Source organism: Aliivibrio finisterrensis (assembly GCF_008933155.1).
GTDB classification, from domain to species: domain Bacteria; phylum Pseudomonadota; class Gammaproteobacteria; order Enterobacterales; family Vibrionaceae; genus Aliivibrio; species Aliivibrio finisterrensis.
The window spans coordinates 57672-168815 of the sequence record NZ_WBVP01000007.1 but is presented as its reverse complement, the minus strand read 5'-3'; the positions used below and the strand labels follow the sequence as shown (position 1 = coordinate 168815).

At 40.9% G+C, this 111144-nt stretch carries 101 protein-coding genes, 1 tRNA gene, 1 pseudogene and 1 riboswitch (1 of these 104 cut by a window edge); of the genes and pseudogenes, 56 read left to right on the top strand and 47 right to left on the bottom strand.

What is annotated here, in order from left to right; genetic code table 11:
• The first annotated feature begins 405 nt into the window (after positions 1-405).
• Positions 406-948 carry a gamma carbonic anhydrase family protein gene (locus tag F8B77_RS08680; protein WP_130045721.1) on the top strand — a complete coding sequence of 181 codons (543 nt, stop codon included), beginning with the start codon at positions 406-408 and terminating at the stop codon, positions 946-948.
• Here F8B77_RS08680 and F8B77_RS08675 read toward each other — a convergent pair.
• The 3 genes from F8B77_RS08675 to tsaC all read right to left on the bottom strand — a co-directional run bounded on the left by F8B77_RS08675 (position 941) and on the right by tsaC (position 2654).
• Complete coding sequence (locus F8B77_RS08675) at positions 941-1204, bottom strand: DUF1488 family protein (RefSeq protein ID WP_130049256.1); 264 nt, start codon at positions 1202-1204, stop codon at positions 941-943. The two genes, F8B77_RS08680 and F8B77_RS08675, sit on opposite strands and share 8 nt — an antisense overlap.
• On the bottom strand, positions 1204-2025 hold the full coding sequence (gene aroE, locus F8B77_RS08670) for a shikimate dehydrogenase (protein ID WP_151655022.1): 822 nt from the start codon (positions 2023-2025) through the stop codon (positions 1204-1206). The genes F8B77_RS08675 and aroE overlap by 1 nt, the downstream gene beginning before the upstream one ends.
• Before the next feature lie 71 nt (positions 2026-2096).
• Positions 2097-2654 (bottom strand): L-threonylcarbamoyladenylate synthase type 1 TsaC, encoded by a 558-nt coding sequence (gene tsaC / locus F8B77_RS08665; RefSeq protein ID WP_151655021.1) that lies wholly within the window; start codon positions 2652-2654, stop codon positions 2097-2099.
• 199 nt (positions 2655-2853) lie between these two features.
• Here tsaC and purE point away from each other — a divergent pair, with 199 nt between their 5' ends.
• Positions 2854-3339: a 5-(carboxyamino)imidazole ribonucleotide mutase gene (gene purE, locus F8B77_RS08660; protein ID WP_005421516.1), complete on the top strand. Its 486-nt coding sequence runs from the start codon at positions 2854-2856 to the stop codon at positions 3337-3339.
• A 2-nt stretch (positions 3340-3341) separates the two neighbouring features.
• Positions 3342-4454 (top strand): 5-(carboxyamino)imidazole ribonucleotide synthase, encoded by a 1113-nt coding sequence (locus F8B77_RS08655; protein WP_151655020.1) that lies wholly within the window; start codon positions 3342-3344, stop codon positions 4452-4454.
• A 36-nt stretch (positions 4455-4490) separates the two neighbouring features.
• Here the strand turns inward: F8B77_RS08655 and F8B77_RS08650 are convergent, their stop codons facing one another.
• From F8B77_RS08650 to F8B77_RS08635, 4 genes are read right to left on the bottom strand one after another with little or no spacing between them, the layout of a single operon-like run.
• Positions 4491-5060, bottom strand: a complete 570-nt coding sequence (locus F8B77_RS08650; protein WP_151655019.1) for a DNA topoisomerase family protein — start codon at positions 5058-5060, stop codon at positions 4491-4493.
• A 9-nt stretch (positions 5061-5069) separates the two neighbouring features.
• On the bottom strand, positions 5070-5543 hold the full coding sequence (locus F8B77_RS08645) for a DUF494 family protein (protein ID WP_151655018.1): 474 nt from the start codon (positions 5541-5543) through the stop codon (positions 5070-5072).
• Positions 5544-5545: 2 nt separating this feature from the next.
• The gene (gene dprA, locus F8B77_RS08640) at positions 5546-6649 is read right to left on the bottom strand and encodes a DNA-processing protein DprA (RefSeq protein WP_208846115.1); all 1104 of its coding nucleotides are present in this window, start codon (positions 6647-6649) and stop codon (positions 5546-5548) included.
• A 14-nt stretch (positions 6650-6663) separates the two neighbouring features.
• Entirely contained in the window at positions 6664-7734 is a 1071-nt protein-coding gene (locus F8B77_RS08635; protein WP_151655016.1) for a LysM peptidoglycan-binding domain-containing protein, read from the bottom strand.
• A gap of 117 nt (positions 7735-7851) precedes the next feature.
• Here F8B77_RS08635 and def point away from each other — a divergent pair, with 117 nt between their 5' ends.
• The 5 genes from def (at position 7852) to F8B77_RS08610 (ending at position 13612) form a co-directional block, all read left to right on the top strand.
• Positions 7852-8361: a peptide deformylase gene (def, locus tag F8B77_RS08630; protein WP_130049249.1), complete on the top strand. Its 510-nt coding sequence runs from the start codon at positions 7852-7854 to the stop codon at positions 8359-8361.
• A 69-nt stretch (positions 8362-8430) separates the two neighbouring features.
• Positions 8431-9378, top strand: a complete 948-nt coding sequence (gene fmt, locus F8B77_RS08625; protein WP_151655015.1) for a methionyl-tRNA formyltransferase — start codon at positions 8431-8433, stop codon at positions 9376-9378.
• A gap of 104 nt (positions 9379-9482) precedes the next feature.
• Positions 9483-10763 carry a 16S rRNA (cytosine(967)-C(5))-methyltransferase RsmB gene (rsmB, locus tag F8B77_RS08620; protein WP_130045732.1) on the top strand — a complete coding sequence of 427 codons (1281 nt, stop codon included), beginning with the start codon at positions 9483-9485 and terminating at the stop codon, positions 10761-10763.
• A gap of 24 nt (positions 10764-10787) precedes the next feature.
• Positions 10788-12164, top strand: a complete 1377-nt coding sequence (gene trkA / locus F8B77_RS08615; protein ID WP_130045733.1) for a Trk system potassium transporter TrkA — start codon at positions 10788-10790, stop codon at positions 12162-12164.
• 2 nt (positions 12165-12166) lie between these two features.
• The gene (locus tag F8B77_RS08610) at positions 12167-13612 is read left to right on the top strand and encodes a TrkH family potassium uptake protein (RefSeq protein ID WP_151655014.1); all 1446 of its coding nucleotides are present in this window, start codon (positions 12167-12169) and stop codon (positions 13610-13612) included.
• Between the two features lie 99 nt (positions 13613-13711).
• On the opposite strand, the gene trhA is transcribed toward F8B77_RS08610, so the two are convergent.
• On the bottom strand, positions 13712-14359 hold the full coding sequence (gene trhA / locus F8B77_RS08605; RefSeq protein WP_151655013.1) for a PAQR family membrane homeostasis protein TrhA: 648 nt from the start codon (positions 14357-14359) through the stop codon (positions 13712-13714).
• A 121-nt stretch (positions 14360-14480) separates the two neighbouring features.
• Complete coding sequence (locus F8B77_RS08600) at positions 14481-15269, bottom strand: sporulation protein (protein ID WP_151655012.1); 789 nt, start codon at positions 15267-15269, stop codon at positions 14481-14483.
• A gap of 250 nt (positions 15270-15519) precedes the next feature.
• Between F8B77_RS08600 and F8B77_RS08595 the strand changes: the two genes are divergently transcribed.
• From F8B77_RS08595 to F8B77_RS08575, 5 genes are all read left to right on the top strand, one after another.
• Positions 15520-15678 carry a hypothetical protein gene (locus tag F8B77_RS08595; RefSeq protein WP_167512786.1) on the top strand — a complete coding sequence of 53 codons (159 nt, stop codon included), beginning with the start codon at positions 15520-15522 and terminating at the stop codon, positions 15676-15678.
• Between the two features lie 127 nt (positions 15679-15805).
• Positions 15806-16069 (top strand): YihD family protein, encoded by a 264-nt coding sequence (locus tag F8B77_RS08590; RefSeq protein ID WP_130045738.1) that lies wholly within the window; start codon positions 15806-15808, stop codon positions 16067-16069.
• Positions 16070-16279: 210 nt separating this feature from the next.
• The gene (ccoG, locus tag F8B77_RS08585; RefSeq protein WP_151655010.1) at positions 16280-17698 is read left to right on the top strand and encodes a cytochrome c oxidase accessory protein CcoG; all 1419 of its coding nucleotides are present in this window, start codon (positions 16280-16282) and stop codon (positions 17696-17698) included.
• Between the two features lie 57 nt (positions 17699-17755).
• Entirely contained in the window at positions 17756-18739 is a 984-nt protein-coding gene (locus F8B77_RS08580) for a serine/threonine protein kinase (RefSeq protein WP_151655009.1), read from the top strand.
• A 44-nt stretch (positions 18740-18783) separates the two neighbouring features.
• The gene (locus tag F8B77_RS08575) at positions 18784-19383 is read left to right on the top strand and encodes a thiol:disulfide interchange protein DsbA/DsbL (protein ID WP_208846113.1); all 600 of its coding nucleotides are present in this window, start codon (positions 18784-18786) and stop codon (positions 19381-19383) included.
• Positions 19384-19419: 36 nt separating this feature from the next.
• Here the strand turns inward: F8B77_RS08575 and F8B77_RS08570 are convergent, their stop codons facing one another.
• Together F8B77_RS08570 and F8B77_RS08565 are read right to left on the bottom strand one after the other, a co-directional pair.
• Positions 19420-20283, bottom strand: a complete 864-nt coding sequence (locus F8B77_RS08570) for an acyltransferase (protein WP_167512788.1) — start codon at positions 20281-20283, stop codon at positions 19420-19422.
• A gap of 98 nt (positions 20284-20381) precedes the next feature.
• Positions 20382-21908: a YifB family Mg chelatase-like AAA ATPase gene (locus F8B77_RS08565; protein ID WP_151655006.1), complete on the bottom strand. Its 1527-nt coding sequence runs from the start codon at positions 21906-21908 to the stop codon at positions 20382-20384.
• Between the two features lie 405 nt (positions 21909-22313).
• On the opposite strand from F8B77_RS08565, the gene ilvG reads away from it, so the two are divergent.
• The 5 genes from ilvG (at position 22314) to cspE (ending at position 28112) form a co-directional block, all read left to right on the top strand.
• Positions 22314-23960 carry an acetolactate synthase 2 catalytic subunit gene (gene ilvG / locus F8B77_RS08555; RefSeq protein ID WP_151655005.1) on the top strand — a complete coding sequence of 549 codons (1647 nt, stop codon included), beginning with the start codon at positions 22314-22316 and terminating at the stop codon, positions 23958-23960.
• Entirely contained in the window at positions 23960-24205 is a 246-nt protein-coding gene (gene ilvM, locus F8B77_RS08550) for an acetolactate synthase 2 small subunit (protein ID WP_151655004.1), read from the top strand. Before ilvG ends, ilvM begins: the two co-directional genes overlap by 1 nt.
• A gap of 25 nt (positions 24206-24230) precedes the next feature.
• A complete protein-coding gene (ilvD, locus tag F8B77_RS08545; RefSeq protein WP_151655003.1) occupies positions 24231-26087 on the top strand; it encodes a dihydroxy-acid dehydratase in 1857 nt (618 codons plus the stop codon).
• Between the two features lie 5 nt (positions 26088-26092).
• Positions 26093-27625 (top strand): threonine ammonia-lyase, biosynthetic, encoded by a 1533-nt coding sequence (ilvA, locus tag F8B77_RS08540; RefSeq protein WP_151655002.1) that lies wholly within the window; start codon positions 26093-26095, stop codon positions 27623-27625.
• 277 nt (positions 27626-27902) lie between these two features.
• A complete protein-coding gene (cspE, locus tag F8B77_RS08535; protein ID WP_005421580.1) occupies positions 27903-28112 on the top strand; it encodes a transcription antiterminator/RNA stability regulator CspE in 210 nt (69 codons plus the stop codon).
• Positions 28113-28236: 124 nt separating this feature from the next.
• On the opposite strand, the gene glmU is transcribed toward cspE, so the two are convergent.
• From glmU to F8B77_RS08420, 23 genes are all read right to left on the bottom strand, one after another.
• Positions 28237-29595, bottom strand: a complete 1359-nt coding sequence (gene glmU, locus F8B77_RS08530) for a bifunctional UDP-N-acetylglucosamine diphosphorylase/glucosamine-1-phosphate N-acetyltransferase GlmU (RefSeq protein WP_151655001.1) — start codon at positions 29593-29595, stop codon at positions 28237-28239.
• Between the two features lie 221 nt (positions 29596-29816).
• On the bottom strand, positions 29817-30239 hold the full coding sequence (locus F8B77_RS08525) for a F0F1 ATP synthase subunit epsilon (protein WP_151655000.1): 423 nt from the start codon (positions 30237-30239) through the stop codon (positions 29817-29819).
• Between the two features lie 18 nt (positions 30240-30257).
• On the bottom strand, positions 30258-31661 hold the full coding sequence (atpD, locus tag F8B77_RS08520) for a F0F1 ATP synthase subunit beta (protein ID WP_151654999.1): 1404 nt from the start codon (positions 31659-31661) through the stop codon (positions 30258-30260).
• A gap of 34 nt (positions 31662-31695) precedes the next feature.
• Positions 31696-32562 (bottom strand): F0F1 ATP synthase subunit gamma, encoded by an 867-nt coding sequence (atpG, locus tag F8B77_RS08515; RefSeq protein WP_151654998.1) that lies wholly within the window; start codon positions 32560-32562, stop codon positions 31696-31698.
• Between the two features lie 45 nt (positions 32563-32607).
• A complete protein-coding gene (atpA, locus tag F8B77_RS08510; protein ID WP_151654997.1) occupies positions 32608-34149 on the bottom strand; it encodes a F0F1 ATP synthase subunit alpha in 1542 nt (513 codons plus the stop codon).
• Between the two features lie 13 nt (positions 34150-34162).
• Positions 34163-34696 (bottom strand): F0F1 ATP synthase subunit delta, encoded by a 534-nt coding sequence (atpH, locus tag F8B77_RS08505; protein WP_151654996.1) that lies wholly within the window; start codon positions 34694-34696, stop codon positions 34163-34165.
• Between the two features lie 17 nt (positions 34697-34713).
• Entirely contained in the window at positions 34714-35184 is a 471-nt protein-coding gene (gene atpF, locus F8B77_RS08500) for a F0F1 ATP synthase subunit B (protein WP_162922486.1), read from the bottom strand.
• A gap of 56 nt (positions 35185-35240) precedes the next feature.
• Entirely contained in the window at positions 35241-35498 is a 258-nt protein-coding gene (atpE, locus tag F8B77_RS08495) for a F0F1 ATP synthase subunit C (RefSeq protein WP_004411110.1), read from the bottom strand.
• 47 nt (positions 35499-35545) lie between these two features.
• Entirely contained in the window at positions 35546-36343 is a 798-nt protein-coding gene (gene atpB, locus F8B77_RS08490; protein ID WP_151654995.1) for a F0F1 ATP synthase subunit A, read from the bottom strand.
• Between the two features lie 8 nt (positions 36344-36351).
• Positions 36352-36741 (bottom strand): F0F1 ATP synthase subunit I, encoded by a 390-nt coding sequence (locus F8B77_RS08485; RefSeq protein WP_151654994.1) that lies wholly within the window; start codon positions 36739-36741, stop codon positions 36352-36354.
• Positions 36742-36928: 187 nt separating this feature from the next.
• The gene (locus tag F8B77_RS08480; protein ID WP_151654993.1) at positions 36929-37813 is read right to left on the bottom strand and encodes a ParB/RepB/Spo0J family partition protein; all 885 of its coding nucleotides are present in this window, start codon (positions 37811-37813) and stop codon (positions 36929-36931) included.
• Positions 37806-38603 (bottom strand): ParA family protein, encoded by a 798-nt coding sequence (locus tag F8B77_RS08475; RefSeq protein ID WP_151654992.1) that lies wholly within the window; start codon positions 38601-38603, stop codon positions 37806-37808. The genes F8B77_RS08480 and F8B77_RS08475 overlap by 8 nt, the downstream gene beginning before the upstream one ends.
• A 15-nt stretch (positions 38604-38618) precedes the next feature.
• On the bottom strand, positions 38619-39251 hold the full coding sequence (gene rsmG / locus F8B77_RS08470; protein WP_151654991.1) for a 16S rRNA (guanine(527)-N(7))-methyltransferase RsmG: 633 nt from the start codon (positions 39249-39251) through the stop codon (positions 38619-38621).
• 1 nt (position 39252) lies between these two features.
• Positions 39253-41142 carry a tRNA uridine-5-carboxymethylaminomethyl(34) synthesis enzyme MnmG gene (mnmG, locus tag F8B77_RS08465; protein ID WP_151654990.1) on the bottom strand — a complete coding sequence of 630 codons (1890 nt, stop codon included), beginning with the start codon at positions 41140-41142 and terminating at the stop codon, positions 39253-39255.
• Positions 41143-41566: 424 nt separating this feature from the next.
• Entirely contained in the window at positions 41567-42001 is a 435-nt protein-coding gene (gene mioC / locus F8B77_RS08460; RefSeq protein WP_122033444.1) for an FMN-binding protein MioC, read from the bottom strand.
• A gap of 60 nt (positions 42002-42061) precedes the next feature.
• Positions 42062-43429, bottom strand: a complete 1368-nt coding sequence (gene mnmE / locus F8B77_RS08455; RefSeq protein WP_151654989.1) for a tRNA uridine-5-carboxymethylaminomethyl(34) synthesis GTPase MnmE — start codon at positions 43427-43429, stop codon at positions 42062-42064.
• Positions 43430-43527: 98 nt separating this feature from the next.
• Entirely contained in the window at positions 43528-45153 is a 1626-nt protein-coding gene (gene yidC, locus F8B77_RS08450; RefSeq protein ID WP_151654988.1) for a membrane protein insertase YidC, read from the bottom strand.
• Positions 45154-45155: 2 nt separating this feature from the next.
• Complete coding sequence (gene yidD / locus F8B77_RS08445; protein ID WP_130045762.1) at positions 45156-45413, bottom strand: membrane protein insertion efficiency factor YidD; 258 nt, start codon at positions 45411-45413, stop codon at positions 45156-45158.
• A complete protein-coding gene (rnpA, locus tag F8B77_RS08440) occupies positions 45380-45733 on the bottom strand; it encodes a ribonuclease P protein component (RefSeq protein ID WP_130045763.1) in 354 nt (117 codons plus the stop codon). The genes yidD and rnpA overlap by 34 nt, the downstream gene beginning before the upstream one ends.
• A 15-nt stretch (positions 45734-45748) precedes the next feature.
• Complete coding sequence (rpmH, locus tag F8B77_RS08435; RefSeq protein WP_005416778.1) at positions 45749-45883, bottom strand: 50S ribosomal protein L34; 135 nt, start codon at positions 45881-45883, stop codon at positions 45749-45751.
• Positions 45884-46070: 187 nt separating this feature from the next.
• Positions 46071-46808 carry an amino acid ABC transporter ATP-binding protein gene (locus F8B77_RS08430; protein WP_151654987.1) on the bottom strand — a complete coding sequence of 246 codons (738 nt, stop codon included), beginning with the start codon at positions 46806-46808 and terminating at the stop codon, positions 46071-46073.
• A complete protein-coding gene (locus F8B77_RS08425) occupies positions 46805-47476 on the bottom strand; it encodes an amino acid ABC transporter permease (RefSeq protein ID WP_151654986.1) in 672 nt (223 codons plus the stop codon). Before F8B77_RS08425 ends, F8B77_RS08430 begins: the two co-directional genes overlap by 4 nt.
• 134 nt (positions 47477-47610) lie before the next feature.
• The gene (locus F8B77_RS08420; protein WP_151654985.1) at positions 47611-48363 is read right to left on the bottom strand and encodes an amino acid ABC transporter substrate-binding protein; all 753 of its coding nucleotides are present in this window, start codon (positions 48361-48363) and stop codon (positions 47611-47613) included.
• A gap of 294 nt (positions 48364-48657) precedes the next feature.
• Here F8B77_RS08420 and dnaA point away from each other — a divergent pair, with 294 nt between their 5' ends.
• From dnaA to F8B77_RS08395, 5 genes are all read left to right on the top strand, one after another.
• Positions 48658-50064, top strand: coding sequence for a chromosomal replication initiator protein DnaA (gene dnaA / locus F8B77_RS08415; RefSeq protein ID WP_151654984.1), 1407 nt, complete (start codon positions 48658-48660; stop codon positions 50062-50064).
• 31 nt (positions 50065-50095) lie between these two features.
• A complete protein-coding gene (dnaN, locus tag F8B77_RS08410) occupies positions 50096-51196 on the top strand; it encodes a DNA polymerase III subunit beta (RefSeq protein ID WP_151654983.1) in 1101 nt (366 codons plus the stop codon).
• A 13-nt stretch (positions 51197-51209) separates the two neighbouring features.
• Positions 51210-52289 carry a DNA replication/repair protein RecF gene (gene recF, locus F8B77_RS08405; protein ID WP_151654982.1) on the top strand — a complete coding sequence of 360 codons (1080 nt, stop codon included), beginning with the start codon at positions 51210-51212 and terminating at the stop codon, positions 52287-52289.
• Between the two features lie 17 nt (positions 52290-52306).
• On the top strand, positions 52307-54724 hold the full coding sequence (gyrB, locus tag F8B77_RS08400; RefSeq protein ID WP_151654981.1) for a DNA topoisomerase (ATP-hydrolyzing) subunit B: 2418 nt from the start codon (positions 52307-52309) through the stop codon (positions 54722-54724).
• A gap of 426 nt (positions 54725-55150) precedes the next feature.
• Positions 55151-55585: an Hsp20 family protein gene (locus F8B77_RS08395; RefSeq protein WP_151654980.1), complete on the top strand. Its 435-nt coding sequence runs from the start codon at positions 55151-55153 to the stop codon at positions 55583-55585.
• A gap of 310 nt (positions 55586-55895) precedes the next feature.
• Here F8B77_RS08395 and F8B77_RS08390 read toward each other — a convergent pair whose 3' ends face one another.
• On the bottom strand, positions 55896-57143 hold the full coding sequence (locus tag F8B77_RS08390) for a valine--pyruvate transaminase (RefSeq protein WP_151654979.1): 1248 nt from the start codon (positions 57141-57143) through the stop codon (positions 55896-55898).
• A 218-nt stretch (positions 57144-57361) separates the two neighbouring features.
• Here F8B77_RS08390 and glyQ point away from each other — a divergent pair, with 218 nt between their 5' ends.
• From glyQ to F8B77_RS08370, 4 genes are all read left to right on the top strand, one after another.
• Positions 57362-58294 (top strand): glycine--tRNA ligase subunit alpha, encoded by a 933-nt coding sequence (gene glyQ / locus F8B77_RS08385; RefSeq protein WP_151654978.1) that lies wholly within the window; start codon positions 57362-57364, stop codon positions 58292-58294.
• A 2-nt stretch (positions 58295-58296) separates the two neighbouring features.
• Positions 58297-60378, top strand: coding sequence for a glycine--tRNA ligase subunit beta (glyS, locus tag F8B77_RS08380; RefSeq protein WP_151654977.1), 2082 nt, complete (start codon positions 58297-58299; stop codon positions 60376-60378).
• Between the two features lie 143 nt (positions 60379-60521).
• Complete coding sequence (locus F8B77_RS08375; protein ID WP_151654976.1) at positions 60522-62150, top strand: alpha-amylase; 1629 nt, start codon at positions 60522-60524, stop codon at positions 62148-62150.
• Positions 62151-62300: 150 nt separating this feature from the next.
• Positions 62301-62552: a hypothetical protein gene (locus F8B77_RS08370; protein WP_151654975.1), complete on the top strand. Its 252-nt coding sequence runs from the start codon at positions 62301-62303 to the stop codon at positions 62550-62552.
• Between the two features lie 50 nt (positions 62553-62602).
• On the opposite strand, the gene tusA is transcribed toward F8B77_RS08370, so the two are convergent.
• Complete coding sequence (gene tusA, locus F8B77_RS08365; protein ID WP_130045776.1) at positions 62603-62854, bottom strand: sulfurtransferase TusA; 252 nt, start codon at positions 62852-62854, stop codon at positions 62603-62605.
• Positions 62855-63030: 176 nt separating this feature from the next.
• Here tusA and F8B77_RS08360 point away from each other — a divergent pair, with 176 nt between their 5' ends.
• Entirely contained in the window at positions 63031-63222 is a 192-nt protein-coding gene (locus F8B77_RS08360) for a hypothetical protein (protein WP_130045777.1), read from the top strand.
• A 161-nt stretch (positions 63223-63383) separates the two neighbouring features.
• A complete protein-coding gene (locus tag F8B77_RS08355) occupies positions 63384-64325 on the top strand; it encodes a LysR family transcriptional regulator (protein WP_130045778.1) in 942 nt (313 codons plus the stop codon).
• A 113-nt stretch (positions 64326-64438) separates the two neighbouring features.
• Here the strand turns inward: F8B77_RS08355 and acuI are convergent, their stop codons facing one another.
• The 3 genes from acuI to fadB form a co-directional block, all read right to left on the bottom strand.
• Positions 64439-65419: an acrylyl-CoA reductase (NADPH) gene (gene acuI / locus F8B77_RS08350; RefSeq protein WP_130087484.1), complete on the bottom strand. Its 981-nt coding sequence runs from the start codon at positions 65417-65419 to the stop codon at positions 64439-64441.
• A gap of 794 nt (positions 65420-66213) precedes the next feature.
• Positions 66214-67377, bottom strand: a complete 1164-nt coding sequence (gene fadA / locus F8B77_RS08345) for an acetyl-CoA C-acyltransferase FadA (protein ID WP_130048488.1) — start codon at positions 67375-67377, stop codon at positions 66214-66216.
• 13 nt (positions 67378-67390) lie between these two features.
• Complete coding sequence (fadB, locus tag F8B77_RS08340) at positions 67391-69571, bottom strand: fatty acid oxidation complex subunit alpha FadB (RefSeq protein WP_151654974.1); 2181 nt, start codon at positions 69569-69571, stop codon at positions 67391-67393.
• A 243-nt stretch (positions 69572-69814) separates the two neighbouring features.
• On the opposite strand from fadB, the gene F8B77_RS08335 reads away from it, so the two are divergent.
• The 6 genes from F8B77_RS08335 (at position 69815) to F8B77_RS08310 (ending at position 77429) form a co-directional block, all read left to right on the top strand.
• Positions 69815-70432, top strand: a complete 618-nt coding sequence (locus F8B77_RS08335) for a YigZ family protein (protein WP_151654973.1) — start codon at positions 69815-69817, stop codon at positions 70430-70432.
• 56 nt (positions 70433-70488) lie between these two features.
• Positions 70489-71946: a TrkH family potassium uptake protein gene (locus F8B77_RS08330; protein ID WP_151654972.1), complete on the top strand. Its 1458-nt coding sequence runs from the start codon at positions 70489-70491 to the stop codon at positions 71944-71946.
• A gap of 33 nt (positions 71947-71979) precedes the next feature.
• A complete protein-coding gene (gene hemG / locus F8B77_RS08325) occupies positions 71980-72504 on the top strand; it encodes a menaquinone-dependent protoporphyrinogen IX dehydrogenase (protein WP_151654971.1) in 525 nt (174 codons plus the stop codon).
• A gap of 118 nt (positions 72505-72622) precedes the next feature.
• Positions 72623-72699: transfer RNA gene (locus F8B77_RS08320), tRNA-Trp, on the top strand.
• A 328-nt stretch (positions 72700-73027) separates the two neighbouring features.
• Positions 73028-74416: a glycoside hydrolase family 1 protein gene (locus F8B77_RS08315; protein ID WP_151654970.1), complete on the top strand. Its 1389-nt coding sequence runs from the start codon at positions 73028-73030 to the stop codon at positions 74414-74416.
• Positions 74417-74675: 259 nt separating this feature from the next.
• Entirely contained in the window at positions 74676-77429 is a 2754-nt protein-coding gene (locus F8B77_RS08310) for a M16 family metallopeptidase (RefSeq protein ID WP_151654969.1), read from the top strand.
• A 165-nt stretch (positions 77430-77594) separates the two neighbouring features.
• Here the strand turns inward: F8B77_RS08310 and crcB are convergent, their stop codons facing one another.
• Positions 77595-77975 carry a fluoride efflux transporter CrcB gene (crcB, locus tag F8B77_RS08305; RefSeq protein WP_151654968.1) on the bottom strand — a complete coding sequence of 127 codons (381 nt, stop codon included), beginning with the start codon at positions 77973-77975 and terminating at the stop codon, positions 77595-77597.
• Between the two features lie 88 nt (positions 77976-78063).
• Here crcB and F8B77_RS08300 point away from each other — a divergent pair, with 88 nt between their 5' ends.
• The 7 genes and pseudogenes from F8B77_RS08300 to thiH all read left to right on the top strand — a co-directional run bounded on the left by F8B77_RS08300 (position 78064) and on the right by thiH (position 84682).
• Positions 78064-78486 (top strand): universal stress protein, encoded by a 423-nt coding sequence (locus F8B77_RS08300; protein WP_151654967.1) that lies wholly within the window; start codon positions 78064-78066, stop codon positions 78484-78486.
• Positions 78487-78725: 239 nt separating this feature from the next.
• Positions 78726-78838: riboswitch (TPP riboswitch) on the top strand.
• 190 nt (positions 78839-79028) lie between these two features.
• The gene (thiC, locus tag F8B77_RS08295) at positions 79029-80963 is read left to right on the top strand and encodes a phosphomethylpyrimidine synthase ThiC (RefSeq protein WP_151654966.1); all 1935 of its coding nucleotides are present in this window, start codon (positions 79029-79031) and stop codon (positions 80961-80963) included.
• Positions 80964-81075: 112 nt separating this feature from the next.
• A pseudogene (gene thiE, locus F8B77_RS08290) lies at positions 81076-81729 on the top strand (thiamine phosphate synthase); the annotation flags it as partial.
• Entirely contained in the window at positions 81722-82579 is an 858-nt protein-coding gene (locus F8B77_RS08285; RefSeq protein ID WP_151654964.1) for a HesA/MoeB/ThiF family protein, read from the top strand. The pseudogene thiE and the gene F8B77_RS08285, both read left to right, overlap by 8 nt.
• Complete coding sequence (gene thiS, locus F8B77_RS08280; RefSeq protein WP_151654963.1) at positions 82572-82784, top strand: sulfur carrier protein ThiS; 213 nt, start codon at positions 82572-82574, stop codon at positions 82782-82784. The genes F8B77_RS08285 and thiS overlap by 8 nt, the downstream gene beginning before the upstream one ends.
• Position 82785: 1 nt before the next feature.
• Positions 82786-83556, top strand: a complete 771-nt coding sequence (locus F8B77_RS08275; protein WP_151654962.1) for a thiazole synthase — start codon at positions 82786-82788, stop codon at positions 83554-83556.
• Between the two features lie 10 nt (positions 83557-83566).
• Positions 83567-84682, top strand: coding sequence for a 2-iminoacetate synthase ThiH (gene thiH / locus F8B77_RS08270; RefSeq protein ID WP_151654961.1), 1116 nt, complete (start codon positions 83567-83569; stop codon positions 84680-84682).
• Positions 84683-84814: 132 nt separating this feature from the next.
• Here the strand turns inward: thiH and F8B77_RS08265 are convergent, their stop codons facing one another.
• The 3 genes from F8B77_RS08265 to F8B77_RS08255 all read right to left on the bottom strand — a co-directional run bounded on the left by F8B77_RS08265 (position 84815) and on the right by F8B77_RS08255 (position 90376).
• Positions 84815-87262, bottom strand: coding sequence for a family 20 glycosylhydrolase (locus F8B77_RS08265; RefSeq protein ID WP_151654960.1), 2448 nt, complete (start codon positions 87260-87262; stop codon positions 84815-84817).
• A gap of 272 nt (positions 87263-87534) precedes the next feature.
• Positions 87535-89328: an aminopeptidase P family protein gene (locus F8B77_RS08260; RefSeq protein ID WP_151654959.1), complete on the bottom strand. Its 1794-nt coding sequence runs from the start codon at positions 89326-89328 to the stop codon at positions 87535-87537.
• Between the two features lie 82 nt (positions 89329-89410).
• On the bottom strand, positions 89411-90376 hold the full coding sequence (locus F8B77_RS08255) for a LysR family transcriptional regulator (protein ID WP_151654958.1): 966 nt from the start codon (positions 90374-90376) through the stop codon (positions 89411-89413).
• Positions 90377-90473: 97 nt separating this feature from the next.
• Between F8B77_RS08255 and F8B77_RS08250 the strand changes: the two genes are divergently transcribed.
• Entirely contained in the window at positions 90474-91691 is a 1218-nt protein-coding gene (locus F8B77_RS08250) for a multidrug effflux MFS transporter (RefSeq protein ID WP_151654957.1), read from the top strand.
• A 148-nt stretch (positions 91692-91839) separates the two neighbouring features.
• Positions 91840-92124, top strand: a complete 285-nt coding sequence (gene tsrA / locus F8B77_RS08245) for an H-NS-like global regulator TsrA (protein WP_130045796.1) — start codon at positions 91840-91842, stop codon at positions 92122-92124.
• Positions 92125-92203: 79 nt separating this feature from the next.
• On the opposite strand, the gene F8B77_RS08240 is transcribed toward tsrA, so the two are convergent.
• A complete protein-coding gene (locus tag F8B77_RS08240; protein ID WP_151654956.1) occupies positions 92204-93115 on the bottom strand; it encodes a DMT family transporter in 912 nt (303 codons plus the stop codon).
• A 127-nt stretch (positions 93116-93242) separates the two neighbouring features.
• Between F8B77_RS08240 and rmuC the strand changes: the two genes are divergently transcribed.
• The 7 genes from rmuC to tatC are packed head-to-tail and all read left to right on the top strand — an operon-like array spanning position 93243 to position 99294.
• A complete protein-coding gene (rmuC, locus tag F8B77_RS08235; RefSeq protein WP_130048505.1) occupies positions 93243-94763 on the top strand; it encodes a DNA recombination protein RmuC in 1521 nt (506 codons plus the stop codon).
• A 56-nt stretch (positions 94764-94819) separates the two neighbouring features.
• Complete coding sequence (ubiE, locus tag F8B77_RS08230; RefSeq protein WP_130045799.1) at positions 94820-95584, top strand: bifunctional demethylmenaquinone methyltransferase/2-methoxy-6-polyprenyl-1,4-benzoquinol methylase UbiE; 765 nt, start codon at positions 94820-94822, stop codon at positions 95582-95584.
• Between the two features lie 12 nt (positions 95585-95596).
• Complete coding sequence (locus F8B77_RS08225; RefSeq protein WP_151654955.1) at positions 95597-96220, top strand: ubiquinone biosynthesis accessory factor UbiJ; 624 nt, start codon at positions 95597-95599, stop codon at positions 96218-96220.
• Positions 96217-97851, top strand: a complete 1635-nt coding sequence (gene ubiB, locus F8B77_RS08220) for a ubiquinone biosynthesis regulatory protein kinase UbiB (protein WP_151654954.1) — start codon at positions 96217-96219, stop codon at positions 97849-97851. Before F8B77_RS08225 ends, ubiB begins: the two co-directional genes overlap by 4 nt.
• A 52-nt stretch (positions 97852-97903) precedes the next feature.
• A complete protein-coding gene (tatA, locus tag F8B77_RS08215) occupies positions 97904-98155 on the top strand; it encodes a Sec-independent protein translocase subunit TatA (RefSeq protein ID WP_130048507.1) in 252 nt (83 codons plus the stop codon).
• Positions 98156-98158: 3 nt separating this feature from the next.
• Positions 98159-98536, top strand: a complete 378-nt coding sequence (gene tatB / locus F8B77_RS08210) for a Sec-independent protein translocase protein TatB (protein WP_130045803.1) — start codon at positions 98159-98161, stop codon at positions 98534-98536.
• 2 nt (positions 98537-98538) lie between these two features.
• Positions 98539-99294: a Sec-independent protein translocase subunit TatC gene (gene tatC / locus F8B77_RS08205; protein WP_130048508.1), complete on the top strand. Its 756-nt coding sequence runs from the start codon at positions 98539-98541 to the stop codon at positions 99292-99294.
• A 2140-nt stretch (positions 99295-101434) separates the two neighbouring features.
• On the opposite strand, the gene F8B77_RS08200 is transcribed toward tatC, so the two are convergent.
• Positions 101435-102196, bottom strand: a complete 762-nt coding sequence (locus tag F8B77_RS08200; RefSeq protein ID WP_151654953.1) for a TatD family hydrolase — start codon at positions 102194-102196, stop codon at positions 101435-101437.
• Positions 102197-102347: 151 nt separating this feature from the next.
• Between F8B77_RS08200 and hemB the strand changes: the two genes are divergently transcribed.
• Positions 102348-103364, top strand: coding sequence for a porphobilinogen synthase (gene hemB / locus F8B77_RS08195; RefSeq protein ID WP_151654952.1), 1017 nt, complete (start codon positions 102348-102350; stop codon positions 103362-103364).
• Between the two features lie 327 nt (positions 103365-103691).
• On the opposite strand, the gene gppA is transcribed toward hemB, so the two are convergent.
• Positions 103692-105188: a guanosine-5'-triphosphate,3'-diphosphate diphosphatase gene (gppA, locus tag F8B77_RS08190; RefSeq protein ID WP_151654951.1), complete on the bottom strand. Its 1497-nt coding sequence runs from the start codon at positions 105186-105188 to the stop codon at positions 103692-103694.
• 33 nt (positions 105189-105221) lie between these two features.
• Positions 105222-106526 carry an ATP-dependent RNA helicase RhlB gene (rhlB, locus tag F8B77_RS08185; RefSeq protein ID WP_151654950.1) on the bottom strand — a complete coding sequence of 435 codons (1305 nt, stop codon included), beginning with the start codon at positions 106524-106526 and terminating at the stop codon, positions 105222-105224.
• Between the two features lie 112 nt (positions 106527-106638).
• Between rhlB and trxA the strand changes: the two genes are divergently transcribed.
• The 4 genes from trxA to ubiD form a co-directional block, all read left to right on the top strand.
• The gene (gene trxA / locus F8B77_RS08180; RefSeq protein ID WP_005416871.1) at positions 106639-106965 is read left to right on the top strand and encodes a thioredoxin TrxA; all 327 of its coding nucleotides are present in this window, start codon (positions 106639-106641) and stop codon (positions 106963-106965) included.
• A gap of 240 nt (positions 106966-107205) precedes the next feature.
• Positions 107206-108465 (top strand): transcription termination factor Rho, encoded by a 1260-nt coding sequence (gene rho, locus F8B77_RS08175; protein WP_130048028.1) that lies wholly within the window; start codon positions 107206-107208, stop codon positions 108463-108465.
• Positions 108466-108626: 161 nt separating this feature from the next.
• Positions 108627-109622, top strand: coding sequence for a hypothetical protein (locus F8B77_RS08170; RefSeq protein ID WP_151654949.1), 996 nt, complete (start codon positions 108627-108629; stop codon positions 109620-109622).
• A 90-nt stretch (positions 109623-109712) separates the two neighbouring features.
• A protein-coding gene (gene ubiD / locus F8B77_RS08165; protein ID WP_151654948.1) for a 4-hydroxy-3-polyprenylbenzoate decarboxylase crosses the window boundary here: on the top strand, positions 109713-111144 show its 5' portion. It continues 413 nt past the right edge of the window; the window shows 1432 of its 1845 coding nt (coding positions 1-1432); the start codon lies at positions 109713-109715; the stop codon falls past the right edge of the window.

Here is a 111144-nt window from a genome sequence, read left to right as displayed (position 1 = left end):
CATTGATTATTTTTATTTGCTTTCGCAAATAGTGATTATCAACTCACAAGTGCCCACACAGATTAATAGGTTTCAAATTGTTAAAGAGCTTTTCTTCTACTTTTAAAGCGTTTCTGCCTTTCTGTGAAGAGGACGGTCATTTTATCTAATTAAGCTTCAGTGTCAAGCACTTATTTGAAACTAAATTTTTAACCATCATCCTGAACCAGATTGCTAACCCCTTATGGGATGGGCTCTCCGTGTCAGTGAGGTCGCATTATAGAGAGTTCGATCACATTAGCAAGGGCTTTTTTAATAATATTCCAATTTTATGTTTTTATGGTTAAAGTCCATACAATTCAGTGTTAAATTAGCCTTAAAGACGCATTCCATTAACAGTTAGTTATCATTTTAAGGGCATATAATATGAATTCTCCGTTACGAAGCTATAAATCTACCTTTCCTACTATTGGATCAAATACCTATATAGATATTTCATGTGTTCTAATTGGAGATATCACTATCGGTCAAAACTCTAGTGTTTGGCCTTTGGTTGTGGCTAGAGGTGATGTAAATAGTATCTCTATCGGCGATAGATCTAATATTCAAGACGGTTCAGTTTTGCACGTTACGCATAAAAATACAGAAAACCCAAAAGGAGCCCCATTACTTATTGGTAATGATGTCACTATTGGCCATAAAGTCATGCTGCATGGTTGCGTAATTGAAGATCGAGTTCTTGTTGGAATGGGAAGCATTATTCTAGACAATGCTTATATTGAAGCAGATGTAATGATTGGCGCTGGTAGTCTGGTTCCACCAAATAAACGACTGGAAAGTGGCTACCTTTATATAGGTAGCCCAGTTAAGCAAGTTCGCCCTCTATCTATAGAGGAAATAGCATCACTTAAAAAATCAGCATCAAATTACGTTGCATTTAAAAACGACTACATAGAAGAAACTAGCTGATTTCAATTTCTCCTGAAGCATTGAACTCTTCATCTTCGATCAATGCTTCAGCTGTGTCTTCAATATCAAAACGCAAGTGATTAAAAATCTCACAGGCTTTCTCTTGACTGCAAACAGGTTCTCCGCTTTCTTCTTCAAGCCATGAGAATAAAACTAAGCAATTAATTAAGCTTCCCATTTGTTGTGCTGAAAAACGCACACACTGGTTATCCAGATCTACGGTTAAATCATCTGAAAATAGAATCGATTGATTCATTATATACCTTCTAAGTTTTTTCGTAATTCGCGTAAAATTTGTTTGCTGCCTGGACGTAGCCCTCTCCACACAGTAAAACTTTCTGCAGCTTGACCCACTAACATACCTAACCCATCATAAGCTTGGTAAGCATCGTTTTCTAATGCCCATTGGTTAAAGATAGTTTTTCCTGAACCATACATCATGTCATAGCTAATCGCACCACCAGAGAATATAACAGGATCAATTTGAGGAAGCTCTCCAGATAAACTTGCCGATGTTGAATTAATAATGACATCAAAACTCTTATGAATGTCACTCATCTCTTTTGCTTCGATCCTTCCATAAGAAGAAAACAACCCTTCAAGTTGTTTTGCTTTTTCATAAGTTCGATTAACAAGCGTAATAGAAGCTGGATTTTGCTTTAATAAAGGAAGAATGACACCACGAGCTGCGCCACCAGCACCAATTAATAAAATGTGTTTATCTTCTAAAGGTACTTGGTACTGCAATAAATCTTGAACTAACCCTTCGCCATCTGTGTTATCACCTAAAATAATGCCATCGTCCAATTTTTTAAGTGTATTTACGGCTCCTGCTAGCTTTGCTCTTTCGGTTAATTGATCGACAAACTGAAATGCTTCTTCTTTAAAAGGGACCGTTACATTACAGCCTTTTCCTTGTTGAGAAAAAAACGCGGTCACTGACTCAACAAAACCATTTATGGGCGCTTCAATTGCTGAATATTCTAAATTCTGCATTGTTTGACGAGCAAATAAGGTATGAATAAAAGGTGATTTACTGTGTTTAACCGGGTTACCAAAAACGGCATACTTATCCATGTGAAAATATTCCCTGCAATGAAAGCGCTAAATGATGTTAGTAACCTTACCTTAAACCTATCATTGATGCATTAACCCTGGCGTAGCGTATTACCTGTTTTCGCATCACGAATTTCGGTTGGTTGAGTGCGATTACCCACTTCTCCTTGAAAAATTACCACACCTGTATTTCCTAGTTGAGCTTCAACTTCGGCAACACTTCGACAAGGCTCCAATCCTGAAAGGTTAGCACTGGTTGAAGTAATGGGTTTACCGAATGCGTTACAAATAGCTTTCACTTGAGGATGACCCGTTACTCTGACAGCAATACTATCAAATTGTCCAGTAACTAAAGGTAATGTGCTTGTTTTAACTGGAACAATCCAAGTCACAGGACCTGGCCATGACGCTTTAATGGTATTTACTTGCTCTTCTGTTAATTGTTCTAAATCGATATAAGGTAATAATTGCTCTATAGATGCTGCAATTAAGATTAACCCTTTTTCTTTTGGTCTCTGTTTTACATCTAACAATTTTAGCAAGGCTTGCTCATTATCAGGATCACAACCAACACCAAAAACACCTTCGGTCGGATAAGCGATAACATTTCCTATGTTCAAAGCCTCTACGACTTGATTTAGATTCTTCACATTAATACCACTCTCTTCTATATGTAGTATCTATTCTATTGATCTACTCAAATCACACAACCGCTTTCCTTTTTTGAATTGTCATCATTCATTAATAAGTTTAGCTTTTCCTTACGCAAACGTTTTCCTTAATAAAAAATAACCGTATAATGCGGATAACTTTTCTATATTGCCAATATCTTTATTTAAGGAGTTCACAATGAAAGTCGGTATTATCATGGGTTCAAAATCAGACTGGCCAACAATGAAACTGGCCGCTGAGATGCTTGACCGCTTTAATGTGCCTTATGAGACAAAAGTGGTTTCTGCACACAGAACTCCTCAATTACTTGCCGATTATGCAACTCAAGCAAAAGATCGTGGCATTAAAGTCATTATCGCTGGAGCAGGCGGCGCGGCACACCTTCCTGGAATGGCCGCTGCATTCACAAGCGTTCCGGTTTTAGGAGTTCCAGTACAATCTCGTGCACTTAAAGGTATGGATTCATTACTTTCAATTGTACAGATGCCAAAAGGTATTGCTGTTGGCACGCTTGCGATAGGTGAAGCGGGAGCGGCTAATGCGGGTATCCTTGCTGCTCAAATCATTGGCACATCAAACGAAGAAGTAATGGCTGCGGTTGAAGCTTTCCGTAAAGAACAAACTGAAATGGTGTTAGAGAACCCAGATCCATCAGAGGATTAATCATGAATGTTCTTATTTTAGGTTCAGGTCAATTAGCACGAATGATGTCTTTAGCTAGTGCTCCACTGAATATTGATGTGATCGCTTATGATGTTAATAGCCAACAAATTGTACATCCATTAACTCAACAGCCAATTGATTTATCATTAGAGCAAGCGATAAACAATGTTGATGTAATTACCGCTGAGTTTGAACATATTCCTCATCATATTCTAGCTATTTGCAGTATTAGTGGAAAATTCCAACCAACGCCTGATGCAATAAAGGCGGGGGGAGATCGTCGTCTGGAGAAAAAGTTATTAGACAATGCTCATGTTGCAAACGCCAAATACCATATCATCAATACCAAACAAGACTTTCTTAATGCTATCAATACTGTAGGGATCCCTATGGTTTTGAAAAGCGCCTTAGGTGGTTATGATGGAAAGGGGCAATGGCGCTTAAAAGATCTATCTCAAGTTGATTCTATTTGGGAAGAAATGGATGATCTAATCAAAAACTCTCCAAATCAAGCAATAGTTGCAGAGCAATTTATTCCATTTAACCGTGAAGTTTCACTTATTGGCGCTCGTAATAAAAACGGTCAAATGGTGACTTACCCACTGACTGAAAATGTTCATGTCGATGGAGTTCTGGCTTTATCAACCGCATTAGAAGGCACCAGTGAGTTGCAAGAACAAGCCGATCGTATGTTTACCGCTATCGCAGATGAGCTTAATTATATCGGAGTGCTTGCTATTGAGTTTTTCGATGTAGACGGAAAGTTACTTGTAAATGAAATCGCGCCACGAGTTCATAACTCTGGACATTGGACTCAGCAAGGTACTGATGTTTGCCAATTTGAAATGCACATTCGAGCAGTATGCAACTTACCACTAACAGGTAATGAATTACTTCGCTCAACAGCGATGTTTAATATTTTAGGTGAAGATAGCTTACCAGATGAAATATTAACAATGCCGAATTGCCATATTCATTGGTATGGAAAAGAGAAGCGAGCGGGTAGAAAAATGGGACATATTAACGTGTGTGCCGACTCTCCTGAAATGCTACAAAAAGAGCTTTCTAAACTTGCGAATATTTTAGATAAACAAGCCTTTAAAGCTCTTTCTTAAATCTTAGGTATGAGTAACTTAATACTAGTGATTAAGTTACTCTACTTGGTTCTGAACTTCGGCACACTTTTTATCTGCACAAATGAGTCGTACCCCTACTGCTGTTTCTTTTTTTAGCAGCAACTCAAAACCACATTTTTGACAACACCCTTGTTGCGGCTCTAAATTGACAGCAAAACGACAGGCCGGATAAGCATCACACGCATAAAATGATTTACCAAAACGTGACTGTTTTTCATGCAACAAGCCTTTTTTGCAACTCGGGCATTCAATCAACTCTTTTGGTTCTTCCTTTTTCTGCTCTAACGATTCAATGTGCGTACATATGGGATAAGTAGAACAACCGATAAACATTCCATATCGACCTTGCCTTAATACTAACTCATTTTCACACTCAGGACATGGGATCCCCAGCTCTTTAACTATATGACCATCATTACTTTTTAATGGGCGAATATAGTCGCATTCAGGATAATGTTGGCACCCCAAAAATGGACCTCTTTTACCATAACGGATCATAAGTTCACCGCTACATTCCGGACAACTTTGATGCTCTAGCGCGTGTTCGTGAGCTTGAAATAATTGCTTATCTATTTTCCCAGACATTCAAAAACCTTAATGCGTAATGCCTACATCTGCAGTATAAAGCAGCTCTTCCATCTGCGTATAAGCACTCTCTTGACCTGGAACATTGAACAACACCATTAGCACGACCCATTTCAAATCGTCCAAAGAAAGATCCTCAGTTTCTAATGCCATTACCTGTTCGATGACCATTTCTCTCGTTTCACTTGTCAGAACTTTAATTTGCTCTAAAAAAAGTAAAAAACCACGACAAGCAGTGTCAACTCCATCAATTTCTTGTTGAGTATACACGCGCATTGACGTTGATGTACTTGGTTCTATGTGCGTATAAGAATCCGATTCTTGTAGACGAGCTAAGTCTTCTAACCAATCAAGTGCTTTATAAATAGCCTCTTGGTGAAAGCCTGCTTTTAATAATTCTTCTTCAAGTTTTTCTTGTTCTACGTTTAGTTCAACATCACTATGGATATATGTTTCAAATAGATACATAAGAACATCCATCATGGCTAGCCCCTCCGCTTTTTAATGTAACCCCCTGGGACTGCAGCGATGAAACCTTGCAACTCTAATTCAAGTAATTGCATCATGATTTCATGTACAGGCATCTGACACCGCTCTGCGATTATATCAACAGGCGTCGCCTCACTGCCTACGGTAGCGAACACTTCAGGAAATGGCAATTGTTCTGTTATAACTTCTTGATCGAATAAGGACGGTTGGTGAGATATTGCACATTCAGTTAAAGCCCCAATTTCATCAAAAATATCTTCTGGAGATGAAACCAGTTTTGCTCCTGCTTTAATTAAGCTATTTGATCCTTGAGCCGTAGGGTTTTGAATCGACCCTGGAAGTGCAAAGACTTCTCGACCTTGTTCATTAGCATACCTTGCTGTAATCAGCGATCCTGAACGCTCAGCAGCTTCAACAACCAATACACCCGTCGAGAGTCCACTAATGATCCTATTTCGCCTGGGGAAATTATCAGCTCTTGGTGGTGTGTCAGGTCTAAACTCAGAAACCAAGGCGCCATTTTCACTCACTCTCTGAGCCAAGGCTCGATGCTTAGCTGGGTATATCTTTTCTAGTCCAGAACCAAGAACAGCAATGGTTTTTCCTTTTGCTTCTATTGCACCATGATGTGCATATCCATCCACACCTAACGCAAGACCACTGGTTACAACATAATTATGTTGAACAATTGAGCGAGCAAATTCTTTAGAGCAATCTAATCCTTCAAGACTGGCATTTCTACTCCCAACTATCGCAACTTGTGGTTCAGACAAACACAACGCATCGCCCTTAACAAAAAGTACAGGAGGTGGAGCACTAATCTCAGACAACAACTTAGGGTATCTAGGGTCGGTTAATGGCAAGATAGTATGATCAGAACTCTTTGCTTGCCAAGTGAAGCAGGCCTCAACTTGCTTATTCCCCATCTGTTTTAAATAAGTAATTTGAGATGAAGATAGGCCTAAAGCTTGTAACTGCTCATTATTGTATTGCAGAATATTTTCAACTGAATCGACACTGAGTAAACGAGACATTACCTTCCCACCTACTCTAGGACAAAAGCATAAAGTTAACCAAGCCGATAGATGATCTTCAGAAATGGGCATAACTTTATTTATTCCTCATTAGGAGACACCGCTATAACGCCTTTGTGTATTGGCATTTCACTTTTTGTGATGAGTGCTAAGCTAAATTTTTCATAAGGTCTAATAACGATTAACTCACCAATTTCAGTCTGGGGCAATTGAATACCTTTTTTCTTGGTGTCTTTATCCGTCTCATAGTAATACTCGCCTTTATTACCATTAACAATATTTCCTTTCTCTCTCAAAGAAAACATACTTCCTTGTAATAAGCCGTCATTACTTCCTTTATCGATCACCGCGACTTGATTAACCGCTAAGTATTCTCCACCATCAATTGAACCTAATATGGATACATCAATATCTATTGGTGCAGGTTGGGGATAAAAAGTTGTTGTTAATTCTGTTTTTATTTCATCAGAAGAAATAGGTAAAACCACATCGTTAATTGCAATTTCTTGCTGCTGTTTAATGATTTTTAACCCGCTCATTCCTTCATTTTTTTCAGCTAACTCTGCAACACCTACAAGACGAAGAGCATAAGATGAGGCTTTATCGTCCTTACGCGAAAACTCATTAACGACTCGGTATATGCCCCATTCTTTATGTGATAACTCAGCATCCACATACACTCTTTCACTCGCACTTAAAAATTTACGACCGTCACTGGTTCCTAGCACTCTGTATGACGTTTCATAATTTATGTCGTCGATTAAACGATCGGACTGTAAATAAGGCACAACTAAACTCGTCGGTAATGTAGGGACAGGCTCTTTCACTACCTTACGCACTTTAGGCGACAATTTCTTAAGCGGCTTAACACTTAATACAGGGCTTCCATTATGCCAAGTTAACGTTAATTCATCCCCTGGGTAAATTAAGTGAGGATTATTTATACCAGGGTTAATTTTCCATAGTTTTGGCCAAAACCAAGGACTATCTAAGAATAACGCCGAAATATCCCAGAGAGTATCCCCTTTCTTAACGGTGTATTGTTCCGGATAATCTTGTTTTAAAACCAGTTTATCGTCACTTGATATTGATGGTGATGAAAATAAAATAGCGCTAATTAATGATGAAAAAATGAGTGTTTTTTTTAACATGGTCCGCTTTCCTTGTCAGACATACCAACCGATGCTGTCATTTGCTCAATAAAATGTCTAGAATTGGAGCTATTAGGTTTATGCCGTTTTCGGCGCAGTTCAACATTTAGAGTAATTATGGCTTTATTAGAAGTTTTAACGTTTCCGGACGATCGTCTACGCACCGTAGCAAAACCGGTAGAAGCAGTAACACCTGAAATCCAAAAGTTTGTCGATGACATGATTGAAACCATGTACGACGAAGAAGGTATCGGCCTTGCTGCGACACAAGTTGATTTTCATCAACGTATTGTTGTGATCGACGTATCTGACACGCGTGATGAACCAATGGTGCTTATCAATCCAGTCATTACGCAAAAAAGTGGCGATGATGGCATAGAAGAAGGTTGCTTATCTGTTCCTGGCGCAAAAGGAATGGTTCCTCGTTCTGCTGAAGTATCAGTAACTGCTCTTGATCGCGATGGTAAAGAGTTTAGCTTTGATGCTGATGATTTATTAGCGATCTGTGTTCAACACGAATTAGACCACCTTGATGGCAAATTATTCGTTGATTACTTATCGCCTCTAAAGCGTAAACGCATCAAAGAAAAACTAGAGAAGATTAAAAAATTCAACGCTAAAAACTAACCATCGTAAGCCCAAATAAGCAGTAAGTAACTGCTTATTTGGGTTGATATTAGAGACTCCGAGGTCAACTTGAATAAACCATTACGCATTATTTTTGCGGGCACGCCCGATTTCGCGGCTCGCCATTTGTCAGCACTTATCGACTCTCACCATGAAGTGATTGGCGTATATACTCAACCAGATCGCCCTGCGGGTCGTGGTAAAAAGCTAACGGCAAGTCCAGTAAAAGAACTGGCGCTTGAGCACAATATCCCAGTGTTCCAGCCTGAAAACTTTAAGAGTGACGAAGCAAAGCAAGAACTGGCTGACCAAAATGCAGATTTAATGGTTGTGGTTGCTTACGGCTTATTGCTACCACAAGCGGTGTTAGATACACCAAGGCTGGGTTGCATTAACGTTCATGGTTCTATTCTTCCTCGCTGGCGTGGTGCAGCTCCTATTCAACGCTCCATTTGGGCTGGTGATGCTGAAACAGGCGTAACCATTATGCAAATGGACATTGGTTTAGATACAGGCGACATGCTAAGCATTGCAACACTGCCAATTGAAGCAACAGATACCAGTGCGTCAATGTACAATAAATTGGCTGAACTTGGTCCTGTTGCTCTTGTTGAATGTTTATCGACGATTGCTGACGGCACTGCTGTTGCTGAAAAGCAAAACGATGAACAGGCTAATTACGCGAAAAAACTCAGCAAAGAAGAAGCTAAGATTGATTGGACAATGGATGCAGAAGCGATTGAACGTTGTGTTCGTGCTTTTAACCCTTGGCCAATGAGTCACTTCTCTGTTGAAGATAAAGCCATTAAAGTGTGGCAATCTCGTGTTGAAGAATACGCAGGAAATGCAATGCCAGGCACCATCATTCAAGCAGATAAAACAGGAATTTATGTTGCCACTGGCTCAAATGCCATTGTATTTGAACAACTGCAAGTTCCTGGAAAAAAAGCAATGGGCGTTCAAGATATTTTGAACTCTCGCAAAGAATGGTTTGAAGTGGGTAATACCCTTAACTAATTCTTCAAAAATATAAAAAGGTGGCATAATTGCCACCTTACTTTTTAAATGGCAAATATTGTATTTGCCTTTTTATTTTTGCCAACCATATTTTAGGTGATGACATGAACGTTCGTGCTGCGGCAGCCAAAGTTATTTATCAAGTTGTCGATCAGGGTCATTCTCTCTCTTCAGCGCTTCCAAAAGCTCAATCTGAGATCAAACCTCGTGATCAAGCTTTACTGCAAGAGATCTGCTATGGCGTACTGCGCTTTCTTCCTCGTTTAGAGTCTGTTGCTCAATCATTAATGGATAAACCATTAAAGGGAAAACAACGAGTATTCCATCATCTAATTCTTGTTGGTATCTATCAACTGAGTTTCATGCGTATTCCTGCACACGCAGCTGTAGCTGAAACGGTTGAAGGCACAAAAAATTTAAAAGGTCCAAAACTGAGTGGGTTGATCAACGCGGTACTACGTAACTATCAACGTAGCCAAGAAGAATTGGATGCGAAATCAGTAAGTCATGATTCTGGTAAATACGGTCACCCTGGTTGGTTATTGAAAATGCTACAACAAGCCTACCCAGAACAATGGGAAAATATTGTTGAAGCGAATAACAGTAAAGCACCAATGTGGTTACGTGTTAACAGCCAGCACCACACTCGCGATGAGTACATAGCTCTTCTTGAAAAAGAAGAGATTGAAGTGACTCCACACAGCCAAGCAACAGACGCATTATTATTAGATAAAGCACGCGATGTATTTACACTACCAGGCTTTGAGCAAGGTTGGGTTTCTGTGCAAGATGCTGCAGCGCAATTATCGGCAGAATATCTACAGCCTCAAGATGGTGAGCTAATTTTAGACTGTTGTGCTGCGCCAGGTGGTAAAACGGCTCACATTTTAGAACGCACAAAAAACACCAATGTGGTTGCGATTGACTGTGATGAAACACGCTTAACTCGCGTGTACGAAAACTTAGAACGCCTTAACCTAACTGCAAAAGTTATTTGTGGTGATGCTCGTTATCCTGAACAATGGTGGAAAGGCGAGCAGTTTGACCGCATTTTATTAGATGCGCCTTGCTCTGCAACTGGTGTTATTCGTCGTCACCCAGACATCAAGTGGCTACGCCGTTCAGAAGATATTAAAGCATTGGCTGAACTGCAAAGTGAAATCTTTGATGCGATGTGGTTACAGTTAAAATCTGGCGGCACCATGGTATATGCGACGTGTTCAATCACTCCGCAAGAAAACTGTGATCAAGTAAAAGCCTTTTTAGAGCGCACAGAAAATGCCTCTTTAGTAGACAATACCGATCCTGCGAAACCAGGACGTCAAATTCTTCCTGGTGAAGAGAATATGGACGGCTTCTACTACGCTGTTCTACAAAAAGCATAACCTATATACGAGCGAGCAAGCGGTATGAAAATCATAATCTTAGGTGCAGGGCAGGTTGGCGGCACACTGGCTGAAAACTTGGTGGGCGAAAACAACGACATTACGGTTGTTGATAAGAGTTCAGAGCGACTGCGTGAGTTACAAGATAAATATGACCTTCGTGTTGTTCAAGGATTTGCCAGTCATCCAGACACCTTGAGAGAGGCTGGGGCACAAGATGCCGATATGCTGGTTGCGGTAACCAATTCTGACGAAACCAATATGATTGCGTGTCAGATAGCATTTACGCTCTTTAATACCCCAAACCGTATTGCTCGTATTCGGTCACCTGAATACTTAAAAGAAAAAGATCGCCTGTTCCAATCAGACGCTATTCCTGTTGATCACTTAATTGCACCTGAAGAATTAGTGACGGGATATATTGAACGTTTAATTGAATACCCAGGTGCGCTTCAAGTGGCTAGTTTTGCAGAGAAAAAAGTCAGCTTAGTGGCAGTAAAAGCCTACTATGGTGGCCCTCTAGTTGGGAATGCGTTATCTGCACTTCGAGATCATATGCCACATATTGATACTCGTGTTGCTGCTATTTTCCGACAAGGTCGCCCTATTCGTCCTCAAGGCACCACCGTTATCGAAGCCGATGATGAGGTTTTCTTTGTTGCAGCAAGTAACCATATCCGTTCAGTAATGAGTGAATTACAACGCTTAGAACGCCCATACAAACGAATAATGATTGTTGGTGGCGGTAACATCGGTGCAGGCCTTGCGCGACGTTTAGAGCACAATTACAGCGTGAAATTGATTGAACGCAACATGAAACGCGCTGAAGAGTTATCTGAATTACTTGAAGAAAGCATCGTTTTTTGTGGTGATGCTGCCGATCAAGAATTATTGAGTGAAGAACACATCGACCAAGTAGATGTGTTCATTGCTGTAACCAATGAAGATGAAGCCAATATCATGTCAGCCATGCTTGCAAAACGCATGGGAGCCAAAAAAGTCATGGTACTGATCCAACGTGGTGCTTATGTCGACTTAGTTCAAGGGGGCGTGATTGATGTTGCCATTTCTCCACAGCAAGCGACCATTTCAGCGCTATTAACACACGTTCGTCGTGCTGATATCGTAAATGTCTCTTCTCTTCGTCGTGGTGCAGCAGAAGCGATTGAAGCGATTGCTCATGGTGATGAAACAACCTCGAAAGTGGTTGGCAAAGAGATTCAAAACATCAAACTCCCACCAGGCACAACCATTGGCGCTATTGTTCGTGGCGAAGAAGTGCTCATTGCCCATGATAAAACCGTGATAGAACAGGATGATCACGTTGTTATGTTCCTAGTGGATAAGAAATACGTTCAGGATGTCGAGCGCTTATTCCAGCCGAGTCCGTTCTTCTTATAATTATGGTTAACTACAAACCGATCCTATTTGTAATAGGGCTTGTTTTATCTAAACTTGCCCTATTTATGTATATCCCAACACTCGTCGCTCTTTTCACTGGTACTGGTGGTTTCATCGAGTTTGGACAAGCGGTTGCTATTACTCATGTAGTGGCATTTGCTTGTTTAACTTTTGGCCGCAGTAAACAGTTTAAAATGAACGTGCGGGATATGTTCCTGATCACCACTTTAGTCTGGACCATCGCCAGTGCCTTTGCTGCATTGCCATTTGTCTTCATCAACCATATCAGCTTTACTGATGCCTACTTTGAAACCATGTCAGGAATAACAACAACAGGCTCTACGGTTCTCAGTGGTTTGGGTGATATGGCACCCAGCATTTTACTGTGGCGATCGACTCTGCAGTGGCTTGGCGGAGTAGGGTTCATTGTAATGGCGGTTGCTATTCTTCCAATGCTAAATGTGGGTGGTATGCGATTGTTCCAAACAGAATCGTCCGATTGGTCCGATAAAAGTGCACCAAGGACTAAATACGTAGCTAAATACATCGTCAGTGTATATTTAAGCTTAACCCTCTTATGTTTCTTAAGTTACTTAGTAACAGGAATGACGCCGTTTGAAGCCATAAATCATGCCTTCACGACGCTATCCACTGGGGGCTATTCAACGTCAGACAGTTCTATGAACCGTTTCTCTAATAGCACACACTGGGTTGCTGCCTTCTTTATGTTTGCTGGCGGATTGCCTTTTCTGCTCTTTATTCAAGTATTGAAAAAGCGGGATCCAAAAGTATTATTTAAAGATGCTCAGGTGGTTGGCTTTCTCAAACTGGTTTTAATTACCAGTTTATCTGTTGCGATTTGGCTTGTTCTACATAATGACTATACCGTTATGGATGCATTACGCGTGTCAGTGTTTAATATCATTTCAGTGATAACCACAACAGGCTTTGGTTTGGATGATTTTACGGCGTGGGGGGCATTCCCTGCGATTATTTTTGCTTTTGTTATGATGGCAGGCGCTTGCTCAGGCTCGACTGCTGGTGGGATAAAAATCTTCCGCTTTCAAATTGCAGCAACCATGCTGAATAAGCAGATGATGAAACTCATTCACCCATCAGGTATTTTTGTTCAGCGTTACAATGGACGCCCTGTTACTGACGATATAGCACGTTCTGTCGTTGCCTTGGTGTTTACCTTCTTCCTTACCATTATTGTTATTTCTGCATTACTCGGTAGCTTAGGTCTTGATCCTGTTACCAGTATCACAAGTGCCATTACTGCTGTTGCTAACGTAGGACCGGGAATGGGGCACATTGTGGGCCCAACAGGAAATTTTGCCTCTTTACCAGACAGTGCTAAATGGATACTCAGTATTGGTATGTTGATGGGACGGCTGGAAATCCTAACAGTGCTTGTATTGTTCTTCCCGGCGTTTTGGAAGGGTTAATACTAAATTTAACTCACTAACGAATAACACAGTAACAATAAAAAATGGCCTCGTATTTCTACTAGGCCATTTCTGAACACTTACTTACTGTGATTGGTATTAAACCGGCTTTATATAATAATAAATCGACAAAAATTGAGTAATACAGCCACCTAACACAAACAAATGCCAAATAGCGTGGTTATATGGGATCTTCTTCGCGACATAAAAAACAACCCCTAAAGAGTAAATTACCCCACCAAGTCCTAACAAAATAACGCCATTAATATCGATATGAATAACCAATTGATAAACTGCAATAACTGACAACCATCCCATAATCAGATAAGTAATCAGCGACAATTTTTTAAATCGATAAACAAAGATAATCTTGCCAATAATACCTATTAACGCAATGGCCCAAATAACACCCATTAACCAGTACGCCAATGGTGTTCTCAAGCTCACTAATAAATAAGGTGTATAACTACCGGCAATCAAAAGAAAGATAGCGCAATGATCTAAGGTTTTTAATAACCTTTTCGCTTTTGGTGCAGCAATAGAATGGTAAAGCGTCGACGCTAAAAAAAGTAAAATAATACTGGCGCCATAAACAGACATACTTGCTATGGTTAACCAATCAGCATCCGCAGTATTTGCTTTTACTAATAGTAATATTAAAGCAACAACACCAAACACCATCCCTAATGCATGACTTAAACTGTTGGCTAATTCTTCTTTTTTTGAATAAGTGGCAAAAGTGGACATAATTTATCTCATAGAGTGATTGCTCAATGAAATAAGTATGACACATTTAAGCGTACAACTGTAAGCTTAAATGTGTCATTTTTTATTTGAATAACAAGTGACACTGATAGCGCATAAACTATTAGGTAGTTTGATTTAAGAAATCAATAACTTGCTTTCCCGCCTCTTCCGGAGTTAAGCGCGTAGGTAAGCTTAATTGTCTTTTTAACTCACCACATCCAAGCATTGATGATAGTAGCCCCAAAGCTCCGCCTTGATGTCTTCTGTCTATCTCAAACCATAGTTGCAGTTCATCCTTGGCTCTGTGAGCTATCATTTCAAGCTCTCGCCAGCGACCGTGATAAGGCCCATCGAACGGGACGAACTCAAACTCTTGAACAAAAGGCAGCTCAAACCCTTTAACATATTCACATTCAACCTGGCGAATTCGTAACCCTTCTGTTTCTAATGCAGTTAGAACACCATCAAATAAATCATCGGGACGAACGGTAATAGGATCTTTATCTTTTGGGTCTAAACCAAGAGAGATATCTAACCCAGTTTGAACCCATACATTAGAATCACCAATAGTGACGGGTGTATTTAGCGGAAGATCCAACTCAAGCTCAAACTTTCTCTCTTGCTTAGGTTCTATAGTAAACGCATAAGGTAAGCTCCAATCAGCTAACACATGAGTTTGTGTTATCACATCAGTTCGAGATCCGCTATCACGGTTACGCTTCACTTCTTTTTTATATTGGCAGCATAATTTCAAATCAATATTATCAATATGCTGCTCTGTCGCTCCACCAGTAACTTCTATTGTAACTTGGACTTTCTGACCTGGAACTAATGCTTCCTGATGAATAATTGTATCGACATTGGCAGAACCAATACCTAACGATGCTAATGTTTTCTTAAAAAAGGACATGGTTACTCTCCTCTGCCACGCATATATCTATCAGCATAGTATTACGTAATATTCATTATTACGTTGAGATGTACCTCGACTAATTGACAGTTTATGATACTCTTACTGTGTGTTTTATGAACACATATCCCTGATGACTTATTTGGATTGGCGAAAGCTAAATAGAGTTCACTTTGATGTAACTCATAAGTTGTTAGGTCATTAATTTGGCCATGGAAGTGCCTGACTATAGAGATAACCAATGCGTCCTATGACTGTCAGGTTCTCACGCTCTGCTTCAACGCACAGTGTGGATCGTCGTCGTAGCCACTTTGTAAAAGTAGTTGCAACGAAAAAGAACGTACCAGAAATGACTCTTGTAATTTCCAAGAAAAAAGAAACTCAAGCTGATGTTTCATGTGCGGCATAATTTAAAAGCGTAGCCTGTGGGTTGCGCTTTTTCTTTTTGCATCATGATGTACTCTTCGACATATCACTTTCATTCCCCACCCTAACTTAGCTATACTTCTCCTTAATAAAAATAAGGAGAATGCTCAATGAAATGTCACCGCGTTAATGAACTTATCGAATTAATTCACCCTGAATGGCAAAAAGAACCAGAATTGAACTTAATGCAGTTCATTACGAAACTGGCTGAAGAAACAAAATACGAAGGTAAACTGGAAGATCTAACTGATGATGTTCTTATCTATCACCTAAAAATGCGCAATAGTGAAAAAGATGAAATGATCCCTGGTCTTGCAAAAGACCAAGAAGACGACTTTAAAACGGCAATATTAAGAGCGCGTGGCCTGCTATAACCTCATTATCTCGATCTGGTTTGCAATAAACCAGATCGATTATCTATCAAATAAAACACACTTTTTTAACTAAATTTGAACCTTCCAACGTATTCATAACTTACATCAAGCTATAATTCAGCCGCAATGTCTTAAGATCACCAACCTTGAAATGGTTCCGCTCAATAAAACCATCGTTGGGATACCTCATAAAAATAACTAGGAAGAATCATGAGTCAGGATAAAATCGACATCAAAGATGTGACTCCAAAACAGTTCAATCCCAAAACACATAAATCCAGTAGTGATCGTTTCAATCCCAATTCAGGTATTTACGTTCGTCAGAGTAAAGGGACATTTCAAAAATTACGCCGCTATGGCGCTTGGTTTTTATTAGCACTCTTTGTTCTTACTCCGTGGATTTCTTTTGGAGATCGTCAAGCGATTTTACTGGATATTGGCAGCCAACAATTTAATTTCTTTGGTACAACGTTATTTCCTCAAGATCTGACATTATTAGCGCTTCTTTTTGTGATCGCCGCCTTTGGTCTCTTTTTTATTACCACCTTTTTAGGCCGAGTTTGGTGCGGATACCTCTGCCCACAAACCGTTTGGACATTCATGTATATCTGGTTTGAAGAAAAACTAGAGGGCCCCGCCAATAAACGTCGCAAACAAGACCAAATGAAAATGACATCAAACTTGTTTCTTCGAAAAACACTTAAACACTTTGCATGGGTAGCCATTGCGATAGCAACAGGCATCACTTTTGTTGGTTATTTTGTACCGGTAAAAGAACTTGTTGTTGATTTCTTTACCTTTAATAGTGATTTTTTACCTGCATTTTGGGTTATTTTCTTTGCTGGTTGTACTTATGGTAATGCAGGATGGATGCGCTCAATCGTTTGTTTGCATATGTGTCCTTACGCACGATTCCAATCAGCCATGTTTGATAAAGACACTTATATTGTCGGTTATGACCCTAAACGCGGTGAAACCAGAGGCCCACGATCTCGTAAAAAAGATCCGAAACCCCTTGGGCTAGGTGATTGCATAGACTGTAATTTATGCGTTCAAGTTTGTCCTACCGGCATAGATATTCGTGACGGCTTACAATATGAGTGTATTAACTGTGGTGCTTGTATTGATGCGTGTAATGAGACCATGAATAAAATGGGCTATGAAAAAGATCTTATTAGCTATACCACTGAGCATAAATTAGCAGGTCATAAGACTCATATCATGCGTCCAAAATTGATCGGTTATGGCCTTGTCATGCTATTGATGATGGGTCTTTTCTTTACTCAAATTGCTTCTGTAGAACCAATGGGACTTGATGTATTAAGAGATAGAAACCAACTTTCGCGCATTAATAGCACCGGTTTAATTGAAAATACTTACACGTTGAAAATTATAAATAAGACTCAACAGAGCCAAGAATATCTGCTATCAGTTACCGGTATTAACAACCTGACTTGGTATGGAGAACAAAGCGTTAACGTCGATGCAGGTGAAGTATTGAGTGTACCAATGAGTTTGGGTGCACAAGACACCGAGTTGAGCAAAACCATTACCGCCATTGAATTTAAAATTACCAATTCTGATGGCCAAGCAATAAAAGCTGAAAGTCGATTCTTTAAAAAGCTATAATTGTTCTATTACTGGGTCAAAGGGCTCGCCATGCGCCCTTTTTATTTGAGAATAACTATGACTGAACATGCCTTTAATTTCAGCACGCTTACCCCTGATTTATTATGGAATGCGTTAGCTGATATTGGTATTCGCGCTGAATCAGGGTTTCTTGCTTTAAACAGCTACGAAAACCGGGTGTATCAATTTACTGATGAAGAAAGACGCCGTTATGTCGTGAAGTTTTATCGTCCTCAACGTTGGTCTGAAGCCCAAATATTAGAAGAGCACCTCTTTGCTAGACAATTAGTTCAGCAAGATATTCCCATCGCAGCCCCACTTGAGATTAATGGTAAAACACTTCACTTTGCCAATGGTTACTGGTTTGCCTTGTTTGATAGCTTGGGTGGTCGTACATTTGAAGTGGATAATTTTGACCAACTTGAATGGGTTGGGCGCTTTTTAGGCCGTATTCATAAAGTTGGCGAATCTGAACTGTTTCAACACCGCCCAACGATTGGTTTGGACGAGTATTTATACCAACCAAGAAAACTATTAGAAAACAGCTCATTCATACCCTCTCATTTAGAAAACAGTTTTTTTTCTGATATGGATATGTTGATCAAGCAAATCGAACAACATTGGCAACCAAGCAAGACGATTCGTCTGCATGGTGATTGTCACCCAAGTAATATTTTATGGCGCGATGGCCCATTATTTGTTGATTTAGATGACGCGAGAAATGGACCAGCAGCACAAGATTTATGGATGTTATTGAATGGCGAACGACAAGATAAGCTTGTTCAGTTAGATATTTTATTAGAGTCTTATTCCGAATTTTGTGACTTTGATTCTAACCAATTGAAACTAATTGAACCTTTACGCGGTCTACGAATGGTGCACTACATGGCATGGCTTGCAAAACGTTGGAAAGATCCGGCTTTTCCTATTGCATTTCCATGGTTTGCCGACGCAAAATACTGGGAAAGCCAAGTACTCGGATTTAAAGAGCAAATTGCGGCATTAAATGATGCACCTTTAGAACTGATGCCTCAATGGTAAAATTATAATACTAACCACAAATGGATTGGAGAGAGTTACACATGATGAAGAAAATGATGGCATTGTTTGGTGCTTTGGTACTGAGTTTTTCAGTAAACGCAGCAAACTTTACAGAAGGTGATTACTATAGAGTTCTTGACCTACCTGAGTCAAAAACACCAACAGTAAATGAATTTTTCTCTTTCTACTGCCCGCACTGCAGTAGCTTCGAACCTCTTATTCAGGGTTTAAAGAAAACACTGCCTGACAATGCGACGTTTAAGAAAACTCACGTTTCATTTATGGGTGGACCAATGGGTTTATCAATGAGTAAAGCCTATGCAACCATGGTATCTCTGGGTGTAGAAGATAAAATGGTTCCTGTTTTCTTCAACCGTATTCATACTATGAACAAGCCACCACGTAACGAAAAAGAAATTCGCCAAATCTTCTTAGATGAAGGCGTAAATGCAAATGACTTCGATGGTACTTACAATAGTTTTGCAATTAACTCTATGGTTAACCGTTTTGATAAAGCATTTCAAGACAGTGGGTTAACGGGCGTTCCAGCGGTTATTGTTAACAACAAATACCTTGTTGAAACAGGTAAAGTTCAAAGTGCTGAAGAATACTACGAGTTAGTAAACTGGCTACTAAAGAAATAAGACACAAAAAAGGGAGCGATAATTCGCTCCCTTTTTTTATTCTTTATTTTTTAAAACACCTTGTAGGTATTCGTCCTTCTCTTTCCATAAGTCATTTACCCACTTATGAAAGCCACGCTTAAAGGCCTTATCGCCAAAGTAGTCTCCATTTACCTTTTCATCATTAGGATGCAAATTAATACGAATAACGACTTTAGTTAACTTTCCTTGCAACATATTGATAAATGGCGATTTTTGGTTCTCTGGATACGCAAGCGTCACATCAACAATACCATCAAACAATTCACCCATCGCAGATAACGTAAAAGCAATGCCACCAATCTTAGGCTTAAATAAATGCTGATAAGGCGTTCGAGCTTCCAGTAATTTTTCAGGCGTTGCACGAGTCCCTTCAACAAAGTTAACCACGGTTGTTGGTACTGCTCGGAAGTTTTCACACGACTTCTTTATCGCATTAAAATCATCTTCACGACGCTCAGGATCTCGGCGCATGAACGGCATATCAGCCCCCCAACACGCCAAACCAACAAAAGGGACATAAAGTAATTCATACTTTAAAAAGAACTTAGTCATTGGGATCTTATCTTTCATTACTGAAGATAAAATCACGATATCAGCCCAACTCACATGATTCGAAAGTAATAAATACCAGTTATCTTGAGATAAGCTTTCACCACCTTCAATTTTCCACTCTATCGTATTATTAATATTAAGCATCCATAGGTTTAGTGTTGCCCAACCCCATAATGTTTTGTTTGCCATAGATACTGTGATTCTTTTTACGATAGCAACAGGAAGAAGTAACTTAATCACAGCAAAAAAACTGATAATTAAAGAGGTTAACGCTGTATTAAGCATAACAAGCAAAACACTGATAACCAGTCGAATATTAGCAAACATAGGATTCTTCATTTATTAACAGAGTGAAAATTGTGCATATAATAACAAGCCTCACTTAATATTGTTAATAAGTTTTATCCGTATCAGAATAAGTGACCTTAAACTGCTTGTGCTGTCAGTTGCTTTAAAAGCCTATCCATGGCGCGATAACCTACCGCTTCGGCTAAATGAATACGTTGAATATGTTCTTCATTCGCTAAATCAGCAATCGTTCTCGCTACTTTAATGATCCGATGATAAGCACGAATAGAAAGGCCTAACTGATGTAGCGTATTCTCTAAAAAAGCCGCATCATCTTTATGTAATGGGCAATACTGTTCTATTTCTCGACTACCCAATAAAGCATTAATTTTATTACTGCGTTTAAGCATTCGCATTCGAGCTAAAATCACTCTTTCTTTCACGGTTTGGGTTGATTCTCCCCTATCTCCCCCTTCCGTTAAGGTTCCTTTAGGTAATAAAGGGATCTCTAAAGACATATCAAAGCGATCAAGCAGCGGACCTGATATACGATTTAAGTAGCGCAAAATAAGCTGCGGATTAGTACGAGTTTGATTACCTTCGTAATAACCCGTAGGACTTGGATTTAATGCACCTACTAATTGAAAACGAGCAGGAAACCGTGTCTTACTCGCTGCACGAGAAATGACAATTTCGCCTGACTCTAAAGGCTCACGCAATGAATCGAGCACTTTTCTCTCAAATTCCGGCATTTCATCTAAAAATAGAATCCCATTATGGGCTAACGAGATCTCTCCCGGTCTTGGTATCGAACCACCACCAACTAACGCGGCCATAGAGCTAGAGTGATGCGGAGAACGAAAGGGACGCGATCGCCAATTAGATTCTGTAATATTTTGATGAGTTAATGAAGCGACAGCCGCAGTTTCTAATGCCTCATCATTGGTCATCTCGGGTAATAGATCACTCATGCGAGAAGCCAGCATGGTTTTGCCTGTCCCAGGAGGACCGAGATACAATAAATTATGACCTCCTGCTGCAGCGATTTCTAACGCTCGTTTACCTTGTTGTTGGCCAATAATATCTTGTAGATCTCGTTCCATGGCCTCCACTTCTTGTACTATTTTTTCAGACGTTAATAATCCAAGTTGTTGCTGCCCACAAAGGAAACCGCACACCGATAACAAATGAGGGGCTGATTTATGGATATCTTTTCCAACCAACGCAGCCTGATCACCATTTTCATCAGGAACCACTAAGCACCGATTAGATTTTAACGAGGCTAAAGCTGCGGGTAACACGCCTTTTACTCGACGCAACTCACCAGAAAGAGCAAGTTCTCCCACGAACTCATGCCCATCCAATTTCGTTTCTGGTATTTGATCTGAAGCAGCAAGAATGCCAAGCGCAATAGGAAGATCAAACCGCCCTCCTTCTTTAGGTAAATCCGCCGGAGCTAAATTCACCGTGATCCGCTTTGATGGAAATTCAAAGTTAGCATTAATAATGGCGCTTCTTACCCTATCTTTCGCTTCTTTAACTGTGGTTTCAGGTAATCCAACTAAACTAAATCCCGGCATTCCATTACTGATATGAACCTCAACCGTTACCTCTGGTGCTTCAACACCAACACATGCTCGACTGTGTATTATTGCTAATCCCATTTCCCTACCCAATGATTTATAAAGCGACTATTTCGACGCTTTTTATTGATTTGTTATATATAAGCGCTAAATGAACCAGAATTGTGAATAAAATGAGAGTTTTTTCTTGTCATGAGAGCCATGTCTGTGTTACCACTAAGTTAATGTAACGAATTATCAAAAAAAACACGCTTACGGACAGATTAAATGACTTTTGTTGCTCAACTGAATATTCTAATTATTAACATTCTCGTGGTGATTCTGGTCACCGCGCGGGGATGAGTGAGCAAAAAGTCGCAATAGCAACGCACACTTAAAACCCCCAAGCTTACAAGCAAGGGGGTTTTTTTATAGATTCAGGAAGAAATGGGAGCACATGATGTGCAAGAATAGAGAAACAACCACTCACGCAAGGAGTGATAGTGTATGAATGGCTCACAGTTAGTAGTAAAAGCCTTAAGAGATGAAGGAATAAAAACGGTCTTTGGGTATCCGGGTGGCGCAATAATGCCTATTTATGATGCGCTGTACGATGGTGGTGTAGAACATATCTTATGCCGTCATGAGCAAGGTGCAGCAATGGCAGCTATCGGAATGGCTCGCTCAACAAAAGACGTGGCTGTTTGTTTAGCGACTTCTGGACCAGGTGCTACTAACCTCATTACTGGCCTTGCTGATGCCATGCTTGATTCCATTCCTCTTGTCGCTATTACTGGTCAAGTTGCCAGTCATTTAATCGGTACTGATGCTTTCCAAGAAATGGATGTCATCGGGATGTCTCTCTCTTGTACTAAACACAGCTACCTTGTTACTGATATCAATGAACTCGCCCCGGTTATTGCAGAAGCGTTTGAAGTGGCTAAAACAGGTCGTCCCGGCCCGGTTCTTATTGATATAGCAAAAGATGTTCAGGTTGCTGAAGCGCCTGTAACGACGCTTCCTCACTTTGAACCACCAGCAATTCCTGTTGCATCACCAGAGAGTATTGAAGCTGCTGAAGCGATACTAAAAAACAGCGCTAAACCAGTATTATATGTTGGTGGTGGTGTGCAACTTGCTCATGCTACTGATTCTGTTCGTGAATTTTTACGTCACAATCCAATGCCTTCTGTTAGTACGCTTAAAGGGTTAGGGTCAATTGAGCGTCATGACCCATACTATTTAGGCATGGTAGGAATGCACGGAACTAAGGCTGCTAACCTTGTCGTTCAAGAGTCCGATCTATTGCTTGTTGTCGGTGCTCGTTTTGATGATCGTGTAACAGGAAAGCTAGAAAGCTTCGCTCCCCACGCCAAAGTCATTCATATCGATATTGATGCTGCAGAGTTCAATAAACTTCGTCACGCTCACTCCACATTACGTGGCGATATTAATGCCATCTTACCGCAGTTAAATACTTCTCAAGATTTAACGCCTTGGTTAGATCATGTATCAGCGCTGCGTACTGAATTTAAATGGCGTTATGACCATCCCGGCGAACTAATCTACGCTCCGCTGTTATTAAAGCAGTTATCTGACATGATGCCAGATAGCTCAATTGTCGCTACCGATGTTGGACAGCACCAAATGTGGGCAGCGCAACATATTCAACCACGCGCTCCTGAGAATTACTTAACTTCTGCCGGTCTTGGCACCATGGGTTTTGGCTTACCAGCGGCAATGGGCGCTAAAGTGGCTCGCCCAGATGATCAATCCATTCTGATCTCAGGCGATGGTTCATTCATGATGAATATTCAAGAACTTGGAACCATCAAACGCAAACAAATTCCCGTAAAAATGGTACTGCTCAATAACCAACGTCTAGGTATGGTTCGCCAATGGCAGTCACTATTTTTTGATGGTCGCCACAGTGAGACGATTCTAGATGATAACCCTGATTTTGTTGCACTGGCTGCAGCATTTGATATTCCAGGTAAAACCATCACGACAAAAGAAGAAGTTGAGCCGGCCTTAAAAGAGATGCTTGAAAGCAAGACCGCGTATTTATTACACGTACTGATCTCTGAGGAAGAAAATGTGTGGCCACTGGTTCCGCCAGGCGCAGCAAATCAAGACATGGTAGAGGGTGAATAATGCAACGTTATATTTTAGAAATTGAAGCCACCGATAAGCCGGTATTACTAGAGCGTGTATTACGTGTTATTCGCCACCGTGGTTTTGCTATCAAACAAGTATTAGCGACTCAAAACCAATCAAGTGGAATTGCTGCTATCGAAATTATTGTAGAAAGCGATCGTCCTATCAGCCTGCTTATCAATCAAATTGAAAAACTTTGGGATATTACCGCGGTTCATGTATCTACATTGAATCGCGCATAAGATAAAAATTTAAAGGATTAATGACATGCCTACATCACCTAAAAACAGATACCGTTCAGCAACCACCACCCATGGCCGTAACATGGCTGGCGCACGTGCATTATGGCGTGCAACAGGGGTAAAAGAAGAAGATTTTGGCAAACCAATCATCGCTGTTGTTAACTCATTCACTCAATTTGTTCCGGGTCACGTTCATTTAAAAGACATGGGACAGCTAGTTGCTGGTGAAATTGAAAAAGCCGGCGGTATCGCTAAAGAGTTTAATACCATCGCTGTTGATGATGGCATTGCGATGGGCCACGGCGGTATGCTTTATTCTCTACCATCACGTGAACTGATTGCAGATTCTGTTGAGTACATGGTGAATGCACACTGTGCCGATGCGATGGTCTGCATCTCTAACTGTGATAAAATCACTCCAGGAATGATGATGGCGGCAATGCGTCTTAACATTCCAGTGATCTTTGTATCTGGCGGCCCAATGGAAGCAGGTAAAACGAAGCTTTCAGATCAAATCATTAAACTTGATTTAGTTGATGCCATGATCCAAGGCGCTGATCCAACTATCTCTGATGAACAAAGTGAGCAAGTAGAGCGCTCTGCATGCCCAACTTGTGGTTCTTGTTCTGGTATGTTTACGGCTAACTCGATGAACTGCCTAACTGAAGCTCTTGGTTTATCTCAACCGGGTAATGGCTCAATGCTAGCTACTCACGCTGATCGTGAACAACTATTTATCAATGCCGGTAAACGTGTCGTTGAATTAACGAAACGCTATTATGAGCAAGGGGATGATTCCGCATTACCACGCAATATTGCTAACCGTGCTGCGTTTGAAAATGCGATGGCACTTGATATTGCAATGGGGGGATCAAGTAATACCGTTCTTCACCTTCTTGCATCAGCTCAAGAGGGCGATATTGATTTTGATATGGGTGACATTGATGAAATGTCTCGTCGCGTACCTCACCTATGTAAAGTCGCTCCATCAACGCCTAAATATCATATGGAAGACGTTCACCGTGCTGGTGGTGTTATGGCTATTCTTGGTGAATTAGATCGTGCAGGCCTACTTAATCGTGATACTAATACCGTACTAGGCTTAACAATGAAAGAACAGCTAGCCCAATACGACATTATGCAAACTGAAGATGAAGCGGTACTTAAGTTCTTCCGCGCAGGTCCTGCTGGCATTCGAACCACCAAAGCCTTCTCACAAGATTGCCGTTGGGATCGCCTAGATGACGATCGTGAAAATGGCTGTATTCGAACAAAAGAGAACGCTTTTAGCCAAGAAGGTGGCCTAGCGGTTCTTTCTGGTAATGTTGCGGTTGATGGCTGTATTGTAAAAACCGCTGGTGTTGATGAAGATAACCTAAAATTCCAAGGTCCTGCGATTGTTTTTGAAAGCCAAGACAGTGCAGTTGAAGGTATCTTAGGCGGAAAAGTAAAAGCTGGGGAAGTTGTGGTTATTCGCTACGAAGGACCTAAAGGCGGCCCTGGTATGCAAGAAATGCTGTACCCAACCACTTATCTTAAATCGATGGGACTAGGTAAGGCGTGTGCGCTTCTTACTGATGGCCGCTTCTCTGGCGGCACTTCAGGCCTGTCTATTGGCCATGTATCTCCAGAAGCTGCAAGTGGTGGCACCATTGGTTTAGTTAATACCGGTGACATCATTACCATTGATATTCCAAACCGCTCAATTACCCTCGACGTTTCAGAATCAGAACTTCAACAACGCCGTGAGAAACAAAATGAGCAGGGCTGGAAGCCTGTTAATCGTCAACGTGAAGTCTCTTTTGCACTAAAAGCCTATGCAAGCATGGCAACCAGTGCAGATAAAGGCGCGGTACGTGATAAATCTAAATTAGAAGGATAGATCTTATGACAACACCTTCCAATCAAACTGGTGCAGAATATCTGCGCCAGATCTTACGAGCGCCTATCTATGAAGTTGCCACAGTAACGCCATTTCAAGATATGCCACGTTTATCAGAACGTGTTAATAACCGAGTGCAACTAAAACGAGAAGATCGCCAGCCTGTTCATTCTTTTAAACTTCGTGGCGCTTATAATATGGTCTCGAACTTAACTGAAGAACAAAAAAAAGCCGGAGTGATTGCAGCCTCAGCTGGAAATCATGCGCAAGGCATGGCGTTATCAGGCACTAAATTAGGTATTCAAACGACTATCGTTATGCCTAAAACCACCCCTGATATTAAAGTTGAAGCCGTAAAAGGATTTGGGGGTAATGTCGTACTTCATGGCAGTAACTTTGATGAAGCAAAAGCCGAAGCTGAACGTTTATCTGAGCTTCACGGCTATACGTTTGTACCTCCATTCGACCACCCATTAATCATTGCTGGTCAAGGGACAATAGGAATGGAGATGCTGCAACAAAATGGCCATCTCGATTATATCTTTGTTCCTGTTGGTGGTGGTGGTTTAGCATCAGGGGTTGCTGTTCTTATTAAGCAACTAATGCCTGATATAAAAGTCATTGCAGTTGAACCCGAAGACTCTGCCTGTTTAAAAGCGGCACTAGATGCTGGTGAGCCAGTCATTCTTAACCAAGTCAGTATGTTTGCTGATGGTGTAGCGGTTAAACGTATTGGTGATGAAACTTTCCGCTTATGCCAAAAATACCTAGATGGTCATATTACGGTATCCAGTGATGAAATCTGTGCGGCGGTTAAAGATATTTTTGAAGACACTCGCGCAATCGCAGAGCCATCAGGTGCTTTAGCATTAGCTGGATTGAAAAAATTTGCCGATAAGCATCAACTAGAAAATAAACAACTAGGGACGGTACTTTCTGGTGCCAATACCAATTTTCATGGTTTACGTTACGTCTCCGAGCGCTGTGAATTAGGTGAAAAACGAGAAGGCCTATTAGCGGTAACGATCCCTGAACGTCAAGGCGCTTTCTTTGAGTTTTGTAACCTGATTGGCGGCAGAGCCGTAACGGAATTCAACTACCGTTATAATGATGACAAACAAGCCAATATTTTTGTCGGTGTTCGCTTACAAGAAGGGCAGCAAGAGCTCGATAATATCATTAATGATTTACAGCAAGGCGATTACCCTGTTGTTGATCTCTCTGACAATGAAATGGCGAAACTGCATATCCGTTATATGATTGGTGGAAAGCCATCTAAACCCTTAAAAGAGCGTTTATACAGTTTTGAATTTCCAGAATACCCCGGTGCACTGGTTAAATTCTTAAGCACTTTAGGCACACATTGGAATATAAGTTTGTTCAATTATCGCAATCACGGAGCTGATTATGGACGTGTGTTATGTGGTTTTGAACTAGATGATAACGATCTCTTTGATTTCTCAAAGCACCTCAAAGAGTTAGGCTACCAATGTAAGGATGAAACAGATAACCCTGCTTATCAGTTCTTTTTATCTTAATAGCGTATGGCATTTATAAGGCTAATAATTTTTTAGCCTTATTTTCATTCATTTTTGAAATTCTACTATACAATCGGTTAAAAAATGCTATTATTTTTCTCGGCCTGTAAACAGACCTATTTATCTGTAATATTATGCTTTTGAAACCTTCGTTATACTGCTTTACCAGTTATGCTTGAAGCTTTTTATACATATGTTTTACCTCAAATAAATAATTCTTTATGGCTACAACTTCGCATTATGCGAATTATTTAATTTAAAAAAATTAGGATTTATTATGTCTAAATCAACTGGTATCGTTAAGTGGTTCAACGAAGAGAAAGGTTTCGGTTTCATTACTCAAGATAACGGCGGCGCTGACGTATTCGTTCACTTCCGTGCTATCGCAACTGAAGGTTTCAAAACTCTGAAAGAAGGCCAAGCGGTAACTTTCACTGTTGAACAAGGTCAAAAAGGCCCACAAGCTGCAGACGTTACTCCAGCTTAATTCGAATTTTTCGAATAGAATTTTAAAAAATGCTGACTTCGGTCAGCATTTTTTTTGTCTATAGGCAGGTATAAAAAAAGAAGCCTAATGGCTTCTTTTTTATTATCAACTGGTTACCTATTAATTATTTTTTCGTTGGACGCTGCCAATTAGCAATGCGACGATCTTTAGCTCGGCTAATGTACAGCTCATTTTCAGCCACATCTTTAGTCACTGTAGAGCCCGCGCCTACCGTCGCGCCATTCGCTATCATAATCGGCGCAATAAGCTGGCTATCAGAGCCAATAAACACGTCATCACCAATAATCGTCTTAAATTTATTCGCACCATCGTAATTACATGTAATCACACCGGCACCAACGTTTACGCGTTTACCAATCTCAGCATCACCAAGATAAGTTAAATGATTCGCTTTAGAGCCTGCCCCAAGACGAACATTCTTCACTTCAACAAAGTTACCTACGTGAGCATCATTACAAAGCTCTGCGCCTGGGCGTAAACGAGTAAATGGACCAACAGTACAATCTTCACCAACGGTCGCACCTTCAATCACACTGTAAGGACGGATAATCGTATTATCATCAATCTCACAATCTTTAAGTACACAGCCCGCTCCGATAACGACGTTATCACCAATCGTCACGTTACCTTCAATGATCACGTTAGCATCGATCTCAATATCCATACCGCATTGCAATGATCCTCTAAGATCAAAACGGCTAGGATCGCGAAGCATAACGCCTTGTTCTAATAGTTTTTGTGCTTGCGCTAATTGAAATGCTCTTTCTAAACGAGCTAATTGAGCACGATCATTCACGCCTTCAACTTCAATAGGGCTTACTGGATGAACAGCTTCTACTGCACGACCTTCGTCATGAGCTGCTGCAATGATATCGGTAAGGTAATATTCACCTTGAGCGTTTTCATTTTTAAGCGCCGCTAACCAACGTTTCAAATCACCGCCTGTCGCAACCATTACGCCAGTGTTAATCTCTTTAATTAACTTCTGTTCTTCCGTAGCATCTTTCTGCTCTACAATCGCAATCACAGGACCATTACGACGAATAATACGTCCATAGCCCATAGGGTTATCTAAAACTACTGTAAGTAACGCAATACCACCTGTTGGTTGAGCTTCTAATAAATTATCAACGGTTTCAGTACTAATAAGTGGAACATCACCATATAAGACTAATACTTTCTCATCATCAGCAAACTCTGGTGCCGCTTGATTTACAGCATGGCCAGTACCTAATTGTTCAGCTTGAAGTACCCATTGAACACGCTCTTCACCCAACTCAGCTTTCATCTGATCACCACCGTGACCATAAACCAAATGGATGTTTTGAGCACCAAGGCCCTCGCATGTATCAATTACATGCTTCGCCATTGGTTTACCCGCTAAAGTATGAAGTACTTTAGGTTTGTTTGAGTACATGCGAGTGCCTTTACCCGCCGCTAAAATTACTGCACTGAATTTCATGAAAAGCCCATTCTATTATTATGCTAACTGATATCGACTCTAACTCTAGAACGATAACATCTACCTAGCTAGTGGAAATCAAAATACTAAATCCATTACTGACTACTGAGTTAAATACAAAGTAATAATTAATGGAATTAACATGTCGATAAATAAGAATATTAACATTCAACAAAGAAAAGGCGACCAAAATAGGTCGCCTTCTTTCTAATGGTGCTTGATTAACGCGAACGTTTTGTCAGCTCGATAACTCGAAGCTGTGCGATCGCTTTAGCCAAATCACTGGCCGCTTGAGCGAAGTTAATGTCGCCATGCTGATTTTTGATGTTCTCTTCAGCCTTGCGTTTAGCTTCTTCTGCCTTAGCTGCGTCTAGGTCTTCACCACGGATACCGGTATCTGCAAGAACAGTAGCCGAACCAGGTTGAACCTCAACAATGCCACCAGAGACATAAATGTACTCTTCGTGACCATGTTGTTTAACAATACGCACCATACCAGGCGTGATAGCGGTCAGCAGCGGTGCGTGCCCATGGAAAATACCAAGTTCACCCTCGCTACCGGTCACCTGCATCGTTTCTACTAGTCCTGAGAATAATTTCTTCTCAGCACTTACAACGTCCAGGTGAAAGGTCATTACTGCCATATCGCCTCCTAATCAGCCTTATAGCTTCTTCGCCTTCTCAAGCGCGTCTTCAATCTTACCGCAGTACATGAAGGCTTGCTCAGGAACGTCATCGTAATCACCCGCTAATAGACCTTTAAAGCCAGCTAATGTGTCTTTAAGTGGTACGTAAATACCTGGGTCACCGGTGAATACTTCTGCTACGTGGTAAGGTTGAGTTAAGAATTTCTCAATCTTACGGGCACGAGATACAACTTGCTTATCTTCTTCAGATAGCTCGTCCATACCTAGGATAGCGATGATGTCTTTTAGCTCTTTATAACGCTGAAGTGTCGATTGAACGCCACGAGCGATATTATAGTGCTCTTGACCAACAACAAGTGGATCAAGTTGACGAGATGTTGAGTCTAACGGGTCAATCGCTGGGTATAGACCCATTGACGCGATATTACGGTTAAGTACAACTGTCGCATCTAAGTGAGCAAACGTTGTTGCTGGAGATGGATCCGTTAAGTCATCCGCTGGTACATATACCGCTTGAACTGAAGTGATAGAGCCACTACGAGTTGAAGTGATACGCTCCTGAAGAACACCCATCTCTTCAGCTAGAGTAGGTTGGTAACCTACCGCTGATGGCATACGACCTAACAGTGCTGATACTTCAGTACCTGCTAGTGTATAACGGTAAATATTATCAACGAACAACAGTACGTCACGACCTTCGTCACGGAAACGCTCTGCCATTGTTAGACCAGTCAGTGCAACACGTAGACGGTTACCTGGTGGCTCGTTCATTTGACCGTAAACCATTGCTACTTTTGATTCTTCAGGTTTCTCGATGTTTACAACACCAGCTTCCTGCATTTCAAAGTAGAAATCATTACCTTCACGAGTACGCTCACCTACACCTGCAAATACAGATAGGCCAGAGTGTTGTAGTGCGATGTTGTTGATAAGTTCCATCATGTTGACAGTCTTACCTACACCAGCACCACCGAATAGACCGATTTTACCACCCTTAGCGAATGGACAAATTAAGTCGATTACCTTAACACCCGTCTCTAGAAGTTCAGTCGAGTTAGACTGCTCTTCATAGCTAGGCGCTTCGCGGTGAATTGAATAATGCTCTTCAGCACCAATCTCGCCACACTCATCAATCGCGTCACCAAGAACGTTCATGATACGGCCTAAAGTTTTAGTACCCACTGGAACAGTAATTGGCGCGCCAGTATTTTCTACTGTTAAGCCACGACGTAAACCATCTGAGCTACCCATTACGATACAGCGCACTACGCCGCCACCGATTTGCTGTTGCACTTCAAGAACAAGACGTTCTTTTGCATCAACAACATTCAAAGCATCGTATACACGAGGTACATTGCCTTGTGGGAACTCTACATCGACTACCGCACCGATGATCTGTACGATCTTACCTGTAGTCATCGTTAATCCTCTAAACTGTTTAAATACCTATTGCTTAAACCGCTGATGCGCCTGAAACAATTTCTGAAAGCTCTTGTGTAATCGCCGATTGACGGGCTTTGTTATACACAAGTTGCAGTTCATCAATAATGTCACCAGCGTTATCAGTCGCTGCTTTCATCGCAATCATTCGCGCTACATGTTCACACGCTAAGTTTTCAACTACCCCTTGATATACTTGTGATTCAACGTATCGAACCAATAATGTATCTAGCAGTAGTTTAGGCTCAGGTTCATAAATGTAATCCCAAGAATGAGTACGTTTCATTGCTTCATCTTCAGATTTAGGCAAAGGAAGTAATTGGTCAATTGCTGGCTCTTGCACCATAGTGTTAATGAACTTATTGTTCACTACATATAGGCGATCCAGCTGGCCTTCATCGTATTTCTTTAGCATAACGCCAACACTACCGATCAATTCTTCAAGACTTGGGTTGTCACCTAAGCCAGAGTTTTGAGCAATAACGTTACCGCCATAGCTGTTAAAAAATGCTGTTGCTTTAGAGCCAATAACGGCTAAATCAATTTCAACACCATCTTTTGACCATGCTTTCATTTCTGTCATGACTTTCTTAAACAAGTTAATGTTTAAGCCACCACACAAACCACGATCACTAGAAATAATAATGTAACCAACGCGCTTAGCTTCGCGTTCCTCAAGATACGGATGACGATACTCGAGGCTACCAAGCGCTAAATGACCGATTACTTTACGTATTGTGTCAGCATATGGACGAGACGCAGCCATCGACTCTTGCGAGCGACGCATTTTAGAAGCGGCTACCATTTCCATTGCTTTCGTGATCTTTTGAGTGCTTTTTACACTCCCGATCTTGTTACGAATCTCTTTCGCACCGGCCATCGTTACTCTCCGTTTTCGGGTGACCCATAACAGGCCACCAACGAATTACCAGGTCTGGGTTGCTTTGAAATCTTCAACCAGTTTCACGAACTGAGCTTCAATTTCATTATTCCAAGCACCCGATGAGTCGATCTCTGTTGCTAGATCGGCAAATTGACCACGAGCATACGACAGCAGAGCTTCTTCAAAATCTGCAAGCTTAGAAAGCTCAACATCATTCAAATAGCCTTTCTCAGCTGTAAAGATAACTAACGCTTGATCAAAAACAGACATTGGCGCGTACTGTTTCTGTTTCATAAGTTCAGTTACTTTTTCACCGTGATCAAGTTGCTTTTTAGTCGCGTCATCAAGATCAGATGAGAACTGAGCAAACGCTGCAAGTTCGCGATACTGTGCAAGCGCGGTACGAATACCACCAGACAGTTTCTTAATGATCTTAGTCTGCGCAGCACCACCTACACGAGATACAGAGATACCTGGATCTACCGCAGGACGAACACCAGCGGTGAACAGTTCTGTTTGTAGGAAGATCTGACCATCAGTAATCGAGATTACGTTAGTTGGTACGAATGCAGATACGTCACCAGCTTGAGTTTCGATGATAGGTAGAGCAGTTAAAGAACCTGTTTTACCTTTCACTTCACCATTAGTGAATTTCTCAACATACGCTTCGCTTACACGAGCAGCACGCTCTAGTAGACGAGAGTGTAAATAGAATACGTCACCAGGGAATGCTTCACGGCCCGGTGGACGTTTCAGTAGTAGAGAAATTTGACGATAAGCAACTGCTTGCTTAGATAAGTCATCATAAACAATCAGTGCGTCTTCACCGCGGTCACGGAAGTATTCACCCATCGCACAACCTGAGTACGGTGCAAGGTATTGCAGCGCAGCAGATTCAGAAGCAGAAGCAACAACAACGATAGTGTTAGCTAACGCCCCGTGCTCTTCTAATTTGCGAACTACGTTAGCAATTGTTGATGCCTTTTGGCCAATCGCAACATAGATTGAGTAAATACCAGAATTTTTCTGGTTAATGATCGCATCGATCGCCATTGCTGTTTTACCAGTCTGACGGTCACCGATGATTAGCTCACGCTGACCACGGCCGATTGGGATCATTGAGTCAACTGACTTATAGCCAGTCTGTACAGGTTGGTCTACTGATTTACGATCGATTACACCAGGTGCAATCACTTCTACTGGAGAAGTCAATTTCGCATCAATAGGGCCTTTACCATCAATTGGCTCACCAAGTGTGTTTACAACACGCCCTAGCATTTCAGGACCTACTGGTACTTCAAGGATACGACCAGTACCTGTTACTTTCATGCCTTCCTGTAGGTCAGCATATGGGCCCATTACTACCGCACCAACTGAGTCACGCTCAAGGTTAAGTGCTAGCGCATAACGGCCACCCGGTAATTCAATCATTTCGCCTTGCATAACGTCTGCAAGGCCGTGGATACGAATGATACCGTCGCTTACCGAAACGATTGTACCTTCATTGCGAGCTTCACTTACAACGTTGAATTGTTCAATACGTTGTTTGATTAGATCGCTAATTTCCGTGGAATTAAGTTGCATGCTCCATTCCCCATCAAGACTGCAATGTTTCACTCAGGCGGCTTAAACGGCCACGTGCTGAGTTATCAATGACTAGGTCTCCGGCTCGAATTATGACCCCAGCTAGTAGGGCCTCATCTACGCTACAATTCAGCTTCACTTTACGCTCTAAACGAGCTTCAAGTTTGGCACTAATGTCAGCTTTTTGCTGTTCTGTTAGTTCAACTGCTGAAATGACTTCAGCATCAATCATTTTTTCAAACTCATGTTTTAAAAAGATATATTGTTCTAACACATCAGGTAGAACCTTCAAACGGCCGTTTTCAGCCATTACATGAATCAGGTTCTGTCCAAACTCGTTCAATTGTTCACCACAAATTGAAATAAAGATTTCTGCCAGTTTATCTGGTGCAATAGCACCATCAAGTAACTGAGCAACGTCTTCATTCTTTGTGACTTCTGAACAAAAAGTTAGCATTTGAACCCATTGGTCCAATTCATTCTTTTCGACCGCAAAGTCAAAAGCTGCTTTCGCGTAGGGGCGTGCGATGGTTGTCATTGTCGACATATCTTGGCCCCTTTTACTTACAATTTCGCAGTGATGTTATCAAGAATATCTTTCTGAGCTTCTACATCAATAGAACGCTCCAAGATTTTCTCGGCACCAATCACAGCCAGAGTTGCAACTTGTTTACGCAGTTCATCGCGAGCGCGTTTGCGTTCAGATTCAAGTTCAGCTTCACCTTGTGTAAGAATCTTCTGACGCTCAGTCAGTGCTTCTTCACGGGCTTCGTCTAAAATTTGACCTTTACGTTTGTTCGCTTGTTCGATGATCTCAGTTGCAGCGCGCTTTGCTTCTTTCAGTTGATCAGAAGCATTGGCTTGTGCCAAATCAAGGTCTTTAGCTGCGCGTTCAGCGGCAGATAAACCGTCAGCAATTAACTTCTGACGTGCCTCGATCGCTTCCATGATTGGTGGCCATACATATTTCATGCAGAACCAAACAAACAGTGCGAAAGCGATTGCTTGACCAAGCAGAGTTGCGTTCATATTCACAACAGCTACCCCTCGTTAAGAATCAGCTACAAAAATTCAATTAGCAAAAGGCTAGATTAGCCTGCTAGTTGACCAACAAATGGGTTAGCAAATGTGAATAGTAGCGCGATTACGATACCGATCATTGGAACCGCATCCAATAGACCAGCGATGATGAACATCTTAACTTGTAGCATTGGAGCCATTTCAGGTTGACGAGCTGCGCCTTCCAGAAACTTACCACCAAGAATAGCAAAACCAATTGCTGTACCTACAGCACAAAGACCAACAATAATAGCTACTGCGATAGCTGAAAAACTAAGAACGGTTTCCATTTATATTCTCCAATTGAATAGATAGAGTTGTATTAAAAATTTTAAGATTAATGATCGCCATCTTCATGAGCCATTGACATATAAACTATCGTCAACATCATGAAAACAAATGCTTGGATTAAGATAACCAGAATATGGAAAATAGCCCAAGGTAACGCACCGACCCATTGTAAATACCAAGGTAACATTGCAGCGATTAGAATAAACACCACTTCACCAGCAAACATGTTACCAAACAGACGCATGCCTAAAGAAAGAGGTTTAGCAAGTAACGAAACAACTTCAATAAGTAGGTTGAAAGGGATCATGATCCAATGGTTAAACGGGTGTAATGCTAATTCTTTTGCAAAACCGCCTAGTCCTTTTACTTTAATGCTGTAATAAATCATTAAAGCAAACACACCAAGAGCCATTGCCATTGTAATATTTACATCAGCAGTAGGAACCACCTTAAGATAAGGAAGACCTAATAGCTGTTCAGCTGAGTAAGGTAAGAAGTCAATTGGAACTAAATCCATGACATTCATAATTATTACCCAACAAAATATGGTTAAAGCTAGTGGAGCAACTAGAGGGTTTCGACCATGGAAAGTCTCTTTTACGTTGGTATCAACGAATTCAACTACCATTTCAACGAAACACTGTAATTTACCTGGTACTCCAGTTGTTGATTTCTTAGCTACAGAGCGAAATACCCAAAGGAATAAAACCCCTGTTAGCACAGAAAAAAACAAGCTGTCTATATGCACATTCCAAAAACTTAATTCATCAGCAATGCCCAGCTTCCCTAAAGAGAGGTTTTGCAGGTGATGATTAATATATTCAGTAGGCGTTGACGCAGACATAACTTTTCCTATTTCCTGTTGTTAATAAAGAAAACTGGTGCAAAGATATTACTACCCAGTACCAGCAAATAGGTTAGTTTGAGGGGAACAAGTTCCACCTCTGTATACACGTAAACAATAGAAAATAAGACGATTGTTATAAGAATTTTAAGCACTTCACCCAAATAGAAAAAAGCGGCAACCATTTTAGCCGCTCTTGCTCCACTGAACATAAATGCACATTTTGAAAACACCGTATTAGCGATAATAAAAATACTACCCCCAATTAATGCTGACATTCCCCAACTAGCACTAACGGCTATGCTCATCCCTATTGTCATAACTGTAGTGACACTAAGCTGAATCAATAACAATCGCTTTGCAAGCAAACGCCCTGGTTTAGCAAGCGTAACTACCATGTATTCTTCCTTTTAGCATCTTTACCTTGATATAAATCAACCCAAGGCGAAGATTTTGCAAAAATTATACGTTGCACCCATATGAATGCAATCAAATAGCATTAAAAAGTTACATTTATGAGAACAATGCAGTGACTTTTACGACGTAAAAGACAATTTTACTTTCTAATACCGTTTTATATCACATTTAACTTTCTAGCTTTGCGATAAGTTGTTCTAATTTGTGAGCCTTGTCAAAGGTAATCGTTACCTTACCTTTACCTGATGAATTTCGGCTTATCACAACTTTTGACCCAAGTGTTGATGATAGTTTCTCTGAAATATCCATCATTTCGACATCAACCGCTTTAGATTTATCTTCTTGTTTTGGCGCTAAGAGTTCTTTTATTTTTTGCTCTGTTTGACGAACCGTCAGTTTTTTATCAACCACTAAATGGGCAAGTTCGATCTGCTGATCGCTCTCTAACGCTAATAATGCACGAGCATGGCCCATCTCTAGTAATTTCTGTTCAACCAATTTTTTCACATCATTAGTCAAAGCATTAAGGCGTAATAAGTTGGTTACCGTTGTACGAGACTTACCAATAACATCTGAAATTTGTTGATGCGTTAATTCAAATTCTTGCTGTAAGCGCTCTAATGCTTGTGCTTCTTCGATAGCATTCAGATCTTCACGTTGAATGTTCTCAATTAAAGCCATTGCGATCACGGCTTTATCTTCAACCAATTTAACCACACAGGGTACATGCTTTAGGCCTGCTTTTTTAGCGGCACGGAAACGTCGCTCACCCGCAATAATTTCATATTGCTGAGGAGCAACTTGACGCACAACAATCGGTTGGATGATACCTTGAGAACGAATAGAAGCAGAAAGCTCTTCTAAGGCTTCTTTTTCCATTGTTTTACGAGGCTGGTATTGGCCGGCACTTAGTTGATGAATACCCAATTCAATTAATTGAGCATCTTTTGAGATAGATTCACTTTGTTCGGCTGCTAATTGCTTTTCACGAGCAATAGAGCTTGTTGCTAATAGGGCATCTAATCCTTTGCCTAAACCACGTTTATTACCCATGAATTTCTGTTTCCCTTTCTTTTTCCATTTCGTCACGGCGAATTATCTCTCCGGCAAGGGCTAAGTAAGCCTTTGCACCATTAGAGTATTTATCATAATACATTGCAGGTTTACCATGACTTGGCGCTTCTGCTAAACGTACATTTCGAGGAATAACAGTGCGGTACACTTTTTCCCCAAAATGTTTTTTTAATTGATCTGATACATCATTAGCTAAGCGATTACGAGGATCGTACATGGTTCTTAATAACCCTTCGATCTTTAAATCAGCATTCACTACAGCAGCTAATTTACTGATGGTATCAATTAAAGCTGTTAATCCCTCCAGTGCGTAATATTCACACTGCATAGGGACCAATACAGAATCCGATGCTGCCATAGCGTTAATTGTAAGGAGATTTAGAGCGGGAGGGCAATCAATAAAGATGAAATCATAGTTACCACGAACCGAAGCAATCATATTGCGTAAGCGAACTTCACGCGCAAACACTTCCATCAATTTGATTTCAGCGGCGGTAACATCACCATTAGCAGCAATAAGATCGTAACCTCCAGACGTTTCCTCTATAACAACTTTTTCAAAAGGCACTTCATCAACCAGAAGTTCATAAGCTGTGGCATCGACATCGTATTTATCAACACCACTGGCCATGGTCGCATTGCCTTGAGCATCTAAATCGATAAGTAATACTTTTCGATGAGTTGCTGACATTGAAGCGGCAAGATTCACCGCTGTCGTTGTTTTACCTACGCCACCTTTCTGGTTCGCAATAGAGATAACTTTTCCCACACTAACCTCATTCCATTATTTTTTTCCGGTTAAGGTTACTAAATGTCTTTCACCCTCTAACTCCGGAACGATCAATGTCGCTACATCTTTGACTGAGCACCATTCAGGAAGATCATTAGCTTCATCTTCTGAATAGATCCCTTTTAACGCCAAAAACACACCATCTTCTTCTTTTGGTAGATGATGACACCAATTAACCATGTCTGTCATTGATGCAAATGCACGACTTAGGACTGCATCAAACTTTTCTTCAGGCTGAAACTCTTCAACACGGCTTTGGATTGGAGTGACATTGGTAATTTTTAACTCATGGATCACCTGTTTGATAAAGCGGATTCTCTTACCTAAGCTGTCTAACAGAGTAAACGATTTTCCAGGGTTCATGATAGCTAATGGAATACCTGGTAAGCCAGGACCTGTACCAACATCAATAAAACGCTCACCTGACAACTTTGGACTAACAACAATGCTATCCATAATATGCTTAATGACCATTTCACTCGGATTTCTAACTGACGTTAGGTTATACGCTTTATTCCACTTATGAAGAAGCGCTACATAACCAAGTAACTGCTCTTTTTGCAATTCAGAGACAGTTAAATCAGTTTGAGCAATCAAACGATCGAATTGCTGAGATAAATCGGTCACGTTACTCACCTTTTTTTAATAAACCGTGTTTCTTTAAATGCACTAATAGAATAGAAACGGCAGCTGGTGTAATACCAGAAATACGTGATGCTATGCCAATCGTTTCAGGCTTAGCGTCTGTGAGTTTCGCAACCACTTCATTTGAAAGACCTTTTACTTCTTTATAATTAAGTTCTAAAGGCAATTTTGTATTTTCATGACGTAATGATTTTTCAATTTCATCACGCTGACGCTGAATGTATCCGGCGTATTTCACTTGAATTTCAACTTGTTCAGACGCTTGTTGATCCTCAATAGCAGGACCAAAACCATCAATAGAGATCAATGACTCATAATTCACTTCAGGACGACGAAGAAGATCTTCACCACTTGCTTCACGAACGATCGGCGTTTTTAAGATCGAATTAACTTGATCAATATTTTCTGATTTAGGATTCACCCAAATGTCTTTTAAACGTTGACGTTCTTTTTCTATATTTTCTACTTTCTCGTTAAAGCGAGCCCAACGAGCATCATCAACTAAGCCAAGTTCACGGCCTTGTTCTGTTAAGCGTAAATCGGCGTTATCTTCACGAAGTGATAAACGATATTCGGCACGAGACGTAAACATACGGTATGGTTCTTTGGTTCCAAGCGTTGATAAATCATCAATAAGCACGCCCATGTATGCTTCATCACGGCGTGGACTCCAACCTTCTTTGCCTTGAGCAAACAAACTTGCATTAAGACCGGCCATTAACCCTTGTGCAGCCGCTTCTTCATATCCAGTAGTACCGTTAATTTGACCAGCAAAGAATAAGCCTTCAATAAACTTAGTTTCATACGTTGATTTTAAATCACGAGGATCAAAGAAATCATACTCAATCGCATAACCTGGACGAACAATGTGTGAATTTTCAAAGCCTTTCATTGAACGAACGATTTGCAGTTGTACGTCAAATGGCAAACTTGTTGAGATACCATTTGGGTATAATTCGTGTGTTGTTAAGCCTTCTGGTTCAATAAATATTTGGTGGCTGTCTTTATCAGCAAAACGCATTACTTTATCTTCAATAGAAGGGCAGTAACGAGGGCCAATACCTTCGATAACACCAGCGTACATAGGACTACGATCAAGGTTCTTACGAATTACATCATGCGTTTTTTCATTAGTATGAGTGATGAAGCAGTTAATTTGTTTAGGCTGCTGTTCACGATTACCCATAAATGAGAAAACAGGCGTTGGATTATCACCCGGTTGTGCTTCTAAATTTGAAAAATCAACGCTACGAGCATCAATACGTGGTGGAGTACCGGTTTTAAGGCGATCGATTCTAAATGGACGATCTCGTAAACGTTGAGCAAGAGTGATCGAAGAAGGATCTCCTGCGCGACCTCCAGAGAAGTTTTCCATGCCAATGTGTATCTGACCCCCTAAAAAGGTACCAGCCGTTAATACAACGGATTTAGCACGGAATTTAAGGCCCATTTGAGTAATAGCACCGATAATTTTATCGTTTTCAATAATCAGATCATCTACTGCTTGTTGAAATAACGTTAAGTTTGGTTGGTTTTCTAATACTGAACGAACAAATGCTTTATATAGTGCTCTATCTGCTTGAGCACGAGTCGCTCGAACTGCTGGACCTTTGGACGCATTTAATGTTCTAAATTGAATACCGGCATGATCAGTGGCTTGTGCCATTAATCCACCTAAAGCATCCACTTCTTTTACCAAATGGCCTTTGCCGATCCCACCGATAGCAGGATTACATGACATTTGACCTAATGTGTCGATGTTATGTGTGAGTAGAAGTGTCTTTTGTCCTGTTCTTGCAGCTGCTAATGCTGCTTCAGTTCCAGCATGACCACCGCCAATAACAATGACATCAAAGTTTTCTTGGTAAAACATGAGTTGACCTTAGGTGTTATGAAAATAGTGAGAAGAATTTAATTTTAAGAGATCTATTTTACCCTTTTTCTAGCTTGGAAAGAAATGAAAAAGTGACGAAGTTCAAAAATTAAAGATCACTTAATATATATAAGATCTTTTAAAGAGATCTCTTATTAGATCTATTATATAGATCGTCGATCTCTGTGGATAAGTAGTAAATGATCAATAGGATCATATACTTTAGTAAGATCCTAAGTTGTGATGAATCTTTGATCTTCGATCGGACTGCTTGAGGATAAAAGAAGTACTTATCCACAAGGGGGTAGGGCGTTAGATCTTATTCAATGGATAACTATAACTTGATCACTGGATCATTGCCTAGTTATCCACATAGTAGCAGTTTTCTATTTAATAACTTTAACTGATAAATACATACAAAAAATTAACAAATATGTTGTTTTAACCACAATTCAGCAGGCTCTTCAGGAATACTATGTTGAGTTACATCTATCTCTAAAAGTGGGAATTTCTCTATCGCACCTAATTCAATCAATGTATTTTGTAATGATTTTCCTGCTGCACAGAAGGTGTCATAGCTTGAATCACCAATAGCAACGATAGCAAACGAGACTTTTGAAAGATGTTGAGCTTGCTCTGTGAGTTGTTGAATAAAAGGCTTTATATTGTCTGGATAATCACCAGCACCATGGGTGGATATAGCAATAATCCAGAGACTATCTATGTCTATTTCATTCAAATTTGGTTGATTATGGATATCTGTAGCAAACTCCATCTCTTCTAATAAATCGGCAAGGTGATCGCCAACGTACTCAGCGCCACCAAGGGTGCTTCCTGTAATAATAGATACGTTTTTCATGAATTTTTCCTATAAAAAATGGGCCATAATAGCCCATGATTGTTGGTGTGATTTGGGGGATTATTTACCGATACAGAAAGAGGTAAATATTCGACCTAGTAGATCATCTGAAGTAAATTCTCCTGTGATCTCGCTAAGATGCTGTTGTGCAATTCTAAGCTCTTCTGCCAGGATCTCACCGGCCATGTAACCTTCAAGTTGTTGTTGGCCTATATCAAGATGCTGAGCCGCTTTCTCTAACGCTTCTAGGTGACGACGGCGAGCCATAAAGCCACCTTCTTGATTGCCAGAGAAGCCCATGCATTCTTTTAAGTGGGTACGCAGAGCATCAACCCCTTCACCTGTTTTTGCAGACAAACGAATAAGGGTAGGATCGTTAACATGGCAAATACCTAGATCTTCACCTGTTTGATCGGCTTTATTTCGTATCACTGTCATGCCCATGTTTTTAGGTAAGCGATCAAGAAATTCTGGCCAGATTATTTTGGGGTCTGTTGCATCCGTTGTTGTGCCATCAACCATAAATAAAACGCGGTCAGCTTGAGCTATTTCGTCCCAAGCTCGTTCAATACCAATGCGTTCTACCTCATCTGAGGCTTCGCGAAGGCCTGCAGTATCAATGATATGTAAAGGCATACCATCAATATGAATATGCTCTCTAAGGACGTCACGAGTGGTCCCTGCAATATCGGTGACAATTGCAGTATCTTTACCTGATAGTGCATTAAGAAGGCTAGACTTGCCTGCATTTGGGCGGCCGGCGATAACAACTTTCATGCCTTCACGCATGATCGCACCTTGATTCGCTTCTTGGCGAACGGCATTAAGGTTATCAATGATCCCTTGTAAGTCACCACTGACTTTGCCATCAGCTAAAAAGTCGATCTCTTCTTCTGGGAAATCAATGGCGGCTTCAACATAAATTCGAAGGTAAATAAGGGATTCAACTAAGGTGTTAATTTTATTTGAAAAGACACCTTGTAGTGAATTTAACGCAGATTTTGCTGCTTCTTCAGAACTTGCATCGATTAAATCGGCAATGGCTTCGGCTTGAGCTAAATCCATTTTATCATTCAAAAAAGCTCTTTCTGAAAATTCGCCAGGTCGAGCAGGGCGAACATCATCAATTTTTAAGATACGTTTAATCAGCATATCCATGACAACAGGACCACCATGCCCTTGAAGCTCTAGAACATCTTCGCCGGTAAATGAATGAGGGTTAGGGAAGTAAAGTGCAATCCCCTGATCGAGTTCAAGGCCATTATCATTTTTAAATGGGGTGTATTCTGCATAGCGAGGTTTAAGGGTCCTTCCTACCACTTCTAAAGCGACTTGTTGAGCTTTAGGTCCGGATACACGAATGATGCCTACGCCGCCTCGGCCTGGTGCTGTTGCTTGTGCAACGATGGTGTCTGTATGTAATGTCATGATTATTCTTAATGTCTATTGCTTGAGCATATTGTAAGCCGATAAAACAAAAAAGGCGACCATAGGCCGCCTTTTGTTTGCTTCTTTAGAAATTCAACTTACTTAGAATGTAAGCCTTTTTTCTCAAGAGCACGGTAAATCAGCGTTTGCTGAATTAACGTTACGATGTTTGAAACTAACCAGTAAAGAACTAGGCCAGCAGGGAACCATAAGAAGAACACGGTGAACATAACAGGCATAAACGTCATGATCTTCTGTTGCATTGGATCCGTTACTGTTGTTGGACTCATTTTCTGGATTAAGAACATACTTGCACCCATTAATAATGGCAGGATGTAGTATGGGTCTTGTGCTGATAAATCCGTGATCCAACCAAAGAATGGCGCATGACGAAGCTCAACCGATTCCATCAGAGCCCAGTATAGAGCAATAAAAATCGGCATTTGAAGAAGAATTGGTAAACAACCACCTAGTGGGTTTACTTTTTCTTTTTTATAAAGCTCCATCATTTCTTGACTCATACGTTGACGGTCATCACCGATGCGCTCACGCATTGCTGCCAACTTAGGTTGAAGCATGCGCATTTTAGCCATAGATGTGTATTGCGCTTTTGTTAGTGGGTACATAGCGCCACGAACAATAAACGTTAGAATGATAATCGCTACACCCCAGTTACCAACAATCGTATGTATAAAAGACAGTAGTTTATGAAGTGGTGATGCAATGAACCATAACCAACCGTAATCAACGGTTAAGTCTAGGTATTTTTGAGTTTCTGCCATTTCTTTCTGCAGTTTTGGACCAGTCCAAAGTGTCGCAGAAAGTGTCGCTTCTTGACCCGCAGGAATCGTTACAGCAGGCATGCGAACGCCAATGTAACCATAATTACCAGCAACACGAGATGTTATTGTCGCATCGTTTACGTTGCGTGGGATCCAAGCTGAAGCAAAGTAGTGTTGCAGCATACCCGCCCAACCTTGACCGTTTGTCATGTCGATAGATAAGTTTTTATCTTCCATGTCGTCAAAGCTGTATTTTTTGTAACGAGTATCTTCTGTAGAGTAAGCACCACCACGGTACGTAGGCATCGTTAAGCTGCCACCGTCATCCATTAAGTTTTGCTTTAAGTTCGCGTACATTTCTACTGTTGCTGGTGCTGAAGATTGGTTATCAACCGTATAATCAACATTGATAGCGTAGCTGTCACGTTTAAGAATTAGTGTTTTAGTATAAGTAATACCGTCTTTCACTAATGTTAGCGGAACGCGTAATTCGTTTTGACCGGCAGCTAAAACATAATCTGTTTTTTGCGTAGTGAATTGTGCACGGCCGGTATTTGAATCGATACCTTGAGGACCGATAAGACCACTTTGAGCTATGTAGCTGTGTGTAGCATCGTCCTGAAGAAGAACGAACTTTGCTTTAGAGTCTAATTCAGCGTCGTATTTATTAAGAATTGATTCAATGATATCACCACCCAATGTATCTACTTTTAAAGTAAGTACATCTGTTGTGATAGTGATTAGCTTACCAGACTGTGCTGAATCAGCAGGCGTATCACTGTGTGCTGTTGAAGAAGTTGGAACATCACCATCCGTTTGTGTTTGTTGAACGGTATTAACTGTAGCTGGTTGCTGCGGATTAGTTTCTACTTGCCATTGTTGGAAAAGTAAAAAAGAAACTAAAGCCAGTGCGAGCAACAGAATATTACGTTGGGTATCCATCGTTATTGTTCTCTGTCTTTATGCTGCTTGGGTGGGACGGGGTCATAGCCCCCATCATTCAAAGGATGACATTTTAATAGACGTTTGCCAGATAGCCAACACCCTTTTACTAAACCGTGTGACTTTAGTGCGTCAATTGCATAATGTGAACACGTTGGAGTAAATCGACAGCGAGGTCCAATCAATGGACTGATGACGAGTTGATAAAAACGGATTAGACCGATTGCTATCCACGAGAAGGGCGAGACAGGCGATGCCATAATTTGTCTAATAGCTTGTTGAAGTCTTCGTTACTCAGATCTTGAGCACTCTTTTTAGCGATAACCACAAAGTCTTTCGCAGGTAATGAATGTTGCTTATTGCGGAAACTTTCACGCGTAATACGTTTGAACTTATTGCGACCTACAGCAGTTTTAATTTGCTTTTTAGGAACAGCAAGGCCTAAACGAGGGTGCGATAGTGAATTTTCTCTGGCAAGAATGGTGAAGTGAGGTGAGCCGGCTCGGTGAGCTTGCTTGAAAACAGATTTGTAATCTTCGGGAGTTAACAAGCGTAACTCCCGAGAGAAGTCGTAATTCATCAAAATAATCTAGGATTACTTAGATAGACGCTTACGGCCTTTAGCGCGACGAGCGTTAATTACGTTACGACCGTTCTTAGTAGCCATACGTGCACGGAAACCGTGAGAGCGTTTACGCTTAAGAACTGAAGGTTGGAAAGTGCGTTTCATTGGTATTACCTTTTACTGATCAGTAGTGTTTAGGTTTTTTGTATAAACCCGGCGTGGGACGTACATTCCGACGCCTCTCAACAAAGAGGCGGAATTGTAATCATTGACAGAAAAATAGTCAATAAGAGGTTCCACGATTTTTCCGGACGGTGAATTATACGTTTTGTGAGCCAGAGCGCAAGGATCTTTATGCGATCCCGACCTGATTCAAGAATTTTTTTAATTTAGGATCCTGTGGATAACCAAAAATTTGCTCTGGGGTTCCTTGTTCCACTATCTTTCCATCTGCCATATAGATGACTTTATCTGCGACTTCTTTTGCAAATTGCATTTCATGAGTTACAACCAGCATGGTTTGATGTTGAGTGGCCAGTTTTTTCATTAAAGTCAGTACTTCATTAACCCATTCAGGATCAAGTGCTGACGTGGGTTCATCAAATAATAGCAGTTCTGCTTCTAAGGCCATTGCTCGTCCAATACCAACGCGCTGTTGTTGGCCTCCAGAAAGCGCTGAAGGGTAGTTATCCCCTTTATCACCAAGCCCAATATCATCTAAAATTTGTTGTGCTCTTTTAAGGGCATCTGCCTTATTCCACTTGTGGACAGTTATTAGGCCTTCAGCAATATTCTGTCGAGCGGTTAAATGTGTAAAAAGAGCATAATTTTGGAAGATAAACCCTGTTTTTCGTCGTAATGCGATGATTTCTGCTTTGGTATTTTTTTCACTTTCGACACTAATATCATCAATCGTGATGGTGCCTTTGTCGGCAGTCTCAAGAAAATTGATGCATCTAAGTAATGTCGACTTACCCGTACCACTTGATCCAATGATGGCAATTATCTCTCCTTTATTAATGGTGAGGTCAATGCCTGATAGTACGTTTGTGTCACCAAAGCTTTTATGTAGGTTGGTAATTTTTATCATCGAACATACGCCTTATTTAATTTCACTTCAGCCCAAGTTTGTACTCGAGTAAGAATGACAACAACACCCCAATAAATCAGGGCTACGGCTAAAAATGCTTCAAAGAACTTAAAGCTTGAAGAGGCTTCCATTTGCGCTTTTGCCATTATTTCAGACACCCCTAGTGTAAAGGCTAATGACGTGGATTTAATCATATCAATGAAATAATTCATTAATGAAGGTAAAGCTACTCGAGACGCTTGAGGAAGAATAATACGACGCATTGCTTGAGATGTTGTCATACCAATAGAAAGACTGGCTTCCATTTGGCTACGATCAATCCCGATAATAGCTGCACGAATACTCTCTGCCATATAAGCGGCAAAATGGAGCGTTAAACCAATAACAGCGGCACTAAACGCATCTAATCCAATAAAAATAGGGAATACTTGTGGTAAGCCATAATAAAGAAGAAATAATTGAACTAGTAGCGGTGTACCACGGAAAAAGCTAATGTAAAGTTGGCTAAGTTGATCCAATACTGGCACTTTAAAGACTCTTAAGTTAGCGAGTACTAACGCCAGTGCCAAAGCAAAGAACAATCCCCATATCGCCATTTCTAATGTCGTACCTAAATACTTAAACAGTATAGGTAAGAGTTCAATCATATACGCAAAATCAAATCCCATGATGTCTCTCTATAATTAGTTTGAAAAGTGGTGAGTTGTACTGAGTTTATATAAGTAATAAACACAAAACCCACTACGTTACAGATAGTGGGTTTATTGTAAATAGAAGTAGGTACTTACCGAGTTAGTTTGATTTATTGTGTTACGTCAGCATCAAACCACTTTTGTGATATTTTTGCTAATGTACCGTCTACTCGCATTTCAGCTAATGCTTTATTAACTTCTTTTTGTAGCTTTTGACCTTTTTCATTTTTTACAAACGGCCATGCATTTTCAATGGTTTCAAATGGTTCGCCTGCAAGTTGCAGTGGTAATCCTGATTTTTTAATCAGTTGAGCTGCTGATAGACGGTCCATCACAAACGCATCTGAACGGCCTAAAGCGACATCGTGCTCAATACCTGTATCGTAGGTTTTAATGTTTATTTGGCCTGATTTATCGTTATCTCGCAGTAATTTTTCAAAATTAGAACCTAAGTTAACGGCAACGGTTTTTCCTTCCAAATCTTCAATACTTTTGATGCTGTCATTGCCTTTACGAACGGTAATTTGCGCACCGTCAACAACATAAGGGTCGGCAAATAGGTATTTAGCTTCACGTTCTTTGGTTTTGGTAATTTGATTTGAAATCGTATCAATTCGGCCTGTTTCTAATAGCCCAAATAAACCAGAAAAACTCGCAGTTACATATTCAACGTTATAATCATTACGGCGACCAATCTCATCCCATAAATCAACCTCAAAGCCTTGCAGTTGATCCTGTTTAACGAAGGTAAATGGGAAATAACGGCCCGACATTCCTACTTTAACGTCAGTGGCTGCTTGAGCAAATTGAGTGGCTGCTAGTGTCAGTGTTAATCCAGTAAGAATGTTCTTTGTCCATTTCATGATTGATACTCCGTAATTCATCAGTATTGAGATAATACGTTTTTTGCGATTGAGTTCTAAATATCCCCTGGTTATGTGTAATAACTAAATCGTAAAATAAAGGGCATAATCTCCTCATTGTTGATGGTTTTGGGTATAAGTCTGGTAAAAAGTGTGTCGATCTAGGTAAAAAAGCGTGATCAGTGTGAATAACTTCGATCTTATTCACTGGATCATCGATCTAACGCTGGCACAAAAGTTATCCACAGTATAAAATCGACAACCTTTTAAAAATAATTATGAGTGGGGTTGTCCGTGTCTTCATCGCTTTGGCTGCAGTGTTTACAGCGCCTTCAAGAAGAATTACCTTCCGCAGAATTTAGTATGTGGGTTAAACCCCTGCAAGCTGAATTAAATGACAATACCCTTACGCTATTTGCGCCGAACCGTTTCGTGTTGGATTGGGTTCGAGATAAGTACTTAAATAGCATTAACTCATTATTAAATGAGTTCTGTGGTAGCGATGTCCCTACATTGCGTTTTGAAGTGGGTAGTAAACCTACGCCATCATCAGCACCGAAGAGAACAGCTGCGGATGTTGCTGCTTCAACCTCAGCTCCTGCACAACTTCAAGCCTTACAGTCAACGAATAAGCCTTGGGAATCTCAGAGTTTAGAGCCTACACCTGCTGATCTGAATCATCGCTCGAATGTAAATCCTAAACATAAATTTACTAACTTCGTTGAAGGTAAATCAAACCAACTTGGCTTAGCTGCAGCTCGTCAAGTGTCTGATAACCCGGGAACCGCGTATAACCCACTATTCTTATATGGTGGCACTGGTTTAGGTAAAACGCACCTGTTGCAAGCAGTGGGAAATGCGATTCTTGAACGTAAGCCCGATGCAAAAGTGGTATACATGCATTCTGAGCGCTTTGTTCAAGACATGGTTAAAGCGCTACAAAATAACGCCATTGAAGAGTTCAAACGTTATTACCGTAGTGTTGATGCCTTGCTTATCGATGATATTCAATTTTTTGCGAATAAAGAGCGTTCACAAGAAGAATTCTTTCATACCTTTAATGCGTTATTGGAAGGCAATCAGCAAATAATCCTAACGTCAGACAAATACCCAAGAGAGATCAATGGGGTAGAAGAGCGTTTGAAATCTCGCTTTGGTTGGGGTCTTACTGTTGCGATTGAACCGCCAGAATTAGAAACTCGCGTTGCTATCTTAATGAAGAAAGCAGAAGATCATCAAATTCATCTTGCCGATGAAGTTGCCTTCTTTATTGCAAAACGTTTACGTTCGAATGTACGTGAATTAGAAGGAGCGCTTAACCGTGTGATTGCAAATGCTAACTTTACTGGCCGTGCAATTACGATTGATTTTGTACGCGAAGCATTACGTGACTTATTAGCGCTTCAAGAGAAGCTAGTAACGATTGATAATATTCAAAAAACCGTTGCTGAGTACTACAAGATAAAAATGGCGGATTTGTTGTCTAAACGCCGTTCTCGCTCTGTTGCGCGTCCACGTCAATTAGCGATGGCATTGTCTAAAGAGTTAACCAATCACAGCTTACCTGAGATCGGTGACGCATTTGGCGGTCGAGACCATACCACTGTACTTCATGCTTGTCGTAAAATAGCGCAATTGCGTGAAGAGAGTCATGATATAAAAGAAGACTACTCTAATCTCATTCGTACGTTATCATCGTAATTCATTATCTACTTTTAAATAAACGAGTATTATGAAATTTTCTATTGAACGCAGTCTGTTATTAAAACCACTGCAACAAGTATCTGGTGCCCTTGGTGGCCGTCCATCATTACCTATTTTGGGTAACATCTTACTTCAGGTAGAAAATGGTCAATTATCAATGATCGCAACCGATTTAGAAGTAGAGTTGATCAGTAAGATTACGTTAGAAGGTGATTTTGAAGCGGGCGCTATTACTGTTCCTTCTCGTAAATTTTTAGACATTTGTCGTGGTTTACCTGACAGCGCAACTATCACTATCGTATTGGAAGGCGATCGAGTTTTAGTGCGTTCTGGACGCAGTCGATTCACTCTAGCGACTCTGCCAGCTAATGATTTTCCAAACATTGAAGGTTGGGAGAGCGAGGTTGAAATCACCTTATCTCAAGCACAATTGCGTAAACTGATCGAGAGCACTCAATTCTCTATGGCGAACCAAGATGTTCGTTATTACCTCAATGGTATGATGTTTGAAACTCAAGGTGCTATTTTCCGTTCTGTAGCAACGGATGGTCACCGAATGGCAGTATGTAATATGCTGGTGGGTTCGGATCTTCCTGAACAGCAAGTGATCATGCCACGCAAAGGTATTCAAGAGCTAGTTCGCTTACTTGACTCACCCGATCAGAGTGTTACTTTACAGTTTGGTAATTCAAATGTACGTGCAGAAGTGAATAACTTTGTATTTACGTCAAAACTGGTTGATGGTCGCTTTCCTGATTATCGACGTGTAATGCCGCAAAGCAGTAACAAGACGCTAGAAGCCGATTGTGATGAACTGCGCCAAGCATTCGCTCGTGCTGCTATTTTATCGAATGAAAAATTCCGTGGTGTTCGCGTTAATTTAGCCAATAATCAAATGCGTATTACGGCGAATAACCCTGAACAAGAAGAAGCAGAAGAGATCCTTGATGTGGATTTCCAAGGCGATGATATCGAAATCGGTTTTAACGTTAGCTATGTATTAGATGTGCTGAATACTTTAAAATGCGAACGTGTACGTATTTCGATGACAACGGCTAATGCGAGTGCGTTAGTTGAAGATTGTGCTAATGATGAAGCGCAATATGTTGTTATGCCAATCCGTCTGTAGATTTTAACTATCAATGCCATTATCACGCCTAATCATTAATGATTTTCGTAATATAAAGACGTGTGATATTCAATTATCATCTGGCTTTAATTTTGTTACGGGTGCCAATGGCAGTGGTAAAACCAGTGTCCTAGAAGCGATCTATTTGCTCGGACATGGCCGTTCATTTAAGAGCTCGTTAACCGGTCGGATCATTAGACATGACTGTAACGAGCTTTTTATTCATGGTCGTTTCACCACACCAGAAAACTTTGAGCTGCCTATTGGTATAAATAAGCAGCGTGACGGTACTACAGAGGTTAAAATAGGCGGAGAAAGTGGGCAAAAACTGGCACAATTAGCTAAGGTTTTACCGCTTCAATTAATTCACCCTGAAGGGTTCGAATTAGTGACTGATGGCCCTAAATTTCGCCGAGCATTTATCGATTGGGGAGTGTTTCACGTGGAACCTGCTTTTTATGAAGCATGGAGCCGAGTGAAGCGATTAACCAAGCAACGTAATGCATTATTAAAAACGGCACAGAGTTATAGAGAGCTAAGCTACTGGGATTTGGAACTCGCACAACTGGCTGAAAAAATAGATCAGTGGCGAGTGGATTACATCAATCACATATCTGAAGCAACTCAACAAATATGTCAGGCATTCTTACCAGAATATGACATAAAGCTGTCATACTATCGCGGTTGGGATAGAGAAACCCCATACGCAGATTTGCTCAAGAAGAACTTTGAGCGAGATAAACAGCTGGGTTATACCGTCGGCGGCCCAAATAAAGCCGACTTACGAATTAAAGTTGCAGGCACTCCTGTTGAAGATGTGTTGTCTCGTGGTCAACTAAAGTTGATGGTATGTGCGCTACGATTAGCGCAGGGGCAACATTTAACAGAAGCAACAGGAAAGCAGTGCATCTATTTAATAGACGATTTTGCTTCTGAACTGGATAGTCATCGCCGTCAATTGCTGGCTCAATATTTGAAACAGACAAAGGCGCAGGTGTTTATTAGTTCGATTACTGCTGAACAGATTGCAGATATGCATGATGAAGAAAGCAAGATGTTCGAGATAGAACATGGCAAAATAGCCCAAGGATAAAAACGCGAGAGTAACTCATGTCAGAAAATTATGATTCATCGAGTATTAAAGTACTAAAAGGCCTAGATGCAGTACGTAAGCGTCCGGGTATGTATATCGGCGACACCGACGACGGTACAGGTCTTCACCACATGGTGTTTGAGGTTGTCGATAACTCAATCGATGAAGCTCTTGCTGGTCACTGTAAAGATATTATTGTAACGATACACGAAGATAACTCGGTATCAGTAAGCGATGATGGTCGTGGTATTCCAACAGAAATTCACCCAGAAGAAGGCGTATCAGCAGCAGAAGTTATCATGACGGTACTTCACGCAGGTGGTAAGTTCGATGATAACTCTTATAAAGTATCAGGCGGTCTGCACGGTGTTGGTGTTTCAGTTGTAAACGCACTATCTGAAAAAGTGGAATTAACGATTCACCGTAAAGGTGAGATCTTCCAACAAACGTATCATCACGGTGAGCCACAAGCGCCATTGGCTGTTGTTGGTACTACAGATACGACGGGTACTAAAATCCGTTTCTGGCCAAGTGACCAAACGTTCGCAAACATTGAGTTTGTTTATGAAATTCTAGCGAAACGTCTGCGTGAATTGTCTTTCTTAAACTCTGGTGTGTCTATTATTTTACAAGACATGCGTGAAGAAGATAAATCTGATCACTTCATGTTTGAAGGTGGTATTCAAGCGTTCGTTAATCACCTAAATCGCAATAAGACACCTATTCATCAAAAAATCTTCCATTTTGATTTCACGCGTGAAGAAGATGGCATTGCTGTTGAAGTGGCAATGCAATGGAATGATTCTTTCCAAGAAAATATTTTCTGTTATACCAACAACATCCCACAACGTGATGGTGGTACGCACTTAGCCGGTTTCCGTTCTGCGCTAACTCGTACATTAAACACTTTCATGGATAAGGAAGGCTTTTCTAAGAAAGCGAAAGCATCAACTTCTGGTGATGATGCGCGTGAAGGCCTAACAGCGGTTGTTTCGGTTAAAGTGCCTGATCCTAAGTTCTCAAGCCAAACTAAAGATAAACTGGTTTCTTCTGAAGTGAAGTCTGCGGTTGAATCTGCAATGGGTGAGAAACTGTCTGAGTTCTTAGCTGAGAACCCAGGTGAAGCGAAAATGGTTTGTTCTAAAATCATCGATGCAGCTCGCGCACGTGAAGCCGCTCGTAAAGCGCGTGAAATGACTCGTCGTAAAGGCGCGTTAGATATTGCAGGTCTTCCAGGTAAGCTTGCGGATTGTCAGGAAAAAGATCCTTCACAATCTGAACTCTATATTGTGGAAGGGGACTCTGCTGGCGGTTCAGCCAAGCAGGGACGTAACCGTAAAAACCAAGCGATTCTGCCTCTTAAAGGTAAAATTCTAAACGTTGAAAAAGCACGTTTTGATAAAATGCTTTCTTCTCAAGAGGTTGGCACACTAATTACTGCACTTGGTTGTGGTATTGGTCGTGACGAATACAACCCTGACAAACTGCGTTACCACAATATCATCATCATGACCGATGCCGATGTCGATGGTTCTCACATCCGTACTCTTTTGCTGACGTTCTTCTACCGTCAAATGCCTGAGCTGATTGAGCGTGGTTATGTATACATTGCTCAGCCACCACTGTACAAAGTGAAGAAAGGCAAACAAGAGCAGTACATTAAAGATGAAGAAGCAATGGGTGAATACCAAATCACGCAAGCGTTAGATAACGCATCGTTATTTGTTAATCCAAATGAATCAATCTTTGGTCAAGAGCTGGCTAATTTAATTGAGCAGTTTAATGGTGTAATGAAACTGATTGAGCGTATGAGCCGTCGTTACCCATTAGCGCTATTAAATCGTTTAGTTTACACCTCTCGATTAGCTCAGGAAGCGTGTGAAAACGAAGCTGAAGTTCAAGCGTGGACTGAGGCGTTAGTTACTGAGCTTAATGAGCACGAAACCGGTGCAAGTCAGTACACAGCAGCATTGGATTTTAATGAAGAATTAAACATTCACCAGCCTAAGCTTGTTGTTCGTACTCACGGTGTTCAACATGAATACGTATTAAGCGCTGATCTGCTTAACTCGAAAGAGTACGGCCGTATCGCTGAGTTATCAGAAGCGCTTAATGGTTTGATTGAAGAAGGTGCTTATGCACAACGTGGTGAGCGCAAACAACCAGTAGAAACACTGGATGAAGCGATTGCATGGCTAATTAAAGAATCTCGTCGTGGCGTTTACTTACAGCGTTATAAAGGTCTGGGTGAGATGAACCCTGAGCAGCTTTGGGAAACAACAATGGATCCTGATTCTCGCCGTATGATGCAAGTAACAATCAACGATGCAGTAAGTGCGGATGAATTGTTTACTACGCTAATGGGTGACCAAGTTGAACCGCGTCGTAACTTCATTGAAGAGAACGCATTACGTGTAGCTAACTTAGACGTCTAAATTTTTAATCCTATATTTTGCCAGTTAGTTCTACTTCTGCGTCGAAGGTGCTCACTTATGTTCATAAGCTCCGCGCCTTCTTCTTGAATTAGAACGAGCTGACTTCATCTAGAATCATAAATGCTAAGTTGAAAATTAAGAAGCACTGCTGTTGGCGGTGCTTTTTTTTATCTGGAATTTGGGGTTTGTTTTCGTTTGTAGTTCAGTTGTTTGGTATTAGTTTTGAATGGGAATGGAAAATATTTTTGGCTATATCTCTTGAAAATAAAATTACTGAGCCGCATATCTAGTTATGAAGAGGATGCCGAAAGGGTCTTCTGAACATGACTTGTCCAAAACGGAAAGTCTTATAATTTGATAGAGGCAACTAAGGACCCAAGTTTGGGGTAGTTGTACTCACTATTGCTTAAAATAAAGGATAGTATTATGCGTAATGTAGATTTCACTCCACTGTACCGTTCAGCAATTGGTTTTGATCGTCTTTTCAATCAAATGGAAAGCCACTCAGCGAAAACTAATGGTGGTTACCCTCCCTATAACATCGAGCAAAAATCAGAACATAACTACCGTATAACCATGGCGGTGGCGGGTTTTGCTGATGAACAAATCGAGTTAACTCAACACGAGAATATGCTGATTGTACGCGGTGAGCGTCCTGAATCGGATGAAGCGAAAACGTACCTATACCAAGGTATTGCAGAGCGTAACTTTGAGCGTAAATTCCAATTAGCGGATTATGTGAAAGTGGTGGGCGCAACCATGGAAAATGGTTTACTGCATGTTGATTTAGAACGTGAAATTCCAGAAGCGATGCAGCCTCGTAAGATTGCAATTAACGGTAATAACTTACTGGAAAGCTAATCGTAGATTGGTGAAAATTTGAAATGAAGGCGCTGTGATAGCGCCTTTTTTATGTTCGCTAGGTTATTTATTAATGACTTATTGCTTTTCCATCACCAATAGATGGCATCGGTAGGAGTGGTTAATTTAGCGATGACAAACAGAATTGTTGATTCCAAAGCAACAAGTCATTATTTGAGATTAGATTGTTGTATCAATAGCTTATTGCTTTTCCATCATCAATAGATGGCACCTGTATGTGTTGCTTGTTTAGTTATGACAAACAGAATTGCTGACTCCAAAGCAACAAGCTATTATTTGAGTTATTGAACTACTCTGAATAGGCCTTAAGCACTTCTTCTGCAATAATATTAATGCCTTTTTGCATCATATCTTCATCTTGAACGTAGTTCATACGTAAGCATTGATGAGCGTGCTCCCAACTGTCATCTTGTCCAATAAAGAAGTACTCACCCGGGACAATTAATACGCCACGCGCTTTCAAGCGTTTATACAATTCCATTGTCGTGATAGGTAATTCATCAAACCATAGCCACAAGAAAATAGCGCCCTCAGGTTTGTGAATGCGAAAACGAGGATCGGTAATCGCCGTTTGTAACATCTTAACTGCAGCTTGAGATTTATGGCGATAGAAAGGCTGGATAACCTCCTCACTTAAACGCAATAAGTCACCTGATTCAATCATGTGCAAAGCAATTGCAGGGCCCATACTTCCTGGTGCAAGATTGATAATGCCATTTAGGTTAGTGATGGCTGCTGTCATTTCTTCATTGGCAATCACAATGCCACAACGTAACCCAGGTAAACCAAGCTTAGAAAGGCTCATGCAAAGAATGGTGTTTTCATTCCAAAATGGCGTGACTTCTTCAAAGATAATATTCGGGAAAGGGGTGCCATAAGCATTATCAAGAATTAACGGAATATTATGTTCACGAGCTAATGTGTCGAGTTTGGCCACTTCTTCATCCGTAATGACATTCCCCGTTGGATTGGTAGGACGAGAAACACAAATTGCTCCCACAGAATCGTCAACAGTTAACTGGCTAAAATCAACGTGGTATTTAAACAAACCGTTATCGAGTAATTCAATCTCAGGACGGTAAGAAATAAAACTGTCGACTTCTAGTTCAGAGTCCGCATAGCCAATATATTCCGGAGCAAGAGGTAGTAAAATTCTCTTTTTTGAACCATCCGCATAAGTGCCTGCTAAAAGGTTAAATAGACTGAAGAAAGCACTTTGAGACCCATTGGTTAGAGAGATATTTTTCTCTGAAATATCCCAACCGTAAGTCTCTTTTAATAGTTTTGCTAATGCTTTAACAAAAGAGTCTTTACCTTGTGGGCCATCATAATTGGCCATTGCTGCAACCAGTTCACCTGAATCGAGCATTTCTTGTGAGGCGCTTTTAAAGTAGTCGAGCATGGCGGGAATGCCTGCAGGGTTACCACCACCGAGCATGATTGCTCCTGGGGTACGTAAGCCATCATTTAGATCATCCATTAATTGGGTGATCCCACTGTAACGAGTAAATTTTTCGCCAAATTGAGTAAACTTCATTACGACTACCGCGCTATTTGTTGAGTCTGAGTATTGATTGTTTTAACAACATACCTCAACACCAAACAGAGATAAAGAGCCAAGATAAGTCCGAATTTTATTGATTAAACCGTAAACTCACTGTGAATTTTAAGAAAGTGCTTATTTTTGCTACTCCCAAAGAGGGCAGCGAGGTATACTTCTTGGTTATATTTATCAACCATCGCGCGAATTAAATTATGCAAAAATACGATATCAAAACCTTCCAGGGAATGATCCTCGCGCTGCAGGATTATTGGGCACAAAACGGTTGTACGATTGTACAGCCTCTAGATATGGAAGTAGGTGCTGGTACATCTCACCCAATGACATGTCTGCGTGCACTTGGCCCAGAGCCAATGGCTACCGCTTATGTTCAACCATCTCGTCGTCCTACGGATGGCCGTTATGGTGAAAACCCAAACCGTCTGCAGCACTACTATCAATTTCAGGTAGCGTTAAAGCCTTCACCAGATAACATTCAAGAGCTGTACCTAGGTTCTTTAGAAGTGCTTGGTATCGATCCACTTGTTCATGATATTCGTTTCGTAGAAGACAACTGGGAAAACCCAACATTGGGTGCTTGGGGGCTAGGTTGGGAGATTTGGCTAAATGGCATGGAAGTAACGCAATTTACTTACTTCCAACAAGTTGGTGGCCTTGAGTGTAAACCTGTAACAGGTGAAATCACTTACGGTATTGAGCGTCTGGCTATGTACATTCAAGAAGTAGACTCAGTTTACGATCTTGTGTGGAACCATGGTCCTCAAGGCGTGGTTACTTACGGTGACATCTTCCACCAAAACGAAGTTGAGCAATCGACTTACAACTTTGAACACGCGGATGTTGATTTCCTATTTGGTTTCTTCGAACAGTGTGAGAAAGAATGTAAAGAGCTGCTTGAACTTGAAAAGCCTCTACCTCTTCCAGCGTACGAGCGCATTCTAAAAGCAGGTCATGCATTCAACCTGCTAGATGCTCGTAAAGCAATCTCTGTAACAGAGCGTCAGCGTTATATCCTTCGTATTCGTAATCTAACTAAATCGGTTGCAGAAGCATACTATGCATCACGTGAAGCGCTAGGCTTCCCTATGTGTCGTTCTAATAAACCGACAGCAACTGAGGAGAAGTAATCATGGCGAAGAATTTTCTAATCGAATTAGGTACTGAAGAGCTTCCACCTACAGCGCTTCGTTCATTAGCGGAGGCATTTGCTTCTAACTTTGAAGCTGGCCTAAAAGCGGCTGATTTAGCACACCAAGGTATTAAATGGTATGCAACGCCTCGTCGTTTAGCGCTTAAAGTGGCTGAATTAGATGAAGGTCAAGCAGATAAAATTGTTGAAAAACGTGGTCCAGCTATCGCATCTGCATTTGATGCGGATGGTAATCCAACCAAAGCGGCTCAAGGTTGGGCTCGTGGTAACGGTATTACGGTTGAACAAGCTGAGCGTCTAAAAACAGACAAAGGTGAATGGCTACTTCATAAAGAAGCTGTGAAAGGCCAACCTGTACAAGATCTTGTTGTTGAATTAGCAGCAAAAGCATTAGCAGGTTTACCAATTCCTAAAGCAATGCGTTGGGGTAACTCAGACATTCAATTTATTCGTCCAGTAAAAACACTGACTATCCTATTGGGTGACGAACTGATTGAAGGTTCTATCTTAGGCGTTGCTTCTACTCGTACACTTCGTGGTCACCGTTTCATGGGTGAAAGCGAGTTTACGATTGACTCTGCTGAACAATACCCTGCGATCTTAGAAGAGCGCGGTAAAGTAATGGCTGACTACGATGCGCGTAAAGCGATCATCCTTGCTGATGCTCAAAAAGCAGCGGCAGCAGTAGGCGGTACAGCGGATCTAGAAGATGACTTAGTAGAAGAAGTGACTTCTCTTGTTGAATGGCCAGTAGTATTAACGGCTAAATTTGAACAAGAGTTCTTAAAAGTGCCTTCAGAAGCGTTAGTTTACACAATGAAGGGTGACCAAAAATACTTCCCTGTGTATGACGAAGAGAAGAACCTACTTCCTAACTTCATTTTCGTTTCTAATATCGAATCTAAAGAGCCTCGTCACGTTATCGAAGGTAACGAGAAAGTGGTTCGCCCACGCCTTGCTGATGCAGAATTCTTCTTCAACACAGACCGTAAGCGTCCACTTATCGACCGTCTACCTGAGTTAGAACAAGCTATCTTCCAAAAGCAATTAGGTACGATCAAAGACAAAACTGACCGTATTACTGAGCTTGCAGGTTACATTGCTGAGCAAATTGGTGCGGATGTTGAGAAATCTCAACGTGCGGGCCTTCTAGCTAAGTGTGACTTAATGACATCTATGGTATTTGAATTTACAGATACACAAGGTGTGATGGGTATGCACTATGCAACTCACGATGGTGAAGATGAGCAAGTAGCTCTCGCTCTTTATGAGCAATACATGCCACGTTTTGCGGGTGATGAACTACCAAGCACAGATATTTCTGCATCAGTAGCAATGGCGGACAAACTAGATACATTGGTTGGTATCTTCGGTATTGGTCAAGCACCTAAAGGTTCTGATCCATTTGCACTTCGCCGTGCTGCGCTGGGTATTCTACGTATTATCGTTGAGAAAGATTACAACTTAGACTTAGTTGACCTAGTAGCTAAAGCGCAATCTCTATTTGCACTTGAAGATGGCTCAAGCAAGCTAACGAATGTAAACGTAGCGACAGACGTGATTGATTTCATGCTAGGTCGTTTCCGCGCATGGTACCAAGATGAAGGTTTCAGCGTAGATATCATCCAAGCGGTACTTGCTCGTCGTCCAACGAAACCTGCTGATTTTGATAAGCGTGTGAAAGCGGTATCTCACTTCCGTGAACTAGACGCTGCAGAATCTCTAGCGGCTGCGAATAAGCGTGTAGGTAATATCCTTGCGAAATTCGATGGCGAACTGGCTCAAGAAATCGATCTTGCTCTTCTTCAAGAAGATGCAGAGAAAGTATTGGCTGAGAAAGTAGAGATCCTAGCTGAAGCATTAGAGCCTGTATTTGCTGCAGGTAACTATCAAGAAGCACTAAGTCGTTTAGCTGAGTTACGTGAACCTGTTGATGCCTTCTTTGATGGTGTAATGGTTATGGCTGATGATGAAGCGCTTAAGATTAACCGCTTAACGCTGCTTAACAAGCTTCGTAATCTGTTCTTAGATATTGCGGATATTTCTCTTCTTCAAAAATAAGAAATAGCCAAATTTCATGAAATGCCTCGCCTTTGCGGGGTATTTTTTTGTCTAGATATCGTATTTTCGAAAATTAGAGGTTAATAATATACTTAACAATGACTACAATTGATGTTCTCTCTTTTATTAGGCTGCTGATTTCGATGAAATTATCTGTGTGTACAACTCTTATCTCCCTTTCACTTATGGTCGGGTGTCAAAGTACTTCATTACCAACCACGGATAATGCAAATTCTTCTTCACAGAATACTCCTGTAGTCTCAAGTGATTCGACGAATCAAGTCAGTGTATGTCCTTCATTAGGCATTCAGCCTGTGACGGTTACCGTTTCAGAACTGTGGTCTGAAGGTGCAGTCGTCACAGATGCTTACTCGGGCAATATTGCTCAAGTGAAGAATGGTAAAATAACGCTAACACCAAGTCGTCATAGTGGTGGATTACTGTTATTAGAATCAAGTTCAGTACAGGAAGCAGAAGCAGAGAAGCGTGATTTCCAATGGCAGAGTGCCACGTTTTATCATATCGCAACCGATCGTTTTTATAATGGAAACAGTTGGAATGACCACAGCTATGGTCGTCAAACTTCATCACAAGGTTTTAAAGGTGGTGATATTGCAGGGTTAACGCAAAAACTGGATTACTTAGCTGAGCTAGGTGTTGATGTACTTTGGATTTCGACACCACTAGAGCAAGTTCATGGCTGGCTTCCTGGAAAAAATGACAATACACCAGAATATCCATACGCAGGTGGTGCCACATTAGATTGGACACAGCTTGATACCAATATGGGTTCAGAGCAAGAGATGAGAGCGTTTGTCGATCTTGCTCATCAATTAGGAATGAGAGTAGTGTGGAGTATTGATACTGCTCCTTCTCAACCAAGCCTTGCCGATTTGCAGCAATTTTCTATTCAACCTAAAGACAGCAGTGAACTGCCAAGTTACTGGAATGATTGGCATCCAAAAGAAGGTCAGAATCTAACGCATTATTTAGATGCATTTAAAGGTGAAGATGGTCAAGTCCCACAATGGTGGTCTTCAGATTGGTTTAATCCAAATTATGAAGGGGTAGTGTCAACGCCAACCTTCTTTACCAATAAACCGACAACTGCAGTGAGCCAAGTCAGTCAGGATAAACACGCATTATTAACGCAATGGGTGACTGAATGGGTAACCAAGTTTGGTATTGATGGCATTATTTTAGCTCAATCAACGCCTAAGTTAACAAAACAATTTGAAGAACAAGGCAGTAAGGCATTTGAAGCATGGAAGAAAGACAATCAATATAAAGCGCTTGAAGGGTCTTCTTTTATTGTGGTCGATTTAGAAAATAATAACCATTTTATCCTTCAAAAGCAGTCAATTGAATCTCAATGTGAAACACAACTAAGTGCTCAAACAACGACTGAAAATAAAGTCGCCATGAATGCGTTAACCTGGTTTGATAAAGATAAGCAACAAGCGTTAACGGCTGATAATTATGCTCAATACAGAGATGCGGCCTCCGCTTTATTGTTATCTCACGACAGTGTTTCGATTTGGTATGGGGATGAAAGTGCAAAACCAGGTGATCTATATAGCATGATGAATTGGGAGGATGCGACAGGACTTAATTGGTCATTGCGTTCTCATTGGAAGAAACTACTCTCTTTTAGAGGGAATCATTCCGCGATAGTACAAGGTGATTATCAAGTAGTGAAGCAAGCACCTTATTACGCTGTTATACGCAAAAATGAATCAGATAAAGTGATGATTGTGTATACGGGGGAATAGAGGTTTGACTGTGGTTATCGGTGTCATCAAAATTTCATAAAATCCGAATAAGAGTGTGATACCAACCACATAGGTTTTGTGAGAGAGATGATAATCTATAGCTAGAATTAGTTGTATTGGTAGATGTTTGTTAAAGGAAAGGAGCTTATCATGACTCGTTTTTTAGCTATCTCACCACAAAGCCAGTGTTATTTATTTACCGTCGCTTTGGCGCTTAATTTATTAGGTATGGTATTGACCGATATGTGGGTACCTATGGTCGTTGGGGCAATTGTCACGACCGCATTATCTGTGGATGCTTGGGTTCGCGTTCATTATGTATTACCAATGAAAAAAGAGATGCGTAACTTGCAATATGAGATTGAAAGCATTCAAAAACAAGTGCGAGATATCAATACATAAACTATCCCTAAACAGTATAAAGGCGACCTCGTGGTCGCCTTTATCATTTCTTAAGCTGAAAGCCCTTTACGGATAAGAAATCGGTAAGGCAGCGAATCAGTATCTTCCGCAATAAGCTCATGATCCATAAAACGACAGAAACTTGGAATGTCACGCGTGGTCGATGGGTCGTCTGCTTTGATCAATAGCGTTTCACCATCTTGCATCTGTCGAATTGTTTTTCTAACCATCATTACAGGCTCTGGGCAGCGTAATCCTTCCGCTTCTAAGGTTTGGTTGGCGGTATCAAAGTTGATGGTCATTGTTGTATCTCATTACAGTTAAAGGCGACCAAGATCATACTGCTGTAAAAAAAATAATCAATACACATTGGCAAAGAACTGAAAAGAGCGTAAATTATTTATTAACAACAAATTAACATTAGACGGTTATTTCGTTGTTTTAGCTATAGATATGAAAGCAATAGAAGGATCGTCATATGCTTACTCAAATAGATCGCTTAACCATTTATTGTGTTCTTTGTTTCGTTACCATTTGCTCATTAGTATTACGCACCCCTGAGAATATCAGCTTACTTCCTTTAATTAGTCTTGCCTCCGTTATGATCGCGCTGACGATTGAGTTAAAAACCTGGTCAGAAAGTGAAACCGCAGAAGAAAAAGATTACTAGAAACACCTTAACAATTAAAAATTACACCACACTCTAACTTTCCCGCCTTTTTATCGTTCTTGATCCCAACAAGAAATGAATGAATTGCGGGATTTTTTTTATTTTTAAAACCGTTAAACTACGTAATTACCATTAAGGTATATCAAACATAGGTGTAGGTAATGGAACTAGAAGAAGTTTATCGCCGTGATTTAAATTTACTCATTGCACTTCGAGTATTATTAGAAGAAAACAGCGTGAGCCAAGCGGCTGTTCGGCTCAACTTAAGTCAATCAGCGATGAGTCGAGTGTTGGGGCGATTGCGAGATCTCCTTGGTGATCCGCTCTTTACTCGTCAAGGCCAGCATTTAGTTCCTACACAAAAAGCTTTAGAAATTAATGCGCAAATAAATCAGCCATTAGAGTCTTTACGCCAGTTACTTACCCCTAGCGATTTTACGCCGATGCATTGTGATCAGCATTTCTTAATTGCGACCACTGACTATGCAATGCAAACCATTTTGCCTTATGCGCTTCCTAAAATTTATGAGCAAGCGCCGAGCATCTCATTAGAGTTTACCTCACTTAATCATGAGAACTTGTTTAAACAACTGAGTACTGAAAAAGTGGACATGGCGATATGTCGACCAATTGGTTCTGTTTCTCCGCTTAAGCAGGATGTGTTAGGGCAGGTTGGGGTGTTATGTCTGTTATCTCAGAACCACCCACTCGCAGGATCAGTATTAACCCTGGATGATTATTTATCACTACCTCACGCCATGATTGCCATCAGTGATGGAGTAAAGGCGTTATTGGATACTGCGTTATTGGGTCAAAGAGAAAGAAGACAGGTACTTAGGGCGTATCATTTAGAAGCGGCGTTGGCCATTGTTGATAAAATGCCATTAGTGATCACGGTACCTGCGGATCTCGCATACTTGGTTGCTGAAAGATATGATCTGGTTATTAAACCATTGCCGTTTGAATTTACGCCGTTTGATTACTCTTTAATTTGGCATTCTCGTTGTGATTCATCACCGGCTCAAACTTGGCTTCGACGCGTAGTAAAAGAAGAGTGCGGTAAGTTAATTGAAAAACGAATTGAAGACATTGGATTTGTATAGCTTATTATTCTTTAGATAAGAAAAAGGCAGCGATTAAGCTGCCTGGTTTACTGATGTTTCATATTAAAACTAAGCTAGGTAGGGCTTAGTCTTAACTCTTTTACTATTATCGATTAAATTTTGATAACAACACGGCCCGTGATTTGACCGTTGGTAATGTCTTCTGCGGCTTGAATTGCGTCATCAAGAGACACTTCTTTCGTTGCTTGCTCAAAGAATGATGCAGGAAGTAACTCAGCTAATTGTTCCCACGCTTTAATGCGTTTCTCGCGAGGGCACATAACAGAATCGACGCCTTGTAAGCGAACATTACGTAGAATGAACGGCATTACCGTTGTTGGTAAATCAAACCCACCCGCAAGACCACAAATAGCCACTGCACCGTTGTAATCAATTTGCGCTAATACTTTTGCTAGTACTTTGCTACCAACCGTATCAATAGCGCCGGCCCATAGTTGTTTTTCTAATGGTTTCGCTGGTTCTTCTAGTTCACTGCGCTCAACAATGCGTGATGCGCCTAATGATTTAAGTAGGTCGCCATTTGAAGAAGCTCGGCCTGTTACAGCGGCAACTTTATAACCAAGTTGGTTAAGAAGCGTGATAGACACACTGCCTACACCGCCACTTGCACCTGTTACTAAGATCTCACCATCTTCTGGTTTAATGCCTGCATCAACAATCGCTTGAACACATAGCATTGCGGTAAAACCAGCTGTTCCGATAGCCATTACTTTTTTAGCGTCTAGACCTTTTGGCATAGGGACTAACCAGTCACCGTTTAGGCTTGCTTTTTCAGCCATGCCACCCCAGTGACCTTCACCAACGCCCCAGCCAGTAAGAACCACTTCATCACCTGCTTTATAACGAGCATCGTCTGATTGAGAAACAACACCCGCTAAATCAATACCAGGAACCATAGGGAAATTACGAACAATGCGCCCTTTACCTGTAATCGCTAAGCCATCTTTATAGTTTAAAGAAGAGTAATTTACATCGATTTTCACATTACCTTCAGGCAGTTGAGACTCGTCGATCTCAGTAACAGCAGCAATGGTATTTCTCTCTTCTTGATTCAGAACTAGTGCTTTAAACATAATGAACTCCATTAAGGATAAATAACGATCATCAAACGGTGTGTTTGAGCAATGAAATAAGTGTAGATGAGTTAACGGAATAAAAAAAATGAAACTTAAACATTAGCTGTATGCATTTATTGCATAGATCATGTAGAGCAATTTTTATAAAAAAGAGTAAATAAGATCTTTACTTTTTATAGGATCGTGTTATTTTGCTCGCTTGCTCTAATGTATAGAGTTATTAATACAAGTAGTAAGTACAAGTAAAACCCTCAGAAATATCTTCGAAAAAGCTATTATCTCCGTGTTTCATTTCACTTTTCCAATCATTAATAATTGAACATTTCAGCAGATCGTTAGCAACGAATAAGCCTAACTGGATCTATTTATAATGTAATGTGACCGTGTGCTATCGAAGTTGTGAAAATGCGTTGGCTTTATACCTAATACCGTTAATTAGGCTATCTACTTTATTTTTGAAAAGCAGTTTTTAAACAACCGCTCTTCTTAAAAATAGCTAGATTGATAAGATAAAGAACGTACAACTTCCCTATGTATAAATTACATAAGATAAATATCTCTTCTCAGGCTGAACAAGCGCATCGTATTGATGCATGTTTATACTAAGTTAAGAAGGATATCTCATGTCTAAATCAACAGGCAGAAAGCGTTTTTGGTTCCACCAAGCGCGTGATACGAAAGTTATCTCAAAGAAATAAGATAACAAAAGCGATACCAAATTAGGTATCAACTCGAAAAAAGTCGCCCAAGAAGGCGACTTTTTTAGTTTTTATGGTTTGTATTTCAAAACACTAAGGGCGTTCGAATACCGTTGCGATACCTTGACCGAGACCAATACACATAGTCGCGACACCAAGTTTAGCGCCAGTGCGTTCCATGTTATTGATTAATGTGGTGGCAATACGGGATCCCGAACAACCTAATGGGTGCCCTAGCGCAATAGCTCCTCCATTTAAGTTAATCTTCTCTTCCATTACATCCAGTAAACCTAAATCTTTAATGCATGGTAGGGATTGAGCTGCAAACGCTTCATTCAACTCGAACAAATCAATCTCATTAATCGACAAACCTGCTCGTTTAAGGGCTTTTTGAGTTGCGGGAACAGGTCCATAACCCATGATAGATGGATCGCAGCCAGAGACTGCCATTGAACGAACTTTAGCGCGAATGGGTAAACCAAGCTCATTGGCTTTTTCTTCACTCATGATCAACATTGCTGAAGCGCCATCAGAAAGAGCGGATGAACTACCTGCTGTTACGGTACCATTCGCAGGATCAAAGGCCGGTCGAAGCGCAGCTAATCCTTCAAGTGTGGTTTCTGGGCGAATGACTTCATCATGTTTTACTAAGGTGAGTGCGCCATTTTCATCATGGCCTTCAATTGGCAATATTTCAGAATCAAAATGACCCTCAATCGTCGCTCTATGTGCTTTTTGGTGAGAGGCCAGTGCAAAAGCGTCTTGTTGTTCACGAGTAATGCCGTGCATCTTACCTAACATTTCTGCCGTTAACCCCATCATTCCAGAGGCTTTAGCCACACTTTTTGATAAACCAGAATGGAAGTCAACACCGTGGTTCATTGGTACGTGGCCCATATGCTCAACACCACCAATAATACAAATATCAGCATCACCAACCATGATTGCGCGAGAGGCATCATGCAGGGCCTGCATAGATGAACCACACAAACGGTTAACTGTGGTGGCTGCGATAGATTTTGGTAAACCTGCTAATAACGAGGCATTACGTGCAATATTAAAGCCTTGTTCTAAGGTTTGCTGAACACAACCCCAATAGATATCTTCGATTTGATTGGGGTCGACTTTTGGGTTTCGTTCGATTAAGCCTTTCATTAAATGCGCTGATAAATCTTCGGCACGGGTATGGCGAAATACGCCATTTTTAGATCGACCCATCGGAGTTCGGATACAATCAACAATAACTACATTTTTCATGATAAATCCTTCCTTAGAGTGATGCCGATACAGAGGGTGCTTTAGGGGCTGGGTAATAACATTCGCCTGCCGCCGCTTTCTGCTTGATACTTTCAGGTACTTGGTAAACTGCACCCAATTGCTCAAACTCTTTCGCCATCTCTAGGTAAGTAGGTAATCCAATCGCATCAAGGTAGCGGAAAACACCGCCTTTAAATGGAGGGAAACCTAAACCATACACTAACGCCATGTCGGCTTCTGCAGGAGAAGCAATAATGCCTTCGTCCAAGCATCGGATCACTTCGTTAATCATAGGTATCATCATACGAGCACTAATTTGCTCTGAGGTATAAGGTTGAGTTGTGTTGGTTACCGTTGCAATGATCGCACCGGTGCCATCATCCACATTTTTCTTCGGTTTACCCTTTCTATCTACCGTATAAGCATAAAACCCAGTGCCATTTTTCTGGCCATAGCGATTAGCTTCAAACATCGCATCAATCACATCACGACCGTCTTTTGCCATACGTTCTGGGAACCCCTGAGCCATGACAGCTTGTGCATGGTGAGCGGTATCAATACCTACCACATCAAGTAAGTAAGCTGGTCCCATTGGCCAACCAAACTCTTTTTCCATCACTTTATCGATTTGTTGATAATCACCACCATCACGCAGCAATAAGCTAAAGCCTGCAAAATAGGGGAAAAGGACACGGTTTACAAAGAAGCCAGGGCAGTCATTCACAACAATTGGGGTCTTACCCATTTGAGAGGCGTAAGCAACAACGCGATCAATGGTTTGTTGTGAGGTTTTCTCACCACGGATAACTTCAACCAATGGCATACGATGAACAGGGTTGAAGAAGTGCATGCCACAGAAATTTTCAGGACGCTTGAGTGATTTTGCTAATAACGAAATGGGGATGGTTGAAGTATTCGACGCTAAGATCGCGTTTTCGTTAACTTCATTTTCTACTTCTGCTAAAACAGCGGCTTTAATTTTTGGGTTTTCAACGACCGCTTCAACAATGACGTCTTTGCTATCAATACCACCATAATTTAAAGATGGTGTAATGGATGAAAGTACTTGCGCCATTTTTAATCCAGATAAGCGCCCGCGCTCTAACTGTTTATTAAGCAGTTTAGAGGCTTCATTCATCCCAAGATCTAATGATGCTTGAGCAATGTCTTTCATTAAGACTGGTACGCCTTTAGATGCTGACTGATAAGCGATGCCGCCACCCATGATGCCCGCGCCAAGCACGGCTGCATTTGCGACAGGTTCACTGTTTTTCACTGCTTGTTTTGCTTTGCTTTTCACTAGTTGGTCGTTTAAGAAAATACCAACTAACGACTTAGCCACTTCGGTACGGGTTAGGGCAACAAAGTGTTTATTCTCAATTGCGAGCGCTTCATCACGGCTCATTCCTGCACTTTGTTCAATCGATTTAACCGCCGTTATTGGTGCTGGGTAATGTTTGCCTGCCATTTTCATTATCATGCCTTTAGCGACATTAAATGACATGGCAGCTTCTAGAGGCGAGAGTTGTAATGGCGCTTTCTTTTGTTCACGGCGTTGTTGCCAATTGAGTTGACCATCAATCGCTTGTTTTAGCATAGAGACTGACGCATCTATCAAGGTTTCACGTGAAACAACACCATCAACCATTCCTAGTGTTAAGGCCTCTTTTGCTCGTTTAGGTTTACCTGTGGTAATCACTTCCATTGCAGGGTCTGCACCAATCAAGCGAGGAAGACGAACTGAGCCTCCCCAGCCCGGCATGATACCTAATTGAGTTTCTGGTAACCCGATAGAAGCGGTCTCATCAGCTAAACGGAAATCAGTCGCTAAGACACATTCGCAACCGCCACCAAGTGCAAACCCTGTGATGGCTGTTAAGGTAGGAACCGGAAGGTCTTCTAGCTTATTAAAGATGATATTGGCTTGATGTAGCCATTCACTGAGCTCTTCTGGAGGAGTATCGAACAGACCAAGAAATTCAGTGATGTCTGCACCAACGATAAAGGCACTTTTACCAGATGAAAGTAAGAGTGCTTGTAAGTCCTTTTGTTGGTAGAGTGCATCAATGGCTTCACCCAGCGAGTGTAGGGTTGCAAGGTTGAGCTTGTTTACGCTGCCAGTCGCATTAAATACGAGGTGAGCAACGCCAGGTTCGATGTAGTCTACAGAGAGGTTTTCACCTTGATAAATCATTTTCTATCTCCATGAAATGATAACCAGATAAGAGTATTCGTTATTATGATAATCTGGTTTGACCAGTTAATAATGGTGTTAATTTAAACAGATTTCAAATTAAATTTAACAATTTATTTACGTTTGTCTTGGTTGATCACAAATTTACTTTCTTCGATTAGCGAATAAATATCAGCTTAAAAAGCGTAAATGTCATGAGAAGTGATACACTTTAAGGTTCCGTTTTTACTATCAGTGTAGTCTATGAATGATCAGCCATATCAAGTGCCAAAAGCGATGGCGGTATTTGAAGAAGAGATCAAAAAAAGTGTCTTTATTACCTACCTTGCTAGAACCGCTTCAATTGATGAGGCCAAGGCGTTTGTTGCTGAAATAAAAGCAAAGCACGCTGATGCTCGGCATAATTGCTGGGGGTTTGTTGCTGGCCGACCTGAAGATTCAATGAAATGGGGCTTTAGTGATGATGGCGAACCTTCAGGTACTGCTGGAAAACCCATTCTTGCTCAATTGAGCGGAAGTGGCATTGGTGAAATTACCGCTGTAGTCACTCGTTATTCTGGTGGGATTAAATTAGGAACAGGCGGATTAGTTAAAGCTTATGGTGGCGGTGTTCAACAAGCATTAAAGCTCATTGAAACAGAAGAGAAACGAATTACAGAGACGCTGGTTTTACACTGTGATTATAACTTAGTGAGTCTGGTCGAAACCTTGTTACTTCAATTTGAAGGGCAACAAGTAATGGCGGATTATAGTAATAAAGTTATCATGACTGTCGAGTTAGAAAAGCGCATTATTCGTGAGTTTAAAACCGCAGTGATTAATAAAAGTGGCGCAAAAATAGAGTTTCCATCGCAAGAATGAAATTCATATAACATCAATTTTTTAGGATGAGAATGACGCAAAGCGTCCAATAAATCATGCAGTTTCGTTCAATTATTCGAATCGTGGGTATTTTACTTGCGGTGTTTAGCTTTTTTATGTTGGCTCCAGCCTTCGTCGCATTCATTTATCGTGATGGTGCGGGTGTGCCATTTGTTATTACCTTCTTCTTATTATTGGCAGGAGGTGGTGCGCTTTGGTTTCCTAACCGCCAACATAAACAAGAATTAAAATCTCGCGATGGTTTTCTCATCGTCGTTCTTTTCTGGATGGTAATCGGCAGTGCAGGGGCATTGCCATTTTTGCTTTCAGGAGATCCTGCTGTATCGGTAACCAATGCTTTTTTTGAATCATTTTCAGGGTTAACGACAACAGGCGCTACGGTTCTTACAGGGTTAGATCATCTGCCAAAAGCGATTTTATTCTATCGCCAATTACTTCAATGGTTTGGTGGTATGGGTATCATCGTATTAGCGGTAGCCATTTTACCCGTGTTAGGTATCGGTGGTATGCAGCTGTATCGAGCGGAAATTCCAGGCCCTGTTAAAGATTCTAAAATGACCCCTCGAATTGCAGAAACAGCAAAGGTACTTTGGTATATCTATCTTACGTTAACTATTGCGTGTTCTTTGGCGTTTTGGGCGGCAGGTATGGACTGGTTTGATGCTATTTCTCATAGTTTCGCTACTATAGCGATTGGTGGTTTTTCTACGCATGATGCCAGTATGGGTTACTTTAATAGCCCACTGATAAATGGCATTACTGTGGTGTTTTTACTTATCTCTGCGTGTAATTTCTCATTGCATTTCGCCGCGTTTGCTTCTGGTGGCGTGCACCCTAAGTACTATTGGAAAGATCCCGAATTTCGAGCGTTTATCTTTATTCAAATATTGTTGTTTCTTATCACCTTCTTGTTATTACTTAAACACAGTACGTATGACTCGATAGGAATGGCGGTTGACCACGCTTTGTTTCAAACGGTATCAATATCAACAACCGCAGGTTTTACCACAACCAGCTTTGCTGAGTGGCCCCTGTTTTTGCCTGTGTTGTTGCTGTTCTCATCATTTATTGGTGGTTGTGCAGGGTCAACCGGTGGCGGCATGAAAGTAATTCGTATTTTATTGCTGTCACTGCAAGGGGTGCGTGAACTAAAACGTCTCATTCATCCAAGGGCTATTTTTACCATTAAGATTGGCAGTAAAGCCTTACCACAACGAGTAGTTGATGCCGTATGGGGCTTCTTTTCTGCGTATGCATTAGTATTTGTCATTTGTATGTTGGCATTAATAGCGACAGGACTTGATGAATTAACAGCGTTTTCTGCGGTAGCAGCGACATTAAATAACTTAGGTCCAGGCTTAGGTGAAGTGGCGGTGCATTTTGGAGATGTAAATGATGCTGCAAAATGGATATTGATTGTTTCAATGTTATTTGGTCGTTTGGAAGTGTTTACCTTACTTATTTTATTTACGCCGACGTTCTGGCGTAGTTAGTTTTTAGTTTTAGCAAAGATAAAAGGGTTTATTGTGGAAAGAATATTACTTCTTCACTCAAGTCGTGAAGGTCAAACAATTAAGATATTGGATTACATTGCGACTAAAATGGGAAGTGATGTTCAGTGTGAGTTAGTCGATTTACATCAACCATTAACGGTATCATTCGCCGATTATGATCGGGTTGTGATTGGCGCTTCTATTCGCTATGGCCATTTGAATAAAAAGTTATATCAATTTATCGCTAAGCACCAAATAGCATTAGAGAAAACGAAAGCTGCTTTTTTTATTGTTAATTTGACGGCTCGTAAAGAAGGAAAAGATACGCCAGAAACGAGCGTGTATTTTAAAAAGTTCTTATTGAAGTCACCTTGGGTCCCTGCTTTGCAAGATACCTTTGCGGGTGCCTTGTTCTATCCTCGCTATAACTTTTTTGATCGAATCATGATTCAATTGATCATGAGAATGACTGGTGGAGAGACAGATCCAACTAAAGAAGTTGAATATACCAACTGGCAACGAGTGGATCAGTTTGTTGATAAGATAAAACTTGGTTAAATTCTATTCGTTTTTAGTAAAATAGTGCGATAGAAGTAGAAATTTTAGTTTAGATTCATCTTTTTAGCGTGGAAAGTGTAGATTTTATTATATAAGTCATTACAATAGCACGCACAACAGGGGTGTAGCTCCAACTGGCAGAGCAGCGGATTCCAAATCCGCGTGTTGGGAGTTCGAATCTCTCCACCCCTGCCATATTTAGAAAAGGCTCATATCGAAAGATATGAGCCTTTTTGCTGTCTGGGGTTTGAGAAAAGAGCCTCGGATTCCCCCACCATAAGAACGCGCGTGTTGGGCGTTCGAATCTCTCTACCCCTGCTATATTCGAAGACCTCAGCAGAAATGCTGGTTTTTTTCGTTTCTAAAGCATAGAAAAGAACTACGTATTCCTCGCCCCAAGGATATTAGCAACCATTATTATTACAGTTTGAATTGTTGATGAGAGAGATATCTCAGACTTATTCTCAATTATTGACTATATTCATAATAATATTAATTTATTGAGTGTAAGTAGGAACAACTCATGACTACATTTCAAAAAGGCTTTTTATGGGGCGGAGCGATTGCTGCGAATCAAATTGAAGGTGCATTTCAAACCGATGGTAAGGGCTTATCAACATCAGATATGCTTCCTAATGGTATTCTTAGTCCATCACAAACCAGAGAAACAAGAACGGATGGCATAAAAGATCTCGCTATTGATTTCTATCATCGATATCCAGAAGACATTAAATTGTTTGATGAAATGGGGTTTAACTGTCTACGTCTTTCTATTGCGTGGACTCGTATCTTCCCAAATGGTGATGATGCCGAGCCAAATGAAGCGGGATTAGCATATTATGATGCGATCTTTGATGAGTTAGCCAAGTACGACATTGAACCTTTTGTTACGCTTTCTCATTATGAAATGCCTTATGCTTTAGTTGAAAACTATGGCGGCTGGAGTAATAGAAAGGTCATCGAGTTCTTTGAGCGATACGCTAAGGTCGTATTTGAGCGCTACCAGAATAAAGTTAAATTATGGCTGACATTCAATGAAATCAATATGTCACTACACGCCCCATTTACCGGGGTAGGGCTACCTGATGAGGCTGATGAGCAAAGTATTTATCAAGCGATTCATCATCAATTAGTTGCTAGTGCTCGTGTGGTTAACTTATGTCATCAAATGCTCACTGATTCTAAAATTGGCAACATGTTATTAGGGGCGCTTAACTACCCATATACGTGTCATCCCGACGATGTACTTGCTGCTATGCATGAGAATAACCAATGGCTTTTCTTTGGTGATGTGCAAGTTCGCGGAAAGTATCCAGGTTACATGTTGCGTTATTTCCGTGAAAATCAGATAAGTTTACACTTTGTAGACGGTGATCTTGAAGAGCTAGCAAAAGCGAGTGTTGATTTTATCTCATTCAGTTATTACGCCAGCGGATGTGCGAGCGCCGATCCAAAGAAAAAAGAGGTTGGTAATATTGTCGCGAGTGTTCCTAATCCACACCTAGAAGCAAGTGAGTGGGGGTGGTTAATTGATCCTAAAGGGTTACGAGTGCTATTGAATGTCCTGCATGACCGTTATCAGAAACCACTATTTATTGTTGAAAATGGGTTAGGCGCTAAAGATGTAGTCACAGAAGAAAATACCATTGAAGATGATTATCGAATAGCCTACTTGAACGACCACCTAGTTCAGGCTCGCGAAGCGATGCTTGATGGTGTTGAATTAATGGGGTTTACCTCGTGGGGACCAATTGATTTAGTCAGCAATTCTGAAGCTCAACTGGATAAGCGTTATGGTTATATTTACGTAGATCGGAACGACAAGGGTGAAGGTAGTTTAAAGCGTATTCCGAAGAAGAGTTTTTATTGGTACCAAGAGGTAATTAAAACTAACGGTAGCTCATTAAAGTAGATTTATTAATGTGAGTTGTATTTATTGATTCGATAGCTAAATGGTTTTAAAAGTACTCAATAGAAAAGCTACAGTAACTGGTAACAAAACATCTTGGAAAGGCATTCTCATAAAGGGTGCCTTTTTTTGTTGGAAGAGAAATAAGCAACAAGAAAACCTATTGATAATAATATCTATTATATTTATTTCTTGTAATTATGCTCAATTTATATTCAGATATGAAGCGAATAAAATATAAACAAAACTACAAGGATGTGTGATGAAAAGTTATTGGTTAGCGTTTATTGTCTGCTTATTTATATCAGGGTGTGCACCTACATCCGTTACAGAACTAAAATCGGACCCTCGCTGGGTCAGCGGTCAGCTTGATAATGGGTTCCGTTATCATATTTATCCTGATCGAGAGAAAGAAGTCTCCATTCGTTTTATTGTACATGCTGGCTCACTCCAAGAGACAGATAATCAAAAAGGTTATGCTCATTTTGTCGAGCATATGGCTTTTAATGGTAGTGAACATTTTTCTCAAAATGATGTAATTTCTCTGTTTGAAAATGCAGGCTTAAGTTTTGGGGCAGACATTAACGCCTACACCTCTTATGAAGAAACCGTTTATAAATTAGATCTCCCAAATAATAGTGAACTCAATAACGCATTCACCTGGATGAGGGATATTGCTGATGGTATTGAACTCTCTTCGACTGAAGTCGAAAAGGAGAAAGAGGTAATTCTTGGCGAGTTTCGTCATTCGAGATTAGAAGATAAGCCTATCTCTGCTCAGTTTTATGAACATGTAATTGAGGGGACGATTTATGAAAGTAATGATCCTATTGGAAATAAAGAGTCGGTTTTATCCGCCTCTTCAGCACGGTTGTCTGAATTTTATAACCAATGGTATCAACCTCAATTAGCTGAAATTATTATTAGTGGTGATGTTACTTTAGAAAATGCAATAAAACTTATCACAGAACATTTTGAGAGCTGGAAGAAAGGAACTTCGACAGTTAGCTTAAAACCGTTAGAGGCTTTAAATCAAAATAACTTTATAGGAAAAGTAGCAAGTGGTGAGGCACCAAGCATTGCTATAGTCATTGAGCGTGGTGATTTTCGAACCAATACAAGAGAAGAACAACATCAGTTATGGCTAGATGAAATTGCTCATTCAATTATTCAGCAAAGATTAGGTGGGGTATACCTTGACGCAGCAATGCCAGTTCAATGGATTTACTCAACGGATTACTATGCGTCTGATCAGCGTTATTTCATCTCTTCAGTTTCGTTTCCTGCTAATTATAGAACCCAAAGCCAACAACTATTTTTAGAAACGCTAGCTTCGCTACGAGATCATGGCGTGTCATATAGTGAGTTAGATAATTTACTCCAACCTTACCATCATCAGCTTGATAATCTTGATGCCAACCGAGAAAAATTGACGCCTTATGACCATGTTGAAAACAGAGTTAACGGCATTGTGAACCAGCAAATAAGTCAATCAAGTTTAGATTACGAAGCAAGTTTGAAGACATTTTTAGCAGCGACAGATTTGAAAGCAATTAATGATCATATTGATGAATTACTGTCATCTTCGTATCAATTTGCTATTGGTGTTGATTCGGTTGAGTCGATGGCTCAAATAGAATCAAGTATCCCTGAACTAAAATCAATATATGCAAAATCAGGAAATGAACCACTGATTAATAATGTGAGTGCTGCTTTTCCTATACCAATGACGAGTGGCACGATTCTGTCTGAAACTCAATTATCTGATGAACTCGATTTAACGCGTTGGACACTAGGCAATGGAGTAAATGTCCTTTATTTGAGAAAACTCGATGCTGGTGATGAAGTGGTGTTTTCACTAGCAAGTAAAGGGGGGATTGCAGCGTTGCCTTCTGAATTGATACCGGCTGCTAATATAGCTGTTCCTACCGTGACTCGTACTGGTATAGGTAAATTTACTGGCTCTCAATTAGATTCCCACTTAAGAAATAGAGGGATAGAACTTTATCCTTTTATAAACTTTACACATCATGGTATTGAGGGAATAACAGATAAAGAAGGACTAGCAGAGACGTTTGCAGTGCTGGCTACGATCATGTCTGAAATTAATGTAGATGAAGAGCAATTAAAAGCAGTAAAACAGGAGTTTGAGCAAAACAGAAGTGCGTATATATCAACCTCGCTTGGGCAATTTACTAAAGCAATTAATAGAAATACATTTCCTTCAACCAGTCGTCATCAATTGCTCGATGGTGATGGTGTAAACACGGTGACTAGTGATCAAATTAAACGTGTGCATCATTTACTATTTCAGCAGAACCGTAATTATCAGTTAGTGGTTGTGGCTAATTTAAAACCGTCCGAGTTAAAACCGTTACTTCGTCAATATATAGCAAGCATGAAATTGAGTTCTGCGGATAAAACCGATTACGCCTTAACGTATAAGTCAGATCCTGTTCTAAGTATGACGATGGCGGTAAATACTGAGCAGAACAGTCATTATTTAGCTCAATTTATATCAGAGCAGAGCATCGAAAATAAATCAGCTAAATCCATTTTTATGGAAGATATGTTGCAACGAATCATATCTAAGAGGGTGATGCATTATGTTCGTGAAGAATTAAGTTTGGACTATGCACCCTATGCCGTAATGGTTAATGCAGACAGTGAATTTAAGCCTCATTGGCTTATTGGGGCACAAGTTGCCCCTAAGAATGCAGAGCTTATTGAATCTGCTGTTAACAAGGTGATAGAAGAGCTATTGAAAGGGGTCACTGATAGTGAGGTTAACGCTGCTGCTAAACAGTTGGTAGTAGATTTAGAATCATTAAAAGATAACTCTGTACAACAAGCATGGTTCTTAAATCGTTACACGATACATGACTATGGAATTGAAGCGTTATTTGATATTCCAAAAACAGCGAATTCAGTTAATGCCGAGGACATAAATAGATTAATTAAATCTTCATTTGGTAAAAATAGTCGCCAGTTTACATATTTATCGACACCGATTTGATATTTATGATGAATATTAATTTTTAAATTTATAGCAGGATAGGTGCTTTACTCCCGATGCTGTTGGGGATCAGCTCTACTTTCTCGTTTTTAAATATCTAATCAAACCTCTGCAGATATGCTGAGGTTTGATTGTGTTTGGGCTAGGGAGGGCTGTAACGCGTTGTTAGCTTTTTATTAGTTGGAAACCAATAAAACAAGCTACAACACTAAGAGTGACATTTAGTAGGATATTTAAACCGGCTTTAAAGATCTCACCTTGCTGCATCAAAATAACATTATCCATTGAAAAGGTAGAGAAAGTGGTTAAAGCACCTAGAAATCCAAGGCCGACGATTGGACGCCAAAGGCTGGACTCTATGATACTCTCGCTAAGAGAAGCCATTAATATACCCATAATAAGAGAGCCGATAACATTGACAGTTAAGGTGCCGTACGGGAATCCTTTGCCTAATAGGACAATGCAGAGTTCAGAGATTAAATAGCGAGAACAAGCCCCAACAGCTCCACCTAAAGCAATGAAGCCTAGTAGCATAAATTGATTCATTGGTACCTCAATTAAATTAGAAATTTTGCCTTTAATAGTAAGATAGCAGTCTAAAGTTTTTTATCCATGTTTTTTGTAGGAGCAATATATGAAGTTATACCAAACAGTTTTGTTGGCGATTAATCCAGATGAAAGTCGAGCGCATAAGTTAATGACAAAAGCGGCTATTTTAGCCAATCAAAATGAAGCGGAACTTGATGTTGTTTTTGTTGAATTAGGTATTGGCAACACCAATTATATGGACGTTGAATTAGGATTAGATTGCTGTGATAACGCCTTAGATTTTAAACGTATTGAGCAATTATCTGAATTATCAAAAAAGTCACCTCATCCGGTACGTTCAATACATATTGCTGATGGTGATATCGTTAAGCATATCAGTGATATTGGAAAAAATATTCATGCAGACATTGTTATGATTGGTTACCACAAAAGCAAAATACATTGGGGGCGAACGCTTGGCGGTGAAATTGCAGATAAAACTGCATGTGATGTTATTATTGTCAAATAACCCATGTTTAATTGTGTCTATTGAGGGTTTTCTACGGATTGCGAGTATTCAAATGGTGGATAACTACAATTCCATCGTTTTGTTTACGGAGAAGCATATTAGGTTCATATGATTAAACCTAATATGCGCTCACTCACAAACTCAGCCACCCACCTGATAACTTTTTTCTCTTTCGTTTCATTTCTTCTGTACTTTCTTTATACTCCGAACACGTTCAGATTTTGATTCAAAGATCTGAAAGAAACTTGTCGGAGTGCTTAGTGCTTTTTAAAGTACGAGCTGAGACCGCAGTGCGGGATCCGTAGAACCTGATCAGGCTAATACCTGCGAAGGGAACAAGAGATATTTTTTATCTTAGTTTGTTAATCACTAACCGAATTATTTAATGATAAATCGTAGCTTAATTTTAGCTTTAATTTATTTATGTAATTCATAACATACAGATATGCAGGCCTATTCTCTGTTGTATCTCAAACTAAGAACCTCTTGCTACAACTCAAATCCGACAAGCAATTATTCTATTTTTATCAAGGAATTTTGCTATGTCGTCTAGTCGCAAACAAGCACGTTTAGATGCTAAAACCAATATTGAATCGTTGTCGGTTCAACCATACCCAAATTCAAGTAAAGTCTATATTGAAGGTTCTCGTCCAGATATTCGCGTACCTATGCGTGAAATTTCTTTGGCTGACAGTTTAGTTGGTGGGACAAAAGAGAATCCGACACTAACGCCAAATGAGCCGATTCAAGTTTATGACACTTCTGGTGTTTATACTGACCCAAACTATAAGATAGATGTTTATCAAGGTTTACCGAAATTGCGTGAGCGTTGGATTGAAGAGCGCAGTGATACTGAGGTTTTGGGGGGCGTTAGCTCGGTTTATTCTCAAGAACGATTGGCGGATGAAACCCTTGACGAACTTCGTTATGGAAACCTCCCAACGATTCGCCGCGCTAAACAAGGTCAATGTGTTACCCAACTGCATTATGCGCGTCAGGGAATAATTACGCCTGAGATGGAATACATTGCTATTCGTGAAAACATGGGACGCCAAAAGTTTGCAGATGAGCAGTTAAATCATCAACACCCCGGACACAGTTTTGGGGCTAACTTACCTAAAGAAATCACTCCTGAATTTGTGCGTAACGAAGTGGCAGAAGGCCGCGCTATTATCCCATCAAACATAAACCATCCAGAAGCTGAGCCAATGATCATTGGTCGTAACTTCTTAATTAAAGTTAACGCCAATATTGGTAACTCCTCTGTCAGTTCATCAATTGAAGAAGAAGTCGAAAAACTAGTTTGGTCAACGCGTTGGGGCGGCGATACCGTAATGGATTTGTCTACTGGTCGAAATATTCATGAAACTCGTGAGTGGATTCTACGTAATAGTCCGGTACCGATTGGCACCGTTCCAATGTATCAAGCGTTAGAAAAAGTAAATGGTGTTGCTGAAAACCTAAACTGGGAAGTGATGCGAGATACCTTAATTGAACAAGCCGAACAGGGTGTTGATTACTTTACGATTCACGCCGGTTTACTGCTTCGTTATGTTCCAATGACGGCAAAGCGAGTGACGGGTATTGTTTCGCGCGGTGGCTCAATCATTGCGAAGTGGTGTTTGGCTCATCACCAAGAAAGCTTCTTATATACGCACTTTCGCGAGATCTGTGAAATCTGTGCTAAGTACGATGTTGCCTTATCTTTGGGCGATGGCTTACGTCCGGGTTCAATTGCCGACGCTAACGATGAAGCACAATTTGCTGAATTAAGAACGTTAGGTGAGCTAACCAAAGTTGCGTGGGATTACGATGTTCAAGTAATCATCGAAGGCCCAGGCCATGTTCCGATGCATATGATTAAAGAGAACATGGACGAGCAATTGAAGCATTGCCATGAAGCGCCATTTTATACCTTAGGTCCATTAACCACTGATATTGCTCCGGGGTATGATCATATTACATCAGGGATTGGTGCTGCCATGATTGGTTGGTATGGCTGTGCCATGTTGTGTTATGTGACGCCAAAAGAACATTTAGGCTTACCAAATAAAGACGATGTGAAGACTGGCTTGATTACTTATAAGTTAGCAGCACACGCAGGGGACTTAGCCAAAGGTCATCCGGGAGCTCAAATCCGTGATAACGCCTTATCAAAAGCCCGTTTTGAATTTCGCTGGGAAGACCAATTTAATCTCTCTCTTGATCCAATCACCGCACGTGAATTTCATGATGAAACACTGCCGCAAGAATCTGGCAAGGTTGCTCATTTCTGTTCAATGTGTGGACCTAAATTCTGTTCAATGAAAATTTCACAGGAGGTTCGTGAGTACGCCAAAGATATCGATCAAGTCGCATTAGACCAAGCGATTGAGTTCAAAATGATTGATGATCCACTTGAAGGAATGCGTCAGAAATCAGAAGAGTTTAAAGCGTCAGGTTCTGAACTTTATCATCCTGCGGTAGAGACGGAATAGCTCATTATCTTTCTTTTAAATCAATATTGAAGATGTAGTAATAAATAGTAAGTGGTGTTTCACGTGAAACATCGCTTGTTTATTGAAGGTTTGAGGAGAGATGAGTATGTATACTTTTCCTGCGATTGATAGAAATAAATTTGGTCTTTACCCCGTGGTTGATGATGTGTCATGGATTAAAACCGTGCTTAGCCTTGGGGTGAAAACGGTTCAATTACGAATTAAGAATCCAGAACAAGCAGACATAGAAGAGCAGGTAATCAACGCAATCGAACTTGGCCGTCAATATGATGCTCAAGTGTTTATTAATGACTATTGGCAGCTAGCCATTAAACACAAGGCATTTGGAATTCACCTTGGACAAGAAGATATAGAAATCGCTGATCTGCAGGCAATATCAGATGCTGGCATTTGCTTGGGGTTATCTACTCATGATGACAGTGAGCTATTGAAAGTGAAAGCTCTCAATCCTAGTTATTTAGCGCTTGGACATATATTTCCTACACCCACCAAAGATATGCCATCACAACCGCAAGGCCTAGTTAACCTAGCAAAAAACCAACAGCTAGCAGGTGATACTCCAACCGTAGCTATTGGTGGCATTGATCTTACGGTCGCAGAGCAAGTGTGGCAAACCGGTGTAGACAGTATTGCGGTAGTTCGCGCGATTACTCAGGCTAGCAATGTCGAAGAAGTTATAACTCAGTTTACCGCTATTCTTGCTAAGCCAAGAGAGAAGAAAAATGTCGAGGCTACTTATGAGTAATTTACTAATGGAGGGGCTCAATGACCAAGATTTCCTCCGTTATAGCCGCCAAGTCATGTTGCCTGATATTGGTGAAAAAGGGCAGTTAGCACTAAGAAATAGCACAGTATTGATGATTGGTTGTGGCGGGCTTGGCTCTGCCGTTGGAATGTACTTAGCTGCTGCTGGCATAGGTACCTTGATTGTCGCTGATGGCGATAAACTTGAATTGAGTAACTTACAGCGCCAAGTTATTTATCGTAAATCGAATATCGCTCAGAACAAAGCGATTGCTATGGCGCAGCAGATAAAAGGTCTAAACAATGCCGTTACGGTTGAGGTTATCAATCATCATTTAACTGAACCTGAATTATCTCGCTTTCTGACTCAAGTCGATGTCGTTCTCGACTGTAGCGATAACTTATTTACGCGTCATGAGATTAATGCTGCTTGTGTAAAAAACGGAGTAGCACTTATTTCTGGTGCGGCAATCGGGTGGCAAGGACAACTGATGCTGTTTTCTAATCAGCAACAGGATAATCAAAATGCATCAGCTTGCTACCATTGCTTGTTTCCATTTACAGAAAGTCAGCAAACGCAAAACTGTCAGTCATTTGGCATTATCGGTCCTGTGGTTGGTATGATTGGCAGCCTACAGGCGTTAGAAGCCATCAAGTATCTCACTCAGCCAAGTTGGGTTAAGTGGAGTTCGATTCATCAATTTGATGGCAGATCACTTAAATGGTCTAGCATTGATATCCCTAAAGACAACACTTGTTCTGTTTGTTGTCGATCCCAACAGCACCATCATGTTTCACGTGAAACAGTGCAAAGCCAAGAATGTATTAATGGAGAGTTTATCTGTGAGTAATCTAATAACAATAGAGCTGAATAATGTGGTTTATCGAGTAGAGAAAACACACTCCATTCACTCTTTTCTTGCCCTGCATAAGGTTGATTCTCAAGGGTGTGCATTAGCGATGAGCAATCAAATAATCCCAAGATCAGAGTGGCAAACCCGTGGTCTTTCTGATGGCGAAAGTATTTCATTATTTCAAGCGATAGCAGGAGGCTAACATGAGTGGCTCATTAATCATTGCCGGTAAATCTTTTTCATCTCGCTTGTTTACTGGAACCGGAAAGTTTCCCAACTCAGACATAATGCAAAAATCATTAATAGAGTCGGGCTCTGAATTGGCGACCATGGCGCTGAAACGTGTGGATGTGAATAACCCAGCAGACAATATTTTAAAACCCATAGTAGATGCTGGAATTCACTTATTACCCAATACGTCTGGTGCTAAAAATGCTCGTGAGGCAATCTTTGCCGCACAACTGGCGCGTGAAGCATTGGGTACAAACTGGCTAAAATTAGAAATTCATCCAGACCCTAAGTACTTAATGCCAGACCCAATTGAAACACTAAAAGCAGCAGAAGAGCTAGTGAGGCAAGGGTTTGTTGTCTTGCCTTATTGTCATGCTGATCCGGTGTTGTGCAAACGATTAGAAGAAGTTGGTTGTGCTGCAGTGATGCCTTTAGGTGCTCCCATTGGTTCGAATAAAGGCATTGCAAGTCGTGACTTTTTAGAAATTATTATTGATCAAGCTCGCGTACCTGTTGTGGTTGATGCCGGTATCGGTGCGCCATCTCATGCTGCGTTTGCGATGGAAATGGGAGCAGATGCAGTTCTTGTGAACACGGCGATTGCAGCTGCAAGAAATCCAATCGCAATGGCGACCGCCTTTAAGTTAGCGGTGCAATCTGGCCGATTAGCTTACGAGAATGGCTTAGCGCCCGTAAATACCCAAGCGGTTGCTTCTAGTCCATTAACGGCATTTCTTGATTAAGGTGAATGAAATGACATTTACTGATGAATGGAAAAAGTTACATTGGGATGAGGTTAAACTCTCCATCTATAGCAAAACTTATCATGATGTTGAAAGGGCGTTGAATAAACCCAAGCGGGATCTAGAAGACTTTAAAGCATTAGTTTCTCCAGCAGCAGAAAGATACCTTGAACAAATGGCTCAAGAATCTGCCCGTTTAACTCGTCAGCGATTTGGTCACACGATTGGTTTTTATATTCCTCTGTATCTTTCTAATCTATGTGCCAACGCATGTACTTATTGTGGTTTTTCAATGGAGAATCGAATTAAGAGAAAGACACTTAATCAAGATGAAATAGCACAAGAAATGGCAGCAATTAAAACGATGAACTTTGATAGTGTGCTTTTGGTTACAGGAGAGCACGAAACTAAAGTTGGAATGAATTATTTTCGTCAAACACTACCACAGATAAAGCAGTCGTTTAATTACATTGCGATGGAAGTTCAGCCTCTTGAACAAGAAGAGTATGCAGAATTAAAAACCTTAGGGTTGGATGCGGTAATGGTGTATCAAGAAACGTATCATCCATCGACGTATGCAGAACATCATCTTCGTGGAAATAAAATGGACTTTCAATATCGCTTAGAAACACCAGATAGATTAGCAAAAGCGGGCATAGACAAAATAGGTATTGGTGCGCTTATCGGTTTAGAAGAGTGGCGAACGGATTGTTTTTTTGTGGCGGCGCATTTGGACTACTTAGAGCGTCGATATTGGCAAACGCGTTATTCTATTTCTTTTCCAAGATTGCGACCATGTGAAGGTGCACTCGAACCTAAATCAATCATGAGTGACAAACAACTGGTGCAATTAATTTGTGCTTATCGGTTGTTAAACCCAGAGGTTGAACTGTCATTGTCTACTCGGGAGTCAGAACACTTTAGAGATAATGTATTACCTTTAGGGATCACATCTGTGTCTGCTGCATCAAAAACTCAACCGGGTGGGTACGCTAATGACAATGAAGAGTTAGAGCAGTTTTCTATCAGTGATGAGCGCTCTGCTTTAGCGGTTGCAGAAGCGGTTCAGGCTAGAGGGTTTGAGCCTGTATGGAAAGACTGGGAGCGAAGCTTTACTGTGAACTGAAAGAAATATCGCTTTCAAAGTGAAACGGTGATCGAGTGTGTTTGGCTACTCAGTAAATAAAAAGTACCACTCAATATTGAGTGGTACTTTATGTGGTTTGATTACTCTGATTTTAAGTTAGTTAATTAACGCCTATTTACGTAATTGACGAATCAACTCTTCTGTTGGACGCACGATAGCGACAATCATCTCATCATAGATTCCTGATGCATTGGTAGTGATTGTTAATAGGTTATCCAGTTGCTTTGATGACGGCTTCTTACCTTGTTCAAGCTCTTGAATAACCGCTAATGTTGCTGTTGCTACTTCAATATGTTTTGCTGCCAATGGTGCAGTATCAAGAGAAGCGATATTGTTGTTAAAGATCACTTCTGATGTTTGTGCACTCTTTAGAACGGTTTGATAGTGCTGCTTCAGCGCTTTTAAATCCGCTTTATTGTTTACTGCCGTTTCTGCCAGTTTTATCATATCTAGTACCGCGAAGCTTTCTACAGGAACTGCGTCAACAAAACGATTCAATCTTTCATATTGATTGTATAGTTCACCCTTAGGCTCGGTTGAATTAAACTTAGCCCAGTTTCGAGCATAGTACTGCGCAGGTTCTGCGTAGTTTGCAAAGCTCATTAATGCAGACACATCACCGCCGTTGGCAATACGTAAGTACTGTTTATAGCTATTGGTTTGATGCTGCAAGCCAACAGAAATCGTTGCCCAATTATCTATTGCCTGTAGGCGTTGGTACATGCTGTCTTCATCAGTAAGATTTTCTGCTGACCATAAACGTTCAGCAACGGCGTAAGTTCGAGGCCAAATTCGACCTTCAACAGTCAGATCGTCGTAGTTCTCAGCCCAGATAGCAGCTTCACCACCAAGAATTAGCTTTTGTTCACCTTTATTCAAAGCAACAGGATAACCGCCATTAGGTGCAGGGATCTCAGAGTTTGTGATTGATGAACTTGCTGTCATTTCACCTGTGGTTGGCCAGCGAACATTACCCACAAGTTGATAACTCTCTTTTTCAATATTGCCATTGTCAAAGGTTAAGTTGAATTCGGTGTAAGACATGAAGTTATCAAAATGACCACGGAATGACTCACCTTTGGTATATTCCATGATATCGACTTTAGCTCGTGATTTTCCGTTGTAATCAGTAAAGGCACGAGCATCACCATTTTTATCGGTAATGATGGTTAGTGTCCCTTTACGTGGACCACCTTTGCCTCTTGGTTTTTGCCAAGTGTAGGTTTCGAATGTTTCTCCGTTGTGCAGTTGATCATCGACTTGTGGTCCCTTTGGCATAGGGTCATTACGATAATGGTAGCTGGTTGGTTGTGGCTGATCTAAGTAGAAGCCAGTTGATAGTAATCCGGCATAGCCTTCTTTTGCTGCTCGACCAATACTGTCATGCCCACGCCAGCTTTGAATGACAATTGATGTCGGTAGATCTTTATGCCAAATCTCATCCCAACCCATGATTTTCTTACCTTTTTTGTTTAGCATTTTTTCAATGCGCGCATTTAGGTATGACTGTAAACCACGATTACCATCAATATTATTTTCAGCGATGAATGCTTGGATTTCTTTATTGTCTGTCCATTGTTGGTAGTTTGGTTCATCACCACCAATGTGAATGTATTCATCAGGGAATAGCTCTGTTACCTCACTGAATACTTTGTCGAAGAAGACATAGAGTTCAGGGTTAATAGGGTTCATTAGAGGAACAAAAACACCCCAAGCACGTTGTTGGTCATACGATTGTTCACCTTCTCCCGACATTAATTCAGGGTAGGCATGAGCAACAGCTGACGCGTGGCCCGGCAATGAGATCTCAGGGATTACTCGAATACCGCGTAGGCGGGCGTATTCCACAACGTCTTTGATCTCTTCTTTTGTATAGAAATCACCATCGGCGGTTTTCTCCCATAACTTAGGATAACTTTCGATTTGAATACGGATTGCTTGGTCATCCCATAGGTGCCAATGGAAGACATTCATTTTTGCTGAAGCGAAACCATCAATTTGACGTTTAATTGTATCAACGGTAACAAAGTGACGAGAAGAATCAAATGATGCTCCACGCCATGGGAAACGAGGTTCATCTTCAATGTTTATTTGCGGAGCAAAGTAACCGTCTTTAGTTGTGTTGATTAATTGAAGAAAAGTTTCTGCACCACGGAGTGCACCGTATGGACGGTCAGATTCTAAAATGATTTGTTTTTTATTGATGGTTAGTTCGTAAGACTCATCAATATCATTATCTTGGATGTTGTTTTTTGCTGCTTTACTAACATCGATAATTAAGGTCGCTTCTTTTTTTGATGCAGCAAAAGGGGTAAGTAATGGTAATCCTGTTTGAGTTTCTACACGTTGAATTATACGCTGAGCAAGTTTTTGAATACGTTCTGATTTATAGCCATCGATATAAATACTAAAATCGTTAGTAATCGCTAATTGGCCCGAGTTTAACTCTACAGATTGTGGATATGGCATCAAGTTTAAGTCGGTATTTGGTGCGGAGGCGATTGATGATGCACTAAAAATAAGGCTTGAAATCGTAAGAGTTAACAGAGTTTTTTTCATTATGTGTAGTCCTATATTCCTTTAAATTCGGAGGGAAGGATTACTTATAATGGATTGGCTGTATGTGATCAGTTTATCGTTCTGTATTAGTTGTATTGAGTGAAGTGTCACTAATGAGATGCCGTGCGGGATAGTATTAGATTAGATACATTATTTTGCAGTGAAAGTGTGAAGTTAGAGGTGTTTCACGTGAAACCTTTATTTGCTTCAAAAAAAATGCCACTGTAAAAAGTGACATTTAAGTTTATTTAAACGGTAGAGTTAATTGGTCATTAACCTTCGTAACTTAACTCTGCAGTGGCTTGTTTTAGCCACTCTTTTACATCACCTTCAACCAATGGGCTTACTTCATCCCACACTTTCTGGTGATAGTTGTTTAGCCAAGTAAGTTCTGGGCGGTTCAACATATCAACATTGATTAAACGCTTATCGATAGGGCAACGAGTTAAAGACTCAAAACCAAGAACCGAGAAATCACCTTGAGTTTCGATTTCAACGACCAGCTCTAAGTTCTCAATACGGATACCAAACTCATCTGCACGATAATAACCAGGCTCATTAGATAACACCATTCCTGGGATAAGAGCGGTGTTGTTGACTACTTTAGCAATACGTTGAGGTCCTTCGTGAACACTTAGGAAGTGACCAACACCGTGACCCGTGCCGTGATCGTAATCGTAGCCTTGAGCCCATAAATGCTGGCGAGCAAGGATATCTAGTTGATGACCGCAAGTTCCTTTAGGGAAGCGAGCAGAAGCCAAACCAATGTGACCTTTTAACACCAAAGTAAATTGCTGCTTGATGTCATCACTTGGTGTACCTACTGGCAAGGTACGAGTAATGTCTGTTGTGCCATCTGGGTACTGACCGCCTGAATCAACAAGGTATAAGCTGTTCATTTGTAGCTTACCTGGTTCAGGTTGGTTTTCATGATTGTAGTGACACATTGCTGCATTGCCTGCTGCCGCTGAAATAGTATCGAAACTTAAATCAGCTAAGGTTGCATCTTCTTCGCGGAAGGCTTGAAGTTTGTCTGCAAGAACCGCTTCGTCATGTAAGTTACCCGCTTCGATCTCAGCGTCAAACCAAGTTAGGAATTTAACCATCGCCGCACCATCACGAATATGACACGCTTTCATTCCTGCTTTTTCTGTTTCATTCTTTGCTGCTTTTGGCAGTAAACATGGATCAGCCGCTTCGATAAGTTCTGCGCCTGCATCGGCAAGTACTAATGACATCCACGCATTTGATGTTGCTGAATCAACCATTACTTTCTTACCAGTAAGTGATTGTAGAATTGATTGAAGTGCTTCTGGTTTGTGAACACGAACACCGTTACCTACATGAGCGTCAAACTTTGCTGGAAGGCGGCACTGATCTAAGAAGAAATCCACGGTTTCATCTGCGTGAATAATCGCATGAGAAAGCAATACTGGAAGACGAGATACGTCTAAACCACGCACGTTCAGTAACCAACAAATTGAATCTAATTGCGTTAATAGTGCTGCATCTGCATTTTTCTTTGTTACTTCTTTGGCTATTTCTTGACGTTTATCGGCGCTTGATTGGCCTACTAGAGCGAATTCCATTAAACGAACATCAGAGACTTTAACCTCAGGACGGTCATTCCAAATTAAGTCGATTGGATTTTCGCTGACCGTTTCGAGTGTGACAAAACCTTCAACGGTTTTTGTTGCACTCTTAAGCCATAGTGCTGTGTGCATACGAGGGTCAATAGCCACTTTAGCATTCGTAGCTAACGTATCTTTAATCCACTCTAATAGCGGCTCTTCATGAAGGTGACGATATTCAAACACTTCTGCAGGTACTTGTTTACGAACTTGAACCGTGTAACGACCATCAACAAAAATGGCGGCTTTATCTTTGGTGATAACCGCGGCACCAGCAGAGCCAGTAAATCCTGTTGCCCATAATAGACGTTCATTATGTTCAGGAATGTACTCACCTAGAAATTCATCTTCATGTGGAATGATGAGGGCGTCGAAATCTTGTTGTGCAAGCCAAGAGCGAAGTTGCTCAATGCGTTGAGAAGTTTGAGGATGCATCTGGATAGTCCTTATTATTGTTCTGTCCGTGTCGTGTCGAGGCAGAAAGCGTTGTTTGTATTCGAGCTATAACCTAGCGCTTTTATTGCGTATCTGCAATTGTTGATGCTGATAAATCTTTACAGTGGCTGATTATGATATTGCGTAGCCAACAATTGGCAGCATCATTGTCTTTTTGTTGGTGCCAAAAGAGCGTGTAGGCCATTTGGGGTAGCTCTGTTGGTAGAGGTAATACAACCAAATTGAGTTGCTTGGCGACAAGTTTAATAAAATGACTTGGCGCGGTGAACACTAAGTCGGTATGGGTGCATAAACTGGCGGCGCTATTAAAGTCAGGGACGATAATACCAATGCTTCGCTCAAGCCCTTTATCGGCAAGTTTGTAATCAAGCAGCCATTGATCTTTACCATCACAACGCACTTGAACGTGACGCTGTTGAAGATAAGTATCTAATGTCCACTCTTGAGTGAGTACCGGATGATCTTGGCGAACCAAGCACATTTGACTGTCTCGATAAATCTCTTGGCCTCGAATATCAGCAGGCATTTGCATCGTGATGTTTGCGTATTTTGGATCGAGATCTTTCCCGGTAATACCAATGTCCATTTCGCCTGATTGCAGTTTCTTTAAAGTATTGGTATCCCAGGCGTGGGTATCAAGCATGACATTCGGCGCTTCATTTAAAATGTAAGACATGAAGTGCGGCAAAAGCAATGGATAAGTGCTCTCTACTAAACCGACACGAAAACGATAATGACTGCGCTGAGGCTCAAAGGTGGCGGATTCTGTGATGCTTTCTAAATGACTTAATAAGGTTTGCAGTTGTCGCTGAAGATTGCGAGCTTTGGCTGTGGGGAGTAGGCCATAAGCAGTACGAGTAAACAGAGGGTCATTAAATTGTTCCCGTAGTTTAGCTAGGTTTTTACTGACCGCAGACTGGCTTAAACAAAGACGCTGCGCTGCACGTGTAACGCTTTTTTCTTCTAACAATAGATGAAGTGTAAGCAATAAATTGAGGTCGACTTTACTCAGTTTTTCAAAAAACATAGAGATATTCCAAAATAGAATGTTAGATCTGAATATAAACCATTTCTGTTCATATCTCTAGTTACGTACACTTCACGGACTATTTTAGGAGTTACACATGCACACGCCAGTTTCAGCATTACCAATACAACAATCAGATAAAAAAATTATTACGTTAATGGTTATTTTGGTTTTATTTAGTCCATTAGCTATCGATATATACCTTCCTGCTTTACCTATGATGGTAAGTGAATTTCAAGTCGCGCCAACGTTAGGTCAAGATACGATTACTTGGTTTATGTTTAGTATGGGCCTTGGTCAGTTGTTCGCAGGTCCGCTTGCTGACCGTTATGGGCGTCGTCCAATTGCTTTAACGGGTATTGTCATTTATGGCTTGAGTGCGGCTCTTGCGTATTCAGCTCAAGAGATGGAAATGCTATTAGTTGCTCGATTGCTGCAAGGTTTTGGTGCGTGTGCGACGTCAGTTGCGGCTTTTGCTTCGGTTCGTGATTCGTTTGGAGCAGAAAAAAGCGGCCGAATGATCAGTTACCTTAACGGAGCTATCTGTTTTATACCGGCATTAGCCCCTATTTTGGGCAGTTACTTAACCATTCATTTTGGTTGGCGTTCAAACTTCAGTTTTATGGCTGGTTTTGCACTAGTCGCTCTTGCGTTGATAGCGATTAATTACAAAGAAACAAAACCGAAAGACACAGTACAAACAGGGCGTTTAATCAGCCCATCTCGTTACTGGTCGGTACTACAACATCCAACATTCTTATTCCACGCAACCTTATGTATGTTAGCGATGGGAGTTATCTTAGCTTACGTTACTTCTGCACCGGTTTTCCTGATTGATAAGCTTGGGCTGACAATGCAAGAATTTACTAATTGGTTTGCGGTAAATGCGGTATTAAATATCGCGGCGTGTTTTGCCGCACCTAAATTTATGATCAGATTCGGAACCCGAAAAGCACTCCTTTTTGGCTTGAGCGTACTTATTGTCGCTGGCGGACTAATGCTAGGGTTCCAACATATTCAGCAAGCTTGGGCGTTTATGATCCCGATTTTCTTCTCGTCGGTAGGCTTCGCATGGGTACTGGGTTCGGCGGCAGGTAAAGCATTAGCACCTTTTGGTGATAGAGCGGGCACTGCTGCTGCATTATTAGGGTTGTTCCAAATGAGTGGTGCAGGCGTCATTGTTGGCACAATGCAAAGATTAGCACTCCCTTCTGCACAGCTTTTAACGCTAATGATGTGGCTTCTTATCCCAGGCTTGCTGATTCTATTGAGTAAAAAAGGAAAAGTATGGCATTCAGAGAAAATCGTGGAATAATTTTATTTGTGTAATCGCCATTAATCGCATAATTTGTACATAAATAAAGCATTTTTGACTTTTAATATATTCAGTTAGTTTTCGTTTCGGTGTATATTCAGCACTTATATTATTATTGATTGATTATAAAAACAGGGCAAAACACGCAATGTCGATGTCTATTATTGAAATGGCTCGTGTTCTAGAGCAAATGGAAGAGTCGCCAGAGAAACTCATGTTTGGTCGACTTCTTTCAGAACTGGGTAATCAAAGCCAAGAACGAGTACGAAGTGCGGCACGACAAGTGTCTGTACCAACATTGCGTGATCTTATTTACCAATTCCAAGTGGTAATTGAAGAGCGCAAAGGCGAAACAACAAAAAAATTAGCCGAAGAAATGGCCAAAGAAGGCGTCTCTTTAGAAGATTTTCAAGCTTATTTAGCAAGCAAATAATGTGTGCTGACTAAATAAGTAACAACAATAAAAAAGCAGCGAATGATCGCTGCTTTTTTTGTGTCTGATAAGCTGCTATCTATTCATTCTCAATTGCAATTTCTTCTTCTTTTTTCTTACCATAAAATTGTTGAACTAATAATCCGCACACAATCATAATTAAACCAATTAAGGTTGATGGATGGATCTCTTCACCAATAATGTTAGCCAATAACAATAAAGAGATAAAAGGAGAAGCAAAAATTAGGTTACTGATACGCGCTGTATTTTTTGTTAAACGCAGTGCTGATAACCACAATACAAACGTTATGCCCATCTCAAACAAACCGACATAAGACACCGCTAGCCAACCACTCATTGGGATTTGTGCCCAAGGCGCACCTTCATAAATACTCAAGCCAATCGCCACAGGCAAAGCGACTAAAAAACCAAGCAGTAAACCAAGAATTGGGTCAGCCTTATTTTTCGCATTTAAAATCCAGTAACTTGCCCACAATAAGGTTGAAACGAGAGCCAGACCGACACCTAAAGGGCTGTCAAATTCTAAGCCTAATACATCACCTTTGGTCGCAATAACGATAACCCCAGCGTAGCCCAAGACACAAGCTATCCAATCTTGCTTACGTATTTTTTGACCCAGAAAAACAGCGGCCATTAAAGTCAAAGTAATTGCCCAGCTGTAATTGATTGGTTGGGCTTGAGAAGCCGGTAGTAAATCGTAAGACTTGAAAAGAACCAAGTAGTAAGCCAGTGGATTAATGGCACCTAATAAAATGTAGTACAAAGGGTTGGCTACAAAGGTATCCAGTAATTTCGATAGGTTCTTTTGATAAGCGGCCACACCCGCTAATGCAAGAATAGAGACGGCACTTGCGATAGTTAGCATCTGAGTGGGGGTAAAATGCTCAAGGGTGATTTTAAAAGCGGTTGCGACGGTTGACCATAATAGAACAGCAGCGATTCCAAATCCTAAAGCACGACGTTCATTCATTGTTATTATTCTCAGTTAGAAATCCATTTAGATCAGGAGTGTACCTGTGCTTGAAAAATAGTGTTAACTGGACATTTATCCAGTATCAAAATATCCTATAAGAATAAGTTTTTGTATTGAGTGAGTTATGGAATTTTTTAATCAATTTGGTGGCCATTTATTGTTTGGTTTTGCAGGGGCAAGCATTGCTTATGCCGTTGCACATGTATTAACAAAAAGTCGTAATCAGCAAGAATTAGCCTTATTAGAGCATGAATTAGAGTCAGAAAAAAAACTCGCCTCAACTCAATTAAGCCAACTCAACCTGCAGTTAGAAAAACAACAAATAGCGCTGAATGAATTAGATGGCGAAAGAGATCAGTTAGCACAAGAACAAAAACAATCTCATGGTCGCCTAATGGCAGCAATGGAAAAGTTGCGCTATTTTGATTCGATCCAAAAAGAGAAAGAATATTTAACCCAGCAATTGGAGTTTTCACGCCAAGCAAATTCGAATGTTGAAGCAGAGCTGAGAGAACAAGAAGCTCGTCATGAAGAAGAGCGTAAATCGAGCCAAGAAAAGCTTGAGATGTTAGAGCGAGCAGAGTTGCGTTTAAAACAACAATTTGAAAACTTAGCCAACCAACTTTTTGAACAAAAAACCAAAACAGTAGATGAGCAAAACAAAGTCAGTTTAGAAGGCTTGTTGTCACCATTAAAAGAACAGTTAGAAGGATTTAAAAGACAGGTTAACGACAGTTTTGGTTTTGAAGCTAAAGAACGTCACACCTTAGTGCATGAAATTCGTAGCTTGCAACAGTTGAACGAACGAATGACACAAGAGGCGGTAAACCTGACCAACGCACTTAAAGGTGACAATAAACAGCAGGGCAATTGGGGTGAAGTGGTCCTTGCTCGAGTACTACAAGAGTCAGGGTTACGAGAGGGTCATGAGTACGACACTCAAGTCAGTATGGATGACGAAGACGGTAAGCGTTTTTACCCTGATGTGATTGTTCACTTACCTGATGAGAAAGACGTCGTGGTCGATTCAAAAATGACCTTGGTGGCGTATGAGCGATTTTTTAACAGTGATGACTTTAATCAAAAAGAACAAGCATTGGATGAGCACTTAATGGCCATTCGTGCGCATTTACGCGGATTAAGTAAAAAGGATTACCATAAGTTAAATGGCTTACGTAGCCTTGATTATGTCTTAATGTTCATTCCTGTAGAGCCAGCATTCCAAGTAGCTATTGAAGCGGATCCCTCGTTGATATCTGATGCCATGGAGCAGAACATTATAATTGTAAGCCCTACAACGTTACTTGTGGCACTAAGAACCATTAGTAACTTATGGCGTAACGAGAGACAAAACCAAAACGCAAAAATCATTGCCGATCGCGCCAGTAAGCTATACGACAAAATGCGTTTGTTTGTTGATGATATGGAAGCGGTGGGTGGTTCATTAGATAAAGCCAATCAAAGCTACCAAGGTGCAATGAATAAACTGGCAAGTGGGCGTGGCAATCTTATTCGTCAGGCAGAAAGCTTTAAAGAGCTAGGTGTTGAAGTAAAGCGAGATATAAATCGTAAATTTATTGAGCAATCTTTTGAAGCAGATACACTGCAAACACTTGGTGATAATGGCTTGGATAAAGTAGACTAGAGCGCTGTTGAATTCAGAGAGTAGGGATTCAGCGAACAATCTCTAGAGGACGAAAAATGACGGACAAGATGAACATGGCTGAAGAAACAACGCACTTCGGCTTCACCACAGTCGCGAAAGACGAAAAAGTAGCGAAAGTTGCAGAGGTATTTCACTCTGTAGCAGCAAAATACGACATCATGAATGACCTTATGTCTGGTGGTGTTCACCGTGTTTGGAAACGATTCACGATTGATTGCAGTGGCGTACGTCCTGGTCATAAAGTTCTTGATTTAGCAGGTGGTACTGGTGATCTTACGGCTAAATTTTCGCGTATTGTTGGTGATACAGGCCAAGTGATTTTAGCGGATATCAATAACTCAATGTTGAATGTTGGTCGCGACAAATTACGCGATATGGGTATTGTTGGTAACGTGAATTACGTACAAGCAAATGCGGAAGAACTGCCATTCCCAGATGATCACTTTGATTGTATTACTATTAGTTTTGGTCTTCGCAATGTGACAGACAAAGACAAAGCATTACGTTCGATGTTCCGCGTGCTTAAACCGGGTGGTCGTCTGCTCGTGCTGGAATTTTCAAAACCAATTCTTGAGCCATTATCAAAAATTTATGACGCGTACTCTTTTCACCTATTACCAAAAATGGGTGAGTTGATTGCAAATGATGCAGACAGCTATCGTTATCTTGCTGAATCCATCCGTATGCACCCAGATCAAGAGACATTGAAGGGCATGATGGAAGAAGCGGGCTTTGAACAAGCAAACTATTACAACCTAACGGGTGGTATTGTTGCTCTGCACCGCGGTTACAAGTTTTAAAGGATAAAACCAATGCCATTAGAACCGTTTGTAACAGGCGTGATGGAAACAGGGTTAAATACACTGTTAAAAGAATCACCAGATAGTAAAGCTGCTTTATTGCGCTTAAAAGGCAAAATTATTCATGTTCATTTAAATGAAGTGAACAAGGATCTTTTCTTTGTCTTTAGCCATCTACAAGTTGATATTCTTTCTCAATTTGAAGGCCAAGCTGATTGCTATCTTGCTTTAAATCTTTCTGTTTTGCCGCAATTGCGTAACCAAAACAATATTACTCAACTTATCAAACAAGATAAGTTGGTATTAGAAGGTGATTTAAAACTTGCTCAGCAATTTTCAGGGTTACTTGAAGAGTTAAAACCTGATGTAGAAGAGAAGTTATCTCAATACACAGGAGATATTGTTGCTCACACGTTAGTAAGTGGTGTGAAAGGCAGTGCGTGTTGGGTAAAAAAACAAATTACTCGTCAAACACGTCATGCAGCAGAAGTATTAACGGAAGAGTGGAAAATCGCACCAGCACCATTAGAAATTGCACACTTCTGTGACCAAGTGTCTGATGTTGAAAATCAACTCGCAAAGTTAGATGAACGTTTAACGCGATTATTAACCAATAATCCAATGGAGCGCGCATGACGCCATCAGAGTTAAAACGCCTATATCATATTACCAAGGTTCAACTTGAGTATGGCTTGGATGAACTGCTGCCTGATCACGCGTTAACTCAACTACCAAAGCGTTTACGTCGTGGCCTTTTTTGGATTAAAAATAAGCATCCAGAAAAACCACTGGGGGAACGCTTACGTTTAGCGTTGCAAGAACTGGGTCCTGTTTGGATTAAGTTCGGTCAAATGATGTCGACTCGTCGTGATCTCTTTCCTCCGCATTTAGCAGACCAGTTGGCATTATTACAAGATCAGGTCGCTCCATTTGATGGTCAATTAGCAAAAGACCAAATGGAAATATCATTAGGTGGACCACTAGAAAATTGGTTTACTGATTTCGATATAATCCCATTGGCTTCTGCTTCGATTGCACAGGTTCATACTGCCAAACTTAAAGAGTCTGGTCGTGAGATTGTTCTGAAAGTAATTCGTCCTGATATTCGCCCTGTGATAGAAGCCGATATTCGTTTAATGTATCGCATGGCAAGGTTAGTTGAACAACATATTCCTGAAGCGCGCCGTTTAAAGCCGGTTGAAGTCATTGAGGAATACGAAAAAACCCTAGTGGATGAACTAGACTTAAGAAGAGAGGCTAGCAATGCAATGCAGCTACGCCGAAACTTCGAAGGTAGCGAAGAGCTGTATGTACCAGAAGTTATTTTGGATTTAAGCTCTGAACATTTAATGGTATCTGAGCGTATCTATGGTATTCAAGTATCAGACATTGCCCAGCTAGAAAGAAATGGCACCAACATGAAGCTATTGGCTGAGCGTGGTGTATCGGTCTTCTTTACTCAAGTATTCCGTGACAGTTTCTTTCATGCAGATATGCACCCAGGCAACGTATTCGTTAATCCAGATAATCCAGAAAATCCACAATGGATAGGGTTAGATTGCGGCATTGTAGGAACTCTTAATAAAGAAGATAAGCGCTATTTAGCAGAAAATTTATTGGGTTTCTTTAATAGTGATTATCGTAAAGTCGCACAATTGCATGTTGATTCAGGTTGGGTTCCGGCAGACACGAATGTCGAAGAATTTGAGTTTGCGATTCGCATGGTGTGTGAGCCAATTTTTGCTAAACCATTAGGGGAAATCTCTTTTGGTCACGTGCTATTGAACTTATTTAATACCGCACGCCGCTTTAATATGGAAGTGCAGCCACAACTGGTATTATTGCAAAAAACATTATTGTACATAGAAGGGTTAGGACGACAGCTTTATCCTCAACTGGATCTATGGGCAACCGCCAAACCGTTTTTAGAAACGTGGATGGCAAAACAGATTGGACCGGCAGCCTTTATGACTGCTTTGACTGAGAAAGCACCATTCTGGGCAGAAAAACTACCTGAACTACCTGATTTAGTTTATGACAGTTTGCGCCAGGGCAAAGTTCTCAATCAACGAATGGATAAACTCTACGCAGGGTATCGTCAAAGTAAGCGACAACAAGCAAAAGGTAAATTCCTATTTAATGTTGGCGCAACTCTGCTGATTTGTTCTGCGGTGTTATTAACCAGTAACATTACTGCGTTAGCATCAATTAGTGCTGCTACAGGAGTCACGTTTTGGCTATTAAGCTGGCGAGCATATCGTCAATAAACGTTACTCTATTTAGCAATTTTTTAACCCCTAACACGCTGAGGAAATAAGCATGGGTGGTATTAGTATTTGGCAACTTCTTATTATTGCAGTAATCATTATTCTACTATTTGGTACGAAGAAATTACGCGGTGTAGGCAGTGATTTGGGTTCTGCAGTTAAAGGCTTTAAAAAAGCAATAAGCGATGAAGACACAGCAAAAGATGCGAAAAAAGACGCAGACTTTGTTGCTCCTCAAAACTTAGAGAAAAAAGAAGCAGAAACAGTAGAAAAACAAAAGCAAAACGACAAAGAGCAGGCATAACACGTGTTTGATATCGGTTTTTGGGAACTGATACTGATCTCTGTTGTTGGGCTCGTTGTATTAGGACCTGAACGTTTGCCAAAGGCGATTCGTTCGGTTGTTCAATTTGTGAGTGCAGCAAAAAGCATGGCGAATAACGTCAAAGATGAGCTGTCTCAAGAGTTGAAAATACAAGAGCTACAAGAAAATTTGCGTAAAGCAGAACAGATGAATATGGAAGACTTAGCCCCTGATCTTAAAAAATCAGTGGAAGAGTTAAAACAAGCGGCAGCTGATGTCACTCGTCCATATGCAAAACCAGAAGAAAGCGTAGATACTCAAAAGGTAGATACAGCAGCTCCGGTGACATCTGATTCAACTTCTAAAACAAAAGCAGAGTAATTATGTCATCAGCTGAACACTCTCAACCGTTGTTAACTCATCTGCTAGAGCTAAGAAATCGTCTATTAAAGGCATTAATTGCTGTAATAGTAGTATTTTTAGGTCTGGTTTGGTTTGCTAACGACATTTATGAGTTCTTATCTGCACCCTTGGTAGAAAGATTACCAGCGGGCGCAACGATGATAGCAACTGATGTCGCGTCACCTTTTTTCACGCCCATAAAGCTGACTTTGGTGGCATCGGTATTTGTTGCTGTACCTATGATTCTTTATCAGGTGTGGGCATTTGTGGCTCCAGGACTGTATAAGCATGAGAAAAAACTTGTCATGCCATTACTGTTCTCAAGCTCTTTATTGTTTTACGCCGGTGTTTCTTTTGCTTACTTTGTTGTCTTTCCTTTGGTGTTTGGTTTCTTTACCACAATTGCACCTGAAGGGGTTCAAGTAGCAACGGATATTGCCAGTTATCTTGATTTTGTCTTAGCGCTATTTATGGCTTTTGGTATTGCATTTGAAGTACCTGTTGCCATTATCTTACTGTGCTGGACAGGAGCAACAACGCCTGAAACACTCAGAGAAAAGCGACCATACATTGTAGTGGGTGCTTTTGTTGTTGGTATGATGCTGACGCCACCAGATATTATCTCTCAAACCTTGCTTGCAGTACCTATGTGTATTCTGTTTGAAATTGGTTTGTTCTTCTCACGTTTTTACGTAAGAGAAGAGAATGAAGATGATATGGAAAAAGATGAAGCGTAATGCTTGATTAAGAATCTATATTAAAGCGCTGATATGAAGTCAGCGCTTTTTTTATGCCTCGCTCTAATTAAATTCTCCTACGCAATTTTCTGATCACCTATTTATCCAGCTTGCTATAAAGTGATCATGATCACTATTAAACTTTAGCATTAGAATAGAAAGAAGAGACAAAGTAGAACTCTCTTGTGCGAGATCTCTTACAAGTGGGTAAGATTTTGCACTTTATTTGTAGTTTATATTACCTGTTTATTTATAACGTACTGATAAATAATGATTTATATTCCGTGGTGAAATAACAGATAATTTTTTTGCAAATATTCGTAATTAGTCTATTGCTGAAATAATCGAAAAGCGTAATCTTATTGGTGTCGGAAGGATGCTGACACGGAACAGGAACTAGCCAAGGATTTGGTACGCTTCAGGATGAGGCACTCGGTTACTTAGGATTAGTAATCGGCATGGATAGCGAAATGGACATTGAATGGACGCAATAGTAACTAGGATGGTTGCTACTAAGGAAAGACAATGGACACCTCTAGGATTGAGGTAAAAGGACTGCACATCAGGATGATGTAAGGGACACCGCTCAAGGAACAAGCGAAGAGAGTTAACTACGGACTGTTAACGGATCAGGATAAGATCAAGGACACCGCTAGGATAGCGAGAAAGGAATGCACTGAAGGAATCAGTATACTATCAAGGATTTGATGCATGGAGCACCATTAGTAGCCGGATTGCTGCGAGTAAAGTTATAACCCCGTTAGACGAGAGTCTAGCGGGGTTTTTCTTGTTTGGGGTAAAGTAAAAGAGCAGGGTTCAGGAAGAACCTATACGCTGCGCTAACTAGAGGCTAGAACGCTTCGCTTCTATAAGAGCAAAAGCTGATTCAGAATCTTGATGAAATATGGTATCAACAACCCCCTCTAACTCCCCCTTATATTGATATTATCGCTCCCAGTAATGTATAGATAAAGGGGGAGAACCTTCTTTGGTGCGGATATTTCAGCGCTCACAATACAGTTCCTCCCCTTGAGTAATTATCTTATTTGATCACTACTGTTGATATAAGGCTAGGAGGGGTTGTAAATGCAGGGCTTAAGTGTTGTTTCACCTCTCAAGGCGAAGCCGTCTATCTTTTGATCTTATAGTTTCTAGTTAGCGAAGCGTATCGTTTCTAGCTGTATTTACCACTTAACACGTTCACTCCTGAAACCTTCAAGCGAAGCGATCTTAATCCTTACACCCAAAACACCATGACCCGTGTGCGAGATCTCTCACAAACAAGTGCGCTTTTTCGCTTTATTCATGGGTAAACATAACTGACTTGAAGTTAACCTATTGATATTTAATTGTTTTCTATATTTAAGTAAAAGGGCGATATTTCTTTTTGCAAAAGTTTGAATTTAGTCTATTGCTGAAAATAATGAAAAGCGTAATCTTATTGATGTCGGAAGGATGCTGACACGGAACAGGAACTAGCCAAGGATTTGGTACGCTTCAGGATGAGGCACTCGGTTACTTAGGATTAGTAATCGGCACGGATAGCGAAATAGACATTGAATGGACGCAATAGTAACTAGGATGGTTGCTACTAAGGAAAGACAATGGACACCTCTAGGATTGAGGTAAATGGACTGCACATCAGGATGATGTAAGGGACACCGCTCAAGGAACAAGCGAAGAGAGTTAACTACGGACTGTTAACGGATCAGGATAAGATCAAGGACACCGCTAGGATAGCGAGAAAGGAATGCACTGAAGGAATCAGTATACTATCAAGGATTTGATGCATGGAGCACCATTAGTAGCCGGATTGCTGCGAGTAAAGTTATAACCCCGTTAGACGAGAGTCTAGCGGGGTTTTTCTTGTTTGGGGTAAAGTAAAAAAGCAGGGTTCAGATCGGTCGCAAGCTCCCTTAAAGGTTTCAGGGGGATGTGTGATTAGTCTATCTATATTCGCTAGAAACTATACACTGCGCTAACTAGATACTATAAGAGCGAGTATTGTGACGTTGGAATAGCAGCGTTAAAGAATCAGCTTTTTCTCTTATAGAAGCGAAGCGGTCTAGCCTCTAGTTAGCGCAGCGTATAGATTATTTCTGAAACCTGAAACCTGAAACCTGAAAACGTTTTTTGGCTCTTAAATCCCAAAAAGTTTTCTCGCATTCGCCGTCGTAACCACATCAACATCCGCCAAACTCATTTCACGCAAATCCGCCACACGTTGAGCAACTAGCTGCGTATACGCTGGCTCATTACGCTTACCACGGTGTGGTACAGGCGCTAAATATGGGCAATCGGTCTCTAAGATTAAGTAATCCATATTAAGGTGAGGAATGATTTTATCCATACCACCATTTTTAAAAGTAGAAACACCACCAAGACCTAAATGAAAGCCTAAATCATTGATCGCTTTGGCTTCATCAACAGAGCCACCAAAGCAATGGAAAGTACCTGACAATGAGCCATCTTGCTCTTGTTTTAGCAGGGTTAATGTCTCTTCAATAGAATCACGAGTATGAATCACAACAGGCAGTTTCATCTCTTTTGCCCAATTTAATTGGGTGATGAATGCCATCTCTTGTTCCGCTTTAAAGGTTTTGTCCCAGTATAGATCAATACCTATTTCACCTACCGCAATGAAGTTGTGTTTTTCAAACCATGAGTAAATAGTTGCTAAGGTCTGTTTAACATCAGCATTCACATAACAAGGGTGTAATCCCATCATTGAATGGCAAATCTCAGGGTAAGCCGCTTCGGTTTTTAGCATTGGTTCGATAGATTCTAAATCAATATTAGGCAATAGAATCTTGCTAATGCCTTGTGCTAGTGCGCGCTGAACAACAGCATCTCTATCGTCATCAAATTCTTTAGCATAAATATGAGCATGAGTATCGATCATGGTGAAACCCTAAAAGAAGAATAATTATCGCTATCATACCAAGTTCAAAGTAAAAATCAGATCTATACGAAAAAGTCAGGGTAAAGACTACGATTAGCTACTCGATAGGTATATATTGGAACGTATCATAAATACAAAAAAGGAGCACAGTGTGTCTGTATCCATTCTAGGTGCGTTTCCAAACCGCCGTATGCGCCGTATGCGTAAACATGAATTTAGCCGTCGTCTAATGGCTGAGAACCAAGTAACCGTTAATGACTTAATCTATCCAATGTTCGTACTTATGGGTAAAGATCGTCGTGAAACGGTAGAGTCAATGCCGGGTGTTGAGCGCTTATCAATTGATTTATTGCTTGAAGAAGCACAGCGTCTTTATGATTTAGGCATTCCTGCGATTGCACTTTTCCCTGTGGTTTCACAAGATGCGAAGAGTCTTTGTGCTGCTGAGGCTCACAATCCTGAAGGTTTAGTTCAACGTACAGTTAAAGCTTTGAAAGAGCATGTGCCAGAGCTTGGTGTGATTACAGATGTTGCTCTAGACCCATTCACAACACACGGCCAAGATGGCATCATCGATGAAGATGGTTACGTAATGAATGACGTAACGACAGAAGTTCTGATTAAACAGGCGTTATCACATGCAGAAGCGGGTGCTGATGTGGTGGCTCCGTCTGATATGATGGATGGTCGTATTGGTGAGATCCGTAAAGCGCTAGAAAAAGCGGGCCATGTTCATACACAAATCATGGCGTACTCTGCAAAATACGCGTCTTGTTATTATGGCCCGTTCCGTGATGCAGTGGGTTCTTCATCAAACCTGAAAGGCGGTAATAAGAAAAATTACCAGATGGACCCAGCAAACAGTGATGAAGCAATTCATGAAGTGGCAATGGACATCAATGAAGGTGCGGACATGGTGATGGTGAAACCAGGTATGCCTTACTTGGACATCGTTCGCCGTGTTAAAACTGAACTTCAAGTGCCTACGTTTGCTTATCAAGTATCAGGTGAGTACGCGATGCACAAAGCCGCTATTATGAATGGTTGGTTGAGTGAGCGCGATACAGTGATGGAATCGCTACTGTGCTTTAAGCGTGCTGGTGCGGATGGCATCCTAACTTACTTTGCGAAAGATGTAGCAGAGTGGTTGGCGGAAGATAAGAAGTAAGGGCAGGGTTCAGATCGCTTCGCTTAAAGGTTTCAGGGGTGGGTGTGGTGGGTTTTAGTATTAACTAGAGACTATACGCTGCGCTAACTAGAGGCTATAAGAGCATAGAATTCAGTGCTGTTAACTCTTTTCTAAAAAATAAAAAAAGCATGATGATTTTAGTTAATCATCATGCTTTTATTTTTCCTGAATCCTGAATCCTGAATCCTGAATCCTGAATCCTGAATCCTGAATCCTGAATCCTGAAATTACTACCAGTAAGGCTCTTGCTTTTGCTCTTATAGAAGCGAAGCGTTCTAGCCTCTAGTCAGCGCAGCGCATAGGCTCTTACTCGTCCCTAGCATCTATAACCAAATCCCAACCAATATTCGTCTGCTTATCTGCTTCAATCTCTAGTTCAGCTCTTGTTAGAGGATTCGCAGCTAACCAAGTAGCATCAATAGACAGCGACAGAACATCGTTGTTTTCAGATAGGGTTACCGCTGGTGCTAAATTTACATCGCGACGATGGGTTAAGATAAGTGCTAAACGAAGTATACGTAACATACGTTGCGCTGAGGCATCTGAAACAGCATGTTGGGCGGGCATTGCTGAAAACGATTCACGGTAACGGCGTAATAGTTCACCAAGTAAATGTTTTTGAGCGCGAGTAAATCCCGGTAAATCAAGGGCATTGATTAAATAGGCAGAGTGCTCTCCACCTTTTTTATAATCAATACACATACCAATTTCATGCAGTTGAGTTGCAGCCGTTAGTAAAGGTAATGCTTGAGGTTCAACAAGCCAGTTATCCCCACATTGTTGAACTAATTGGATAGACAAGTCTGTCACTTGTTGTGCGTAATCAACATCTAGCTGATAGCGTTGTTGAACGCTTTTAATCGTACGTTGACATACTTCATCGTGCTGCAATTCATCGATCATGCCGTAGCACAGACCTTCACGTAAAGCGCCGCCAGCTAACGTCATAGAATCGATGTCTAATAATTCAAAAATAGCAATAAGGATGGATAAACCGCTCGGGAACACGAGTGCTCTCTCAAGCGTTAATCCATCGATATCTAATTCTTCTAGGTGTTCATATTGCATTGCTTGTTTTTGAAGGCGCTTTAGCTTGGCCAAGGTAATCACCTCATCCATGCCTTGCGCCAACATAATTTCTTGCAATGCTTGGACCGTACCACTTGCCCCTACACAAGTTTGCCAACCAAGGTCGGTATATCGAGTTAGGATAGGAGCTAGTGTCTCTTTTGCACCAGCAATGGCCGCATCAAAGTTACTTTGCGTTAATGCACGATCTTTAAAATAGCCTTCTAACCAAGTTACACAGCCCATTTTTAAGCTTGTGAGTGCTTGAGCTTCAAAGCCATCGCCAATAATTAACTCTGTACTTGCTCCGCCGATATCAACAACTAAACGGCGACCATTACCACCTGAAGTGTGCGCAACTCCTTGGTAAATCATACGAGCTTCTTCTTCGCCTTCGATCACATTAATGTCATGACCTAAGATTTGATTGGCTTTTTCTAAGAAGACATCCACATTGGTCGCGACGCGCAATGCTGCGGTTCCGACAATGCGAATGTTTTCTACAGGAATGTCTTGCAGGCGTTCTGCAAATAAGCTCAAACAATCCCACCCACGCTGCATAGCTTCATGGCTGAGTGTGTAGTTTTCATCTAATCCCGAAGCCAAACGAACTTTACGTTTAATTTTGGCCATGGTTTGCACACTACCATTTATATGACGCACAACAAGCATATGGAAGCTATTGGAGCCTAAATCAATGGCGGCATACATAGGTGATATTGTTGAACTTTTCATAACATCCTTTTAATTTTTTCCGTAGAACTCAGATTATGCTTGAGGGCTACGAGGTTGACGTGGGCGAGAATATTTACGATTTCCGCCTTGACGTTGACCATTGTTGTTGCCGTTACGACGATTTTGCTGCGGACGACGTTGAAGACGTAGTGGTGCAGGTAAATCTTCAAGTAATGCTGAAGCGTCGTAATCAGATTGTGGAATTGAATGCTCAATATACTCTTCGATTGCTGGAAGATTAATTGCGTATTCTTCACATGCGAAGCTAATAGAGTTACCACTTGCACCAGCACGACCAGTACGGCCAATACGGTGAACATAATCTTCTGCTTCGTTTGGTAAATCAAAGTTAAATACGTGCGTTACTTGTGGAATGTGAAGACCACGAGCAGCGACATCAGTAGCCACTAAGATATCGACATCACCTTTAGTAAACTCTTCTAAAATGCGCTCACGTTTTTTCTGTGGAACGTCACCAGTAAGAAGACCAACGCGGTGTTTATCAGCAGCTAGGTGACCCCAAACTGATTCACACTTGTGTTTAGTGTTTGCAAAGATAATCGCGCGATCTGGCCATTCTTCCTCAATAAGCGTTTGAAGTAATGCCATTTTGTGATCATTTGAAGGATAGAAAAGCTCTTCCTTGATGCGATGACCTGTTTTTTGTTCTGGTTCAACAACAACGTGCTCTGGCTCTTGCATGTGTTCAAAAGCAAGCTCTTGTACACGGTAAGATAGCGTAGCAGAGAACAACATGTTCAAGCGTTCAGTTGGCGCAGGCATACGACGGAAGATAAAGCGAATATCTTTAATAAAACCAAGATCGAACATGCGATCGGCTTCATCAAGAACAACCACTTGGATCATCTTAAAGTCGATGTGACCTTGCTTATAGAAGTCGATGATACGACCGGTAGTACCGATCAAAATATCAACGCCTTGCTCAATCACTTGTTGTTGTTTTTCGTAACGTTCGCCACCGTAAGCTAACGCGGCTTTTAGACCCGTGCTTGCGATCAGTGATTCTGCATCATTGAAGATTTGAATCGCTAGTTCACGTGTTGGCGCCATGATGATGGCACGCGGTTGCGTGATTTTACGACCTTCAGGTGCCGGTGTCGTTAATAGGTGATTAAAAGTAGCAGTAAGGAACGCTAACGTCTTACCTGTACCCGTTTGGGCTTGGCCTGCAATGTCTTGGCCGGCGAGCAGTACCGGCAATGCCTTAGCTTGAATAGGAGTACATTTAATGAACCCTTTTGCATTCAAACCGTCGATAACCTGAGGCTGTAAACCTAGGTCGGCAAAGTTTTGCTCTGTGATGTGCGTCTTTTTCATTGCTATAGAATATCAGTTAAAGCTTGCAATACGAAACGTATTCCATTCAAATAGAGAATCAATTTGCTGGTTATCATCAAATCAGCCTTTAAATTTAACGTTGGAGTTGACGATGAGCGACAAAATTTTGCAGCTTACAGATGGCGGTTTTGAAGAAAGTGTGATCAATGCTGCAGGCCCAGTATTAGTAGATTTCTGGGCGGAATGGTGTGGTCCTTGTAAAATGATCGCTCCTATTTTGGACGAAATTGCTGACGAGTACGAAGGCAAATTAACGATTGGTAAATTAAATATCGATCAGAATGCTGGAACACCACCAAAGTTTGGTATTCGCGGTATTCCAACACTGCTTCTTTTCAAAGATGGCGGCGTAGCTGCAACGAAAGTGGGTGCACTTTCTAAGACTCAACTTAAAGAGTTTCTTGATGCAAACCTGTAATATAGGACAGCATTAAAGTAGATAGAACCGCATATAATGAGAAATTATGTGCGGTTTTGTTTTATCTGAGCTAAGCTAAGCTCAGAAATTAAGGGGAATCCCCTAGACTAAAAAGCGAATAAGTGATAATTTATCGCGCGTAATTCATACGATTTCATTTCTTGACCGAGCTCGAAGGTCATCCATTCTTAAATCAACTAAAGATAGAATCTGATTTTGACTAAACAACTACCTACCACTATGAATCTTACTGAACTTAAAAACCGACCTGTATCGGATCTTGTTGCTCTTGGCGAATCATTAGGCCTAGAAAACCTAGCGCGTCTAAGAAAACAAGACATCATCTTCTCCATCCTTAAGCAACATGCGAAAAGCGGTGAAGACATCTTTGGAGATGGGGTTCTTGAGATTCTTCAAGATGGCTTTGGTTTCCTTCGTTCTGCAGATTGTTCTTATTTGGCTGGCCCGGATGACATTTATGTGTCTCCAAGCCAAATTCGTCGCTTTAACTTGCGTACTGGTGACACGATTTCTGGAAAGATTCGTCCACCGAAAGATGGCGAACGTTACTTTGCTCTTCTTAAAGTAAACGCAGTTAACCATGATCGTCCTGATAATGCTCGTAACAAAATCCTTTTTGAAAACCTTACTCCTTTACATGCGAACGATCGTTTACGCATGGAGCGTGGTAATGGTTCAACAGAAGACATTACAGCACGTGTTCTTGATTTAGCATCACCAATTGGCCGTGGCCAACGTGGTCTGATTGTTGCTCCGCCAAAAGCGGGTAAAACAATGTTGCTTCAAAACATCGCCCAAAGTATTGCGCATAATCACCCTGAGTGTGAGTTGATGGTTCTACTTATCGATGAACGTCCGGAAGAAGTAACAGAGATGCAACGCCTAGTTAAGGGTGAAGTAGTTGCGTCTACGTTTGATGAGCCAGCGTCTCGTCACGTACAAGTTGCTGAGATGGTTATCGAGAAAGCAAAACGTCTTGTTGAACATAAGAAAGACGTAGTTATCTTGCTTGACTCAATCACTCGTCTAGCTCGTGCATACAACACTGTAATTCCATCATCTGGTAAAGTTCTTACTGGTGGTGTGGATGCAAACGCACTTCACCGTCCTAAGCGCTTCTTCGGTGCTGCTCGTAACGTTGAAGAAGGTGGTAGCTTAACTATCATCGCAACAGCGCTTGTTGATACTGGCTCTAAAATGGATGAAGTTATCTACGAAGAGTTCAAAGGTACAGGTAACATGGAATTACACCTAAACCGTAAGATTGCGGAAAAACGTGTATTCCCAGCTATCGACTTTAACCGTTCAGGTACTCGTCGTGAAGAGTTGCTAACTAAGCCGGATGAGCTACAGAAAATGTGGATCTTGCGTAAGATTGTTCACCCAATGGGCGAGACTGACGCAATGGAATTCCTAATTGATAAGCTATCAATGACGAAGACTAACGACGAATTCTTTGATGCGATGCGTCGTCAATAATTGATACTTAACTCAATTATTGGTACCAAGGTCAATAAATAATGAAACGCTGCCTATTTAGGTGGCGTTTTTTGTTGAGTTTTTGTTAATTTAACGGCATCATCATTTGTACTAAGCTTTGGAATAGGAATGTCCGCTTAGTTTATCTAAAGGAGTAACATATGCGACAAGGACTGTTAGCATCGATCCTCCTCTCTGCAAGTTTGCTGACGAGTCAGGTTTCTGCATCTGATGTTCAACCAAGCTTCGTCAATAGCTTGCTGGTTGACCAGCAGCTCAATAAGAAGGTCGATGAACTGCATCAATATTTGATTGATGGCGATATCATCACGCTCAACTTTTCTCTTAATCGTCTCTCTATGCCACAGCAAGAAGCTGTTCGCTTCATGTTGGTACAGCAAATAGAACAAAAAAAACTGATATTAAGCCCTAAGGGGACCATTTGGCTGAAAGAACAATTGGCTATTCATCCGACTTATACTATTAAAGAGCAAGGTAATGGGTATGTGGTGACGAAACTCGCTTTTGATTATTCTAGTATTGCTTCGCGCGTTCTAAACCAAATGAAAAAAGACCAACAGGTGTTGGATTTTATTCTCGCGACTGAAGAGAGGCGCTTGGTGTTATCTGAATGGCTAGTGGGTGAGCCTCATGAGGTTCGTGTTCGTCAATCGATCGTCTTAGCTGAATTGGATAGCTTAACCCCTGAAGCGCTAGGTTATCTTGTATCACAAATTACCGATGATCCTTTATCTGTTTGGTTACCAACGACCGAGGTAATGGTACGTCTTGCTCAATTATCTCAAAGCAGTGATGTGTATAAAATCTTATGGAAAATGCGTACTGATCAACACAGCATTGCAGAGCTTGAGCGTTTATCTCGTATCGCTCCCGATCCATTTGCGACTCAGCAATTAATGTCAGCAACCAATAATCCATCTTTAAAACAGAATGCTTTTGCTTCATTAGCTCAGCTGCATCCTCTACCTCAAGATGTTCAACAGTTCTTATTGGCTAAAATTGACCATATTCAAGACGGTGGTGCGGTGGCAATGCATCTTGCTAATTATGGCCATACATCGTGGTTAGAAAGTCTGCCAACAACACGTAATAAAGTTCGAAAGCAACACGTTAGCTTAGCATTATCACAACGCTAATCACGAGCTTGATTGGCAAAAGTAAATAGAGAGTGTGAGTTTGAATTGGGTTGGGTATAATCTATTCAAACTTCACGACAGTAGATAGCGATGAAATATAAGGATTTACGTGATTTTCTCAATCACTTGGAACAGATCGGGCAGTTAACACGCATTTCACACCCCATTGACCCACATTATGAAATGACAGAGATCAGCGATCGTACTTTACGAGCGGGTGGTCCAGCATTGCTATTTGAAAATCCCATCGGTTACGATATCCCTGTATTAACGAACTTATTTGGTACTGCTGAACGTGTTGCGATTGGTATGGGTCGTAAAGAGGTTCTTGAACTGCGTGAAGTGGGTAAATTATTAGCGTATCTAAAAGAGCCAGAGCCACCAAAAGGTTTTAAAGACGCACTAGATAAATTGCCGGTATTCAAGCAAGTATTGAATATGCCAACTAAGAATATTCGCAAGGCAAATTGCCAACAGATTGTTTGGCAAGGTGATGAGGTTGATTTAGATAAAATTCCGGTAATGAGTTGCTGGGCAGATGATGTTGCACCGCTATTAACTTGGGGTTTAACCATCACTAAAGGCCCAAATAAGAAACGTCAGAATTTGGGTATTTATCGTCAACAGAAACTGAGTAAAAACAAAGTCATCATGCGTTGGCTTGCTCACCGTGGTGGTGCGCTTGATTTGCGTGACTGGATGGAAACTAACCCAGGTGAACCTTTCCCTGTTTCTGTCGCATTTGGTGCCGATCCTGCCACGATTCTTGGTGCTGTAACGCCAGTTCCTGACACCTTATCAGAATACGCATTTGCAGGTCTTCTGCGTGGTAGTCGAACTGAAATTACTAAGTCGATTAGTAACGATTTAGAAGTCCCAGCCAATGCTGAAATTGTACTTGAAGGCTATATCGATCCTGCTGAGTTTGCCGATGAAGGCCCTTATGGCGATCACACCGGTTACTATAATGAAGTTGAAAAACATCACGTATTTACTGTAACGCACATTACCATGCGTAAAGAGCCTATCTATCACAGTACATATACGGGCCGTCCACCTGATGAACCCGCGGTATTAGGTGTGGCGTTAAACGAAGTGTTTGTGCCGATCTTACAAAAGCAATTTCCTGAAATTATTGATTTCTATTTGCCACCAGAAGGGTGTTCGTACCGCATGGCGGTAGTGACGATGAAGAAGCAATACCCAGGACACGCAAAACGCGTGATGATGGGGGTGTGGTCGTTCTTGCGTCAGTTCATGTACACCAAATTTGTATTAGTGTGTGATGAAGAGGTTAACGCACGAGATTGGTCACAAGTGACTGCAGCAATGTCTCAGCATATGGATCCAGCTCGTGATAGTTTGATGATAGAGAATACACCAATCGATTCATTAGATTTTGCTTCGCCAGTCGTTGGTTTAGGCTCAAAAATGGGCTTAGATATCACTAAAAAATGGGACGCCGAATTAGCATTATCACCTAATGTTGAATATTCACTGACAGACAGTGAGCAGATTGAAG

Coding starts and splice junctions, on each gene's coding strand:
- dnaN (WP_151654983.1), top strand. CDS start 50,096: ATGAAATTTTCTATTGAACGCAGTCTGTTATTAAAACCACTGCAACAA.
- ilvA (WP_151655002.1), top strand. CDS start 26,093: ATGACAACACCTTCCAATCAAACTGGTGCAGAATATCTGCGCCAGATC.
- F8B77_RS08225 (WP_151654955.1), top strand. CDS start 95,597: ATGCCATTAGAACCGTTTGTAACAGGCGTGATGGAAACAGGGTTAAAT.
- ubiB (WP_151654954.1), top strand. CDS start 96,217: ATGACGCCATCAGAGTTAAAACGCCTATATCATATTACCAAGGTTCAA.
- acuI (WP_130087484.1), bottom strand. CDS start 65,419: ATGTTTAAAGCACTAGTTCTGAATCAAGAAGAGAGAAATACCATTGCT.
- yidC (WP_151654988.1), bottom strand. CDS start 45,153: ATGGATACCCAACGTAATATTCTGTTGCTCGCACTGGCTTTAGTTTCT.
- F8B77_RS08335 (WP_151654973.1), top strand. CDS start 69,815: ATGAATGATCAGCCATATCAAGTGCCAAAAGCGATGGCGGTATTTGAA.
- F8B77_RS08250 (WP_151654957.1), top strand. CDS start 90,474: ATGCACACGCCAGTTTCAGCATTACCAATACAACAATCAGATAAAAAA.
- thiC (WP_151654966.1), top strand. CDS start 79,029: ATGTCGTCTAGTCGCAAACAAGCACGTTTAGATGCTAAAACCAATATT.
- trhA (WP_151655013.1), bottom strand. CDS start 14,359: ATGTCCACTTTTGCCACTTATTCAAAAAAAGAAGAATTAGCCAACAGT.
- F8B77_RS08480 (WP_151654993.1), bottom strand. CDS start 37,813: ATGGGTAATAAACGTGGTTTAGGCAAAGGATTAGATGCCCTATTAGCA.
- F8B77_RS08330 (WP_151654972.1), top strand. CDS start 70,489: ATGCAGTTTCGTTCAATTATTCGAATCGTGGGTATTTTACTTGCGGTG.
- trkA (WP_130045733.1), top strand. CDS start 10,788: ATGAAAATCATAATCTTAGGTGCAGGGCAGGTTGGCGGCACACTGGCT.
- F8B77_RS08265 (WP_151654960.1), bottom strand. CDS start 87,262: ATGAAAAAAACTCTGTTAACTCTTACGATTTCAAGCCTTATTTTTAGT.
- rsmB (WP_130045732.1), top strand. CDS start 9,483: ATGAACGTTCGTGCTGCGGCAGCCAAAGTTATTTATCAAGTTGTCGAT.
- rpmH (WP_005416778.1), bottom strand. CDS start 45,883: ATGAAACGCACTTTCCAACCTTCAGTTCTTAAGCGTAAACGCTCTCAC.
- F8B77_RS08575 (WP_208846113.1), top strand. CDS start 18,784: ATGAAGAAAATGATGGCATTGTTTGGTGCTTTGGTACTGAGTTTTTCA.
- thiH (WP_151654961.1), top strand. CDS start 83,567: ATGACATTTACTGATGAATGGAAAAAGTTACATTGGGATGAGGTTAAA.
- mnmG (WP_151654990.1), bottom strand. CDS start 41,142: ATGTTTTACCAAGAAAACTTTGATGTCATTGTTATTGGCGGTGGTCAT.
- F8B77_RS08595 (WP_167512786.1), top strand. CDS start 15,520: ATGACTGTCAGGTTCTCACGCTCTGCTTCAACGCACAGTGTGGATCGT.
- ilvM (WP_151655004.1), top strand. CDS start 23,960: ATGCAACGTTATATTTTAGAAATTGAAGCCACCGATAAGCCGGTATTA.
- atpE (WP_004411110.1), bottom strand. CDS start 35,498: ATGGAAACCGTTCTTAGTTTTTCAGCTATCGCAGTAGCTATTATTGTT.
- F8B77_RS08240 (WP_151654956.1), bottom strand. CDS start 93,115: ATGAATGAACGTCGTGCTTTAGGATTTGGAATCGCTGCTGTTCTATTA.
- yidD (WP_130045762.1), bottom strand. CDS start 45,413: ATGGCATCGCCTGTCTCGCCCTTCTCGTGGATAGCAATCGGTCTAATC.
- tatA (WP_130048507.1), top strand. CDS start 97,904: ATGGGTGGTATTAGTATTTGGCAACTTCTTATTATTGCAGTAATCATT.
- fadB (WP_151654974.1), bottom strand. CDS start 69,571: ATGATTTATCAAGGTGAAAACCTCTCTGTAGACTACATCGAACCTGGC.
- rmuC (WP_130048505.1), top strand. CDS start 93,243: ATGGAATTTTTTAATCAATTTGGTGGCCATTTATTGTTTGGTTTTGCA.
- ilvD (WP_151655003.1), top strand. CDS start 24,231: ATGCCTACATCACCTAAAAACAGATACCGTTCAGCAACCACCACCCAT.
- rnpA (WP_130045763.1), bottom strand. CDS start 45,733: ATGAATTACGACTTCTCTCGGGAGTTACGCTTGTTAACTCCCGAAGAT.
- purE (WP_005421516.1), top strand. CDS start 2,854: ATGAAAGTCGGTATTATCATGGGTTCAAAATCAGACTGGCCAACAATG.
- tatC (WP_130048508.1), top strand. CDS start 98,539: ATGTCATCAGCTGAACACTCTCAACCGTTGTTAACTCATCTGCTAGAG.
- F8B77_RS08375 (WP_151654976.1), top strand. CDS start 60,522: ATGAAATTATCTGTGTGTACAACTCTTATCTCCCTTTCACTTATGGTC.
- F8B77_RS08600 (WP_151655012.1), bottom strand. CDS start 15,269: ATGTCCTTTTTTAAGAAAACATTAGCATCGTTAGGTATTGGTTCTGCC.
- atpD (WP_151654999.1), bottom strand. CDS start 31,661: ATGACTACAGGTAAGATCGTACAGATCATCGGTGCGGTAGTCGATGTA.
- F8B77_RS08680 (WP_130045721.1), top strand. CDS start 406: ATGAATTCTCCGTTACGAAGCTATAAATCTACCTTTCCTACTATTGGA.
- F8B77_RS08285 (WP_151654964.1), top strand. CDS start 81,722: ATGAGTAATTTACTAATGGAGGGGCTCAATGACCAAGATTTCCTCCGT.
- cspE (WP_005421580.1), top strand. CDS start 27,903: ATGTCTAAATCAACTGGTATCGTTAAGTGGTTCAACGAAGAGAAAGGT.
- F8B77_RS08590 (WP_130045738.1), top strand. CDS start 15,806: ATGAAATGTCACCGCGTTAATGAACTTATCGAATTAATTCACCCTGAA.
- ccoG (WP_151655010.1), top strand. CDS start 16,280: ATGAGTCAGGATAAAATCGACATCAAAGATGTGACTCCAAAACAGTTC.
- tsrA (WP_130045796.1), top strand. CDS start 91,840: ATGTCGATGTCTATTATTGAAATGGCTCGTGTTCTAGAGCAAATGGAA.
- atpB (WP_151654995.1), bottom strand. CDS start 36,343: ATGTCTGCGTCAACGCCTACTGAATATATTAATCATCACCTGCAAAAC.
- F8B77_RS08645 (WP_151655018.1), bottom strand. CDS start 5,543: ATGATGGATGTTCTTATGTATCTATTTGAAACATATATCCATAGTGAT.
- F8B77_RS08430 (WP_151654987.1), bottom strand. CDS start 46,808: ATGATAAAAATTACCAACCTACATAAAAGCTTTGGTGACACAAACGTA.
- F8B77_RS08310 (WP_151654969.1), top strand. CDS start 74,676: ATGAAAAGTTATTGGTTAGCGTTTATTGTCTGCTTATTTATATCAGGG.
- glyQ (WP_151654978.1), top strand. CDS start 57,362: ATGCAAAAATACGATATCAAAACCTTCCAGGGAATGATCCTCGCGCTG.
- F8B77_RS08390 (WP_151654979.1), bottom strand. CDS start 57,143: ATGAAGTTTACTCAATTTGGCGAAAAATTTACTCGTTACAGTGGGATC.
- trxA (WP_005416871.1), top strand. CDS start 106,639: ATGAGCGACAAAATTTTGCAGCTTACAGATGGCGGTTTTGAAGAAAGT.
- F8B77_RS08580 (WP_151655009.1), top strand. CDS start 17,756: ATGACTGAACATGCCTTTAATTTCAGCACGCTTACCCCTGATTTATTA.
- F8B77_RS08360 (WP_130045777.1), top strand. CDS start 63,031: ATGCTTACTCAAATAGATCGCTTAACCATTTATTGTGTTCTTTGTTTC.
- crcB (WP_151654968.1), bottom strand. CDS start 77,975: ATGAATCAATTTATGCTACTAGGCTTCATTGCTTTAGGTGGAGCTGTT.
- aroE (WP_151655022.1), bottom strand. CDS start 2,025: ATGGATAAGTATGCCGTTTTTGGTAACCCGGTTAAACACAGTAAATCA.
- F8B77_RS08315 (WP_151654970.1), top strand. CDS start 73,028: ATGACTACATTTCAAAAAGGCTTTTTATGGGGCGGAGCGATTGCTGCG.
- rhlB (WP_151654950.1), bottom strand. CDS start 106,526: ATGAAAAAGACGCACATCACAGAGCAAAACTTTGCCGACCTAGGTTTA.
- def (WP_130049249.1), top strand. CDS start 7,852: ATGGCTTTATTAGAAGTTTTAACGTTTCCGGACGATCGTCTACGCACC.
- F8B77_RS08635 (WP_151655016.1), bottom strand. CDS start 7,734: ATGTTAAAAAAAACACTCATTTTTTCATCATTAATTAGCGCTATTTTA.
- mnmE (WP_151654989.1), bottom strand. CDS start 43,429: ATGACATTACATACAGACACCATCGTTGCACAAGCAACAGCACCAGGC.
- F8B77_RS08395 (WP_151654980.1), top strand. CDS start 55,151: ATGCGTAATGTAGATTTCACTCCACTGTACCGTTCAGCAATTGGTTTT.
- F8B77_RS08485 (WP_151654994.1), bottom strand. CDS start 36,741: ATGGTAGTTACGCTTGCTAAACCAGGGCGTTTGCTTGCAAAGCGATTG.
- atpG (WP_151654998.1), bottom strand. CDS start 32,562: ATGGCCGGTGCGAAAGAGATTCGTAACAAGATCGGGAGTGTAAAAAGC.
- F8B77_RS08610 (WP_151655014.1), top strand. CDS start 12,167: ATGGTTAACTACAAACCGATCCTATTTGTAATAGGGCTTGTTTTATCT.
- fadA (WP_130048488.1), bottom strand. CDS start 67,377: ATGAAAAATGTAGTTATTGTTGATTGTATCCGAACTCCGATGGGTCGA.
- F8B77_RS08370 (WP_151654975.1), top strand. CDS start 62,301: ATGACTCGTTTTTTAGCTATCTCACCACAAAGCCAGTGTTATTTATTT.
- F8B77_RS08260 (WP_151654959.1), bottom strand. CDS start 89,328: ATGCATCCTCAAACTTCTCAACGCATTGAGCAACTTCGCTCTTGGCTT.
- ilvG (WP_151655005.1), top strand. CDS start 22,314: ATGAATGGCTCACAGTTAGTAGTAAAAGCCTTAAGAGATGAAGGAATA.
- F8B77_RS08420 (WP_151654985.1), bottom strand. CDS start 48,363: ATGAAATGGACAAAGAACATTCTTACTGGATTAACACTGACACTAGCA.
- gppA (WP_151654951.1), bottom strand. CDS start 105,188: ATGAAAAGTTCAACAATATCACCTATGTATGCCGCCATTGATTTAGGC.
- F8B77_RS08650 (WP_151655019.1), bottom strand. CDS start 5,060: ATGTCTGGGAAAATAGATAAGCAATTATTTCAAGCTCACGAACACGCG.
- F8B77_RS08655 (WP_151655020.1), top strand. CDS start 3,342: ATGAATGTTCTTATTTTAGGTTCAGGTCAATTAGCACGAATGATGTCT.
- F8B77_RS08675 (WP_130049256.1), bottom strand. CDS start 1,204: ATGAATCAATCGATTCTATTTTCAGATGATTTAACCGTAGATCTGGAT.
- F8B77_RS08170 (WP_151654949.1), top strand. CDS start 108,627: ATGCGACAAGGACTGTTAGCATCGATCCTCCTCTCTGCAAGTTTGCTG.
- F8B77_RS08355 (WP_130045778.1), top strand. CDS start 63,384: ATGGAACTAGAAGAAGTTTATCGCCGTGATTTAAATTTACTCATTGCA.
- F8B77_RS08300 (WP_151654967.1), top strand. CDS start 78,064: ATGAAGTTATACCAAACAGTTTTGTTGGCGATTAATCCAGATGAAAGT.
- mioC (WP_122033444.1), bottom strand. CDS start 42,001: ATGAAAAACGTATCTATTATTACAGGAAGCACCCTTGGTGGCGCTGAG.
- F8B77_RS08565 (WP_151655006.1), bottom strand. CDS start 21,908: ATGGGATTAGCAATAATACACAGTCGAGCATGTGTTGGTGTTGAAGCA.
- F8B77_RS08200 (WP_151654953.1), bottom strand. CDS start 102,196: ATGATCGATACTCATGCTCATATTTATGCTAAAGAATTTGATGACGAT.
- F8B77_RS08255 (WP_151654958.1), bottom strand. CDS start 90,376: ATGTTTTTTGAAAAACTGAGTAAAGTCGACCTCAATTTATTGCTTACA.
- F8B77_RS08275 (WP_151654962.1), top strand. CDS start 82,786: ATGAGTGGCTCATTAATCATTGCCGGTAAATCTTTTTCATCTCGCTTG.
- ubiE (WP_130045799.1), top strand. CDS start 94,820: ATGACGGACAAGATGAACATGGCTGAAGAAACAACGCACTTCGGCTTC.
- F8B77_RS08570 (WP_167512788.1), bottom strand. CDS start 20,283: ATGTTTGCTAATATTCGACTGGTTATCAGTGTTTTGCTTGTTATGCTT.
- glmU (WP_151655001.1), bottom strand. CDS start 29,595: ATGAAATTCAGTGCAGTAATTTTAGCGGCGGGTAAAGGCACTCGCATG.
- F8B77_RS08525 (WP_151655000.1), bottom strand. CDS start 30,239: ATGGCAGTAATGACCTTTCACCTGGACGTTGTAAGTGCTGAGAAGAAA.
- atpA (WP_151654997.1), bottom strand. CDS start 34,149: ATGCAACTTAATTCCACGGAAATTAGCGATCTAATCAAACAACGTATT.
- recF (WP_151654982.1), top strand. CDS start 51,210: ATGCCATTATCACGCCTAATCATTAATGATTTTCGTAATATAAAGACG.
- tusA (WP_130045776.1), bottom strand. CDS start 62,854: ATGACCATCAACTTTGATACCGCCAACCAAACCTTAGAAGCGGAAGGA.
- F8B77_RS08425 (WP_151654986.1), bottom strand. CDS start 47,476: ATGGGATTTGATTTTGCGTATATGATTGAACTCTTACCTATACTGTTT.
- atpH (WP_151654996.1), bottom strand. CDS start 34,696: ATGTCGACAATGACAACCATCGCACGCCCCTACGCGAAAGCAGCTTTT.
- glyS (WP_151654977.1), top strand. CDS start 58,297: ATGGCGAAGAATTTTCTAATCGAATTAGGTACTGAAGAGCTTCCACCT.
- gyrB (WP_151654981.1), top strand. CDS start 52,307: ATGTCAGAAAATTATGATTCATCGAGTATTAAAGTACTAAAAGGCCTA.
- rho (WP_130048028.1), top strand. CDS start 107,206: ATGAATCTTACTGAACTTAAAAACCGACCTGTATCGGATCTTGTTGCT.